This window comes from Blastococcus sp. TF02A-26 (genome assembly GCF_003319125.1).
Classification (GTDB): domain Bacteria; phylum Actinomycetota; class Actinomycetes; order Mycobacteriales; family Geodermatophilaceae; genus Trujillonella.
Genome location: NZ_QOHG01000004.1, coordinates 170346 through 282664, shown reverse-complemented (window position 1 = coordinate 282664; position 112319 = coordinate 170346). Strand labels below are relative to the sequence as shown.

Annotated in this window: 109 protein-coding genes, 1 pseudogene and 2 riboswitches (2 of these 112 cut by a window edge); of the genes and pseudogenes, 55 read left to right on the top strand and 55 right to left on the bottom strand. The window is 75.2% G+C overall.

Going from position 1 to position 112319, the window contains the following annotated elements:
* Positions 1-689 carry the 3' portion of a DUF6461 domain-containing protein gene (locus DQ240_RS06730; RefSeq protein WP_113838819.1) on the top strand. The gene continues 157 nt to the left of window position 1, outside the view, so only the last 689 of its 846 coding nucleotides appear in the window; the start codon falls outside the window, past its left edge; its stop codon occupies positions 687-689.
* Positions 690-750: 61 nt separating this feature from the next.
* Complete coding sequence (locus tag DQ240_RS06725) at positions 751-2271, top strand: serine/threonine-protein kinase (protein ID WP_233498551.1); 1521 nt, start codon at positions 751-753, stop codon at positions 2269-2271.
* 10 nt (positions 2272-2281) lie between these two features.
* Here the strand turns inward: DQ240_RS06725 and DQ240_RS06720 are convergent, their stop codons facing one another.
* The 3 genes from DQ240_RS06720 to lpdA all read right to left on the bottom strand — a co-directional run bounded on the left by DQ240_RS06720 (position 2282) and on the right by lpdA (position 6553).
* Complete coding sequence (locus DQ240_RS06720) at positions 2282-3187, bottom strand: TIGR01777 family oxidoreductase (protein WP_113838818.1); 906 nt, start codon at positions 3185-3187, stop codon at positions 2282-2284.
* A gap of 69 nt (positions 3188-3256) precedes the next feature.
* The gene (gene sucB / locus DQ240_RS06715; protein WP_113838817.1) at positions 3257-5128 is read right to left on the bottom strand and encodes a 2-oxoglutarate dehydrogenase, E2 component, dihydrolipoamide succinyltransferase; all 1872 of its coding nucleotides are present in this window, start codon (positions 5126-5128) and stop codon (positions 3257-3259) included.
* A gap of 45 nt (positions 5129-5173) precedes the next feature.
* On the bottom strand, positions 5174-6553 hold the full coding sequence (lpdA, locus tag DQ240_RS06710; RefSeq protein WP_113838816.1) for a dihydrolipoyl dehydrogenase: 1380 nt from the start codon (positions 6551-6553) through the stop codon (positions 5174-5176).
* Positions 6554-6717: 164 nt separating this feature from the next.
* Here lpdA and DQ240_RS06705 point away from each other — a divergent pair, with 164 nt between their 5' ends.
* Positions 6718-7062, top strand: a complete 345-nt coding sequence (locus DQ240_RS06705) for an oxidoreductase (protein WP_199589125.1) — start codon at positions 6718-6720, stop codon at positions 7060-7062.
* 64 nt (positions 7063-7126) lie between these two features.
* Here the strand turns inward: DQ240_RS06705 and DQ240_RS06700 are convergent, their stop codons facing one another.
* Positions 7127-8635 (bottom strand): leucyl aminopeptidase, encoded by a 1509-nt coding sequence (locus tag DQ240_RS06700; RefSeq protein WP_199589123.1) that lies wholly within the window; start codon positions 8633-8635, stop codon positions 7127-7129.
* A 66-nt stretch (positions 8636-8701) separates the two neighbouring features.
* On the opposite strand from DQ240_RS06700, the gene gcvT reads away from it, so the two are divergent.
* Positions 8702-9820, top strand: coding sequence for a glycine cleavage system aminomethyltransferase GcvT (gcvT, locus tag DQ240_RS06695; RefSeq protein WP_113838815.1), 1119 nt, complete (start codon positions 8702-8704; stop codon positions 9818-9820).
* Positions 9821-9824: 4 nt separating this feature from the next.
* Here the strand turns inward: gcvT and DQ240_RS06690 are convergent, their stop codons facing one another.
* From DQ240_RS06690 to DQ240_RS06675, 4 genes are read right to left on the bottom strand one after another with little or no spacing between them, the layout of a single operon-like run.
* On the bottom strand, positions 9825-10961 hold the full coding sequence (locus tag DQ240_RS06690; protein WP_113838814.1) for a YihY/virulence factor BrkB family protein: 1137 nt from the start codon (positions 10959-10961) through the stop codon (positions 9825-9827).
* Positions 10961-11269, bottom strand: coding sequence for a DUF4235 domain-containing protein (locus tag DQ240_RS06685; protein ID WP_113838813.1), 309 nt, complete (start codon positions 11267-11269; stop codon positions 10961-10963). The genes DQ240_RS06690 and DQ240_RS06685 overlap by 1 nt, the downstream gene beginning before the upstream one ends.
* Entirely contained in the window at positions 11266-11673 is a 408-nt protein-coding gene (locus DQ240_RS06680) for a DUF3618 domain-containing protein (protein ID WP_113838812.1), read from the bottom strand. The genes DQ240_RS06685 and DQ240_RS06680 overlap by 4 nt, the downstream gene beginning before the upstream one ends.
* Positions 11670-12101, bottom strand: coding sequence for a phage holin family protein (locus DQ240_RS06675; protein ID WP_113838811.1), 432 nt, complete (start codon positions 12099-12101; stop codon positions 11670-11672). The genes DQ240_RS06680 and DQ240_RS06675 overlap by 4 nt, the downstream gene beginning before the upstream one ends.
* A gap of 119 nt (positions 12102-12220) precedes the next feature.
* On the opposite strand from DQ240_RS06675, the gene DQ240_RS06670 reads away from it, so the two are divergent.
* Positions 12221-12430 (top strand): hypothetical protein, encoded by a 210-nt coding sequence (locus DQ240_RS06670; RefSeq protein WP_113838810.1) that lies wholly within the window; start codon positions 12221-12223, stop codon positions 12428-12430.
* On the opposite strand, the gene DQ240_RS06665 is transcribed toward DQ240_RS06670, so the two are convergent.
* Both DQ240_RS06665 and DQ240_RS06660 read right to left on the bottom strand, forming a co-directional pair.
* Positions 12427-13410 (bottom strand): aldo/keto reductase family protein, encoded by a 984-nt coding sequence (locus tag DQ240_RS06665; protein WP_113838809.1) that lies wholly within the window; start codon positions 13408-13410, stop codon positions 12427-12429. The two genes, DQ240_RS06670 and DQ240_RS06665, sit on opposite strands and share 4 nt — an antisense overlap.
* A 39-nt stretch (positions 13411-13449) precedes the next feature.
* Positions 13450-14064: a DUF3043 domain-containing protein gene (locus DQ240_RS06660; protein ID WP_113838808.1), complete on the bottom strand. Its 615-nt coding sequence runs from the start codon at positions 14062-14064 to the stop codon at positions 13450-13452.
* A 143-nt stretch (positions 14065-14207) separates the two neighbouring features.
* Between DQ240_RS06660 and DQ240_RS06655 the strand changes: the two genes are divergently transcribed.
* Positions 14208-14555, top strand: a complete 348-nt coding sequence (locus DQ240_RS06655) for an iron-sulfur cluster assembly accessory protein (RefSeq protein ID WP_113838807.1) — start codon at positions 14208-14210, stop codon at positions 14553-14555.
* Between the two features lie 82 nt (positions 14556-14637).
* On the opposite strand, the gene asnB is transcribed toward DQ240_RS06655, so the two are convergent.
* From asnB to DQ240_RS06640, 3 genes are read right to left on the bottom strand one after another with little or no spacing between them, the layout of a single operon-like run.
* Complete coding sequence (gene asnB / locus DQ240_RS06650; RefSeq protein WP_113838806.1) at positions 14638-16572, bottom strand: asparagine synthase (glutamine-hydrolyzing); 1935 nt, start codon at positions 16570-16572, stop codon at positions 14638-14640.
* A gap of 50 nt (positions 16573-16622) precedes the next feature.
* Entirely contained in the window at positions 16623-16997 is a 375-nt protein-coding gene (locus DQ240_RS06645; RefSeq protein WP_113838805.1) for a DUF3817 domain-containing protein, read from the bottom strand.
* Positions 16987-17352, bottom strand: coding sequence for a metalloprotease (locus tag DQ240_RS06640; RefSeq protein ID WP_113838804.1), 366 nt, complete (start codon positions 17350-17352; stop codon positions 16987-16989). The genes DQ240_RS06645 and DQ240_RS06640 overlap by 11 nt, the downstream gene beginning before the upstream one ends.
* A gap of 409 nt (positions 17353-17761) precedes the next feature.
* On the opposite strand from DQ240_RS06640, the gene coxB reads away from it, so the two are divergent.
* Together coxB and DQ240_RS06630 are read left to right on the top strand one after the other, a co-directional pair.
* Complete coding sequence (coxB, locus tag DQ240_RS06635; protein ID WP_233498550.1) at positions 17762-18508, top strand: cytochrome c oxidase subunit II; 747 nt, start codon at positions 17762-17764, stop codon at positions 18506-18508.
* A 51-nt stretch (positions 18509-18559) separates the two neighbouring features.
* Positions 18560-18961, top strand: a complete 402-nt coding sequence (locus DQ240_RS06630; protein ID WP_113838802.1) for a cytochrome c oxidase subunit 4 — start codon at positions 18560-18562, stop codon at positions 18959-18961.
* Between the two features lie 651 nt (positions 18962-19612).
* Here DQ240_RS06630 and DQ240_RS06625 read toward each other — a convergent pair.
* From DQ240_RS06625 to DQ240_RS06610, 4 genes are read right to left on the bottom strand one after another with little or no spacing between them, the layout of a single operon-like run.
* Positions 19613-21310 carry a cytochrome bc complex cytochrome b subunit gene (locus DQ240_RS06625; protein WP_113838801.1) on the bottom strand — a complete coding sequence of 566 codons (1698 nt, stop codon included), beginning with the start codon at positions 21308-21310 and terminating at the stop codon, positions 19613-19615.
* Complete coding sequence (locus tag DQ240_RS06620) at positions 21310-22446, bottom strand: ubiquinol-cytochrome c reductase iron-sulfur subunit (protein ID WP_199589121.1); 1137 nt, start codon at positions 22444-22446, stop codon at positions 21310-21312. The genes DQ240_RS06625 and DQ240_RS06620 overlap by 1 nt, the downstream gene beginning before the upstream one ends.
* Complete coding sequence (locus DQ240_RS24390; RefSeq protein WP_304548906.1) at positions 22443-23324, bottom strand: cytochrome c; 882 nt, start codon at positions 23322-23324, stop codon at positions 22443-22445. The genes DQ240_RS06620 and DQ240_RS24390 overlap by 4 nt, the downstream gene beginning before the upstream one ends.
* Before the next feature lie 7 nt (positions 23325-23331).
* Entirely contained in the window at positions 23332-23955 is a 624-nt protein-coding gene (locus DQ240_RS06610) for a heme-copper oxidase subunit III (RefSeq protein ID WP_369831999.1), read from the bottom strand.
* Positions 23956-24075: 120 nt separating this feature from the next.
* Between DQ240_RS06610 and DQ240_RS06605 the strand changes: the two genes are divergently transcribed.
* Both DQ240_RS06605 and trpD read left to right on the top strand, forming a co-directional pair.
* Positions 24076-24507, top strand: coding sequence for a hypothetical protein (locus DQ240_RS06605; protein WP_113838799.1), 432 nt, complete (start codon positions 24076-24078; stop codon positions 24505-24507).
* A gap of 5 nt (positions 24508-24512) precedes the next feature.
* Complete coding sequence (trpD, locus tag DQ240_RS06600; protein WP_113838798.1) at positions 24513-25559, top strand: anthranilate phosphoribosyltransferase; 1047 nt, start codon at positions 24513-24515, stop codon at positions 25557-25559.
* A gap of 35 nt (positions 25560-25594) precedes the next feature.
* On the opposite strand, the gene DQ240_RS06595 is transcribed toward trpD, so the two are convergent.
* Entirely contained in the window at positions 25595-25873 is a 279-nt protein-coding gene (locus DQ240_RS06595; protein WP_113838797.1) for an Lrp/AsnC family transcriptional regulator, read from the bottom strand.
* A complete protein-coding gene (locus DQ240_RS06590) occupies positions 25870-27765 on the bottom strand; it encodes a DEDD exonuclease domain-containing protein (RefSeq protein ID WP_233498549.1) in 1896 nt (631 codons plus the stop codon). Before DQ240_RS06590 ends, DQ240_RS06595 begins: the two co-directional genes overlap by 4 nt.
* 197 nt (positions 27766-27962) lie before the next feature.
* Between DQ240_RS06590 and DQ240_RS06585 the strand changes: the two genes are divergently transcribed.
* The 5 genes from DQ240_RS06585 to DQ240_RS06565 all read left to right on the top strand — a co-directional run bounded on the left by DQ240_RS06585 (position 27963) and on the right by DQ240_RS06565 (position 34070).
* On the top strand, positions 27963-29708 hold the full coding sequence (locus DQ240_RS06585; protein WP_113838796.1) for an NlpC/P60 family protein: 1746 nt from the start codon (positions 27963-27965) through the stop codon (positions 29706-29708).
* Positions 29709-29775: 67 nt separating this feature from the next.
* Complete coding sequence (locus DQ240_RS06580; RefSeq protein WP_113838795.1) at positions 29776-30084, top strand: hypothetical protein; 309 nt, start codon at positions 29776-29778, stop codon at positions 30082-30084.
* A gap of 205 nt (positions 30085-30289) precedes the next feature.
* Positions 30290-30433: riboswitch (cyclic di-AMP (ydaO/yuaA leader) on the top strand.
* A gap of 127 nt (positions 30434-30560) precedes the next feature.
* Complete coding sequence (locus DQ240_RS24385) at positions 30561-31553, top strand: C40 family peptidase (RefSeq protein ID WP_304548897.1); 993 nt, start codon at positions 30561-30563, stop codon at positions 31551-31553.
* Between the two features lie 121 nt (positions 31554-31674).
* Positions 31675-32940: a M48 family metallopeptidase gene (locus tag DQ240_RS06570; RefSeq protein ID WP_113838793.1), complete on the top strand. Its 1266-nt coding sequence runs from the start codon at positions 31675-31677 to the stop codon at positions 32938-32940.
* Positions 32937-34070 (top strand): glycosyltransferase family 4 protein, encoded by a 1134-nt coding sequence (locus DQ240_RS06565; RefSeq protein WP_113838792.1) that lies wholly within the window; start codon positions 32937-32939, stop codon positions 34068-34070. Before DQ240_RS06570 ends, DQ240_RS06565 begins: the two co-directional genes overlap by 4 nt.
* Positions 34071-34116: 46 nt before the next feature.
* Here the strand turns inward: DQ240_RS06565 and DQ240_RS06560 are convergent, their stop codons facing one another.
* Positions 34117-35910: a long-chain fatty acid--CoA ligase gene (locus DQ240_RS06560; RefSeq protein ID WP_113838791.1), complete on the bottom strand. Its 1794-nt coding sequence runs from the start codon at positions 35908-35910 to the stop codon at positions 34117-34119.
* A gap of 161 nt (positions 35911-36071) precedes the next feature.
* On the opposite strand from DQ240_RS06560, the gene DQ240_RS06555 reads away from it, so the two are divergent.
* From DQ240_RS06555 to DQ240_RS06540, 4 genes are read left to right on the top strand one after another with little or no spacing between them, the layout of a single operon-like run.
* Positions 36072-36503, top strand: coding sequence for an SRPBCC family protein (locus DQ240_RS06555; RefSeq protein ID WP_113838790.1), 432 nt, complete (start codon positions 36072-36074; stop codon positions 36501-36503).
* A gap of 6 nt (positions 36504-36509) precedes the next feature.
* Positions 36510-37649 (top strand): ArsA-related P-loop ATPase, encoded by a 1140-nt coding sequence (locus DQ240_RS06550; protein WP_113838789.1) that lies wholly within the window; start codon positions 36510-36512, stop codon positions 37647-37649.
* The gene (locus DQ240_RS06545) at positions 37646-37984 is read left to right on the top strand and encodes a hypothetical protein (protein ID WP_113838788.1); all 339 of its coding nucleotides are present in this window, start codon (positions 37646-37648) and stop codon (positions 37982-37984) included. The genes DQ240_RS06550 and DQ240_RS06545 overlap by 4 nt, the downstream gene beginning before the upstream one ends.
* A gap of 2 nt (positions 37985-37986) precedes the next feature.
* Positions 37987-38967, top strand: coding sequence for an ROK family protein (locus DQ240_RS06540; protein ID WP_113838787.1), 981 nt, complete (start codon positions 37987-37989; stop codon positions 38965-38967).
* Here DQ240_RS06540 and DQ240_RS06535 read toward each other — a convergent pair.
* Both DQ240_RS06535 and DQ240_RS06530 read right to left on the bottom strand, forming a co-directional pair.
* Positions 38964-39659: a hypothetical protein gene (locus tag DQ240_RS06535; RefSeq protein ID WP_113838786.1), complete on the bottom strand. Its 696-nt coding sequence runs from the start codon at positions 39657-39659 to the stop codon at positions 38964-38966. The genes DQ240_RS06540 and DQ240_RS06535 overlap by 4 nt on opposite strands.
* Entirely contained in the window at positions 39656-40462 is an 807-nt protein-coding gene (locus DQ240_RS06530) for a carboxylesterase (RefSeq protein ID WP_113838785.1), read from the bottom strand. The genes DQ240_RS06535 and DQ240_RS06530 overlap by 4 nt, the downstream gene beginning before the upstream one ends.
* A gap of 111 nt (positions 40463-40573) precedes the next feature.
* Here DQ240_RS06530 and DQ240_RS06525 point away from each other — a divergent pair, with 111 nt between their 5' ends.
* Positions 40574-41338, top strand: a complete 765-nt coding sequence (locus DQ240_RS06525) for a 1-acyl-sn-glycerol-3-phosphate acyltransferase (protein ID WP_233498548.1) — start codon at positions 40574-40576, stop codon at positions 41336-41338.
* A gap of 16 nt (positions 41339-41354) precedes the next feature.
* Here the strand turns inward: DQ240_RS06525 and DQ240_RS06520 are convergent, their stop codons facing one another.
* From DQ240_RS06520 to DQ240_RS06510, 3 genes are read right to left on the bottom strand one after another with little or no spacing between them, the layout of a single operon-like run.
* Entirely contained in the window at positions 41355-41936 is a 582-nt protein-coding gene (locus DQ240_RS06520) for a TetR/AcrR family transcriptional regulator (protein WP_199589117.1), read from the bottom strand.
* Positions 41937-41947: 11 nt separating this feature from the next.
* Entirely contained in the window at positions 41948-42898 is a 951-nt protein-coding gene (locus tag DQ240_RS06515; RefSeq protein ID WP_158548558.1) for an alpha/beta fold hydrolase, read from the bottom strand.
* Positions 42895-44421, bottom strand: coding sequence for an NAD(P)/FAD-dependent oxidoreductase (locus DQ240_RS06510; protein ID WP_113838783.1), 1527 nt, complete (start codon positions 44419-44421; stop codon positions 42895-42897). The genes DQ240_RS06515 and DQ240_RS06510 overlap by 4 nt, the downstream gene beginning before the upstream one ends.
* Positions 44422-44535: 114 nt before the next feature.
* On the opposite strand from DQ240_RS06510, the gene DQ240_RS06505 reads away from it, so the two are divergent.
* Complete coding sequence (locus DQ240_RS06505; protein ID WP_113838782.1) at positions 44536-45441, top strand: SDR family oxidoreductase; 906 nt, start codon at positions 44536-44538, stop codon at positions 45439-45441.
* A 47-nt stretch (positions 45442-45488) separates the two neighbouring features.
* Complete coding sequence (locus DQ240_RS06500; protein ID WP_199589115.1) at positions 45489-46784, top strand: cation:proton antiporter; 1296 nt, start codon at positions 45489-45491, stop codon at positions 46782-46784.
* 61 nt (positions 46785-46845) lie between these two features.
* On the opposite strand, the gene DQ240_RS06495 is transcribed toward DQ240_RS06500, so the two are convergent.
* The 4 genes from DQ240_RS06495 to DQ240_RS06480 all read right to left on the bottom strand — a co-directional run bounded on the left by DQ240_RS06495 (position 46846) and on the right by DQ240_RS06480 (position 51262).
* The gene (locus tag DQ240_RS06495) at positions 46846-48354 is read right to left on the bottom strand and encodes an alpha/beta hydrolase domain-containing protein (RefSeq protein ID WP_199589113.1); all 1509 of its coding nucleotides are present in this window, start codon (positions 48352-48354) and stop codon (positions 46846-46848) included.
* Positions 48355-48446: 92 nt separating this feature from the next.
* Positions 48447-49658, bottom strand: coding sequence for an MFS transporter (locus tag DQ240_RS06490; protein ID WP_113838781.1), 1212 nt, complete (start codon positions 49656-49658; stop codon positions 48447-48449).
* Positions 49659-49702: 44 nt separating this feature from the next.
* Positions 49703-50461: a DeoR/GlpR family DNA-binding transcription regulator gene (locus DQ240_RS06485; RefSeq protein WP_113838873.1), complete on the bottom strand. Its 759-nt coding sequence runs from the start codon at positions 50459-50461 to the stop codon at positions 49703-49705.
* 96 nt (positions 50462-50557) lie between these two features.
* Positions 50558-51262, bottom strand: a complete 705-nt coding sequence (locus tag DQ240_RS06480; protein WP_113838780.1) for an SDR family oxidoreductase — start codon at positions 51260-51262, stop codon at positions 50558-50560.
* A gap of 87 nt (positions 51263-51349) precedes the next feature.
* Here DQ240_RS06480 and DQ240_RS06475 point away from each other — a divergent pair, with 87 nt between their 5' ends.
* Positions 51350-51736, top strand: coding sequence for a MerR family transcriptional regulator (locus DQ240_RS06475; RefSeq protein WP_113838779.1), 387 nt, complete (start codon positions 51350-51352; stop codon positions 51734-51736).
* A 12-nt stretch (positions 51737-51748) separates the two neighbouring features.
* Here the strand turns inward: DQ240_RS06475 and glpK are convergent, their stop codons facing one another.
* Entirely contained in the window at positions 51749-53224 is a 1476-nt protein-coding gene (gene glpK, locus DQ240_RS06470) for a glycerol kinase GlpK (RefSeq protein WP_113838778.1), read from the bottom strand.
* 115 nt (positions 53225-53339) lie between these two features.
* On the opposite strand from glpK, the gene DQ240_RS06465 reads away from it, so the two are divergent.
* Positions 53340-53825 (top strand): polyadenylate-specific 3'-exoribonuclease AS, encoded by a 486-nt coding sequence (locus DQ240_RS06465; RefSeq protein ID WP_113838872.1) that lies wholly within the window; start codon positions 53340-53342, stop codon positions 53823-53825.
* Here the strand turns inward: DQ240_RS06465 and DQ240_RS06460 are convergent.
* Positions 53822-54712: an NAD(P)H-binding protein gene (locus tag DQ240_RS06460; protein ID WP_113838777.1), complete on the bottom strand. Its 891-nt coding sequence runs from the start codon at positions 54710-54712 to the stop codon at positions 53822-53824. The genes DQ240_RS06465 and DQ240_RS06460 overlap by 4 nt on opposite strands.
* 47 nt (positions 54713-54759) lie before the next feature.
* The gene (locus DQ240_RS06455; RefSeq protein ID WP_233498547.1) at positions 54760-56883 is read right to left on the bottom strand and encodes a methyl-accepting chemotaxis protein; all 2124 of its coding nucleotides are present in this window, start codon (positions 56881-56883) and stop codon (positions 54760-54762) included.
* Positions 56884-57058: 175 nt separating this feature from the next.
* On the opposite strand from DQ240_RS06455, the gene DQ240_RS06450 reads away from it, so the two are divergent.
* The 3 genes from DQ240_RS06450 to DQ240_RS06440 all read left to right on the top strand — a co-directional run bounded on the left by DQ240_RS06450 (position 57059) and on the right by DQ240_RS06440 (position 60294).
* The gene (locus DQ240_RS06450; protein WP_113838776.1) at positions 57059-58396 is read left to right on the top strand and encodes a class II 3-deoxy-7-phosphoheptulonate synthase; all 1338 of its coding nucleotides are present in this window, start codon (positions 57059-57061) and stop codon (positions 58394-58396) included.
* Entirely contained in the window at positions 58396-59424 is a 1029-nt protein-coding gene (locus tag DQ240_RS06445; RefSeq protein WP_233498546.1) for a low specificity L-threonine aldolase, read from the top strand. Before DQ240_RS06450 ends, DQ240_RS06445 begins: the two co-directional genes overlap by 1 nt.
* Before the next feature lie 297 nt (positions 59425-59721).
* Positions 59722-60294: an endonuclease/exonuclease/phosphatase family protein gene (locus DQ240_RS06440; RefSeq protein ID WP_113838775.1), complete on the top strand. Its 573-nt coding sequence runs from the start codon at positions 59722-59724 to the stop codon at positions 60292-60294.
* A 6-nt stretch (positions 60295-60300) separates the two neighbouring features.
* On the opposite strand, the gene DQ240_RS06435 is transcribed toward DQ240_RS06440, so the two are convergent.
* The 6 genes from DQ240_RS06435 to DQ240_RS06410 form a co-directional block, all read right to left on the bottom strand.
* Positions 60301-60762, bottom strand: coding sequence for a GNAT family N-acetyltransferase (locus DQ240_RS06435; RefSeq protein ID WP_113838774.1), 462 nt, complete (start codon positions 60760-60762; stop codon positions 60301-60303).
* 70 nt (positions 60763-60832) lie between these two features.
* The gene (gene bfr, locus DQ240_RS06430) at positions 60833-61321 is read right to left on the bottom strand and encodes a bacterioferritin (protein ID WP_113838773.1); all 489 of its coding nucleotides are present in this window, start codon (positions 61319-61321) and stop codon (positions 60833-60835) included.
* Between the two features lie 108 nt (positions 61322-61429).
* Positions 61430-61627: a bacterioferritin-associated ferredoxin gene (locus tag DQ240_RS06425; protein WP_113838772.1), complete on the bottom strand. Its 198-nt coding sequence runs from the start codon at positions 61625-61627 to the stop codon at positions 61430-61432.
* 88 nt (positions 61628-61715) lie between these two features.
* Positions 61716-62624 (bottom strand): deoxyribonuclease IV, encoded by a 909-nt coding sequence (locus tag DQ240_RS06420; protein ID WP_113838771.1) that lies wholly within the window; start codon positions 62622-62624, stop codon positions 61716-61718.
* Between the two features lies 1 nt (position 62625).
* Positions 62626-64620: a Stk1 family PASTA domain-containing Ser/Thr kinase gene (gene pknB, locus DQ240_RS06415; protein WP_113838770.1), complete on the bottom strand. Its 1995-nt coding sequence runs from the start codon at positions 64618-64620 to the stop codon at positions 62626-62628.
* Between the two features lie 112 nt (positions 64621-64732).
* Positions 64733-66187, bottom strand: coding sequence for a glycine hydroxymethyltransferase (locus DQ240_RS06410; protein ID WP_113838769.1), 1455 nt, complete (start codon positions 66185-66187; stop codon positions 64733-64735).
* 28 nt (positions 66188-66215) lie between these two features.
* Positions 66216-66302, bottom strand: a riboswitch (ZMP/ZTP riboswitch).
* Positions 66303-66339: 37 nt separating this feature from the next.
* On the opposite strand from DQ240_RS06410, the gene DQ240_RS06405 reads away from it, so the two are divergent.
* From DQ240_RS06405 to DQ240_RS23930, 3 genes and pseudogenes are all read left to right on the top strand, one after another.
* The gene (locus DQ240_RS06405; RefSeq protein WP_113838768.1) at positions 66340-66663 is read left to right on the top strand and encodes an Rv2175c family DNA-binding protein; all 324 of its coding nucleotides are present in this window, start codon (positions 66340-66342) and stop codon (positions 66661-66663) included.
* Positions 66664-66703: 40 nt separating this feature from the next.
* Positions 66704-67054, top strand: coding sequence for a lycopene cyclase domain-containing protein (locus DQ240_RS06400; protein WP_113838767.1), 351 nt, complete (start codon positions 66704-66706; stop codon positions 67052-67054).
* Positions 67051-67260: pseudogene (locus DQ240_RS23930) on the top strand (lycopene cyclase domain-containing protein); the annotation flags it as partial. The gene DQ240_RS06400 and the pseudogene DQ240_RS23930, both read left to right, overlap by 4 nt.
* On the opposite strand, the gene DQ240_RS06390 reads toward DQ240_RS23930, so the two are convergent.
* Genes DQ240_RS06390 through DQ240_RS06380 form a run of 3 tightly spaced genes read right to left on the bottom strand, consistent with a single transcriptional unit; the run spans position 67257 to position 70919 of the window.
* Positions 67257-68210, bottom strand: coding sequence for a phytoene/squalene synthase family protein (locus DQ240_RS06390; RefSeq protein ID WP_199589111.1), 954 nt, complete (start codon positions 68208-68210; stop codon positions 67257-67259). The pseudogene DQ240_RS23930 and the gene DQ240_RS06390 sit on opposite strands and share 4 nt — an antisense overlap.
* The gene (gene crtI / locus DQ240_RS06385) at positions 68207-69703 is read right to left on the bottom strand and encodes a phytoene desaturase family protein (RefSeq protein WP_113838765.1); all 1497 of its coding nucleotides are present in this window, start codon (positions 69701-69703) and stop codon (positions 68207-68209) included. Before crtI ends, DQ240_RS06390 begins: the two co-directional genes overlap by 4 nt.
* A gap of 1 nt (position 69704) precedes the next feature.
* The gene (locus DQ240_RS06380) at positions 69705-70919 is read right to left on the bottom strand and encodes a polyprenyl synthetase family protein (protein WP_113838764.1); all 1215 of its coding nucleotides are present in this window, start codon (positions 70917-70919) and stop codon (positions 69705-69707) included.
* A gap of 109 nt (positions 70920-71028) precedes the next feature.
* On the opposite strand from DQ240_RS06380, the gene metF reads away from it, so the two are divergent.
* A complete protein-coding gene (metF, locus tag DQ240_RS06375; RefSeq protein WP_113838763.1) occupies positions 71029-71952 on the top strand; it encodes a methylenetetrahydrofolate reductase [NAD(P)H] in 924 nt (307 codons plus the stop codon).
* Here metF and DQ240_RS06370 read toward each other — a convergent pair.
* Positions 71945-72580 (bottom strand): hypothetical protein, encoded by a 636-nt coding sequence (locus DQ240_RS06370; protein WP_113838762.1) that lies wholly within the window; start codon positions 72578-72580, stop codon positions 71945-71947. The genes metF and DQ240_RS06370 overlap by 8 nt on opposite strands.
* A gap of 42 nt (positions 72581-72622) precedes the next feature.
* Between DQ240_RS06370 and DQ240_RS06365 the strand changes: the two genes are divergently transcribed.
* The 5 genes from DQ240_RS06365 (at position 72623) to DQ240_RS06345 (ending at position 77194) form a co-directional block, all read left to right on the top strand.
* Entirely contained in the window at positions 72623-73729 is a 1107-nt protein-coding gene (locus DQ240_RS06365) for a transcriptional regulator (RefSeq protein WP_233498545.1), read from the top strand.
* Positions 73726-74655: an ABC transporter ATP-binding protein gene (locus DQ240_RS06360; RefSeq protein WP_113838761.1), complete on the top strand. Its 930-nt coding sequence runs from the start codon at positions 73726-73728 to the stop codon at positions 74653-74655. Before DQ240_RS06365 ends, DQ240_RS06360 begins: the two co-directional genes overlap by 4 nt.
* Positions 74652-75461: an ABC transporter permease gene (locus DQ240_RS06355; RefSeq protein WP_113838760.1), complete on the top strand. Its 810-nt coding sequence runs from the start codon at positions 74652-74654 to the stop codon at positions 75459-75461. Before DQ240_RS06360 ends, DQ240_RS06355 begins: the two co-directional genes overlap by 4 nt.
* Before the next feature lie 28 nt (positions 75462-75489).
* On the top strand, positions 75490-76149 hold the full coding sequence (locus DQ240_RS06350; protein ID WP_113838868.1) for a CDP-alcohol phosphatidyltransferase family protein: 660 nt from the start codon (positions 75490-75492) through the stop codon (positions 76147-76149).
* A 67-nt stretch (positions 76150-76216) separates the two neighbouring features.
* Complete coding sequence (locus DQ240_RS06345; protein WP_113838759.1) at positions 76217-77194, top strand: carbohydrate kinase family protein; 978 nt, start codon at positions 76217-76219, stop codon at positions 77192-77194.
* A 3-nt stretch (positions 77195-77197) separates the two neighbouring features.
* Here DQ240_RS06345 and DQ240_RS06340 read toward each other — a convergent pair whose 3' ends face one another.
* The 6 genes from DQ240_RS06340 to DQ240_RS06315 are packed head-to-tail and all read right to left on the bottom strand — an operon-like array spanning position 77198 to position 82555.
* Positions 77198-77848: a flavin reductase family protein gene (locus DQ240_RS06340; protein ID WP_233498544.1), complete on the bottom strand. Its 651-nt coding sequence runs from the start codon at positions 77846-77848 to the stop codon at positions 77198-77200.
* Between the two features lie 46 nt (positions 77849-77894).
* A complete protein-coding gene (locus DQ240_RS06335; RefSeq protein ID WP_113838758.1) occupies positions 77895-78998 on the bottom strand; it encodes a glycosyltransferase family A protein in 1104 nt (367 codons plus the stop codon).
* Positions 78995-79798 (bottom strand): carotenoid biosynthesis protein, encoded by an 804-nt coding sequence (locus DQ240_RS06330; protein ID WP_113838757.1) that lies wholly within the window; start codon positions 79796-79798, stop codon positions 78995-78997. Before DQ240_RS06330 ends, DQ240_RS06335 begins: the two co-directional genes overlap by 4 nt.
* Entirely contained in the window at positions 79795-81438 is a 1644-nt protein-coding gene (locus DQ240_RS06325; protein ID WP_113838756.1) for an NAD(P)/FAD-dependent oxidoreductase, read from the bottom strand. Before DQ240_RS06325 ends, DQ240_RS06330 begins: the two co-directional genes overlap by 4 nt.
* Positions 81435-82040: a GNAT family N-acetyltransferase gene (locus DQ240_RS06320; protein WP_113838755.1), complete on the bottom strand. Its 606-nt coding sequence runs from the start codon at positions 82038-82040 to the stop codon at positions 81435-81437. Before DQ240_RS06320 ends, DQ240_RS06325 begins: the two co-directional genes overlap by 4 nt.
* Entirely contained in the window at positions 82037-82555 is a 519-nt protein-coding gene (locus DQ240_RS06315) for a YbaK/EbsC family protein (protein ID WP_113838754.1), read from the bottom strand. The genes DQ240_RS06320 and DQ240_RS06315 overlap by 4 nt, the downstream gene beginning before the upstream one ends.
* 79 nt (positions 82556-82634) lie before the next feature.
* Between DQ240_RS06315 and DQ240_RS06310 the strand changes: the two genes are divergently transcribed.
* Entirely contained in the window at positions 82635-82997 is a 363-nt protein-coding gene (locus DQ240_RS06310; RefSeq protein ID WP_113838753.1) for a DUF1330 domain-containing protein, read from the top strand.
* A gap of 12 nt (positions 82998-83009) precedes the next feature.
* Here the strand turns inward: DQ240_RS06310 and DQ240_RS06305 are convergent, their stop codons facing one another.
* Positions 83010-83648: a maleylpyruvate isomerase family mycothiol-dependent enzyme gene (locus DQ240_RS06305; RefSeq protein ID WP_158548556.1), complete on the bottom strand. Its 639-nt coding sequence runs from the start codon at positions 83646-83648 to the stop codon at positions 83010-83012.
* 103 nt (positions 83649-83751) lie between these two features.
* Between DQ240_RS06305 and DQ240_RS06300 the strand changes: the two genes are divergently transcribed.
* The 8 genes from DQ240_RS06300 (at position 83752) to DQ240_RS06260 (ending at position 93393) form a co-directional block, all read left to right on the top strand.
* On the top strand, positions 83752-85233 hold the full coding sequence (locus DQ240_RS06300; protein WP_113838751.1) for an HNH endonuclease signature motif containing protein: 1482 nt from the start codon (positions 83752-83754) through the stop codon (positions 85231-85233).
* A gap of 183 nt (positions 85234-85416) precedes the next feature.
* Positions 85417-85737, top strand: a complete 321-nt coding sequence (locus DQ240_RS06295; RefSeq protein ID WP_113838750.1) for a DUF6504 family protein — start codon at positions 85417-85419, stop codon at positions 85735-85737.
* Between the two features lie 17 nt (positions 85738-85754).
* Positions 85755-86255, top strand: a complete 501-nt coding sequence (locus DQ240_RS06290; RefSeq protein ID WP_113838866.1) for an SAV_6107 family HEPN domain-containing protein — start codon at positions 85755-85757, stop codon at positions 86253-86255.
* Between the two features lie 44 nt (positions 86256-86299).
* Positions 86300-90073, top strand: a complete 3774-nt coding sequence (locus tag DQ240_RS06285) for a DNA polymerase III subunit alpha (protein WP_369831998.1) — start codon at positions 86300-86302, stop codon at positions 90071-90073.
* Between the two features lie 13 nt (positions 90074-90086).
* The gene (locus DQ240_RS06280) at positions 90087-90692 is read left to right on the top strand and encodes a GDSL-type esterase/lipase family protein (RefSeq protein ID WP_113838748.1); all 606 of its coding nucleotides are present in this window, start codon (positions 90087-90089) and stop codon (positions 90690-90692) included.
* A 284-nt stretch (positions 90693-90976) separates the two neighbouring features.
* Positions 90977-91726 (top strand): methyltransferase domain-containing protein, encoded by a 750-nt coding sequence (locus tag DQ240_RS06270; RefSeq protein ID WP_113838747.1) that lies wholly within the window; start codon positions 90977-90979, stop codon positions 91724-91726.
* A 10-nt stretch (positions 91727-91736) separates the two neighbouring features.
* Positions 91737-92912: an alkaline phosphatase family protein gene (locus DQ240_RS06265; RefSeq protein ID WP_113838746.1), complete on the top strand. Its 1176-nt coding sequence runs from the start codon at positions 91737-91739 to the stop codon at positions 92910-92912.
* Between the two features lie 16 nt (positions 92913-92928).
* Positions 92929-93393 carry a YdeI/OmpD-associated family protein gene (locus DQ240_RS06260; RefSeq protein WP_233498543.1) on the top strand — a complete coding sequence of 155 codons (465 nt, stop codon included), beginning with the start codon at positions 92929-92931 and terminating at the stop codon, positions 93391-93393.
* Here the strand turns inward: DQ240_RS06260 and DQ240_RS06255 are convergent.
* From DQ240_RS06255 to DQ240_RS06245, 3 genes are all read right to left on the bottom strand, one after another.
* Positions 93390-94391, bottom strand: a complete 1002-nt coding sequence (locus DQ240_RS06255; protein ID WP_113838745.1) for a sucrase ferredoxin — start codon at positions 94389-94391, stop codon at positions 93390-93392. The genes DQ240_RS06260 and DQ240_RS06255 overlap by 4 nt on opposite strands.
* A gap of 21 nt (positions 94392-94412) precedes the next feature.
* Positions 94413-95393: a cupin domain-containing protein gene (locus DQ240_RS06250; RefSeq protein ID WP_369831996.1), complete on the bottom strand. Its 981-nt coding sequence runs from the start codon at positions 95391-95393 to the stop codon at positions 94413-94415.
* Between the two features lie 296 nt (positions 95394-95689).
* A complete protein-coding gene (locus tag DQ240_RS06245) occupies positions 95690-95995 on the bottom strand; it encodes a BatC protein (RefSeq protein WP_113838864.1) in 306 nt (101 codons plus the stop codon).
* Between the two features lie 242 nt (positions 95996-96237).
* Between DQ240_RS06245 and dinB the strand changes: the two genes are divergently transcribed.
* Together dinB and DQ240_RS06235 are read left to right on the top strand one after the other, a co-directional pair.
* Positions 96238-97473, top strand: coding sequence for a DNA polymerase IV (gene dinB, locus DQ240_RS06240; protein ID WP_233498542.1), 1236 nt, complete (start codon positions 96238-96240; stop codon positions 97471-97473).
* 219 nt (positions 97474-97692) lie between these two features.
* A complete protein-coding gene (locus DQ240_RS06235) occupies positions 97693-98094 on the top strand; it encodes a DUF3040 domain-containing protein (RefSeq protein ID WP_113838862.1) in 402 nt (133 codons plus the stop codon).
* A 56-nt stretch (positions 98095-98150) separates the two neighbouring features.
* Here DQ240_RS06235 and DQ240_RS06230 read toward each other — a convergent pair whose 3' ends face one another.
* From DQ240_RS06230 to DQ240_RS06220, 3 genes are read right to left on the bottom strand one after another with little or no spacing between them, the layout of a single operon-like run.
* Positions 98151-100565 carry a transglutaminase domain-containing protein gene (locus DQ240_RS06230; protein WP_113838861.1) on the bottom strand — a complete coding sequence of 805 codons (2415 nt, stop codon included), beginning with the start codon at positions 100563-100565 and terminating at the stop codon, positions 98151-98153.
* A complete protein-coding gene (locus tag DQ240_RS06225) occupies positions 100562-101896 on the bottom strand; it encodes a DUF58 domain-containing protein (RefSeq protein ID WP_233498541.1) in 1335 nt (444 codons plus the stop codon). The genes DQ240_RS06230 and DQ240_RS06225 overlap by 4 nt, the downstream gene beginning before the upstream one ends.
* 3 nt (positions 101897-101899) lie before the next feature.
* Complete coding sequence (locus DQ240_RS06220; RefSeq protein ID WP_233498540.1) at positions 101900-102868, bottom strand: MoxR family ATPase; 969 nt, start codon at positions 102866-102868, stop codon at positions 101900-101902.
* Positions 102869-103450: 582 nt separating this feature from the next.
* Here DQ240_RS06220 and mraZ point away from each other — a divergent pair.
* From mraZ to ftsW, 8 genes are all read left to right on the top strand, one after another.
* Positions 103451-103885, top strand: coding sequence for a division/cell wall cluster transcriptional repressor MraZ (gene mraZ / locus DQ240_RS06215; RefSeq protein WP_113838744.1), 435 nt, complete (start codon positions 103451-103453; stop codon positions 103883-103885).
* Between the two features lie 377 nt (positions 103886-104262).
* Entirely contained in the window at positions 104263-105231 is a 969-nt protein-coding gene (gene rsmH / locus DQ240_RS06210) for a 16S rRNA (cytosine(1402)-N(4))-methyltransferase RsmH (RefSeq protein WP_113838743.1), read from the top strand.
* Entirely contained in the window at positions 105228-105923 is a 696-nt protein-coding gene (locus DQ240_RS06205; protein ID WP_113838742.1) for a hypothetical protein, read from the top strand. Before rsmH ends, DQ240_RS06205 begins: the two co-directional genes overlap by 4 nt.
* Positions 105924-105925: 2 nt before the next feature.
* Positions 105926-107797, top strand: a complete 1872-nt coding sequence (locus DQ240_RS06200) for a penicillin-binding protein 2 (RefSeq protein WP_113838741.1) — start codon at positions 105926-105928, stop codon at positions 107795-107797.
* A gap of 59 nt (positions 107798-107856) precedes the next feature.
* Positions 107857-109401, top strand: a complete 1545-nt coding sequence (locus tag DQ240_RS06195; protein WP_113838740.1) for a UDP-N-acetylmuramoyl-L-alanyl-D-glutamate--2,6-diaminopimelate ligase — start codon at positions 107857-107859, stop codon at positions 109399-109401.
* Positions 109398-110795 carry a UDP-N-acetylmuramoyl-tripeptide--D-alanyl-D-alanine ligase gene (gene murF / locus DQ240_RS06190; protein WP_113838739.1) on the top strand — a complete coding sequence of 466 codons (1398 nt, stop codon included), beginning with the start codon at positions 109398-109400 and terminating at the stop codon, positions 110793-110795. The genes DQ240_RS06195 and murF overlap by 4 nt, the downstream gene beginning before the upstream one ends.
* Positions 110792-111868 (top strand): phospho-N-acetylmuramoyl-pentapeptide-transferase, encoded by a 1077-nt coding sequence (mraY, locus tag DQ240_RS06185; RefSeq protein WP_113838738.1) that lies wholly within the window; start codon positions 110792-110794, stop codon positions 111866-111868. Before murF ends, mraY begins: the two co-directional genes overlap by 4 nt.
* A gap of 92 nt (positions 111869-111960) precedes the next feature.
* Positions 111961-112319, top strand: partial view of a putative lipid II flippase FtsW gene (gene ftsW, locus DQ240_RS06180; RefSeq protein WP_233498539.1) — the start only. The gene runs 1102 nt beyond the window's last position; only the first 359 of its 1461 coding nucleotides appear in the window; its start codon is at positions 111961-111963; its stop codon lies beyond the right edge, outside the window.

Genomic DNA, 112319 nt, shown 5'->3' with positions numbered 1-112319 from the left:
CCCAGGACCACCGTCGCGACGCCCACCCCGTGCAGATGGCGGAGCGGGACGACTGGGTCGTCGTCGTCGAACCCAACGGCTACTTCAGCACGCAGATCGAGATCGTCGAGGAGTTGTCGCGCAACGGCGAGGCGGTCTCCGTCTTCCGGAACGTCAACGCGGTCATGAACTTCGTCGTCGCTCGCGACGGCGTGATGGTCCGTGCCTTCGACCCGCTGCTCTTCGACGACGAGGAGGGTGACCCTCTCCCGGAGGAGGAGGGGCTGCCGTTGGGGTCCGAGGACGCCGACCCGCACGCGCTGGCTCTCGAACTGGCCCGGCGGCTGACCGGCGTGCCGATCGACCGCTCCTGGCTCCTCGGGACCCCGCGCTCCACCTGGCTCACCGCCGGCCCGCCCGAGCGCGACGACGCGGACGGGCCGCCGCGGCCGGTGCTCCGCATCCGGCGGCCGGCGGACGACGGCGGTCGACTGCGGGCGATCGCCATCGAGCTGAACCGGGTGGAGTGGACCCGGGTGCGCCGGGGCGAGTGCACTGACCTCACGCTCCTCCCCGACTCGCACCAGGCGGTCGTGGCGCGCCTGGGCCGGTCGGTGAGCGAGCCCGTCGACGTCCACGGCGTGGCGGGCGAGGTCGTGGAGCTCCTGGTCCGGCGCACGCCGGAGGGTGTGGCGTTGCAGCGGCTGTAACGAGTCGCGGCCTGTGGACGGCCGGAGCGGGCGACGCCCCGGTCGCCCTACGGTGCCGCGCGTGCCCGAGCAGGACGTCGACACCACCCCTTCGATGCCGGTCGTGCCCGGCTACCGGCTGGAGGAGCTGCTCGGCCGCGGTGGATCGGGGGAGGTGTGGCGGGCGGTGCCGCGCGGCGGCGGCGAGCCGGTGGCGGTCAAGGTGCTCGTGACCGGCGACCCCGAACGACAGGCGCGGGAGGCCCGGTTGCTCGGGGAGCTCGACCACCCGCACCTGGTCCGGCTGATCGAGGTCGTGCACCAGCCACGCCGGGGCGGCCGCGCGCGGGTCGCGCTCGTGCTGGAGCTGCTGGCCGGCGGCAGCCTCGCGGCCCTCCTGGCCCGCCGCGGACGGCTGCGCCCGGGCGAGGTGGTCACCGCCGTCTCCCCGGTCGCCGCCGCGCTCGCGCAGGCCCACGCGGCCGGGATCGTCCACGGCGACCTGTCCCCGGGCAACATCGTCTTCACCGCCGAGGGCCGCCCGGTGCTCACCGACCTGGGGGTCGCGCGGGTCGTGGGGGAGGAGGCGGCGGGGGAGGTGACCCCGGCCTACGTCGACCCCACGGTGGCCCGCGGTGGTGCGACCGGTCCGGCGTCCGACGTGTTCGGGGTCGCCGCGGCCGCCTTCCACGCCCTGACCGGCGTCGCGCCCTGGAACGCGGCGACGCCGGCCGACACCCTGGCCGTCGCCGCGGCCGGGGAACTGCCCGACCTCGACCTGCTCGCCCCCCAGGCGCCGCCCGCTCTCCGGGACGTGATCTCCCGGGGACTGGCCGCCGATCCCTCCGACCGGCCCACCGCGGCGGAGTTCGCGCTGGACCTCCGGCACGCCTGCCGGCCGGAGCCGGTGCGGCTGCCCGTGGCGGGGGTCCCCGACGCCCAGCTGGGCGCCACCGGCCGCGGCCCGCGCACCGAGCTGACCCACCAGGTGGCCCGACGGGACCCGGCGGGGACCCCGCGGCCGAGCCGGCGCCGCGCCCCGCGGGTCCCGGCCGGTCGCTGGACGCAGGTGGCCACGGTGCTGGTCGCCGGGGCGGCCGTCGCCGGCGTGGCGGCCGGGCTGGGCGGTGTGTGGGCGGCTTCGGCCGACGGGCCGCGCCCCGCCGCGGCGGCGACGACGACCCCGGCGCCCCAGCCGCCCGCGGCGCAGGAGCCCGACTGGCTCGCGGTCGTGGCGGAGCTGTACGCCCGCCGTGCCGACGCCTTCGCCCGGGCGGACCCGGCCGGCCTGGACGCGGTGTACCCCTCCGGCAGTCCGCTGCGCGCCGCGGACGCCGACGCGGTGGCGGCCCTGGCCGAGGCGGGGCAGCGGGTGGTCGGCTTCGCGCCCCGCGTCGAGGGACCCGTCTCCGTCGTGGTCGACGGCGACCGGGTGCGGCTCGAGGCCCGCGACGGGTGGGAGGGCTACGCCGTCGTGGCCGCCGACGACCCGGACGGGCCGGCGCTGTCCCGCGCGCCGGGTCGGGCGACCGGGCCGGTCGTCCTCGACCTGGTCCGTGAGGCGGACGGCTGGCGGATCGCCGCCGCCGTCCACCCCACCTGAGCGGTGCGGCTCAGTCCTTGCCGAGGGCCGAGCGCAGGGCCGAGGCCACGTCGGGGTGGGTCCACGAGAACCCGGCGGCCTCCAGCGCGGCGGGGACGGCGCGCTGCCCGGCGAGGACCCCGACCGGAGCGAACTCGCCCAGCACCGCCCGCAGCGCGACGCCGGGCACCGGGAGCGCCGCCGGACGCCGCAGCACCTGTGCCAGGGCGCGGGTGAACTCGGCGTTCGTGACCGGGGCCGGGCCGGTGAGGTTCACCGGGCCGGAGACCGGGGCGGTGAGCAGGAAGCGGATCGCGTCGACCTCGTCGGTCAGGCTGATCCACGGCCAGTACTGCTCGCCGGAGCCGAGCCGGCCGCCGAGACCGAGCCGGAACAGCGGCGCCATCCGCTTCAGCAGCCCGCCCCGCCCCAGCACCAGACCGGTGCGCAGCCGGACCACCCGGACCCCGGCCTGTGCCGCCGGCGTGGTCGCCGTCTCCCACTGCTCGCAGACGTGGGCGAGGAAGTCCGTGCCCGCCGGGGCGTTCTCGCGCACCACGCGGTCGCCGGTGTCGCCGTACCAGCCGGTCGCCGACGCCGAGAGCAGCACGCGCTCCCGCCCGGGGTCGGCGTCGGCCGCCGCGGCCAGCGCCGTGCTCACCGTCGTCGTGGCGTCGACCCGGCTGCGCAGGATCTCCTGCTTGCGCTTCTCGCTCCACCGCTTGTCACCGACACCGGTGCCGGCGAGGTTGACCACCGCGTCGACGTCGGCGAGCAGCGCCGGGTCGATCCGGCGGTGCTGCGGGTCCCAGCGGTGCTCGTCGGCGGTGCGCGGGGTGCGACGGACCAACCGCAGCACCTCGTGCCCGTCCTCGACGAGTGCGGGGACCAGCCGCGAGCCGATGAGCCCGGACGAGCCGGTGACGGCGATCTTCACGGAACCTCCTCCGGGGGAGCGGACAGAGCAGAGGGGCCCCGGCGTCCGCCGGGGCCCCTCCGGGTCGCCTCAGAGGCCGAGGTCGCCCTCGAACTGGCCGGCCTCGAGCCGCTCCCGCACCGCGGTGAGGAAGCGGGCGGCGTCGGCGCCGTCGACGATGCGGTGGTCGTAGGTCAGCGCCAGGTAGACCATCGAGCGGATCGCGATCACCTCGCCGAGGTCGGGGTCGGTGACCACGACGGGACGCTTCACCACCGAGCCGGTGCCGAGGATGGCGACCTGCGGCTGGTTGATGATCGGGGTGTCGAACAGCGCCCCGCGGCTGCCGGTGTTGGTCAGCGTGAAGGTGCCGCCGCCGAGCTCGTCGGGGCTGACCTTGTTGTTCCGGGTCCGCTCCGCCAGGTCGGCGATGTTGCGGGCCAGCCCGCCGATGCTCAGGTCACCGGCGCCGTGGATCACCGGCACCAGCAGCCCGCGGTCGGTGTCCACCGCGATGCCGAGGTTCTCGGAGTCGTGGTAGGTGACCGTCCCGGCCTCCATGTCCACCGACGAGTTGACCGACGGGTAGGACTTGAGCGCCTCGACCGCAGCCTTCGCGAAGAACGGCAGGAACGACAGCTTCACGCCCTCGCGCGCCTCGAAGTCCCGCTTCGCCCGATTGCGCAGGGTCGCGATCCGGGTGACGTCGGCCTCGACCACCGTGGTCAGCTGGGCGCTGATCGCCAGCGACTCGACCATCCGCTGCGCGATGACCTTGCGCAGCCGCGGCATCTTCTCGGTGCGGCCACGCAGCGAGGTGTCGGGCTGGGCGGCCGGCGACGGCGTGGTCGACCGGGCGGCCGGAGCCGACGACGCCGCGGGGGCCGGAGCCGGTGCCGCGGCCGGCGCGGACTGCTGGGCCGCCGCGAGGACGTCCTGCTTGCGGATCCGGCCGCCGACACCGGTGCCCTTCACCGTGGACAGGTCCACGCCCTGGTCGGCGGCGAGCCGGCGCACCAGGGGGGTGACGTACTGCCCGGCGTCGTTGGCCGAGGAGGCAGGCGCCGAGGCCGCCGGTGCCCGGGGAGCGACCGCCTGCGCCGGGGCGGGCGCGTCGGTGGGCGACGTCGAGGGCAGCGATCCGCTGGAGCCGTAGTCGCCACCGGGGGTCTCCGACGCGGGCTTGGCCGTCGGGGTCTCCTCCTTCGGCTCCGGCGCGACCTGCTGCGGAGCGGCCTGCTCGGGCGCAGCCTGCTGGGGAGCGGCCTGCTGCTGCGGCTGGGCCGGGGCCTGGTCGCCTCCGGAGGAGGCGCTGCCGATCACGGCCAGCTCGGCGCCGACCTCGACGGTCTCGTCCTCCTGGACCGCGATGGACAGCAGCGTGCCGGCGACCGGGGAGGGGATCTCGGTGTCGACCTTGTCGGTGGAGACCTCGAGCAGCGGCTCGTCCGCGGCGACCTCGTCACCGACGGCCTTGAGCCAGCGGGTCACGGTGCCCTCGGTGACGCTCTCGCCGAGCGCCGGCATGGTCACCGGGGTCCCCTGACCACCGCCGCCACCACCCTGACCACCGTCGCCGGAGGGCGCCGGCGCCTCGGCCGCGGGCTGGTCGGCGTCGGTCGCCGGGTCGGCGTCCTGGACCTGCTGGTCAGGGCTCTGCGGGGTGGTGTCGGCGTCCTCGGCCGAGGCCGGGGGAGCGCCCGCGGAGTCGCCGCCGCCGTCGCCGTCCCCACCGATGACCGCGAGCTCCGCGCCGACCTCGACCGTCTCGTCCTCGGCGACGAGGATCTTGGTCAGCACGCCGGCCGCGGGCGAGGGGATCTCGGTGTCGACCTTGTCGGTCGAGACCTCCAGGAGGGGCTCGTCGGCCTCGACCTGGTCACCTTCCTGCTTGAGCCATCGAGTGACCGTGCCCTCGGTGACGCTCTCGCCCAGGGCGGGCATGGTGACGGAGGTCGGCATCGGTGCGGGGCTCCTTCTGTGGGGCGCTGGTGGGGGTGGGAGAGGTCAGCCGTGCACGTGCAGCGGCTTGCCGGCCAGCGCCAGGTGCGCCTCGCCGAGGGCCTCGCTCTGGGTCGGGTGCGGGTGGATGAGGCTGGCGACGTCGTCGGCCTCGGCCTCCCAGTTGTAGATGAGCTGCGCCTCGGCGATGAGCTCGCCGACCCGGCTGCCGACCATGTGGATGCCGACGACGGGGCCGTCGGGGGCCTGGATCAGCTTGACCGCGCCCGCCGTCTTGAGGATCTGGCTGCGGCCGTTGCCGGCGAGGTCGTAGGTCAGCGTGGTGACGTCGCCGTAGCGCTCCTTGGCCTGCGCCTCGGTGAGGCCGACCGAGGCCACCTCGGGGTCGGAGTAGGTGATCCGGGGGACGCCGGCGTAGTCGATCGGCGCGGGCTCGAGGCCGGCGACCCGCTCGGCGACGAGGATGCCCTCGCCGAAGCCGACGTGGGCCAGCTGCAGGGTCGGGATGAGGTCGCCGACGGCGGAGATGGTCGGCACGCTGGTGCGGCAGTACTCGTCGACGAGCACGTAGCCGCGCTCCATCTCGACCCCGGCCTCCTCGTAGCCGAGGCCCTGGCTGACCGGCCCGCGGCCGACGGCGACGAGCAGCAGCTCGGCCTCGATCTCCTTGCCGTTCTCCAGCGAGACCTTGACGCCGTTCTCGGTGGTCTGGACTCCGGAGAACCGGCTGCCCAGCTCGAAGTTGATCTTCCGGCGGCGGAACGCCCGCTCGAGCAGCTTGGAGGAGGACTCGTCCTCCAGCGGGACGAGGTGGGGCAGCGCCTCGACGATCGTGACGTCGACGCCGAAGGACTTCCAGGCGCTGGCGAACTCGCAGCCGATGACGCCGCCGCCCAGGATGATCGCGGACGTCGGGACCCGGTCCAGGTTCAGCGCGTGGTCGCTGGTGATGACCTTGGTGCCGTCGATCTCCAGTCCCGGCAGCGAGCGGGCGTAGGAGCCCGTGGCCAGCAGGACGTGCTTGCCCTCGTAGCTCTGGCCGTCCACCTCGACCGTGGTGGGGGAGGTGAGCCGCCCCTCGCCCTCGACGTAGGTGATCTTGCGGGCCTTCACCAGACCCTGCAGACCCTTGTAGAGCTTGGAGATGACGCCGTTCTTGTAGGCGTTGACGCCGTCCATGTCGATGCCGGCCAGCGACGTCTTGACGCCGAACTGCTCGCCCTCGCGGGCCAGGTCGGCGACCTCGCCGGCGTGCAGCAGGGCCTTGGTCGGGATGCAGCCGCGGTGCAGGCAGGTGCCGCCGACCTTGTCCTTCTCGATGAGGACGACGTTCAGACCGAGCTCGGACGCCCGGAAGGCGGCGGCATAGCCACCCGAGCCACCGCCGAGGATGACCAGGTCGGCGGGGGAGGTGGGTGCGCTCACGAGTGGCTCCTCGAGTTACTGCGGCCCCCGTGTCGCTCGGACGGGGGATGGTCAGGTCCATCCTGCCACCCCGGGAACGGTGTGGCCGGGCACCCCGTTGGTGTCCTCGGGCGTGGTCGGACACAGTTCCGACACGCCGACCGGAGCTGGACGGAGGCGGCGCGATGGGGCTGTTCGGCCGACGGGGCTCGAAGGGCAGGGCGGGCGGGGACCGGCGCGGGACCCTGGACCGCGCCTCGGTGCGCGAGGACCTGGGCCACCTCGAGCAGTTCGTGGCCAGCCGCCGCGGCGTGGAGGGCTACGTGGAGCCCCGCACCGCCGTCACCGAGACGACGATCCTGCTGGTCGCCGCGGACGGTGAGTGGACCCGCCGGCGCATCGACGGGCCCGACGTCGCCCGCAAGCTGTCCCGCGACCTGGGCATCCCCGTCTACGACGCCCAGGTCACCGGCTACCCCCAACGGATGCGCGACTGGTCGGCTCGGCAGAAGACCAACCGGCTGGACTGACCGAGGCATGGGAAGCGATCCCCACCTCCTGCTCAACGCAGACGTGGGGATCGCTTCCCATGCCTCAGGCGATCGCGTCCTCGATGGTCGCCAGGAGCGTCCGGACCGGGACGCCGGTGCCGCCCTTGGGCGTGTAACCCCACGGGCCGCCGGTGTTGTAGCTCGGCCCGGCGATGTCGATGTGCGCCCACGGAAGCCCGGCCGGCACGAACTCCCCGAGGAAGTGCGCCGCGACGAGCATCCCGCCCATCCGGTCGGCGTTGGCGTTGACCATGTCGGCGACGGGCGAGTCCAGCCCCTTGCGCAGCTCCGCCGGCATCGGCATGGCCCACATCGGCTCGCCGCTGCGCCGGCTGGCGGCCACCACGGCGTCGCGCAGCGAGTCGGTGCCCATGACGCCGGCGGTGCGGCTGCCCAGCGCCACGAGTTGCGCGCCGGTCAGCGTCGAGGTCTCGACCAGCAGGTCGGGGGAGTCCTCGGCGGCGCGCACGATCGCGTCGGCCAGGATCAGCCGGCCCTCGGCGTCGGTGTTGGTGATCTCCACCTTCTTGCCGTTGCGGAAGGTGAGGACGTCGGCCGGGCGGTAGGCGGTGCCGCTGGGCAGGTTCTCGGCCATCGGCACCGTCGCGGTCAGCTCGACCGGCAGCCCCAGCTCGGCGACCAGGCAGACGGTGGCGATCACGGCGGCGGCGCCGGCCATGTCGCTGGTCATGTGGTGCATGTTCGCGGCCGGCTTGATCGACAGGCCGCCGCTGTCGAAGGTGATGCCCTTGCCGACGAGGGCGACCTTCTTCCTGGCCTTCTTGCCCCGGTAGGTCAGGCGCAGCAGGCGGGGGCCACGGCTGGAGCCGGCCCCGACGGCCAGGATGCCGCCGTACCCGCCGGAGGCCAGGGCCTCCTCGTCGAGGACCTCGACCGACAGTCCGGCCCGCTTGCCCGCGGCGGCCCCGCGAGCGGCGAGCTCGGCCGGGTACAGGTCGTTGGGCGGGGTGTTCACCAGGTCGCGGGCCAGCTCGATCGCGGCGGCGACCGCGCGCACGCGTGCCAGCGGGGCCTTGGCGTCGCCGGCGTCGGGGACGACGACGGTGTACTCGCCCGGCGGCGTCGGCCGGTCGGCGGGCAGGTCGGAGCGGTAGGCGGTGAACTCGTAGGCACCGAGCAGCGCGCCCTCGCCCACGGCGTGCAGCCGCTCGGCGTCCGGCGCCCCGCCCACGGCGGCCAGCAGGGAGACGACCGAACGGCGGCCGGTCAGCGCACGGCTGGCGGCGCCGGCGGCACGGCGGACGGCCTCGGCGGCGTAGCGGCCGTCGGCGTCGGGGGCGCCCAGGCCGACCGCGGCGACCACCGGGAACGGCGCCTGGCCGAGAGTGGCCACGCGGGTGACCTCGTCCTCGCCGCCGCGGGCCCCCAGGTCGGTGAGCGCGGGGAGCAGCCGGCCACCGAGCAGCCGGTCCACCGCCTCGGCGCCGGGCGTGGCGAGCAGCCCGGCGGGGCCGCGGCCCACACCGACGACGACGGCGTCGCCGGGGACCTTCTCGAGGGGGCGGTCGGTGGCGGAGATCGTCGGCGGCACGCACGAGAGCTTATGCGGGTCGTGAGGACGGCGAACGACCATGCCGCCGACCGATAGCGTGCACGGGTGGACCCGCGCACCTCGCCCCTGCACGACCGGCACGTCGCGGCCGGCGCCAAGCTGGCCGACTTCGGTGGCTGGTCGATGCCCATCGAGTACACCGGCGGCGGGGTCCTCGCCGAGCACGCGGCCGTCCGCGAGGGGGTCGGTCTGTTCGACGTCTCCCACCTGGGCACCGCCACCGTGCGCGGGCCGGGAGCCGCGGCGTTCGTCGACGCGTGCCTGACCAACGACCTCGGCCGCATCGGGCCGGGGCAGGCCCAGTACACGCTGTGCTGCGTCCCGGACGGCGAGCCGCAGGCCGGCGGCGTGGTCGACGACCTCATCGTCTACCTGCACGCCGAGGACGACGTCCTGCTGGTGCCCAACGCCGCGAACGCCGCCGAGGTGGTCGCCCGGCTGACCGCGGCTGCACCGGCCGGCGTCACGGTCACCGACCGGCACGCCGAGGTCGCCGTCCTGGCGGTCCAGGGCCCCCGCTCGCCGCAGGTGCTCTCCCTGCTCGGGCTGCCCGGGGAGCTCTCCTACATGTCGTTCGTGACCGGGGTCGGCGGCGGGGACGCCGAGGTCACCGTCTGCCGCACCGGGTACACCGGTGAGCACGGCTACGAGCTGCTGGTCGCCGCCGAGCGCGCCGGCGAGCTGTGGGATCAGCTGGTCGAGGTCGGTGGGGACGAGGGGCTGCGGCTGTGCGGGCTCGGCGCCCGCGACACGCTGCGCACCGAGATGGGGTACCCCCTGCACGGCCACGAGCTCTCCCGTGACATCACCCCCAACCAGGCCCGCAGCGGCTGGGCGGTCGGCTGGCGCAAGTCGGCGTTCTGGGGCCGCGAGGCGCTGCTGGCCGAGCGCGAGGCGGGCCCGTCGCGCTCGCTGTGGGGCCTGCGCGCCCCCGGGCGGGGGATCCCGCGGCCGGGGATGGCCGTGCTGGACGCCGCGGGCACGCGGATCGGCGAGGTCACCAGCGGCACCTTCTCGCCGTCCCTGCGGACCGGGATCGCGCTGGCCCTCCTCGACACCGCCGCCGGTGTCGAGGAGGGCGCCGACGTCGCGGTCGACGTCCGCGGCCGGCCGCAGCCGGTGACGGTCGTGCGCCCGCCGTTCGTGGAGTCGCACGTCCGCTAGGCCCTCACCGCTTCGGGTGCGACTCCTTCGTCGGCTCCGGCGGGTCGGGCAGCTCGTCGGCCATCGTGGCGTTGCGCTCGCCCATCGGGACCGGCTCCCCGACGGTGGTGTCCTGCGCCGTCTGGTGCTCGGCCTCGGAGTTGATCTCGGCGCCGAGCAGCACCAGGTAGCAGGTCAGGTACAGCCACAGCATCAGGACGATGACGCCGGCGATGGTCCCGTAGGTCTTGTCGTAGGACCCGAAGTTGCTGACGTAGAAGCTGAACCCGAGGCTGACCAGCGCCCAGATGAGGGTGACGACGAGGGCGCCCAGGCTCACCCAGCGCAGCCGCGGCGCGTCCCGGTCGGGGGCCACCCGGTACAGCACCGCCAGGGACCCGGCGAACACGCCCAGCAGCAGCGCCCACCGCACGACCTGGGCCAGGACCGCGCCGACGACGCCGAGCGGGAGCTCGTCGATGACCGCCGGGACGACGGCGACGAGGGTGAACGTGACCAGCACGAACACGATCGCGCCCAGGGTCAGGCCCAGTGCCAGAGCCTTGCGCTTGACGAAGCTGCGGGTCTCCACCTCGTCGTAGGCGAGGTTGATCGCCGTGATGACGTTGCCCGTGCCGCCGGACGCCGACCACAGGGCACCCAGCACGGAGATGGCGAGGCTGATCGACAGTGCCCCGCCGCTGTTCTGCGTGATCGCGGTGAGCTGTTCGCCGATGAGGTCGGCGGCGCTGTCGGGCAGCTGCGCCGAGAGGTCCTCGACCTGCTGGGCCACGGTCTCCGGGGAGGCGACCAGCCCGTAGATCGAGATGGTGGCGATCAGGGCCGGGAAGATCGCCAGGAAGGCGAAGAACGCCACCCCGCCGGCGATGATCGGCATGTTGTCGGCGTTGTGCTCCGCCCACGCCCGCTTGACGATCTGCTTCCAGCCGCGTGCCGGGATCTGGGTCGGCTTCTCCGCGGAGACCCCGGGGAGCGCCGACGGTCCCGGCGACCCCGGCGGGGGCCGGGACGGGTCCGGCCCCGGCTCACCGCGGGCGGCGCGGTCGGCCGCCGCCTTCGCCGCGGCGCGCCGGGCCGCCTTCTCCTCGACCCGCTCCCGGATGCGGTCGACGGCGCTCTCGCGCGGCCTCGTGCCGGTCATCAGTCGCCGGGCCAGCTTCCGGTCAGCTTGCTGAAGCCGCGCGCGCCGGCCCGGTCGATGGCCGCCTTGGTGGCGGCGAAGATCGCGCCCTGCAGCGCGGCGGCGATCACGACCTCCCGCATCCGGTACTCGCTCTGCAGCGCGCCGGGGGCGTCGTCCTCGTTGGCGGCCAGCTTCCAGACCTGCTTGAAGACGGCGCCGGAGATCATGCCGGCCGCGATGCCGCCGAGGAGGCCGATCGGGCGGTACAGCAGCGCGCTGCCCTTGCTCTTGTTCTTCTTCTCCTTGCCCGCCGTGCTCTTGCTCATCGAGCCCTCCTCCTGGTCTTCGCGGCCTTCCGGCCCGCCTTGCGCGCCACCTTCTCAGCCTCGGCACGGCGGGCGGCCAGCACCTTCTCCGCCCGCTTCGCCTCCCGCCGGACCTCGCGCCGGGCCCGCCGCTGCGGCCGGGTGCGCCGGCGCCAGACGAGCAACCCGATCAGCCCGGCGACGGCAGCGCCGGCGCCGATGACCGCCGGCGGGCTCTCCCGGTAGGTCTCGACCGCGGTGTCCTTGGCGCGGGCGGCGCCCTCCTTGGCCCGCGCCGGGACGTCCAGGCGGGCGCTGAGCTCGTCGACGGTGGCGCCGAGCTGGGCGCGGGTGGCCTCGATCTCGGCCTTGATGGCGTCGGGGTCGGTGGGGTCGGTGGGCTCGGTGCCAGGGGAGGAGCTCATCGGGAGGCCGCCTTCTTGACGGTGGCGATGTCGGCCTTCGTGCTGGCGATCGCCTGGGTGGGGACCGGCGGGGTGCCCTGCTGCACGTCCTTCTTGCCCACCAGGGCGAGGACGCCGGCCGCGGCGAAGAGCACGACGGCGACGATGACCGCGGCCAGCCAGCCGGGGACGGCCTCGGCCAGCCCCATCACGGCGGCGCTGATCAGCACGGCCAGCCCGAAGAAGGCGAGCAGGCCGGCCCCGCCGAACAGTCCCGCCCCGATGCCCAGCCGCTTGGCCTTCTGGGTGACCTCGGCCTGGGCGAGCCGGGCCTCGTCGCGGACGAGCGTGCTGATCTGCTCGGTGAGCCGGCTGATCAGCTCGCCGGTCGAGGCGTCCTCGGGGGCGGGTGTCGCGCGTGAGGCGCCGGTGGGCGAGGGGACGGTCATCGGTCCTCCGGGTCTGGGATGCGGTCGGTGCTGCATGCCCCCGGCGGTTCCGGTCGTAACGCGGCGGTGATCACGGTCGGGTCGCGACGGGCCCCGGCCGCGCTGGCTAGCCTCGCCCCATGTGGACGTGGCGCCTCGAGGGCCCGGCAGGCGAGACGGTGGACCCGGCGGCGGTCGGCGTGACGGTGCCGCCGTCGGAGAACCAGTCCGACGCCGAGTCCTGGCTGGGGGAGCACTGGCGGGACCTCCTGGCCCGCGGCGTCACCGCGGTGACCCTGTTCGACGGGGAGAACCGCGTCTACGGCCCGATGGGCCTGGCGCCCAACTAGCCGCGCATGGTCTTGGCGGGGTCGCGCTCCACGACGTCGCCCAGGACCTCGTCGATGCGGGCGAGGACGTCGTCGTCCAGCCGGACGCCGGCGGCCGCGACGTTCTGCTGCACCTGCTCCGGCCGGCTGGCGCCGATGATCGCCGCGGCGACGTTGCGGTTCTGCAGCACCCAGGCGACGGCGAGCTGCGCCATCGACAGACCGACGTCGTCGGCGACCGCCTGCAGGCCCTGGACCCGGGTGAGGACGTCGTCGCGGAGGAAGCCGCGCATCGAGCCGCCGACCTCGGCGTCGGCACCGCGGCTGCCCTCGGGCGGCTGCTCGCCCGGGCGGTACTTACCGGTCAGCACGCCCTGGGCCAGCGGCGACCAGACGATCTGCGCGAGTCCCTCGCGCTCGGAGGTGGGGACGACCTCGTCCTCGATGACCCGCCACAGCATCGAGTACTGCGGCTGGTTGCTGATCAGCTGGATGCCCAGCTCGCGGGCCAGCGCGGCGCCGGCGGCGATCTCGTCGGCGCGCCACTCCGAGACGCCGATGTAGAGCACCTTCCCCTGGCGGACGAGGTCGGCGAAGGCGGTCATCGTCTCCTCGAGCGGCACCGAGGTGTCGTAGCGGTGGGCCTGGTACAGGTCGAGGTAGTCGGTCTGCAGCCGCCGCAGCGAGGCGTGGCAGCTCTCGGTGATGTGCTTGCGCGACAGTCCGCGGTCGTTGCGGCCGGAACCGGTCGGCCAGTAGACCTTGGTGAAGATCTCCAGCCCCTCCCTGCGCTGGCCGGCCAGGGCGCGGCCCAGCACCGACTCGGCGCGGGTGCCGGCGTACACGTCGGCGGTGTCGAACGTCGTGATGCCGGCGTCGAGGGCGGCCGCCACGCAGGCGTGGGCGGCGTCCTCCTCGACCTGGCCACCGTGGGTGAGCCAGTTGCCGTAGGCGATCTCGCTGATGGTCAGGCCGGACCGGCCCAGGCGTCGGTACTCCACGTCCTCCGACGCTAGCCCGCGACGCCGGGCCCGGCCTGCTCAGACGTCGGCGCCGACCGGGACCTCGGGCTTGGGGAAGCGCCAGCGGCGGACCATCGTGGAGCGGCTGATGCCGTACCAGACGAGGCCCTTCATCTTGTGCTGCCCGTCGGGGAAGCGGGTGCGCACGGCCTTGGAGATGCGGCGGCCGAGCATGGCCGAGTCGCCGATGAGGACGAGGAAGTACGCCATCCACATCAGGATCACGATGCCCTGGAGCTGGGGGACGACGTAGCTGATGAGCAGCAGCCCGGCGAAGGGCAGGAAGAACGACGCGAGGTTGCGGCGGGCGTCGGTGACGTCGCGGACGAGCTTGCGGACCGGGCCCCGGTCGCGCGCCGGCAGGTACGAGTCGTCGCCCATCGCCATGCGCTCGCGGGTGCTCGCCCGGCGGGCGGCCTGCTGCTCCCGCATCCGCTTGTACGCCTCCTTGCGGGTGGTCGGCGGCGGCGGGGGCGGTCCGGGGCGGCGCACCTGCGCCTCGCTGCGCTTGGGCGTCGGCCGGCCCTTGCCGGCCGTCCGGACCAGGTCGGCGGTGAGGTCGGCGGGCGTCGCGGCCATCGAGTCGGTCGTCGACTCGGCGCGGTCACGGCGGCCGGGCAGGCGGAGCTTCACACCATGGAGTCTACGTGGACCCGGCTCCGTCCCCCGTTCCCCGCGCGCGGAGCCGTACAGTGGGAAGAGGAACCGCTGCGGCGGCGTTGGCCCGTTCCGGGACCCGCCGCGACAGGCATCCCTCGGACGCGGGAGGAACACACATGACGGTGCAGGACACCACGGCGACGGGCGTCGTCCTGAGCGAGACGGCGGCCGGCAAGGTCAAGGCGCTGCTCGACCAGGAGGGCCGCGACGACCTGCGGCTGCGGATCGCGGTGCAGCCCGGTGGCTGCTCGGGTCTGCGCTACCAGCTCTTCTTCGACGAGCGCTTCCTCGACGGCGACCAGACGTTCGACTTCGACGGCGTCGAGGTCATCGTCGACCGGATGAGCGGCCCCTACCTCGGCGGCGCGGTCATCGACTTCGTCGACACCATCGAGAAGCAGGGCTTCACGATCGACAACCCCAACGCCACGGGTTCGTGTGCGTGCGGTGACAGCTTCAGCTGAGCGGTCCCGCGGCCCCCGGCCGCGTGCTCGGCAGCAGTGACAGAACGGCCCCGGTCCGCACGGACCGGGGCCGTTCTGCTGCCTACAGCTTGACGGGGTAGACGGTCTCCGGGATATCGGGGCGGATCCGCTCCTCGACGAAGATGCCGTGCCAGACCATGAAGACCAGCACCTCCCACACCTGCCGGGCGATCCGCTTGCTCGGCTCGTCGGCCTGACGCAGCCGGTCGAGCAGCCCGAGGACGTGCGCCCGGTCGAGCCACTCGTCGGTCTGGCTGTCGGTCACGATGCCGCGGGCCCACTCGTGCAGCGGGCCGGCGAGGAAGTCCGCCGTCGGCACCGGGAAGCCGAGCTTGCGCCGGTTCATGATCCGCGGCGGCACGATCTGGGCCATTGCCTGGCGCAGCGCGTACTTGGTGGCGTCCCCGCGCCGGGGGACCCGCTGGTCGACGGGGATGGTGCTGGCCACGGCGAAGACCTCGGTGTCCAGGAACGGGACCCGCAGCTCCAGCGAGTGCGCCATGGTCATCTTGTCGGCCTTGACCAGGATGTCGCCGCGCAGCCAGGTGAAGAGGTCGACGTACTGCATCGCCGTGACCTCGTCGTAGCCCGCCTCGCGGGTCTGCCGGTAGAGGTCCTCGGTGACGGCGACGTGGGACAGGTCCGGGTCGTGGCCCGGGAGCAGGGCGGCGAGTTCGTCGTCGCGCATGTTGCGCGCGTTGCCGTAGTAGCGCTGCTCCAGCGGCATGGACGCCCGTCGCAGCAGGTCCTGCCCCCGGACCCCCTCGGGCAGCAGGTCGGCCAGCCGCGCCATCGCCCGCCGTCCGGGCGCCGGCAGCTTCTTCGCCCAGGACAGGCTGATCGGTTCCCGGTAGATCGTGTAGCCGCCGAAGAGCTCGTCGGCGCCCTCGCCGGAGAGCACCACCTTCACGTGCTTGCGGGCCTCGCGGGCGACGAAGTACAGCGGCACGAGCGCGGGGTCGGCGACCGGGTCGTCGAGGTACCAGACGACGGTGGGGATCGCCTCGGCGAAGTCCTCCGCGGTGATCTCCACCGGCACGTGCCGGACGCCGAGGATCTGCGCGGACTCCGCGGCGATCTCGATCTCGGACTGCGCCTGCCGCTGGAAGCCGACCGTGAAGGTCATCAGGTCCCGGTTGTAGCGGTGGGCCAGGGCGGCGATCGCGGTGGAGTCGATGCCGCTGGAGAGGAACGACCCGACCGTGACGTCGGCGCGCATGTGCTTGGCCACCGACTCGTCGAGGGTCGCCGCGATGCGGTCGTAGAGCTCCTGCTCGCGGCCGGCCGGGACCGGCCTCGGGTTCCACGCCGGGTGGAAGTAGCGGCTGGTGTGCAGCTCGCCGTCGACCACCGTGAAGCTGGTGCCGCTCTCGATCCGGCGGATGCCCCGGTGCAGGGTGGCGGGCTCCGGCACGTACTGCAGGGTCAGGTAGTGCTGCAGGGACGCCGCGTCGACGCCACCGGCGGCCGCGCTGCCGCCCAGCATCTCCAGCACGGCCTTCTTCTCGGAGCTGAAGACCAGGGCCCCGTCGGCCAGGCGGGCGGTGAACAGCGGCTTGATGCCGAAGGGGTCGCGCGCGCCGAACGCCGTCCGCGTCTCGGTGTCCCAGATGACGAACGAGAACATCCCGCGCAGCTTGCGGACGACGTCCTGGCCCCACAGGTGGTAGCCGGCGACGATCGTCTCGGTGTCGCCGTGGGTGGCCAGCTCGGCGCCGGCGGCCTGGAGCTCCTCGCGCAGCTCCAGGTAGTTGTAGATCTCGCCGTTGAACAGGATCCGGTAGCGGTCCCGGGCGTAGGGGAGGGGCTGCGGGGAGCCCTCGAGGTCGATGATCGACAGCCGGTTGAAGCCGAGGACGACGTTGGGGTCCGACCAGACGGCGGTGTCGTCGGGACCCCGGTGGTGCAGGCAGTGGAGTGCCTCGCGGACGTCGTCGACGATCGGCTCGGCGACCCGGTCGGCGTCGGTGGACAGGTAGGCCAGCAGGCCGCACATGCGCGCAGGTCTCCGGTCGGTTCGTGTCCCGGCGGGTGCCGGGACGGTGGTCAGACGCGCTCGCCGGCGCGGGTCCTGCGGGTGGCGATCCGCTCGGCGACGAACGACAGGATCGGGATGGTCCCGGCCAGCAGGACCAGGACGCTGCCCTTGAGGGTCCAGCGGGCGCGGATCGCCAGATCGCAGGCGGTGAGGAAGAAGATGGCGTACAGCCAACCGTGCGCGGTGCCGATGAGCGCGACCGGTTCGTCGGGACCGCCGAGGTACTTCACCGGGACGGCGACCAGCACCAGCGCGATCAGCAGGACGCCGACCACCCAGGCCATCACCCGGTAGCGGAGCAGCGCGGCCGGGACGTCCTGGCCGACCCGGCGCGCGAGGGCGCGCGGCAGCCCGGACGGCGCCGCGGTGGGCTCAGCGGCCACCGGAGCCCCGCTGACCGAGCGCCTTCTCGTTGAGCTCGGCGAGGTAGGCGTTGTAGGCGGCGAGCTCGGGGTCGCCGGTCGTGTCGATGCGCGGCCGCTGGTACAGCACCAGGGCGTTGCCCGGCTCGTCCTCGTCGGGGTCGCGCCGCAGCTCCTCGCGCACCATGCGCACGTAGAACCACAGGCCCATGAACCCGTAGAGGGGCCACTGCAGCGCATAGCTCCAGTTGACCGCGCCGCCGCCGTCCTCGGCCTTGGACAGCTGCCAGTAACCGAGGAAGAAGGTGGCCACGAACAGCACCGCCACGAGCAGGTGGAGGGCCACCCACTTCGGGGTCAGCAGCCGGGAGAACACCCCCCGACTCTAACCGGCGGGGGCCGGGAGCCGGGGTCGGTCGTGAGGGCAGTCACGGCGGCGCGGGCGAGCGCCCGTGTCCGTGGCGGCCCGGTTGGTCACGAGGCGGCGACGGCCCCGCGGGTCGCATCTCTCCGGTGACCGGCCGCCGAGCGGGGTCGGCTAGTCTCGCCGCAGACTGTGGTCGGTGCGCGACCGTCCGCCGGGAACGGCGGGGGCGGCACCGGGGATGACCGTCCGGGCTCCCGGACGGCGGACGAGGAGGCAACGAGCAGTGGCTCGAGGCAACAGGCTCGCGCGGGTCGCCGCGCTCGGTCTCCTGGGGGTTCCGGCCCTCTCGGGGTGCACCCCCGACAACGAGTTCTGGCGCTGGGGTTGGCCCTCGGGCATCACCGAGGAGTCCCAGTCCATGAAGGAGCTGTGGATCTGGTCGGTCATCGCCGCCCTGATCGTCGGCATCCTGGTGTGGGCCCTCATCGGCTGGTCGATCGTCCGCCACCGGAAGAAGGGTGACGAGCTGCCGCGGCAGACGGCGTACAACCTGCCGCTGGAGATCGTCTACTCGATCATCCCGTTCCTCATCATCGCCGGCCTGTTCTTCTTCACCGTCAAGGTGCAGAACGAGGTCCAGGAGCGCGGTGACGACCCGGACGTGAACATCACCGTCCAGGCGTTCAAGTGGAACTGGGAGTTCCTCTACGCCGACACCGCCGAGGACGAGGCCGAGCAGGTCAGCACCGTCGGCAACAGCGAGGAGATCCCGATCCTGGTCCTCCCGACCGACCGGACGGTGCAGTTCTACGTCCGCTCGGCCGACGTCATCCACTCGTTCTGGGTGCCGGAGTTCCTCTTCAAGCTCGACGTGATCCCGGGCAACGAGAACGGCCGGGACAACGTGTTCGAGGTGACGATCGACGAGGGGCAGGAAGGCGCCTACGTCGGCCGCTGCGCCGAGCTGTGCGGCACCTACCACGCGTACATGAACTTCGAGGTCCGCGTGGTCAGCGGTGAGGACTACGACCGCTACCTGCAGCTCCGGGAGTCCGGCGCGAGCACCTTCGAGGCCCTCGAGGAGGTGGACCCGGAGCTCGGTGGCTCGTCGGTGGCCACCCAGCCGTGGGACCTGGGTGAGGACGCGCAGCAGGTCGATGGCTGACCGCAGCACCCCGAACACGTTCCACGCCACGACGCAGCCGGGAGCACGCTCGTGAAGGTCGAAGCAGCAATCTTCAACATCGTCTCGGCCCTCCTGGTCGTCTTCGCGATCGTCTACGGGGTCTGGGCGAAGGAGCCGATCGGCACCACCGCCCTGGCCCTCTCGGCCGGCCTGACGATCCTCATCGGCGGGTTCTTCTGGTTCATCTCCCGGCGCATCGACGCCCGGCCGGAGGACCGCAAGGACGCCGACATCGCCGACGGGGCCGGGGAGCTGGGCTTCTTCAGCCCGGCCAGCTACTGGCCCATCACCGTCGCCCTGTCGATCGGTCTGACGGCTCTGGGCCTGGCCTTCTTCTACCCGTGGCTGATCATCATGGGCGGCGCGGCGATCCTCATCGCCGTCGGCGGTCTGCTCTTCGAGTACTACGTCGGGCAGAACGCGCACAGCTGACGCGTACCGCCCACCGAGAGGGCCCCTCCCGCACCCGCGGGCGGGGCCCTCTCGCCGTTCCGGCCTGCTTGCCGGGCCCGGCCGGGGCCATCGGCGAGGCGTCGTACCGGCCGTGGCCCGCTTCGCCGGCCCGGACCGGCCCCCGGGGTACACCGCCTGCTCCGTGGCGCGTGCCGGCGGTGGCGGGGTCGCAATCCCTGCTCGACCGCCGGAGGGCCGCAGGAGCCCTCTCGGAGAGAGGGGGACAGGGGGAGAGCCGGGTCGGCCGGAGGCCATCGGCGAGGCGTCGTACCGCCGTGGCCCGTTGCGCCGGCCCGGACGGGTCCCCGGGTACAACGGCCCCGTCCGTGGCGCGCTCCACGAGAGCAGCTGCCACCCGGCCTGACCGCGGGAACGGCCGGAGGAACCGGCCTGTCCGACCCACTGGCGGACCGCTGAGCGTCCGCGGGAGCCCTCGCCGAGCGGCAGGCGACGGTCTCGCTGGTGGAGCCCCTGCCGCCAGGTCACCGGCAGGCAGAGCGAGGGCCGGTCGGCGGCCCTGAGCGGGCCGGACGCCGCTGCGAGAGGGGAAGGTGCTCCTGGGGGTCAGGGAACGCGAGAGGGCCCGGTGGACGACGTCCACCGGGCCCTCTCGATCAGCCGGAGCTGCTGTCAGTCGCGCGGCTCCTGCGGCTTCCCGCCCTCGGAAGGACGGCCACCCTCGGAGGGGCGCCCACCCTCGGACGGACGCCCGGAGGTGGTCAGCTCGCGGGACTCGGCGTTGGCGAGACCGTGCTCCTCGCGGCGCTGCTCGAGCTCGACGGCGGCCGGCGACTCGATCGGCGTGAAGAAGCCCCGGATCGCGCGGCGGGCGCCGCCGATCTGGTTCATCCGCTTCGGCACGGGGGCACCGCCGTAGGCGAGCTGACCGTGGCCGTGCTCGTCCACCGGGCCGAGGGGCTGGTGGACCTCGATGAACTCACCGTGCGGCAGACGCCGGATCACGCCGGTCTCGATGCCGTGCTCCAGGACCTCGCGGTCGTGCTTTTGCAGACCGAGGCAGATCCGGTAGGTGAGCACGTACACGATCGGCGGGAGGATGATCATCCCGATCCGCCCCGCCCACGTCATGGCGTTGAGGCTGATCATGAACTTGTCCGCGATCACGTCGTTGCCACCGGACAGCAGCAGCACGATGTAGAAGGTCAGCGCCATGGCACCCAGCGAGGTGCGGACGGGGACGTCGCGCGGCCGCTGCAGCAGGTGGTGCGACGCAGTGTCGCCGGTGAGCTTGCGCTCGATCATCGGGTACAGCGCCAGGAGCGTGAAGATGATCCCCGGCAGCACCACCGTGGGCCAGAACAGCGCCGGGATCTGGTAGTTCCCCGGCAGGTTGATGTCCCAGGCGGGGAAGAGCCGGGTCGAGCCGTCCAGGAACATGATGTACCAGTCGGGCTGCGACGCCGCCGACACCTGCGCCGGGTTGTACGGACCCCACAGCCAGATCGGGTTGATCTGCACGAGGCCGGCCAGCGCGGCGATGACACCGAACACGATGAAGAACAGACCGCCCGCCTTGCCGGCGAAGGTCGGGAAGAGGCGGTTGCCGACGACGTTGTGCTCGGTCCGGCCCGGGCCGGGGAACTGGGTGTGCTTCTGCTTGACCAGGATCAGCAGGTGCAGCGCGATCAGGCCCAGCAGGATGGCCGGGATCAGCAGCACGTGGGCGATGTAGAGCCGGCCGAGGATGAGCTCGCCGACGTAGTCACCGCCGAAGACGGCCCAGTGCACCCAGGTGCCGACCACCGGGATCGCCAGGATGATCGCCGACATGATCCGCAGGCCGGTGCCGGACAGCAGGTCGTCGGGCAGCGAGTAGCCGGAGAAGCCCTCGAGGAGGGCCAGGACCAGCAGGCCCACACCGATCAGCCAGTTCGTCTCCCGCGGCCGCCGGAAGGCGCCGGTGAAGAAGATGCGGAGCAGGTGGACGACGATCGCGGCGACGAACAGCAGCGCGGCCCAGTGGTGGACCTGCCGCATGAACAGGCCACCGCGGACGTCGAACGAGAGGTCCAGCGCGGAGTCGTACGCGGCGGACATCTGGACACCGCGGAGAGCGTCGTAACTGCCCTCGTAGGTGACCTCGCGCAGCGACGGGTCGAAGAAGAACGTCAGGTAGGTCCCCGACAGCAGCAGGACGATGAACGCGTACATCGCGATCTCGCCGAGCAGGAAGGACCAGTGGTCGGGGAAGACCTTGTTCAGCGTGCGGCGGAGGGGGCCGGCGACGATCAGACGGTCGTCCACCTCCAGCGCCATCTTGCCGGCACGGGTGGTCGGAGCTCCCGGGGCAGTGGCGGTACGAGCCATCAGATGCGCTCCCGGTTCCAGTAGGTGGGGCCCACGGCCTCAGGGTAGTCGCTCAGGGCGACGAAGTAGCCCTCCTCGTCGACCCCCAGCGGGAGCTGCGGCAGCGACCGGGTGGCGGGCCCGAAGACCGGCTTGGCGCCCTGCGTGATGTCGAACTGCGACTGGTGGCAGGGGCACAGGATGCGGCTGGTCTCCTGCTCGTAGAGCGAGACCGGGCAGCCGGCGTGCGTGCAGATCTTCGAGTAGGCGACGTAGTCGCCGTAGCCGAAGTCCTCCTGGCCCTCGCGCGGCCGGTTCACGGCCAGCTGCTCGGGACGCAGGCGGAAGAGCATCGTCGCGGCGTCGGTCTCGTGGTTCGCGCCGGGGCGCGACGGGAAGACCGTCTCGAGCGATCCGGGGACGGCGTCACCGGGACGGATCGGCGTGCCGTCGTCCCGGACCAGGCGGACGAGGCGCTGACGGCCGTTCTCCTGGTAGGGCGCCCACGAGGTCCGGTCCAGCGAGTTGCCCGCGCTCGGGTTCTTGATCAGACCGCCGAGCGGCATCAGCAGCATCAGACCCAGGCCGCCGCCCATGAAGGCCAGCGAGCGGGTGATGAGCTTGCGCCGGGCCAGGCCGCTGTTGTGCAGGCCGCCGACGAGCGTGGCGCCGGTGGTCACCCGGTCGAAGTGCGAGCCGTCGTGCTTGTCCTGCACGGCGGTCTCGTGGGGGAGCAGCTTCTTCGTGTACAGCACCATGCCGACGCCGACCAGGATCAGCGCGAGGCCCATCAGTCCGCCCAGGAGCGGCGTGAACAGCGTGCTCCAGGTGTCGCCCTCGATGGTCCACTCCCAGTCGGGGAGGAACCAGCCCGAGCCGACGTACACGACGACGAAGGCGAAGGCGGCCAGACCGGCCAGGGCGAAGACGGCGCCGACCTGACGGACGTAGCGGCGCTCGAGCGCCGAGCCCGGCTCGGGGCCCGGGTCGACGTGCAGGATCTGCACGCCGTCGTAGCGGGCACCCAGCTGGTCCAGGTCCTCGCGGCTCATCGCCGCGAGCTGCTCCGGGGTGTAGTCGTCGTCCGGGCCGCCGTGCAGCGGTCCGGGGGTGTCCGCTCCTCCGGCCGAGCCGGGGCGGGTGTCGTGCGTGGTCACGCCTTGGTCCCCATCCAGAAGATCCCGAACATCAGAGCGCTGATCCCGACGACCCAGATCACGACACCCTCGCCGACCGGACCGATGCGGCCGATGCCGGCGCCGCCCGGGTCGGGCATCTCCTTGATGGTCTGGATGTAGTTGATGATCGAGCGCTTCTCCTCCGGCGTGAGCTGGTTGTCACCGAAGACCGGCATGTTCTCCGGTCCGCTCAGCATCGCGGTGTAGATCTCGAGGTCGTCGGCGTCGTGCAGGTCGGGCGCGTACTTGCCCGACGAGAGGGCGCCGCCCTCGCCGACGAAGTTGTGGCAGGAGGCGCAGTTCAGCCGGAACAGCTCGCCACCCAGGGCCAGGTCGCCCTCGCGCAGGTCGCCACCGGGGACGGCCGGGCCGCCACCGTTGGCCTGCACGTAGGTCACCAGCTGGTCGATCTCCTCCTCGCTGAAGACGACCGGCTTGTCCGGGCCCTGCTCGGCCTGGCGGACCAGCGGCATGCGGCCGGTGTGCACCTGGAAGTACACGGCCGCACCGCCGACGCCGATCAGCGAGGGCCCGCGGGTCTCGACGCCCTCGAGGTTCTCGCCGTGGCAGGTGATGCAGCTGTTCTCGTAGATCTCCCGGCCGGCCTCGTAGGCCTCGCCGCCGGCGGCCTCGGCCTCCTCGGCCTGGGCCGGCGCGATCGTGGAGTAGAGGGCGCCGGTCAGGACCAGCGCGGCCATGAGGCCGGCGACGTTGGCCACCCGGCGACGGGCCTTGGACAGCCGACGCGAGCGGGCCGCGGCGGCCGGGGTGCCCTGGGCCGGCCGGAGCCGGCGGAGGCGTGCGCGCTGCGGCCCGTCGTCGGGCCGGGCGTCGGACTGCGGGTTCGTGGTGGACACCGGTTCCCTAGCGGATCAGGTAGATCGTGGCGAAGAGCCCGATCCACACGACGTCGACGAAGTGCCAGTAGTAGGAGACCACGATCGCCGAGGTCGCCTGTGCCGGCGTGAAACGGCCCATCGTGGAGCGGATGAGCAGGTAGACGAAGGCGATCAGGCCTCCGATGACGTGCAGACCGTGGAACCCGGTCGTCAGGTAGAAGACCGACCCGTAGGTGCTGGAGGAGATGGTGGTGCCGTGCTCCTCGACCAGGGTGACGTACTCGAAGGCCTGGCCGAGCACGAAGATCAGGCCCATCACGAAGGTGATGGTGAACCAGCGGCGCAAGCCGTAGACGTTCCCCTGCTCAGCGGCGAAGACGCCGAGCTGGCAGGTGATCGACGACGCGACCAGGATCGTCGTGAAGACCAGGGCGTACGGCAGGTTCAGCTCGGTCGGCTCCGGAGGCCAGCCGTCCTGTGCCCGCGCTCGCGCGGTGAAGTACATGGCGAACAGGCCGGCGAAGAACATCAGCTCGCTGGAGAGCCAGACGATCGTGCCGACACTGACCATGTTCGGACGGGTCAGGGAGTGCACCCGGGACGTGTCGAAGGTGCCGCTCGCGACGGGAGCCGTTGTCACGGGGCCCATCATGGCATCGCCCGGCGACAGCGACGACCGTGGGTCACCGGGCGTGGCGGCGTCCGTGACCGGGTCGAGATGCGTCGGAGCCGGTCCGCGCCGTCCGCCGCGGGCACTAGGCTCGCGGACGTGAGTTCGACCTCAGCCGGCGGCGCCGCCGCGGCCACCGTCCTGGTCTACAGCTCCCGTCCCGAGGTCCGGCAGGCGGTCCGCACGGTCGTGGGCCGCCAGCCCGCCGCCGACGTCGGTCCGATCACCTGGATCGAGTGCGACACGGGCCAGGACGTCGTCGACACCGTGGACGCGGGCGGCATCGACCTCTGCGTGCTGGACGGCGAGGCGCAGCCCACCGGCGGCCTGGCGCTCGCCCGCCAGCTCACCGTGGAGGTCGCCGACCGCCCGGCGCTGTGCGTGCTCATCGCCCGGCAGCCCGACCGCTGGCTCGCGCACTGGTCGCAGGCCGACGCCACGCTGCCGATGCCGCTCGACCCGCTGACCGCCCCGCACGTCGTCGCCGACGTGCTGCGGTCTCGGGTGGGCGTGCCGACCGTCCGCCGCTGAGCGTCGTGGGCACACCCACCTGGTCCGGCCTGCTCACCCGGCTCCTGGCCCGCGAGGACCTGCCGGCCGACGACGCGGCCTGGGCCATGCGCGAGATCATGGCCGGCGAGGCCACCCCCGCCCAGATCGCGGCCTTCGCGGTCGCCCTGCGCGCCAAGGGCGAGTCGGCGGCCGAGGTCGCCGGGCTCTCCGCCACGATGCTCGACCGCGCCACCCCCGTCGAGCTCTCGGTGGACTGCGTGGACGTCGTGGGGACCGGCGGCGACGGCGCGCACACCGTCAACATCTCCTCGATGGCCTCCGTCGTGGCGGCGGCCGCGGGAGCCCCGGTCGCCAAGCACGGCAACCGTGCGGCCTCGTCGTCGTCCGGGTCGGCCGACGTGTTGGAGGCCCTCGGCGTCGTCATCGACCTACCGGCCCCGGCGGTCGCCCGCTGCGTGGCGGAGGCCGGGATCGGCTTCTTCTTCGCCCCGGTGTTCCACCCGGGGTTCCGGTTCACCGGCGCACCGCGCCGCGAGATGGGCATCGGCACCGTCTTCAACTTCCTCGGCCCGCTGGCCAACCCCGCGCGGCCGGTGGCCGCGGCGATCGGCTGCGCCGACCCCCGGATGGCGCCGGTGCTGGCCGCGGTCCTGGCCGGACGCGGCACCCGCGCGCTGGTCTTCCGCGGCGACGACGGTCTCGACGAGCTGACGACGGCGACGACGTCGGCGGTGTGGGTGGTCGCCGGCGGAGAGGTGCGGCCGGCCCGGGTGGACCCGGCGGCGCTGGGGATCGCCCCCGCGCCGCTCGACGCGCTGCGGGGCGGCGACCCGGCGTTCAACGCCGACGTCTTCCGCCGGGTCGTCGGTGGCGAGGAGGGGCCGGTCCGCGACGCGGTGCTGCTGAACGCGGCGGCAGCACTGGCCGCCTTCGACGGCCCCGACGGCGACCTGGACGCGGCGCTGGCGTCGGCCCTGGCCCGTGCTGCGGCGGCGGTCGACGACGGACGCGCCGCGGCGCTGCTCGACCGGTGGGTGACCGTCAGCCGCGAGGTGGCACCGCCGCGCTGACCGGCAACTACTCCAGGCCGATCACTCCAGGCTGATCACTCCAGGCCGATGGAGAACGCAGCCTCGAGGTCGTGCCGGGAGTAGGACCGGAAGGCGATGTGCGTATCGGTCTCGAGCACCCCGGGGACCTTGTTGATCCGCCCGGCGATGACCTCGGCGATCTGCTCGAACTCCCGGACCCGGACGACCGCGATCAGATCGGTGTCGCCGGCCACCGAGTAGACCTCGCTCACGCCCTCCAGGTCGGCGACGGCCTGGGCCACCTCGGGGATGGCGTCGGTGGCCGCGTCGATCATGACGATGGCGGTGATCACGCCGGGGATGCTATCCGGGGCGGCACCCGGCCGCCTGCTCCGCGCGGCGTGGGGGAGACCCGGTCCGGCCGGGCCCGGGTGCCCAGCGACCGGCCGTCGGCGAAGGGCTCCCGCTCGCGGCGGCCGGCCTCCACCTGGTCCAGGAAGGCGCTGTAGGAGCCGGTGCCCGGGACCGGGCAGGCCAGCGTGCCGTCGACCTCGACGAGGCGGGTGCCGGGCTTCTCCATCCAGCGCAGCACGAGCTCGGTCTCGTCGACGGTCGCGGCCAGCTCGCCGTCGGGGGTCAGCGGCGTCTCGGCGGTGGCGAGCAGGCCGGCGAGCGTGTGCCGCACCGAGCTTCCGCGGGCCGCCCCACCGGCGGCCACCAGCCGGCCGCGGCGGACGATGGACAGGTGCCAGCCGCCGGCGCCGTCGGGCCGGGCGATCGTCAGCTGCGGGACGGCGGCCAGCGACTCCAGCCGCTGCCGGCGGCGCACGGCACGCACCAGGACGGCGATCCGGTCCCGCAGCACCGCGGCGTCCTCGAACCGCTCCTCGGCGGAGAGCCGCTCCACCCGGTCCAGCAGCGGTGCCAGCAGGGCGCGCGGGTCGGCGGCGACCGCGGCGCGCAGGACGGCGGCGATCTCGCCGTACTCCTCGACGGTCTGCGCCCCGGTGCACGGCGCGCCGCAGCGCCCCATGCCGGCGAGGGCGCACGCGGTGCCCAGGACCTTGAGCGACAGGCGTGGCGTGCACTGCCGCAACGGCAGGGACTCGTGGATCGCCGCGGCCGCCGCGTCGGCGGCCCGCCGGTCGGGGAAGGGCCCGAGGAAGACGCCGGCGCCGGGGCGGACACGGCGGACGATCGACAGCCGCGGGAAGACCTCGTCGGTCAGCCGGATCCACAGCGCGCGCTCGGGGAACCGCGACCGGCGGTTGTACCGGGGCTTGCACTCGGCGATCAGCCGCAGCTCGCGGACCGCGGCCTCGAGGTCGTGGGCGCAGGGGATCGCCTCGACGCGCCGGGCCAGGCCGACCATCTCGGTGATCCGGCTGCGCTGCTCGCTCGAGGAGAAGTAGCTGCGCACCCGGCTGCGCAGGTCGTTCGACGTCCCCACGTAGAGCGGCTCGTCCTTCGGTCCGCGGAAGACGTACACCCCGGGACCGCCGGGGACCGTGTCGGCCAGGTGCCGCTTGCGGCGCCGCTCGGGGTCGATCTGCCGGGTCAGGCCGGTGAGCTCCTCGAGCGAGGTGATGCCCAGCGGGCCGAGCCGCTCGAACAGGCCGTGGAGGACGTCGACGGTGGCGCGGGCGTCGGCCAGCGCCCGGTGGCAGGGGTCGGTGGTGGCGGAGAAGTAGGGGGCGAGGGTCGCCAGCTTGCAGTTGGGCACCTCGTCGCGGCTCAGCAGCCGCCGGGCGAGGATGGCGGTGTCGACCGACGCCGCCGCCGGCCAGGGGATGCCGCTCTCGGCGCACGCCGCCTTGAGGAAGCCGAGGTCGAACGGGGCGTTGTGGGCCACCAGCACCGCGCCCCGGGCGAACTCCAGGAAGGCGGGGAGGACCTCGGCGATCCGCGGCGCCGCGTAGACCATCGAGGTGGTGATGCCGGTCAGCACGCTGATGTAGGGCGGGATCTCGCGCCCGGGGTCGACCAGCGTCTGGAACTCGCCGAGCACCTCGCCGCCGCGGACCTTGACCGCGCCGATCTCGGTGATGGCGCTGTCCCGCGGGGACCCGCCGGTGGTCTCCAGGTCGACCACCACGAACGTCACCTCGGACAGCGGCGTGCCGAGCTCCTCGATCGTGGCCTGCACGTACCGCGGGCCGGGGTCGAAGCGGGGCGTCACCCCGTGGCCCCCGGCGTCGGCGACCCCGGTGACCCACCCGGGGGACGGAGCGGTGGACGGTGGCACGCGGCGGACGGTAGGTCGGGCCACCGACAGTCTCCGGGACCCACGCCGGACCCCTCCCGGCGCGGGCCGCGCGCCGGACGGGACCGCGCCGTCCCCCGCCCGGGCGAACGCGCTGGTCGCGGTGGCGCGGCACCGTGATGGGGGCCACCATGCACAGTCGGGGACCACGGGGGTCCCGCCCTGGCATGAGGTGATCGATGTCCCCGCGCACACGGTGGCGCGCCCGTCGTCCGTCGGTCGTCCTGCTCACGGTCGCCGCCGCGGCCGTCCTGGGCCTCGCCGGCCCGCTCGCCGGCACCGCCGTCGCGGCTCCGAGCGACCAGCCCGGTGGCACCACCGGGGTGCTGGACAGCGACGCCCTCGACGAGCTGCAGCAGCGGGCGGCGGAGGTCCAGGCCGATCTCCTGGCGCGCCAGGGCGAGGTGGTCGCCGCCGAGCAGGCGCTGGCCCGGGCCCGGGAGGACACGGCCGCGGCCGAGGCCGTCGTCGCCGAGTACGAGGCACAGCTGGCCGAGTACCAGGAGGTCGTGGCCGACTACGCCTCCGCCGTCTACCGCGACGGCGGTGCCCTCACCCCGCTCACGCTGCTGCTCAGCGGCGGCGAGCCGGGGGAGATCGTCGCCGCGATGGGCTACCTCGAGGCGGTGGACGCCCACGCGGCCGAGGTCGTGGGGGCGGCCGAGCAGCAGCGCCGCGCGGCGGTGGCCGAGCGGGACCGGGCCGCCGCGGCGCTGGCGCAGGCGCAGGCCCGGGCCGATCAGGTGGCGGCGGAGGTGCAGGCGCTGGAGGACGCCGCCACCGCGGTGACCGACGAGCTGGACGCCGCCCTCGGGGACGTCGACCGCCAGCTGGCGCAGCTGCAGCGCGAGCAGGTCGAGGTCAACGAGCAGACGGCGGCGAACTGGCGTGCCTACCTCGACGAGCTCGTCGCGGCCGGGATCACCCCGCCGCCGGCCGGCGAGCTGCTGGACCCGATCGCGGCCCTGCCCGCCGGTCTCGCGCCGGTCGGCTCGGTCGCCGGCGGAGCCCAGCCCGGGGCCGCCCAGCTGCCCCGCCAGCCCTCCTCGCTGCTGGTCCTGCCCCGCGAGGCGATCACGGCGGTCACCACGGTCATGGACCAGCTCGGGCTGCCCTACGCGCCCGGGACGGCCGGGCCGGAGTCCTACGACTGCGGGTCGCTGGTGCAGTCGGCCTACCGGGCCGCCGGGATCGAGCTGCCGGGGGACCAGGCGGGCCTGTTCGGGGTCACCCGTCCGATCGCGAACGAGGACGTGCTGCCCGGGGACCTGGTGTTCCTCGGCACCCCGGAGGCCGGCCTGGGGCACGTCGGCCTGGCTCTCGACACCCGCTCGATGCTCGCGGCGGACGGGCGGGCCGGAGCGGTCGTCGTCCGCTCGCTGCCGATGGACCAGGTCCTCATGATCGGCCGCCCCGCGCTCGGCCAGCGGCCGCCCGAGCCCGCACCCGGGGTGACCCCGGGTGCGCTGCGGGTCGAGTGCGGCAACAGCGTCTACCCGCCGAGCTACGACGGCGCGCGGTCGTGGGGCGGCTACCCGAACGGCCTGATCCCGCCGAGCGCGCTGTGCGAGATCGGCGCGGCGTCGCACTCGCTGCGCTGCGACGCCGCGGCGTCCTACCGCGCCATGAACGCCGCCTACACCGCGGCGTTCGGGTCGCCGATCTGCATCACCGACTCCTACCGCACCTACGCCAGCCAGGTCCGTCTGTACGGCCAGAAGCCGGCGCTGGCGGCGGTCCCCGGTACCAGCAACCACGGGTGGGGCCTGGCGGTCGACCTCTGCGGGGGGATCGAGGTCTTCGGGACACCGCAGTACCAGTGGATGGTCGCCAACGCGGGGCGTTTCGGCTGGTTGCACCCGACGTGGGCCGACCCCGGCAACGGCCGCGAGGAGCCCTGGCACTGGGAGTTCGCCGGCACCTGACCGGAACTGTCGGTGGGCGTGCCTAGCGTCGCTCTCACCGACGAGAGGACCGGGAGGGGAGCGACCGATGCTCATCGACTGCGACACCTGCACCGCCCGCGGCACCGGCTGCGCCGACTGCGTGGTCACGGTGCTGCTGGGGGTGCCGCCAGGCTGGCAGGACACCGATCCGGCCGTGGTGCCGATGACCCGCCGGGCGGCCCTCCCGGCACCCGAGGACCAGCCGTCCGAGACCGCCCCGCACGGGGTGGTCGTGGAGCTGGACGAGGTGGAGCGCCGCGCCGTCCGCGCGCTCGCTGAGGGCGGGCTGGTGCCCCCGCTGCGGCACCGGCCGGGCGGCAGCGAGGAGCACCGCGGTCACCGGCAGATCGGCTGACCGGCCCGTCGGCCGTCGTGTCGGTGACCCACCGGAGTGGCGACCGTGCGAATCGTGTCGATTCCCACAATCCACGCTCCCTCCGTTTGTCACATCTGGTCTGCCTCCGTACCGTGGGCCCGTCCGACCGGGTGGTCGTCGCCCCCTACGGGGTGACCTCGGCCGGACACCGCCGAGTCACCGCAGGTGTCCGTGCCGCCTCCGGGCGGCGGGAACGCCGAGGTGAGCCGGGGACCCACCGCAGCACTGGGGTGAGTTCTCGTGTGCGTCCTCGCGGCGCACGGAGATAGGGCACGTCTTCCCAGCCCGAACCCGTCAGCTAACTCGGTAGGCGGTTGCTGAGGAAGAACGGAGAGCCGCCGACCGTGGCGACGCCTCGCCCTGCCATGGGGCATGCACGAACTCAGCTCCATCCCGGTCAGACGACCGGTTCCCGCCGTCCCACCCACTCCCGCCGGTTCACCCGCGGCGCGCTCGTGGGGACCACCGCCGCCCTCGCGCTCACGGCGCTGCCCGGCACCGCGGCCGCCGAGCCCGGCACCGCGACGACGCCGCAGCAGGCGGCCCAGCTCGTCGCCGCTGCCAGCCACGAGCTGGAGGTGCTGAGCGAGCAGATCAACGAGGCCCGCGAGGTGCTCGCCCAGCAGCAGCAGGCGGCCGCCGCGGCCCACGCGGAGGTCGAGCAGACCCGGGTCGAGCTCGACGCGCTCGACGGGCAGATCCGCCAGGTGGCCCGCAGCGCCTACACCGGCACCGACGACAGCCTCGCCACGCTCGAGATGCTCATGACGAGCGACTCGGCCGAGGACTTCGTCAGCAGCCTGTCGATGCTGGACCAGATCGCCGGCCACACCACCGGTGTCCTGGACGACGTCTCCGCCGCCGCGCAGGAGGCCGAGCAGGCGCAGGCCGAGGCCGACGCCGCGCAGGCCGCCGCCCAGCAGACCCTGGACGACCTCAGCGCCCAGGAGGACCAGCTCGAGTCCGACATCGCCGAGTACCAGCGGCAGTACGCCGAGCTCACCGCGGCGCAGCAGCAGCAGGTGCAGCAGGCGGAGGCCACGCACAGCGGTGAGACCGTGGCGCCGGCCGCGGTGGCCCGTCCGGTGGCCGCCAGCGGTTCCGCGCAGGCCGCCGTCGACACCGCGCTGGCCCAGGTCGGTGACCGGTACGTCTGGGGCGCCGGGGGACCGGACGCCTTCGACTGCTCCGGCCTCACGCAGTACGCCTACGCCGCGGCCGGGGTCAGCCTCCCGCACTCCAGCCGAATGCAGTCCCAGATGGGCACCGCGGTCTCGCGGGCCGAGCTGCAGCCGGGGGACCTGCTGTTCTTCTACAGCCCGGTCAGCCACGTCGCGATGTACATCGGCAACGGCCAGATGGTGCACGCCTCCACCTCGAGCCAGCCGGTGAAGGTCGTCGGCATGGACTCCATGGGCGGCATCACCGCGATGCGCCGGATCGTCTAGTACCTGCAGGACGACGGGCCGATGACCTCACGGGAGGTCATCGGCCCGCTGTCGTTCCGGCCCCTCTGCAGAGGCCCTGCGAGGGGCGGGGGGCAGAGGGTCCTTCGCCTAAGCTCGGGTCGTGTCCGCCCGCCGGGCCGCGCTGGTGGCCGCGGTCGTCCTCGGTGCGGCCTTCGTCCTCGTCGTGGTGCTCCGCACCCCGTGGACCCTGTTGCCGGACCTCCCCGGTGGTCCCACCCCTCCCGACCCCACCGCCGGGCTGTCGCCCGAGGCCGTGACCCGGGCCGAGTCCTTCGCGGGCGCCCTCCGCCCGGCGTCGCTGGCCTCCCTGGTGCTGGGGCTGGCCGTGTCCGCCGTCCTGGGCCTCACCCGCCTCGGTGCCCGGCTGGTGCTGGCCGTCGCCCGGCCGCTGGGCGGCCGCTGGGTGTGGCAGGTGCTGCTGGGCACGCTCGCCCTCCTGGCGATCGGCCGGCTGGTCACGCTGCCGCTGGCCGCCTACGGGGAGGTGGTGCGGCACCGGTACGGCCTGTCGACCCGCAGCTGGCCGCTGTGGCTGCGCGACGTCGGCGTCTCGCTGGCGATCGACGCCGCGCTGACCGCCCTGGGCGTGCTACTGCTCGTCTGGCTGGTCCGGCGGGTACCGCGCTGGTGGTGGGCGTGGGCGGCGGGGGCGGCTGCCGCGCTCGTCGTCGTCGGGTCGTTCCTCTACCCGGTGGTCATCGAGCCGGCGTTCAACAGCTTCGCGTCCCTGCCGGCCGGTCAGCTGCGCACCGACCTGCTGGCGCTGGCGGAGGAGAACGGCACCCCCGTGGAGGACGTGCTCGTCTCCGACGCCTCGAGGCGGACGACGTCGCTGAACGCCTACGTCTCCGGGTTCGGCGGCACCCGGCGGATCGTCCTCTACGACACCCTCCTCGACCGGCTCCCCGACGACGAGATCGAGTCGATCGTCGCCCACGAGCTGGGCCACGTGGCCACCGACGACGTCCTCACCGGGACGCTGATGGGCGCGCTCGGCGCCGCGGCCGCGGTGGCCGGACTCGGCTGGCTGCTCACCTGGACGCCGCTGCTGCGGCGGGCCGGTGCCGAGTCGCCGGCGGACCCGCGCGTGGTGCCGCTGCTGCTGCTCCTGGTCTCCGCCGGCACGCTGCTGGCCACCCCGGTGCAGAACCTGGTCTCCCGGCAGGTGGAGGCCCGCGCCGACCTGCACGCCCTCGACCTCACCAACGACGCGGAGGCCTTCATCCGGATGCAGGAGCGGCTGGCGACCACCAACCTGTCCGATCCCGACCCCCCGGCGGCGTGGCGGTGGTTCTTCGGGTCCCACCCGACCAAGGCCCAGCGGGTCGCGTTCGCCGAGGACTGGCTGCGGGCGGGGGAGCGGTGAGCCGGACGCTCGTCGTGACCAACGACTTCCCACCCCGCCAGGGCGGCATCCAGACCTTCGTCGCGGCGCTGCTGGCCCGCCGCCCGCCGGAGTCGCTGGTGGTGCTGGCCTCCCGCTCTCCCGGCTGGGAGGCCCACGACGCCGCACTGCCGTACCCGGTGGTCCGCCGTCCCACCGCGATGCTGCTGCCGACCCGCGCGACCGCCCGCGCGGCCGTCGACCTCGCGCGCCGCCACGGCTGCGACCGCGCGGTCTACGGGGCGGCCGCCCCGCTGGGCCTGCTCGCGCCCGCGCTGCGCTCGGCCGGCGTGCGGCACCAGCTGGGCATCACCCACGGCCACGAGACCGGCTGGGTCGCCGTGCCGGGTGGACGGCAGCTGATGCGCCGGATCGCCGCCGACCTCGACGTCGTGACCTACATCAGCGACTACACCCGGAGCCGGCTGGAACCGGCGCTCGGTGGCCGGGGCCGGCTGGCGCAGCTGTCCCCGGGCGTCGACGTCGAGGTCTTCTCCCCGGCGGTCGACGGCAGCGCCGTCCGCGAGCGGCACGGCCTGGGGGACGCCCCCGTGGTCGTGTGCGTCTCGCGGCTCGTCCCGCGCAAGGGGCAGGACGTCCTCGTCGCCGGCTGGTCCCGGGTGCTGGCCCGGCACCCGGGCGCCCGGCTGCTGCTGGTGGGCGGCGGGCCGCAGGAGTCCGCGCTGCGGCGTGCGGTGGCCGCGCGCGGCCTGGAGGGCTCCGTCGTCCTCACCGGGCCCGTGCCGCCGGACCGGCTGCCGGAGCACTACGCCGCCGGCGACGTCTTCGCCATGCCCTGCCGGACCCGGCGCGGCGGGCTCGACGTCGAGGGGCTCGGCATGGTCTACCTCGAGGCGGCGGCGTGCGGCCTGCCCGTCGTGGCCGGCACCTCCGGCGGGGCACCGGAGGCCGTGCGGGACGGCGTCACCGGCTCCGTCGTGCCCGACCCCCGCTCGCCGGAGGCCGTGGCCGACACGGTCGCCGCGCTGCTCGACGACCCGGCGCGCGCCCGCGCGATGGGGCGGGCCGGGCGCTCCTGGGTGGAGGAGCGCTGGTCCTGGACCCGGATCGCCGAGACCTTCGCCGACCTGCTCGACCCGGGAACGCACTGAGGCCCGCTCCGCGGGTGCGGAGCGGGCCCCCGTGGCGAGCGGGTCCTCATCGCGTGTAGAGCGACTCGACCTCGCCGTCGAACTCCTTGAGCACCACGTTGCGCTTCAGCTTGAGGCTCGGGGTGAGCATCCCGTTGTCCTCGGTGAAGTCGGTCGTCAGCACCTTGTACTTCTTGATCGCCTCGGCCTGCGAGACCGCCTTGTTGGCGTCGGCCACCGCGGCGTCGATCTCCGCCTTCACGTCGGCGTCGTCGACCAGGTCGGCGAGCTTGCTGTCGGCCGGCTTCCCCTTGGACTCGAGCCACTGGGGGAGCGCCTCCTCGTCGAGGGTGATCAGGGCCCCGATGAAGGGCCGCTGGTCGCCGACGACGATGCACTGGCTGACCAGCCGGTGCGCGCGGAGCCGGTCCTCCAGGACGGCGGGGGCGACGTTCTTGCCGCCCGCGGTCACGAGGATCTCCTTCTTGCGGCCGGTGATCTTCACGAAGCCGTCGGCGTCGATCTCGCCGATGTCACCGCTGTGGAACCAGCCGTCGGCGTCGATGGCCTCGCTGGTGGCCTGCTCGTTCTTCCAGTACCCGCGCATGACCACGCCGCCGCGGATGAGGATCTCGCCGTCGTCGGCGATCGCGAACGCCACCCCGGGCAGCGGCCGGCCGACCGTGCCGATGCGCAGCGCGTCGTCGTGGTTGACCGCCGCGGCCGCCGTCGTCTCGGTGAGGCCGTAGCCCTCGAACACCGGGACGCCGATGCCGCGGAAGAAGTGGCCCAGCCGCTCGCCGAGCGGCGCGCCGCCGGAGATCGCCCCGAGGCACTGGCCACCGAGCGCGGCGCGCAGCTTGCCGTAGACGAGCTTGTCGAACAGCGCGTGCTGGGCGCGCAGCGCCAGGCCCGGGCCGCCGGTGTCCTGCGCGCGGGACCAGTCGATGGCGACCTGCGCCGCCTTGTCGAAGATCTTGCCCTTGCCGTCGCCCTCGGCCTTCGCCTTGGCCTGGTTGTAGACCTTCTCGAAGACGCGCGGGACGGCCAGCACGAACGTCGGCTTGAAGGCGCCGAGGTCCTCGACGAGGTTCTTCACGTCCGGGGTGTGGCCGATGACCGTGCGGGTCTTGATGGCGCCGACCTGCAGCACGCGGGCGAGGACGTGCGCGAGCGGGATGAACAGCAGCAGGGAGCCCTGCACGTTCATGAACCGGCCCAGCAGGCTCATGCCGTTGCCGATCTCGAACAGGAAGTTGCGGTGCGTGAGCTCGCAGCCCTTCGGCCGGCCGGTGGTGCCGCTGGTGTAGATCAGCGTCGCGAGGCTGTCGGCGTCCAGGGTCGCCCGGCGGGCGTCCAGCTCGTTGTCGGGCACGTCGGCCCCGGCGGCGGTGAGCGTGCCGAGGGCGTCGTCCTCGATGACGTAGACCGGGCCGAGGGCGGGCGCCTGGTCGCGGACGGAGTCCACCGCCGAGGCGTGCTCGCCCTTCTCCACGACCATGGCGGTCGCGCCGGAGTCGGAGAGGATCCAGGCCACCTGGTCGGCGCTCGAGGTCTCGTAGACCGGGACGACGACCGCTCCGGCCGTCCAGATCGCGAAGTCCAGGACCGTCCACTCGTACCGGGTCTTGGCCTGCAGGGCCACGCGGTCGCCGGCCTGGACGCCCGCGGCGATCAGGCCCTTGGCGACGCCGCGAACCTGCTCGCCGAACTCCCGCCAGGTCACGTCCTCCCAGCGGCCGTCCCGCTGGATGCGCAGGCCGACCTCGTCCCCGTGCAGGGAGACGTTCTCCGCCAGCATGTCGGTCAGGGCCTCGTCCGGCCCCACCTCGGTCGTCGCCGGGACGCTGAACTCGCGCACGCCTGGTCCTCTCTCCCCGTACCGGGCTCCGGGCACCGTCGCCCGGTGCGCCCCGGTCGGGACGTCTGGCCTGCAAATCTATCCTCTGGGGGCTACCGGTGAGTAGCTGAGGCGGGCGTCCCACCGGGGCAGGGGACGCCGGAGCGGTTAGCCTGCTCCGCATGGCCGACCAGTCCACCCAGTCGATCGTCGTCGAGGCGCCCGCTGCCGACGTGATGGCGGTCATCGCCGACTTCGACGCCTACCCCACGTGGGTCGGGGCCGCCAAGCGGGTCGAGGTGCTCGAGACCGGCCCCGACGGGCGGGCCAAGCGGGTGCACTTCGTGCTCGACGCCGGTGCGGTCAAGGACGACTACGTCCTCGACTACACGTGGGAGGGCGACCGCCGCGTCTCCTGGACCCTCGTCAAGGGCCAGATGCAGAAGCGCCAGGAGGGCTCGTACACGCTCGTCGAGTCCGACGGCCGCACCGACGTCACCTACGCCATCACCATCGACCTCTCCATCCCCATGCTCGGGATGATCAAGCGCAAGGCGGAGAAGGTCATCCTCGACACCGCGCTCAAGGAGCTCAAGAAGCGCGTCGAGGGCTGATCCGGCGTGACCACCCTGCTCGTCACCGGCCCCGGCGGGGCCGGGACCTCCACCCTGTCGGCGGCCCTGGCCGTCCGTGCCGCCCGCGCCGGTCGCAGCACCGCCCTGGTCTCGCGGCGACCGGTGGACGTCGGGGAGGTCGAAGGGCTGCGGATCGTCGTCCCCGACCCGCAGCAGGGCTTCGAGGAGCTGTGGGGATCGGTCGGCCCGGCGCTGTCCGGTGCCCTGCCCGACCTCGCGCTGCCGCCGGCCAGCTCCGTCGTCGCGCCGCCCGGTGCCGCCGAGGTGGCGCTGCTGGCGGAGCTCGCCCGCGTCGAGGCCGACGTCGTGGTCCTCGACGCCGGCCCCCTGGACGCCGCGCTCGCGCTGCTGGCGCTGCCCGGAGCGCTGCGCTGGTGGCTCGGCCAGGCCCTGCCCACCCGGCTGCGGATGCTCGGTGCGGTGCGGACCGCCGCGGTGCGCACCGGAGCCGTCCGCTCCGGCCCGGTGGACGCCGTCCTGTCGGCCGTGCCGGTGGTCGAGCGGCTGCTGTCCCGGGTCGACCTCGGCGACCCGGCGAGCACCGAGGTGCGCCTGGTGACGACCCCGCGGGCCGCGTCGGTCGAGGCGGTGCGCGACGCCCTCCCGGTCCTGGCGCTGCACGGCCAGCGGCCGGTCGCCGTCCACGTGCGGGTGCTGCCGGAGGACGGGGCCGGCGAGTGGTGGGCGGCCCGGACGGCCGAGCAGGCCGGCGCCCTGACGGCGCTCGCCGACCTGGCCCCCGTGGCCCGGGTGCCGGAGCGGGCCTGCACCCCTGCGGACGCCGACGACCTGGCCGCCCTCCTGACCGGCGACGAGCCGGAGCCCCCGCACGGGCTCGAGGTCCCCGCGCCGGTGCGGGTGGCCGGTGGCTGGCAGCTCGCCGTCCCGCTGCCCTTCGCCCGCCGCGGTGCCCTCGGGCTGACCCGGTGGGACGACGACCTCGTGCTCACCGTGGGCGGTGCCCGCCGGTCGCTGCGGCTGGACGCGCTGCTGCGTCGCTGCCTGGTCACCGGCGGCTCGCTGGTCGACGCCGGTACCGCCGGGGCACGCCTCGTCATCGACTTCGCACCCGATCCGCAGCAGTGGCCGGCCGACCTGCTGGCCGCCGAGGGGAGCACCGCATGACTCCGGGCAACGACTGGCTCGACCAGGCGCGGCGGCTGGTGGCCGGGCTGGGACAGACCCTCGCCGCCGGTGCCGCGGCGCCGTCCGAGCACCCGGCCGGGGAGACCGGCGCCGAGCACGCCGCCGACTGCCGCTGGTGCCCGCTGTGCCAGGCGGTCGCGGTGCTGCGCGGGGAGCGGCCGGAGCTCACCGCGGCGCTGGCCGACGCGCTCTCCTCGGCGGCCGCCGCGCTGCGCACCCTGGCCGAGCCGCCGGCCCCGGCCGGGACCGCTCCCGAGGCCGGGCCCGACGAGACCCCCTCGGGCCCGGCGGTGCAGCACATCGAGATCGCCTGACGGTGACGCGGCCCGACCCGGCGGGGCCCGCCGTCGGGGTCGACATCGGCGGCACGAAGGTCGCCGGAGGGCTGGTCACCGCCGACGGGGCGGTGCTCCGCACGGCACGGCGCGGCACGCCCGGGGGGTCCCCGGTGGAGACCGAGGACGCGATCGTCGCGGTGGTCGAGGAGCTCACCGGCGCCGCCGACGAGGCGCCGGTGGGCGTGGGGGTCGGCGCGGCCGGCTGGTTCGACCGCAGCGGCGACACCGTGCTGTTCAGCCCGCACCTGGCCTGGCGGAACACCGCGCTGCGGCGCGACCTGGGCCGGCGCCTCGAGCTGCCGCTGTGGGTGGGCAACGACGCCGATGCCGCCGCGTGGGCGGAGTACCGCTTCGGAGCCGCGCGGGGAGCGCAGCTGGCGCTGGTGATCACGCTCGGCACCGGGATCGGCGGGGGCATCGTGCTCGACGGCCGGCTCCAGCGTGGCGCGCACGGTGTGGCGGGGGAGTGGGGGCACATGCGGGTGGTGCCCGACGGCCGGTTGTGCGCCTGCGGCAACCGGGGCTGCTGGGAGCAGTACGCCAGCGGCACCGCCCTCGTCCAGACCGCCCGGGAGATCGCGCACAACTCGCCGGCGGTGGCGGCCGGGCTGCTGGAGCGGGTCCCGGGCGGGGCCGCCGAGCTCACCGGCGAGGTCGTCGCGCAGGCGGCCGCGGAGGGGGACGCGCTGGCCCGCGAGCTGGTCGCGGAGGTCGGGCACTGGCTGGGCCAGGGCATCGCCGACCTGTCGGCGGTCCTGGACCCCGACGTCGTCGTCATCGGGGGCGGCGTCAGCGCGCTCGGCGAGGCGGTCCTGGGGCCGGCCCGCGAGCGGCTGCAGCGGGCGCTGCCCGGACGGGGGTTCCGTCCCGGGCCCGAGGTGGTGGCCGCCGCGCTGGGCCCGCAGGCCGGCCTGGTCGGCGCCGCCGACCTCGCGCGGTCGGAGACCGTCCCCGGTTAGACCACGGCCCCGTCGTCGCCGTCCTCGACGGAGCGCTCGCGCATCCGGGACACCAGCAGCGCGACACCGCCGACGACGGCCGCCACCCCCAGGACGAGGCCGACGTCGAGGGTCAGCCCGAGCACGCCCGGCGCGACCACCAGCAGCGCACCGGCGGCGATGAGCAGGGCGGCGTAGAGGACGTGCGGCGAGGGCAGCCCGACCGGCGGGGCCGGCGGGGGCTCGAAGTGCTCGTCGGGCCGGTCGAGGACCGGCACCTCGTGCGGCGTCGGCGGGGGCAGGTCGGCGGGCGGGCGGTCGGCCGGCGGGAGGTTGACGGGGACCCGGCCGTTCTCCGCCTCGAAGGCCGACACGATCCGCGCCCACTCGGCGTCCTCGTCGACCTCGCGCCGGGGCGCCGGCCGCGCGGGCGCCGGCGGGTGCTCGTCCGCGTGCTGCTCGACCAGCTCCCGGCCCTCGCGGACCCGGGTCCGGTCGACGAACAACCGGTCGCTGGGCGGGCTGGGGAGGAAGACCGTGCGGGTGTAGGGGCCGACGTCGGTGGCCGGTTCCAGGTAGGCGGGGATCCCGGCCTCGCGCAGGACGTCGAGCAGGTGCTCGCCCACGCGCGGGTCGACGTCGCGCAGCGGCGACCAGAGCGCGGCGTCCAGGCCGTTGTCCCGCCGCCCCCGGCCGCGGCGCGGCCCGGTCACGAGCCGGCTCCCGGCGCCGGGAACCGCTCGCGCAGCCACGCGACCGTCCGGTCGAAGATCATCGGCGCGTCGTTGTCGAGCGTCGCCACGTGGTAGCTGTCCTCCAGCAGGACCTCGGTGGCGTCGGTGCTGCCCACCCCGGCGAGGAGCACCCGCACCGAGGCCGGCTCGACGACGTGGTCGGTGACGCTGCGGAAGACCAGCAGCGGGGCGGTCACGCGGGCGAGGTCGGCACGGGTCGCCGTCCACAGCCGGCGCAGCCCCAGCACCGCCCGGGTGGGCAGCGTGGCGTAGGCCCGCTCGTCGACACCGGGCTTCTTGATGTCGTTGGCGATGGCCTTCCAGCGCGGCGTCAGCCGGGCCAGCAGCGGCAGCAGCTTGGCGTCCAGCCGCTCGGTCAGCAGCGACGGGTTGACCAGCACCAGCGCGGCGACGTCGTCGGGCCGCAGCTCGGCCAGCCGGATCGCCAGCGTGCCGCCCATCGACAGGCCGGCGACGACCACCCGGTCGCACTCGGCGCGCAGCTCGTCGAGCGCGCCGGTGACCGCGGCGACCCAGTCCTGCTCGGTGGTCAGGTTCGCGTCCTGCCAGCGGGTGCCGTGCCCGGGCAGCAGCGGGGCGCGGACGGCGAAGCCCGCGGCGGCCAGGTGCTCCCCCCAGGGACGCATGCTGAACGGCGACCCGGTGAAGCCGTGGAGCAGCAGGACGCCGGTGCCGCCGCCGTCCGGCCCGCCGGCGAAGGCGAAGGGCTCCGCGCCGGGGACGACGGTCGACGGGCCGCTGGCGGACGGGGTGGGTGGCACGGATCTCCTCGGCGTGCGGGCCGCCGGGCCCGGCAGCGGTCGCGGTACGGGGACGGGCGGATTGTCCTTCCGCCGCGCGGCTCCCTAGTCTGACAGTCCGGCGAGGGAGGCGTGTTGTTCTACTGGTTCCTCAAGTTCGTGGGCATCGGCCCGTGGGTGACTCTGGCCTGCCGGCCCGAGGCCCACGGGGTGGAGAACGTGCCCCGCGCCGGGGCGGCGATCCTGGCGAGCAACCACCTCTCCGCCGCGGACTGGGTCTTCATGCCCCTGCAGCTGCGCCGGCGGGTGACGTTCCTGGCCAAGGCGGAGTACTTCACCGGGACGGGCGTCAAGGGCTTCCTGCAGCGGGCGTTCTTCTCCGGCGCGGGCCAGGTGCCCATCGACCGGTCCAGCGCGTCGGCGGCCGAGGACGCGATCCGCACCGGTGTCCGCATCCTGCAGGACGGCAAGCTGCTGGGGATCTACCCGGAGGGGACGCGCTCGCCGGACGGCCGGCTGTACCGCGGGAAGATCGGCGTCGCCCGCATGGCGCTGGAGACCGGCGTGCCCGTCGTGCCGGTCGCGATGATCTACCAGGAGCGGAACATGCCCGTCATCGGCCGGCACCTGCCGAAGGTGTGCGTGAAGTTCGGCCGCCCGCTGGACTTCAGCCGTTACGAGGGGCTGGCCGGCGACCGCTTCGTCGAGCGCTCGGTGACCGACGAGATCATGTACGAGGTCATGACGCTGTCCGGCCAGGAGTACGTCGACGTCTACGGCGCCCAGGTGAAGAAGTCGATGGACACCACCGGGGTCAGCGCGTCGGAGGCGGTCAGCCGCCTGCAGCCGCCGGCGACCGAGGCCGCCGACCGGGCCCCCGAGACCCTCGCCAGCTAGCTGTACCGACGGGGGCTCAGGGCTCCGTCAGCCGGTCGAGGAACGCGCGGAGCAGGTCGACGAGCTCGGTGCGCTCCATCGTGGGCTCGCGGACCCACTGGTCGACGAGCTCCTCGGTGAAGGCGAACCACGCCCGCAGCAGCTGACGCCGGCGCGGGTCGTCGGGCAGGCCCAGCGCGGTGAGCGACAGGTCGACCAGCTGCTCGCGGGTCTGCTCGTAGATCTCGGCGACCCACGGGTCGCCGGCCGCCGCGCCGCGGACGAACGACAGGTGCGCGTCCCGGTAGGTCTCCACCCAGCCGACGTAGCGCTCGAGCATGCCGGTGGCCTGCTCGTCGGCCGGCAGTCCCGGGCGGGGGGACAGGTGCTCCAGCAGGACGTCGGCGGCCGCTCGCGTCACCGCCGTGTAGTAGTCGCGCTTGGTGGCGAAGTAGTGGAACAGCAGGCTGCGGCTGATGCCGGCCCGCCGGGCCACCTCGTCGATGGTGAGCTCCTGCACCGGGGTCCCCGGCAGCAGCTCCAGCCCGATCGCCACGAGCTGGGCACGCCGGTCCCCGGCCGACCGGCGGGCGCGCGGCGGGGGAGGAGCGGCGACCACGGCGTCCCCGCTCAGGCGGCGACCCGGTCGGCCGCGGCGGTGAGCAGCCGGCCGAGGGCGTCGACGACCAGCTGCGGCCGCTCCTGCAGGAGCATGTGGCCGGTGCGCGGCTCGACGTGCAGGACGGCGTCCGGGAGCGACTCGGCGAGCTTCCGGCTGTGCTGCACCGGCGTGAGCTTGTCGCTGGTGCCGACGAGGATCTCCACCGGCACGCGGGCCAGCGCGGCGAGCTCGGTGCGCTTGTCGTGGTCGCCGAGCGCCGGGTAGAAGACCGCGAAGGCCCGCACGGTCGTGGCGTGCATGATCTCCGCGCCCTCGCGGACCATCTCGTCGGTCGCGTCGGCGCCGTAGAGCAGCCCGCGGACGATCTTCTGGTGCTGCCGGCTCCCCGGCGGGGTCAGCTTCCGCAGCCCCTCGATGACCCGGGCACCGCCCACGGCCACGGCGACCAGCCCGGGCGCGAAGCGGCGGGCCAGCTTCTCCTTGGCGGTGCCCGCTGGTGGGCCGAGCTCGCCGGCCGACGTCGACACCAGCAGCGTGCCGCGCACGCGGTTCCCGAACAGCTCCGGCCGGGCGGCGGCCAGGCACATGATCGTCATGCCGCCCATCGAGTGGCCGGCGACGACCACGGGCCCGCGCGGGGCGATCTGGTCGAGCACGCAGCCCATGTCCAGGCCGAGCCGGTCGATGGTCACCGCGGCCGGGTCGTCGTCGCCGGGAGCCCAGGTCGACCGGCCGTGGCCGCGCTGGTCGTAGCGCACCAGGCGGAGCTCGCCGGCGGCGATCCGCGGGACGAGCTCCCCGACCGGGTCGTCCCAGGAGGCCTGCGACAGGGTCCAGCCGTGGGCGAGGACCAGGGTGACGGGGGCGTCGTCGGAGCCGTCGATCGTGGCGTGCAGGACCGCGCCGTCGTCGGTGCGGACGGCGGCCGTCCGCCGCTCACGGGTCTGCGTGCTGGTCACGCCGCCACCTCCGGGGTGCGCTCGGCCGCCGGGGTGCCGACGTAGTTCTCGCGGTCCAGCCGCCGGGTCATCCGCCGGAACCGAAAGGTGAAGTCCGGCCACAGGGTGGTGTTGTGCCCGTGGGAGTCCAGGTACCAGGAGGCACAGCCGCCGGCGAGCCAGACGGTGTTCTTCGACTTGGCGGCGATCAGCTCCCGGTACGCCCGCTGGGCCTCCGGCGTCGTCTCCAGCACCGCGAGGCCCTCGGCGGCCATGGTCTGCAGGGCGTCGTCGACGTAGGCGATCTGCGACTCGATCATGTAGACCATCGACGTGTGGCCGACGCCGACGTTCGGCCCGACCAGCAGGAACAGGTTCGGGAAGCCGGCCACGGTGGTGCTGCGGTTGCTCACCATCCCGTCGGCCCACACCTCGGCCAGCGTGCGGCCCTCGCGGCCGGTGATCCGCTCGGCGATCGGCAGGTCCGTGACGTGGAAGCCGGTGGCCAGGACGAGGGTGTCGGTGGGGCGCTCCAGGCCGTCACGGGTGACGATCGAGTGCGGCCGGATCTCCGCGATCCCCGCGGTCACGAGCTCGGCGTTGGGCGCCGACACCGCCGGGTAGTAGTCGTTGCTGATGAGGATCCGCTTGCAGCCGATCGTGTAGTCCGGCGTCAGCGCCGCCCGCAGCTTCGGGTCGCGGACCTGGCGGGTCAGGTGGGCCTTGGCCAGCCTCCCGACCGGCTGGAGGAACCGCCGGCGCTTGGCCATGCCGACGACGAGGAACTCGCGGACGACGTAGAGGAAGGCGCGGACCAGCTTCTGGAAGCCGGGCAGCCAGCGGTAGAGGCGCTGCATCCACGGCTTCACCGGGTGGTCGGTGCGCGGCACGATCCAGGGCGGGGTCCGCTGGTAGACGGCGATGCTGTCGACCTGCGGCTGGATCGCCGGGACGATCTGGATGGCCGAGGCGCCGGTGCCGATGACGGCGACGCGCTCACCGGTGAGGTCGTGGTCGGCGTCCCACCGGGCGGAGTGCATGACGGTGCCGGCGAACGAGTCCAGCCCGGGGATGTCGGGGTAGGTGGGGTCGGCCAGCGCGCCGGCCGCCGAGACCAGCACGGTCGCGCGGAACTCGCCGGCGGTCGTGGAGACCACCCACTGGCGGGCGGCGTCGTCCCACCGGGCGCCGGTGACCTCGGCGCCGAAGACGCACTTCTCGCGGATGCCGTACCGGTCGGCCGTGGCCAGCAGGTAGGCCTGAATCTCCGGCTGCTCCGAGTAGGACCGCGGCCAGTCCGGGTTCGGGGCGAAGGAGAACGAGTAGAGGTTGGACTGCACGTCGCAGGCCGCACCCGGGTAGTGGTTGTCCCGCCAGGTGCCGCCGACGTCGTCGGCGCGTTCGAGGAGGACGACGTCGTCCTCCCCGCGGCGGCGCAGGGCGATGGCCATCCCCAGGCCGGCGAAGCCGGTCCCGATGATCGCCACCCGCACCGTCCGCACGGCGCCGTCGGTGTCGGGCCGGTTCTCGAGCGTGCTGGTCACCGTGGGGAGCTCCCGTCCTCGGCTTGCTGAGCAACGGTCAAGAAGCTACAACGGCTGTTGAGCAGTGCTCAACACGAGTGCACCGCGTTCCCGCCGACCGCCCTGGAGTCCCCGATGGCGCTTCTGTCCCGCACGCGCACGCCCCTCGCCGGCACGACCGTGCTGATCACCGGCGCAGCCCGTGGCATCGGTGCGGCGCTGGCCCGCAAGGCCGCCGCGCGGGGCGCCCGCGTCGCGCTCGCGGGCCTGGAGCCCGAGCTGCTGGCCCAGGTGGCCGACGAGCTCGGGCCCGAGCACCTGTGGGTGGAGTGCGACGTGACCGACCCGGCCGCGCTGGAGACGGCGGTGCAGCGGGTGGTCGACACCTTCGGCGGGCTCGACATCGTCGTCGCCAACGCCGGCATCGCGCCGCTGACGACGGTGATGACCAGCTCCGCGCACGCCCTGGCGCGGACGATCGAGGTCAACCTGATCGGCACGATGCTCACGGCTCACGCGGCGCTGCCCGAGATCGCGAAGCGCAGGGGGCACGTGCTCCTGATCAGCTCCGCCGCCGCGTTCACCGTGCTCCCCGGCATGAGCGCCTACTGCGCGTCGAAGGCGGGCGTGGAGCGGTTCGGCGACGCGCTGCGGCTGGAGGTCGCCCACCGCGGCGTCACCGTCGCGAGCGCCCACCCCACCTGGATCGACACCGACATGGTCCGCGACACCGAGGCGGCCCTGCCGACCTTCGCCGAGACCCGCAAGCGGCTGCCCGGGCCGCTGGGCGCCTTCACCTCGGTGGAGGCCTGCGCGCAGGCGCTGGCCGACAACCTGGAGACCCGCGGTCGCCGGGTGTTCGTGCCCCGCTCGGTCGGCTCGGTCGCCGCGCTGCGCCAGGTGGTCACCGGGGCGATCTCCGAGAAGCTGATGTCCCGCATCGCGGCGACGGCGGTGCCGCAGCTCGAGCGCGACATCGAGGCGCTGCAGGGCCGGGAGTTCGGCAGCTCGTCGGTCGGCGGGCAGCGACCCTCCGCGTAGGAGCCGCTCGCCGGGCCGGGACGGGTTGCGTCCAACACACTGGACGCGTGACCGTGGACCCCACCGGCCTGGCGTACGCCGCGGCGGGGGTCGCGACGCTCCTGGCCGCCCTCCTGCCGCGGGTGCTCAGCCGGGCGCCGCTGTCCATGCCGATGGTCTTCGTCGGGATCGGGGTGCTCGGCTTCGCGCTCGCCGGGGACCTGCCCTCGCCCGACCCCCTGGAGCACGGCACCGTCACGGTGCACCTCACCGAGCTCGTCGTCCTCGTCTCGCTCATGGGGGCCGGTCTCGCGCTGGACCGCCCGCTGGGCTGGCGGCGCTGGTCGACGACCTGGCGGCTGCTCGCGATCACGATGCCCCTGTCCATCGTCGCCATGGCGCTGCTCGGGAGCTGGCTGCTCGGCCTGGGCGCGGCGGCGGCGATGCTGCTGGCGGCCGCGCTCGCGCCCACCGACCCGGTCCTGGCGAGCGAGGTGCAGGTCGCCGAGCCCACCGAGGACGTGGAGAGCGAGGACGAGGCCCGGTTCGCGCTGACCTCGGAGGCGGGTCTCAACGACGGGCTGGCCTTCCCCTTCACCTACGCCGCCATCGCCGTCGCGGCGGCGGGGCTGGCTCCCGGGGGCTGGCTGGGGGAGTGGCTCCTGGTCGACGTCCTGTGGCGGCTCGCCGCCGGGATCGGGACGGGCATCGCCGTGGGCTGGGGGCTGCGTGCGCTGTTCTTCTCCCGGCCCGCCGAGCGGGTCGGGCTGGCGGAACGGGCCGAGGGGTTCATCGCGCTGGCCGGCATCGCGCTGGCCTACGGCCTCGCCGAGCTCATCGGTGGGTACGGCTTCGTCGCGGTGTTCGTCTGCGCCTGCACGGTGCGCGCCGCCGAGCGGGCGCACGGCCGGCACCAGGTGCTGCACGCCTACGTCGAGCAGCTCGAGCGGCTGCTCACCGTCGTCGTCCTCGTGCTGGTGGGCGGCGCTGTCGCGCGCGGGGTGCTGTCCGGCGTCGGCTGGGAGGAGTTCGTCTTCGCCGCGGTCTTCCTGCTCGTCGTCCGGCCGGTCACCGGCTGGCTGGCCCAGCTGGGCGGGGACACCGGCCGCTGGGAGCGCAACGCGATCGCCTTCTTCGGCGTCCGCGGGGTCGGATCGCTGTACTACCTCGCCTACGGCCTGGAGGAGGCCGACATCCCCGGCGCCGAGCAGCTCTGGCGGGTCACCGTCCTGGTCGTGCTGGGCTCGGTCGTCGTGCACGGGGTCTCGGCCGGCCCGGTGATGCTCTGGCTGGACCGGCGGCGGGCCCGGCGCGCCCGACAGGTGCACGGCACCGAGGACAAGGCGCCCGTCACCGCCGTCTGATGCAAGGACCCCCTCACCCCCCGGCCCTCGCACGCTCGAGCCGGGCCCCTGCGAGCGGGCCTCACGCAGGAACTGCCGCCTGCTCGGCCACGTCGCGGAGCAGCTCGGCGTCCTCGGGGAGCAGGTAGCCGTCCGCCTCGGCGGCGTCGACCGCCTCGACCCAGGCCGAGACGAAGCCGTCGTGGTCGCCGTAGAGCGCCGTCAGCTCCTCGGTGGTCAACGGCACCGTGGTGCCGAACAGCCGGCAGAAGCGCTGCAGCTGGTCGGGCTCGCCCGCGGGCTGACCCAGGCCGCTCAGCCGGGCGACCGGCGCGTCGACGGCGGGCGTGCGGATGCCGCCGCGGACGATGCCCTGCTCGTCGAGGGCGTACTCCGGGGCGGCCGGGTCGGTGCTGACCGTCTCCAGGCGGGGGGCGCTCGGCGGCGGGGTACCGGTGCGCACCCACTCGTCCAGGGCGGCCAGCGCGGCCCGGAGCACGTAGGTCTGCGGGCCGGCGTTGACCGGCAGCGCGCAGGTGAGGACGGAGACCGCGTTCGTGCTCGGGTTCCGCATGTCCTCGAACCACGCGGCGACGCCCGCGGCGTCCCCGGTGTCGCCGGCTCCGGTGGCCAGGCCGTACATGTCGAAGTGCGCCGTCCCGGCGACCTCCCACAGCCGGTAGACGTCGCTGTCCTCCTGGCGCGCCTGCAGTGCCTGGGCGTCCGTCTCGGTCTGGAACACCAGCACCGGGACGTCGAGGTCCTCCCGCAGCCGGGTCGGCGTCGGGGCGTCGACCTGCGGCAGCGGGGCCTGGGAGAGCGCGGCGCCGGCGCCGAAGCGGCTGTGCACGAGGAAGCCGTCGAAGACGCCGACCAGCGGGTGCACCGCGTTGACGTAGGTGAGCAGCCGGAAGGCCGACTGGGACGCGCCGATGGCCAGCACCCGCTCGGGCTCCAGCCCGGCGAGCAGGGTGTCCGCCTCGAGGCGCACGGCCTGCCCGGCCTGGGAGTACATGTCGTAGGAGTAGCTGTCGCCCGGGTGGGAGAGCTCGGAGTACCGCTCCGGGTCGGCGTTCCTCGTCGCGTCGAGGCCGGTCTGCTGCGCGGACACCGCCACGTGCACGTAGCCGCGCCGGAGCAGCTCGACGTGGGTGAGCATGAGGTCCGGCGAGGCGTCGACCCCGCCGGAGACGTTGAGCCACTCCACGACGGCGGTGCCGTTGAAGTCGCCGGCGTCGGTGGGCCGGGTGACGACGACCCGGGTCGTGTAGGCCGCTTCCGACGACGGCTCGACGCTCCAGTCGCCGTCGGGGGAGAGCTCCCCGGTCGGGCTGTAGGCCGTGGCCGTGCCCGACAGCAGGTACTCGACCTGCTCGTAGCCCTGGGCGGCGTAGTCGATGGTCGGGTTCGAGGCGAGGGTGAACCCGTCGGGGAGCGGCTCGGAGACCGTGGCCTCGGCGACGGTGGGGGTGCGCGGCGCGGCGCTGGGGGCGGAGGTCTGCGCGGCGTCGTCGCTCCCGTCGTCGTCGGTGCCGGTGCACCCGGTCGCGACCACGGCGAGGCACCCCAGGGCGAGGACGAGACGTCTCACTGCGCACTCCCCGTGCGTCGGACGACTCGACACTGAGCCGTGTTCAGCGCGGAACGTAGCAGCGGTGTGGGTGCCGGTCGAGGACGAGCCGCTCAGGGTGCGACCGGCGGCCCCACGCGGGCGCGGAGGACCCCGCCGAGCAGCAGCGATCCCAGCCCGGCGACCACCACGGCCAGCAGCGCGATCCGCAGCCCGGCGGCGTCGGCCAGGACGCCGATCACCGGGGGCGAGAGCAGGAAGCCGATGCGGAGCAGCCAGTTGACGACCGCCAACCCGGTGCCCCGGCGCAGCCCGGGCAGCTCGTCAGCGGCGTGGTAGACCGCCGGGATGAGGGTGGCGACGCCCAGTCCCGCCAGGGCGAAGCCGGCCAGGGTGCTCGGCACCGAGGGGAGCGCCAGTGCCAGACCCATGCCCACGGCGATGACGGCCCCGCCCGCCTGGGCCACGCGGCGCTGCCCGAAGCGGTCGACGACCCGGTCGCCGGTGAGCCGGCCGATCGTCATCGCGCCCTGCAGCGCGACGAACCCGAGTCCCGCCAGCGCGGCACCCGCGCCCAGCTCGGTGCGCAGGTAGAGAGCGCTCCACGAGGCCCCGGCGTCCTCGACGATCGCGCCGCACACACCCAGCACGCCCAGCGCCGCCATGGCCAGGACGGCGGTCCGCCGGACGGCCCTGGCGGCGGAGCCGGCGGCCGGCTCCGGCTCGGGGTCGCGGTCGGCGTCGTCGTCGCCGGGCAGCATCGCCCGGGAGGCGGCTCCCGCGACGAGACCGAAGAGCACCGCGGAGGTCGCGAGGTGCACGGGAAGCGGCACCTCGAGACCGGCCGCCACCGAGCCGAGCAGACCGCCGCAGACCGCGCCGATGCTCCAGTAGGCGTGGAAGGCGTTGAGGATCGACCGCCGGTAGAGCCGCTGCACGCGCAGGCCGTGCGCGTTCTGGGCGACGTCGATGACCGCGTCGAGCGCCCCGGCGACGAGCAGTGCGGCCGCGAGAGCCGCCCAGCTCGGCGCCACCGCCACGCCGAACAGGGCGATGCCCAGGAGAGCCAGCCCCCAGGTCGCCACCCGGGCGGACGTGAACCGGCGGATCAGCGCGGCGGAGGACAGCGCGGCCAGCAGGGCGCCCAGCGGCATGGCCGCCAGGGCCGCCCCGAGCGAGGCGTTGCTCAGCCCCAGTTCGGCCTTGATGTCCGGGAGGCGGGGCACCACGTTGGCGTAGAAGACCGCGTCGAGGAAGAAGCACGCGGCGACGGCGACCCGGGCGCGGCGCAGCTGGGAGGGGACGGGAGCGAGGTCGGACGACATGCGGGGAGGTCCTCGGGGTGGCGTCGGCGGGGGAGCGGGAGGGCTCAGGCGCGGATGGCCTGGACGCCGGCCGCGGTCAGCTCCGCGACCGCGTCGTCGGGGGCTCCCACATCCGTCACGACGGTGTCGATGGAGGCGGTGGAGCAGACCACGACGAGGGCGGAGCGGGCGAACTTGGCGGCCTCGGCCACCAGGACGACGCGGTTCGACGACTCCACGGCCGCACGCTTCACCGCGGCCTCCTGCAGGTCGTGGGCCATGACGCCGTCGGCCACCGAGAAGCCGCAGCAGGTCAGGACGACGGTGTCGAACCGCATCCCGCGCAGCGCCGCCTCGGTCATCGGCCCGACGAGCCCGCCCTCCCCGAACCGTGCGGTCCCGCCCGGCACCAGGAGGGTCGTGGCGGGGTCGGCGGACAGCGGCGGCAGCTGGTGCAGCGACAGGGGCATGACGGTCAGCCGGCGCCCGGAGACGGCGTGGGCGACCGCGAGGCCCGTCGTCCCGCCGTCGAGGACGACCGCCTCGCCGTCCTGCAGGAGGCCGGCCACCGCGGCACCCATGCGTCGCTTCGCGTCGGAGGCCTCCACCTCGCGCAGCGCGAAGGGGAGCTCTTCGCCACGCTTGAGCAGGCTGATCGCGCCGCCACGGACCCGGCGCAGCACCCCGCCCTGGGCGAGGACGTCGAGGTCGCGGCGGATCGTCATGTCGGAGGCGCCCAGGGCGCCCGCCAGCACGGTGACGTCCACCCGCCCGTCACGTCGCAGGCGGTCGAGGATCGCCTTGTGGCGGGTGGCGCTGTCCATGGCCGTACCGTACACGTGGCCTGTTCTCCCGAACATCTCCTGTGTGCGATCTGACGGGTGCCCGGCGGCTGCGGTCGTGCAGCCGCCGGGCCGGGATCAGGCCGGGAGCCGTCCGTAGAAAGTGGCGGGGTCGGCGGCCAGGGCGGCCTTGACCTCGGCGCTCCAGTCGTCGACGAGCACCTCGAGCTGCCGCTTCTCCACGCCGTCCAGCGCGGCGCGGACGACGTCCGCCGGATCGGTCATCGGCCCGTCGTAGCCGGCCATCATGTCGGTGTCGGCGGCGCCGAGGTGGACCCCGGTGACCAGCGTTCCCTGGCCGGCCAGCTCGAGCCGGACGCCGTTGGTCAGCGCCCACTCGGCGGCCTTGGCTACGTGGTAGGCGTTCGCGCCGTCGACGGCGAACCAGGACAGCGCCGACAGCACGTTCACGACGGCTCCGCCGCCGCGTGCCGCGAGCGTCGGCGCGAAGGCCCGCACCATGCCGAGAGCGCCGAAGAAGTGGGTGTCCAGCTCGCGCCGGATCTCGGCCAGGTCGCCGGTGACCAGGTTCGTCCCGGTGGTGATGCCGGCGTTGTTGACCAGCAGGGTGACGTCGTCCGCGGCGGCCGCGGCGGCGGCGATCGAGTCGGGGTCGGTGACGTCGAGCCGCAGCGTCTCGACGCCGGGCAGGTCGACGAGCTCGGGCCGGCGGGCGGTGGCGTAGACCTTGGCCGCGCCGCGTTCGAGCAGCTGCCGGGCGAACTGCCGGCCGATGCCGCGGTTGGCGCCGGTGACCAGTGCGACCGATCCGGTGATCTCCATGGGTGTCCTCTCTCGTTCGGGACACGTAGGGTCGACCCTCACGTTGACGTCAGGGTCAATGGTGGGACTGGTCACAGGAGGCCGGGCGTGCGGATCGGTGAGGTCGCGGCGGCGTCCGGGGTGAGCGTGCGGGCGCTGCGCTACTACGAGGAGCAGGGGCTGCTGGAGGCCGAGCGCAGTGCGAGCGGGCAGCGGCACTACTCCGACGGCGCCGTCGACCGGGTGCGGTGGATCCAGCTGCTCTACGCCGCCGGCCTGTCCAGCCGCGCCATCGTCGATCTCCTGCCGTGCGTGCACACGGGTCGCGCCACCCCCGAGATGGTCGCGCGGCTGACCGCCGAGCGGGACCGCATCGACCAGCAGGCGCGCGACCTCATCGCCACGCGCGACCGGATGGACGCGGTGATCGCCGCGACCCTGACCCACGTCGACGGCGGCACGCCCGCCGCGTGCGAGCTGACCCCCGCGGGCTGACCCGCTGCTCCCTCAGGAGGTCCAGTGCCCGGCGCGGCCGAGCGCCTCCCGCCAGCGCTCGTGCCGGCCGTCGTCGCGGCGGCCCGGCTCCGGCTCGAACCGGCGGTCCAGGGCCCAGGTCGCGGCGAGCTCGTCCTGGCTGCTCCACACGCCCGTGCCCAGCCCCGCGAGGAAGGCCGCGCCGAGTGCCGTCGTCTCGGTCACCCGCGGCCGGCGGACCGGGACGGCGAGCTGGTCGGCCTGCAGCTGCAGCAGCAGGTCGTTGGCGCTGGCACCGCCGTCGGCCGACAGCTCCGGGACCTCGAGCCCGGCCTCGGTGACCATGACGTCGACGACGTCGCGCACCTCGAACGCGATCGCCTCCAGCGTGGCCCGGGCCAGGTGCGCCCGGGTCGTGCCGCGGGTGATCCCGACGATCGCCCCGCGGGCGTGCGGGTCCCAGTGCGGGGCGCCCATGCCGGTCAGCGCCGGGACGAAGACCAGGTCACCGGAGTCGGGCACCGTGCGCGCCAGCCCCTCGATCTCGGCGGCGGAGTCGATCAGCCCCAGGCCGTCGCGCAGCCACTGGACGGCGGCACCGGTCACGAAGATGGAGCCCTCGAGGGCGTAGACCAGGCCGTCGCCGACGTCCCAGGCCACGGTGGTGAGCAGGCCGGCCTCCGAGCGCACCGGCGTCGTCCCGGTGTTGGTGAGCACGAAGGAGCCGGTGCCGTAGGTGCACTTGCTGTCGCCGGGGGAGTAGCAGGCCTGGCCGAACAGGGCGGCCTGCTGGTCGCCGGCGATCCCGGCGATCGGCAGTTCCAGACCGAGGAACGCGTCGGCGTCGGTGGTGCCGACGACGCCCGAGCTGGGCACCACCTCGGGCAGCGCCGACCGCGGGACCTCGAACAGCTCGCACAGCTCGTCGGACCAGTCGCCGGCGACGAGGTCGAACAGCAGCGTCCGGCTGGCGTTGCTCGGGTCGGTGACGTGCGCGGCGCCGCCGGTCAGCCGGTGCACGAGGTAGGAGTCGACCGTGCCCAGCGCGAGCGACCCGTCGCGGACGCCCTCCCACAGCCGGGGCTCCTCGGCGGCGAGCCAGCAGTACTTGGTGCCGGTGAAGTACGGGTCCAGGCGCAGGCCGGTCAGCTCGGCCACCCGCGGCTCGTGTCCGGCGTCGCGCAGCCGGTCGCAGACGCCGGTGGTCCGGCGGTCCTGCCAGACGATGGCCGGGCGGGGGGAGCGGCCGGTGCGGCGGTCCCAGACGACGGCGGTCTCCCGCTGGTCGGTGATCCCCACGCACGTCGGCTGCTGCCCGGTTCCGGCGAGGGCCTCGCGGCAGGCAGCCAGCGTCGCGGTCCAGATGTCCTCGGGCTCGTGCTCCACCCACCCGGGGCGCGGGAACAGCTGCGCGAACTCGCGGTAGCCGCGCGAGAGCAGGCCGCCGTCCTCACCCACGACCAGGGCGGTCACCCCGGTCGTCCCTGCGTCGATCGCCAGCACCGGCATGAGGGCGAACCTAACCCGGGAGACGACAGCTCCGTGAGCATCGCAGCGAGGAACGAGCGAGGAGCGGAGCGGGGCGCGGAGTCGACCCCATGGGCAGCGACCTACCGTGGTCGCCGTGCGGCGCTTCTTCTACGACACCGAGTTCATCGAGGACGGGACGACGATCGACCTGGTCTCCATCGGCGTCGTGGACGAGACGGGGCGGGAGTTCTACGCCGTCAGCACCGAGTTCGACGACCGCAAGGCCATCCCGTGGGTGCGCCGCAACGTCCTCGACCAGCTGCCCCCGCCGTCGGACCGGGCCTGGCGCAGCCGCCGGCAGATCCGCGACGACCTGCTGGCCTTCCTGACCGGGCCGGGGGAGGAGGTCGAGCTCTGGGCGTGGTTCGCCGCCTACGACCACGTCGCGCTCGCCCAGCTGTGGGGCGCCATGCCGGCGCTGCCCCGGGCCATCCCGCGGTTCACCCGCGAGCTGCGCCAGCGCTGGGACGACGCCGGCCAGCCGCCGCTGCCGCCCAAGCCCGCCGGGACCCACGACGCCCTGGTCGACGCCCGCTACAACCTGGCCCGGTGGCAGGCCATCGAGGCCGCGCGCGCCTAGCGCAGGTGAGCGAAGTCGCCGGGGTGGGCGCGGAGCTGGTCGGCCAGCGACCGCGCCGGGTGGCCGGTGAGGGAGGGGACGGCGTCGGTCACCGCGGCCATCTCGCCGGCCGCGATCGACGTGTAGCTGCTGATCCAGCCCTCGATCTCCCAGTCCGGGTGCCCGGAGGGCCGGCGGCTCGCCCACGCCTCCTCGACGGTCTCCTCGCGGTAGGCGACCGGGATCCCGCTCACCTCGGTGAGCACGGCGGCCGCCTCCGCCAGGGACACCGCCGCCGGGCCGGTGACGCCGACCGCGCGCCCGTCCAGCGCGCCGGAGTCGTCGAGCAGCACCGCGGCGGCGACGTCGGCGCAGTCGTCGCGGGACACGAAGCTGGCCCGTCCGTCGCCCGCCGGGCCGGCGATGACCGCCCCGCCGTCGGACCGCACCGCCAGGGCGGGGACGAAGTCGGCGTACAGCGAGTGCCGCAGCGCCGTCCACGCCATGCCCGAGGCGGCGAGGGCCTCCTCGGTGGCGGCGTGGTGCCGGCCGAGGGTGAACACCGAGTCCGGCGCGGCGCCCAGGAACGACGTGTAGACCACCCGCCGCACCCCGGCGCGGGCCGCCGCGGCGACGGCGGTGCGGTGCTGCTCCACCCGGTCCACGGCCTCGGCGGCCGAGACCAGGTACAGGGTGTGCACCCCGTCGAGGGCCGCGGCGAACCCGTCGCCGTCGGCGTAGCCGCCCGGGTTCTCCACGACCTCGGAGCCGGGCAGGAACCGCGACCGGCCGGCGTCGCGCACCACCAGCCGGAGGTCGACGCCGGCGGCCGACAGCCGTTCGGCGACCCTCCGGCCGAGGCCGCCGGTGGCGCCGGTGACCGCGATGGGGCCGTTTGCGGGAGTCATGCGGGCCAGCAACCCGCGACCCGCCGGGATGCTTCCCGGACCGCCACTCAGACCGTGAAGACCCCGAGCAGCCGGGTGAGCTCCCGGGAGAGCCCGTCGAGCTCCACCGCTGCGGCGCGCGCCCGGTCGACGTCGGCCGCACTGTCCACGGCGTCGGCGCTGACGGTGGTGAGCGTGCTGGCGACGGTGCCGGTGCCCTCGGCGGCGACGGCCACGCTGCGGCTGAGCTCGCGGGTGGTCGCCGTCTGCTCCTCCACGGCGCTGGCGATGGTCGTCTGGTGGTCGTTGATGGTGTGCACGACCCCGGCGATCCGGGCGATCGACTCGACGGCGCCGGCGGTGTCGCCCTGGATGGCCTGCACCCGGCGGGCGATGTCCTCGCTGGCCCGGGACGCCTCCTGGGCCAGTTCCTTGACCTCGTGGGCGACCACCGCGAAGCCCTTGCCGGCGTCGCCGGCGCGGGCGGCCTCGATGGTGGCGTTGAGCGCCAGCAGGTTCGTCTGCTCGGCCACCGCGGCGATGACCCGGACGACGTCGCCGATCTCGGCCGAGCTGGTGCCCAGGGCGGAGATCGAGACCTCGGTCTCCTGCGCGAGGACGGCGGCCTGCCGCCCCACCCCGGCGGCGTCGGCGGCGCTGCGGGAGATCTCGGCGATGGAGGCGCCCATCTGCTCGGCCGCGGCCGCGGCGGCGGTCACGCTCGCGCTGATCTCGCCGGCCGCGGCGTGCGCCTGGCCGGCCTGGTCGCGGCTCTGCACGGCCCGCGTCGCCAGACCGTCGGCGACGGCGGCCACGCCGGAGGCCGAGGACGCGATCCGCTGCGCGCACCCGCCGATGTCCCGCACGGTCCCGGCGACCTTCTCCACGAACCGGTTGAACGCCGCGGAGAGCCGGCCGACCTCGTCGTCGCGCACGACCGGGACCCGCTGGGTCAGGTCGGCGTCGCCGTCGGCGATCTCGGCCATGCGCTCGCTGAGCTGCTGCAGCGGGCGGGTGAGCCGCGAGCCCAGCCGGGCGGCGACGACGGCGCCGAGGAGGGCGACCAGGACGACGGCGACGAGCAGTGCGGTCAGCATCGCGGACCGGCCGTCGGCCAGGTGCTCGGTCGGGGCGGCGAAGTCCGCGTCGCGCGCGATCGTGACGATCACCCAGTCCCACGGCGCGTAGTAGGAGACCTTGGCCGTGGTGGGGCCGGCGTCGGGGTCGTCGTAGCGGACGGTCGCCTGCTCGCCGGGCTGCAGGCCCACCGCGGCCTCGACGACGCGCTGCACGTAGGGGGCGCCGGCTGCGTCGGTGCGCTCGAGCTCCGCCTCGCCGTCGCGGGTACCACCGGGGCTGATCTGGACCACGCCGGCCCGGTCACCGGTGCCGCCCAGGACCTCGACGTGGCCGTGCTCGCCGACCGCGGTCTGCTCGATGCTCTCCCGCAGGGCGGGGATGTTCTGCTGCTGGACGCCGACGTAGAGCATGCCGACGACCTGGCCGGCGCGGTCCAGCAGCGGCGTGTACGCGCTGACGTACCAGGAGCCGACGACGAAGGCGTTCCCGCGGAAGGTCTGCCCGGCGGAGACGGCGGCGACGACCGGGTTCGGCGACCCGTCGGGCTTGGTGGCCGGGATGTAGGTGCCGATGGCGCGGTTGCCCGTCGTGCCGAGCACGTTGGTGGCGACGCGCAGCATGTCGCCCGACGGCATCCGCTGGAACACCGTCGCGGTGCCGCCGACGAGGTCGCGCACCTGGTCGACCAGCGGGGTGGGCACGGCCGGGTCGGCGTTCTGGCCCAGCCACTGGCCGCCGACCATCGCCCGCGGCAGGTCCAGCGGCGTGACCTCGTTCGTCAGCTGGTCCTTGGCCTCCCAGCGGACCGATCCGGTGCCCAGGCCGAACCCGCCGCTCTGCTGGAGGACCGACAGGGCGACGGCGAGGCTGGTGTCGACCATGGCCTGGGTCGAGGCGCCCTGGGTCGCGACGACGTCGTACACGCCGTCGGCCGTGCGCGAGATGTCCTCGTCGACCAGGTCCGCGACGTCGTCCTCGGCCGTGGCCGCGAAACGGCTGCTCTGCCAGGCGCTGACCCCGGCCATGGCCGTCCCCGTCACCAGCACGCTGCCGATGGCGAGGGCGACCACCTTGGCGCGGATGCTCCGGTCCAGGAGCGCGGTCGTGCGCATGTCCTCTGTCCTCCGTGCCGTTCGTCCGGGCGGGAGCCGCCCGAGGTGGTCCTCGGCAGTTGGGGACCGGATGTGAACCGGAACCGGAACATCTGGAACTCGCGACGTGCGGTCCGGTGTCACCCGTGCGGAGGGCTGGTCCGGGAGTCGGGACGGGCGGCCGTACCCTGGCGGGGTGAGCCTGACCGAACCTGCTGAGCTGGTCCCCGACCTGGACCGGTGGCGGGAGCTGCCCGCCGCCCAGCAGCCCGAGTGGCCCGACCGCGCCGCCCTGGACGCGGTCCTGGGCACGCTGTCCACCGTCCCGCCGATCGTCGCGCCCAGCGAGGTGGACGCGCTGCGCGCGCAGCTGGCCGACGTGGCGCAGGGCAAGGCGTTCCTGCTGCAGGGCGGGGACTGTGCGGAGACCTTCGACCTCAACACCGAGCCGCACCTGCAGAGCACCACGCGGACGCTGCTGCAGATGGCCGTCGTCCTCACCTACGGCGCCAGCGTCCCGGTCGTGAAGGTCGGCCGCGTCGCCGGCCAGTACGCCAAGCCGCGCAGCTCGAACATCGACGCGCTCGGCCTGCCGTCCTACCGCGGCGACATGGTGAACTCGCTGAACCCGGTGCTCGAGGAGCGGATCCCCGACCCGAACCGGCTGGTCCGCGCCTACGCCAACTCGGCCGCGGCGATGAACATGATCCGCGCCTACGCCCGGGGCGGCCTCGCCGACCTGCACGCGGTGCACGACTGGAACAAGGACTTCGTCGCCACCTCGCCGGCCGGCGTCCGCTACGAGGTGATCGCCCGCGAGATCGACCGCGCGCTGGCGTTCATGAAGGCCTGCGGCATCGACTCCGACGCGCTGCGCGGGGTGGAGCTGTTCAACAGCCACGAGGGCCTGATCCTCGACTACGAGCGCGCGCTGACCCGGGTGCACGACGGCCGCGCCTACGCGGCCTCGGCGCACTTCGTGTGGATCGGCGAGCGCACCCGCCAGATGGACGGCGCGCACGTCGAGTTCTTCTCGAGGATCGCCAACCCCATCGGCGTCAAGATCGGCCCGACGACGACGCCCGAGCAGGCCGTCGAGCTCGTCGAGCGGCTCGACCCCGACGGCATCCCCGGCCGGCTCACGCTGATCAGCCGGATGGGCAACGGGAAGATCCGCGACGTCCTGCCCTCGATCGTGGAGAAGGTCACCGCCAGCGGGCACACCGTCGTCTGGCAGTGCGACCCGATGCACGGCAACACCCACGAGTCCTCGACCGGGTACAAGACGCGGCACTTCGACCGGGTGGTCGACGAGGTCCTCGGCTTCTTCTCCGTGCACCGCGAGCTGGGCACCTGGCCGGGCGGCATCCACGTCGAGCTCACCGGCGAGGACGTCACCGAGTGCCTCGGCGGCGCGATGGAGATCAGCGACGAGGACCTCAACAGCCGGTACGAGACCGCCTGCGACCCGCGGTTGAACACCGGGCAGTCGCTGGAGCTCGCGTTCCTCGTCGCCGAGATGCTGCGCGGCTAGTGGTCCACCCGGCCCGCCCTGCCGATCTCGTCGACCTGCGTTCGGACACCGTCACCCGGCCGACGCCCGGCATGCGCCGGGCGATGGCCGAGGCGGAGGTCGGCGACGACGTCTACGGGGAGGACCCGGCGGTCACCGCGCTCGAGGAGCGGGTGGCGGCGCTGTTCGGCCACGAGGCGGCGTTGTTCGTGCCCTCGGGGACGATGGGCAACCAGATCGGCATGCGCCTGGTCTGCGAGCCGGGTCAGGAGGTGCTCTGCGACGCCGACGCGCACGTGGTCACCTACGAGATGGGTGCCGCGGCCGCGGTGTTCGGCATCTCCACCCGCACCGTCGTCTCCGACCGGGGTCTGCTCGACGCCGGCGCGCTGATCGCCCAGGTCCGGCCGCGCGACGACTGGCACCTGACCGCCACCGCCGCGATCGCCGTGGAGAACACGCACAACCGCGGCTTCGGCCGGGTCCAGCCGCTGGACGAGCTGCGCCGGCTGTGGGAGTGGTCCCGGGAGGCCGGCGTCGCCGTCCACCTCGACGGCGCCCGCATCTGGAACGCCTCCGTCGCCTCCGGCGTCGAGCTGTCGACCTACGGGCGGCTGGCCGACACCGCCTCGGTCTGCTTCTCCAAGGGGCTGGGGACGCCCGTCGGCTCGGTGCTGGTCGCCTCGGCCGAGCGGATCGCCACCGCGCGGCTGTGGCGCAAGCGCCTCGGCGGCGGGATGCGCCAGGTCGGCGTCCTCGCCGCGGCGTGCACCTATGCGCTGGACGCGCACCTGCCGCGGATGGCCGAGGACCACGAGCACGCGCGGCTGCTGGCAGAGCTGCTCGGGGTCGACCCGGCGACGGTCGAGACGAACATGGTCGTGCTCGACGACGTCCCCGCACCGCTGGTCGCCGAGGCGGCCAAGGCCGAGGGCGTGCTCGTGTCCCAGGTCGGGCCCCGCCGGGTGCGCCTGGTCACCCACCTGTACGTCGACCGCGCCGGGATCCAGCGCGCCGCGAAGGTGCTCGGCGGGATCCTCGCCCGCTGACGTGGAGGCGTTGTCCCGCCACCGGCCAGGACGTGTCAGCGGATGGCCGGTACTGGGACAACGTTCACGCGCCCGCCTGCCGGCTCAGCGCGACGGCTCGCCCGCTGAGTCCGAGCGGCGGGCGGACGGCGGCCGCGGCAGCCTGGCGGCCGTGGCAGCGGCAGACCCGGGGGTGCTCACCCTCCACCTCTTCGCCCGGCACGCGGAGCGGTCGAGGCGTGCGCGGGTGCTGCGTCGGGCTCTGACCGCGCTCGACCCCGACGTGGTCCTCCTCCAGGAGGCGGTCGTGGGGAGGGCGTGGACTCCGCGGCCGAGGTCCTGCCCGACCACCACGTCGTCCACCAGGCGGCCGGTCTGGTCGGCGACGGTGCCCACCCGGGCGCCAGCGTGGCCAGCCGCTGGCCGATCCGGGCGGTGCACGAGGTGGACCTGCACCTGACGCCGCGGACCGCGGACTGGGCGTGCGGTGCGGTGGTCGCCGAGCTCGAGGCGCCCCCGGCGTTCGGCCGGCTGGTGGTCGTGAGCCATGGGCCGTCCTGGTCGCGGGCAGCGGAGCCGGAGCAGGAACTGCACGCGGTCGCCGTGGCTGCAGGCATCGACGCCCTCGTCGGCGACGAGCCGGCGCACGTCGTCCTCGGCGGTGACCTGAACGCCGAGCCGGCATCGGCGAGCCACCGGTTCCTCACCGGGCTGCAGTCCCCCGCCGGGCGGAGCACGGCCTACCGCAACTGCGGGGAGTCCGTCCACGGCGCCGATGGCGGGGCTACCGTCGACCCCCGCAACCCGCTCACCGGCACCGACGAGCCGACCCTGGACGGCGTCCGGCCGAGCGACCACTTCGGCGTGCTGCCAGACCTCGTCCAGCCCTGAGCGGCCTCAGCGCAGGGGCTTGGTGAGGTGCACCAGCGCGAGCCCGGGGTGGACCTGCTCGCGGCGGTGCTCGCGGTACCCGTTGCGCTCGTAGAGCCGGATGTTGGCCGTGCTCAGGTGGCCGGTGAACAGCGCCGCCGTCCCCGCCTCGGTGCCCTCCTCCGCGGCCCGGAGCAGCCGGCTGCCGATGCCCCGGCCCTGCAGGTCCGGGGCGACGACGAGGCGGCCGACGTGCAGGACGCCGTCGTCCTCGCGGGTGCGGACCGCGCCGACCAGGCGGCCGTCCAGCCACGCGCCGGTGCAGCGGGCCGTGGCCAGCTCGGCGGCGAGCTCGTCGAGGGCCTGGACGAGCGCGGGCAGCCGGACGTCGTCGTACAGCTGCGCCTCGGTCACGTACGCGGCGCGCTGCAGGGTGAGCAGCTCACCGGCCGCTGCCACGCCGGGCGCACCCAACCGGACGTCGGTCACGGACCTGCCTCCTCGCAGACGCCGACGGGCCCGCACCCCGGGGGAGAGGTGCGGGCCCGTCGGCGGTCGGTCAGTTCGAGCCGGTGGTGGGGTGGTCGATCTGGCCGGCCAGGTAGAGCTGCTCGCCGATGGTGTCCATCAGGTGGAGCTGGGTCTCGAGGTAGTCGATGTGCTCCTCCTCGTTGGCGAGGATCTCCTCGAAGAGGTTCTTGGTGACCCGGTCACCGACCTCGTCGCAGTAGGCCGCGGCCGGGCGCAGGCGCTCGACGACCTCGAGCTCGATGGCCATGTCGGCCTCGAACTGCTCGCGGACGGTCTGGCCGATGCGCAGCGCCAGCAGCTTCTGGTAGTTCGGCAGGCCCTCGAGGAAGAGGATGCGCTCGGTGATGCGCTCCGCGTGGACCATCTCCTCGATGGACTCCTTGCGGGTGTACGCGGCGAGCTTGTTGTAGCCCCAGTTCTCCTGCATCTTCGCGTGCAGGAAGTACTGGTTGATCGCGGTCAGCTCGCTGGTGAGCTGCTCGTTGAGCATCTGGATGACTCGGGCGTCGCCTTGCATGGGGGTCCTCCTGGGGTCCGGCTGCGTCGAGGCTAGCCGGAGCCGCGGGGGTGCCACCTCTTCAGGTCACCCTTGGCAAGGGCAGGCTCACCTGCGGTTTTGCCCGGATCAGGCGGCCGGCGCAGCGACGCCGAGGCCGTGCAGCGGGTCGACGGCGCGGAGGCGGTCGCAGATCCGGTCGAGGCAGCTGCCGCACCCGGTGCCGGCACCGCAGGCGTCGCCGACCTCCTCCTCGCTGCGCGCACCCGCCGCGAGGACGCCCGTCAGCTCGGTCTCGGTGACGGCGTAGCAGATGCAGACGTACACGGGCGCGCTCCTGGGTGCAGGACGGGAAGGCAGCCCTAAGTTAGCTCAGCCTTGCCTGTGTGCCAAGGGCCACAGCCGGTGTTCCTCGTCAGGCGGCTGCGTCGTCCGCGGCGCCGGTGCCGTCGCGCAGCGAGCAGAGCAGGGCGATGTCGCGCGCGTGCCCGCCCCAGGGCGTGCCGTCGAGCTCGCTCGGCGTCTCGACGACGACCGGGACGCCGGACGTCGACGGGTGCGCGAGCAGCTCCGCGAACGGGGCCACCCCGATCGACCCCTCGCCGATGGTGGTGTGCCGGTCCCGCTTGGAGCCGCAGCCGTCGAGGGAGTCGTTGGCGTGCACCAGGCCCAGCCGGCCCGGGCCGACGGCGGCCTCGAGGGCGTCGAGGGTGGCGGTCATCCCGCCGGGGGCGGCCAGGTCGTGCCCGGCCGCCCACGCGTGGCAGGTGTCGAAGCAGACGCCGACCAGCGGGTGCATGTCCAGCGCCGCGAGGTACGGGCCCAGGTCCTCGACGGTCGCGGCGAGGGACTTCCCGCCACCGGCCGTCGGCTCGATCAGCAGGCGGGGACCGTCGGCGGGGGCGGCGTCGAGCACCGGCAGCAGCCGCTCGTGCAGCTGCCCCAGCGCCGCCTCGTAGCGGTCCTCGCCGACCGCCGACCCGGCGTGCACCACGACCCCGGCGCAGCCGAGCTCGGCGCCGCGGGCGAGGTTGTGCGCGATGCTGGCGATCGACGCCTCGACGGTGGCCTCGGTCGGGGAGCCGACGTTGACCAGGAACGGCGTGTGGATGAACGACGGCACGCCGCGCTCGGCGCAGCCGGCGGTGAAGGCGGCGTCCTGCGCCGGGGTGCCCGCGGTCAGCTTCCAGCCGCGCGGGTTGCCGACGAAGACCTGCACGGCGCGGGCGCCGGTGGCGTCGGTGTAGGGCAGCCCGCCCTTGGCCAGGCCGCCCTTGATCTGGATGTGCGCGCCGATCGGCGGCGCGACGCGGGGGGAACTCACGTCAGGCGATGACCAGGAGGTAGATCGTGTCGCCCCACCGGACGACGTCGCCGGCGCCGGGGCTCTGCCGGCGGACCGTCGATCCGGCGATGAAGGTCTGCACCTCCACCCGCAGCCCCAGCGCCTCGAGCTCCTCGGTCGCGTCGTCCACGTCGTCGCCGACGACGTCGGGGACGGTGACCTGGGGCAGCCCGTCGGACACCTGGATGGTGACGGTGGACCCGAACGGCGCCTCCTGACCCGCCGGCGGGTCCACGGCCATGACCTCGCCGATCTCCACCTCGGAGCTCTGCCCGGTCGTCTCCTCGACCACGAACTCCAGCTGCTCGAGGGTGGCGCGTGCATCGGCCGCGGCGACGCCGATCAGGGCCGGGACGGCGACCGGTGCAGGTCCGCGGCTGACGTAGACGGTGACCGCGGTGTCGCGGGCCAGCTGGGTGCCCGGCTGCGGGTCGAAGCCGGTGACGTTGCCCTCCGGCACGTCGTTGTCGTAGTCCAGCACCTCGGTGAAGGTGAGCGGCAGCTCCGCCTCGGCCAGTGCCGCGCGGACCTCGTCGATCGGCCGGTTCACCAGGGCCGGGTCGACGGCGAACCGCTCGGGGCCCTTGGAGACGACGAGGTCGACGTCGGTGCCGCGGATCGCGTCGCCACCCTCGGGGTCGGCGGACATGACCTGGTCGACGGGGACGACCTCGTCGAAGACCTCCTCGACGCTGCCCACCTCGAGCCCGGCCTCCTGGAGCTGGCCGATGGCCGCCTCGCGGTCCAGGCCCACGAGCTCGGGCACCGTCGTCCACCGGCCGGAACCGAACCACCAGCCGACCGCGCCGACGGTGATCGCCAACAGCAGGACGATGGCGACGGCGAAGCGGGCGCGACGGCGGCGGATGTGGTCGGGCACGCCGGGGCGGGGGCGCGGCGGGGCGGGTCGGGCACCGGCGACGTCGGTGGTGGGGCCGGCGCCCATCCCGGGCAGCATGCTGGTGCGGGACCCGCTGCGCCGGCTGCTGGCGCCGAGCACCTCGGTGCCGTCGCCCGGGGCGCTGGGGTGCCGCTGCGGCGAGGTGGTGCGCGGCCGGTTGGTCGGGCGGATCGTGTCCGGCCCGGCGGAGCTGCGGCCGGTCGGCACGGGCACCCGCGGGATGCCGACGTCGGAGCGGACGTCCTCGAGGTCGGCGAGGAAGGCGCCGGCGTCCAGCGGGCGGACGACGGGGTCGCGGCGGGTGGTGCGGGCGACCAGCTCGTCCACCTGCCACGCGAGACCGGGGACCTCCTCCGACGGCGTCGGCACGTCGTGGTGGACGTGCTGGTAGGCCACCGCCAGCGGGGTGTCGCCGCCGAAGGGCGGGTGCCCGGTGAGCATCTCGAACAGCACGATGCCCGCGGCGTAGACGTCGCTGCGGGCGTCGGCCCTGCCGCGCTCGAGCTGCTCGGGGGAGAGGTAGGCGACGGTGCCGATGAGCACGCCACCGGTGTGGCTGGTCTGCCCGGTACCGGCGACGGCACGGGCCAGGCCGAAGTCGGCGACCTTCACCACGCCGTCGTGCCCGATGAGCACGTTCTCGGGCTTGATGTCGCGGTGCACGATGCCGGCGCGGTGGGCGGCGGCCAGGCCGGACAGGACCGGCTCGAGGACGGCGAAGGCCTCGGCGACGGTCAGCCGGCCGCGGGCCTGCAGCAGGTCGCGCAGCGTGCGGCCGCGGACGAGCTCCATGACCAGGAACACCAGCCCCTGGTCGCTGCCCTGGTCGCTGACGCTGACGACGTTCGGGTGGCTGAGCATCGCCGCGGCGCGGGCCTCGCGGGTGAACCGGTCGACGAACGACGGGTCGTGCTTCAGGTGCTCGGCCATGACCTTGACCGCGACCGTGCGGTCCAGGCGCAGGTCGGTGGCGGCGTAGACCGTGGACATCCCGCCGCGGGCGAGCCGCTCCTCGAGGCGGTAGCGCCCCTCGAGGACCAGCCCCACCACGGGGTCGGTCACGGTGGTGTCCACGGGCCCGAGTGTAGGAGCGCCGACGGCCGGGACGGCCCTCCACGCGCCGGAGCCGGTCCCGGCCGGAGCAGCAGTCCCACCGGCAACGCCGACGGTGGGACCGCCGCCGGCCTCAGGCCAGGTCGAGGCCCGGGTAGAGCGGGTGGGCGGCGAGCAGCTCGGCCGCCGCGGCGCGGGTCTTGTCCGCCAGCCCCTCGTCCATCGCGTACTTGGCCTTGGAGGGGCTGCCGTCGCGGGTGGCGGTCGGGGAGGTCGCGGAGAGGACGTCGGTGATGAGCTCGGCGACCCGGTCGAACTCGGTCGCGCCGAAGCCGCGGCTGGTGAGCGCCGGGGTGCCGATCCGGACGCCGGAGGTGTACCAGGCGCCGTTGGGGTCGGCCGGGACGGCGTTGCGGTTGGTGACGATGCCGGCGTCGAGCAGCGCCGACTCCGCCTGCCGGCCGGTCAGCCCGAAGGAGGTCACGTCGATGAGCACCAGGTGGTTGTCGGTGCCGCCGGTGACCAGGGTCGCGCCGCGGCGGGACAGGCCCTCGGCCAGGCTCTTCGCGTTGTCGGCGACGGCCTGCGCGTAGCCGGCGAACTCCGGGCGGCGGGCCTCGGCGAAGGCGACGGCCTTGGCGGCCATGACGTGGGGGAGCGGCCCGCCGAGCACCATCGGGCAGCCGCGGTCGACGGCGTCGGCGTACTCGGGCTGGGCGAGGACGAAGCCGCCGCGCGGGCCGCGCAGCGACTTGTGGCTGGTGCTGGTGACCACGTGGGCGTGCGGCACCGGGTCGAGGTCGCCGGTGAAGAGCTTGCCGGCGACCAGCCCGGCGAAGTGGGCCATGTCGACGACGAGCGTGGCGCCCACCTCGTCGGCGATCTCGCGCATCTTCGCGAAGTCCACCCGGCGCGGGTAGGCGGAGTAGCCGGCCATCATGATCAGCGGCTTGAACTCCCGGGCGCGGGCCCGGACGGCGTCGTAGTCCAGCATCCCGGTGGCCGGGTCGGTGCCGTAGGAGGACTGGGCGAACATCTTGCCGCTGATGTTGGGGCGGAAGCCGTGCGTGAGGTGGCCGCCGGCGTCCAGGCTCATGCCGAGCATCCGCTGGTCGCCGAGCGCGCGGCGCAGCGTCGTCCAGTCCTCGTCGGTGAGGTCGTTGACGTGCCGGACGCCGGCCCGCTCCAGCGCCGGGGACTCGACGCGGGTGGCCAGGACCGCCCAGAAGGCGACGAGGTTGGCGTCGATGCCCGAGTGCGGCTGGACGTAGGCGTAGGGGGCACCGAACAGCTCGCGGGCGTGCTCGGCGGCCAGCGCCTCGACGGTGTCGACGTTCTGGCAGCCGGCGTAGAAGCGGTGCCCGACGGTGCCCTCGGCGTACTTGTCGCTGAACCAGTTGCCCATGGTCAGCAGCACGGCGGGGCTGGCGTAGTTCTCGCTGGCGATCAGCTTCAGCGAGGCCCGCTGGTCGGCCAGCTCGCTGGTGATCGCGTCGGCGACCCGCGGCTCGACCGAGGAGATGACCTCCAGGGCCGCCTTGTAGGCGGTGCTGGCGGCGGTGGCGTCGAAGGGGGTGGCGTGCGTCATGGCGGGCTCCTGCGCGGGGTCTCGTCGGAGTGTGTGCCCAGGCGCCCGGCGGGGGTGTGCAGGGCCGCTCCCCGGTGGTCGGCTCCACCTCGATGCGCCAGTCACGGCCCGCCGCCGATGCTACCGGGGACCGCGCCATAGGCTTCCAGCCCATGGAGACGCTCACCGCCGCGGAGGTGGCCGAGGTCCTGGGGGTCTCGCCCAACCGGGTCCGGCAGCTGCTGCGCGAGTACAAGCTGATGGCCGTGCCGGGCAGCGGCAACAGCCGCATCCCGGCGGACTTCCTCCAGGACGGCCAGGTCCTGCGGCACCTGCCGGGTCTGCTGACGGTCCTCAAGGACGGCGGCTTCCGCGACGACGAGGCCTTCGAGTGGCTCTTCCGGGAGGACGACACGCTCCCGGGCACCCCGGTGCAGGCGCTGCGGGACGACCGGCACACCGAGGTCACCCGCCGCGCCCAGGCCCTGGCCTTCTGAGCGTGCATCCGGGCCGGTCCGGCGGGCAGAAGCTCCTCCCGTGGGCCCGCTGACGTACCTGGCGCTGCTCGTCGGCTGCCTCGTGGTCACCGCACCGCTGGAGCTGCTGCTGCGCGTGCGGGTGTACGCCCGCTGGCGCCGGCTGCTGGTCGCGGTGCTGCCGGAGTTCTCGGTCTTCGTCGTGTGGGTGCTGTACGCGATCGCGCAGGGCCACTGGGACTACTCCTCGTCGCTCACCCTCGACGTCCGGCTGCCCGGGGGCATCCCGGTCGAGGAGGTGCTGTTCTTCCTCGTCGTCCCGCTCTGCTCCGTGCTGGCGCTGGAGGCGGTGCGCAAGGTGACCGGCTGGGACGCCGGCTACCCGGCGGAGGAGGCGGGGACCGGGCGATGAGCTACTCGACCCTGGCGGTGATCGCCGTCGTCGGCGTGCTGGTCGTGGATCTCGCCGTCTACCGCACCCGGATGGTGACCCGGCGGGTGTTCTGGGTGGCCTACGCGATCATCGTGACGTTCCAGCTGCTCATGAACGGCGTGCTCACCGGCCGGGACGTCGTCGTCTACGACGAGGACACCATCTGGGGGCCGCGGATCGCCTACGCCCCGGTGGAGGACCTGCTCTTCGGCTTCGCCATGGTCACCTTGACCCTCGCCAGCTGGGCGGCGGTCAACCGGCGGGCGAACACCGCGAGGCGACGCGGCTTGGACACCGACACCCGCCGGTCGAGCACCCGGTAGTCCGCGCGCTCGATCTCGGTGAGGATCCCGCCGTACAGGTCGGTGGCCGCCCGCACGCAGTCGCGGGACTCCGGCGCCAGCAGCGGGGTGCCCGGGGCGGCGTCGTCGTAGCGGCGGCGGACGATCGCGACCATCTCCCGCATCAGCGCCTCGAACCGGGCGTCGTGCCGCTTCTCGGCCAACTGCTCGCGGGTGACCCCGTGCGCGGCCATCAGGTCGGCGGGCAGGTAGACCCGGCCGCGGTCGACGTCCTCGGCCACGTCGCGGAGGAAGTTGGTCAGCTGGAACGCCTCGCCCAGGGCGATGGCGTGCGGCGCGGCCTCCTCGCGCAGGACGCCGGGGGCGGTGCCGAGCACCGGCAGGACCTGCAGGCCGATCACCGACGCCGAACCCCACATGTACCGGTCGAGGGCGTCGAGGGAGTCATAGCCGGCGATCGTCAGATCGCTGGTCATCGCGGCGAGGAAGTCGACGAGGTGCTCGACCGGGATGGCGTACCGGCGGTAGGTGTGCACCAGCGCGAGCCGCACCGGATCGCCCGACCAGCCGGCCTCCAGCTCGGCGAGCACCGCGCGGGACCAGTCGCCGAGGTCGCGCTCGGGATCGGCGCCGGGGTGGTCGACGAGGTCGTCGGCGACGCGCGCGGCGGCGTACAGGGCGTGCACGGCGGGCCGGCGGTCGGCGGTCAGGAGCCGGGTCGCGAGGTGGTAGCTCTTGCCGTGCTCGGCGGCGATCGCGGCGCAGTGCCGGTAGGCCTCGGTGAGCTGCGCCTGCTGCTGCTCCCGCGTCGGTGGCGGTTCGAGGACGGTCATCCGGTGATCCGTTCCGCGGCCAGCCGGCCGCTGATCACGACCATGGGCACGCCGACGCCGGGCTGCACCGACGACCCGGCGAGGACGACGTTCTCCGGTCCCCGCCGCGGCAGCGTCGACGGCCGGAAGGGGCCGGTCTGGCCGAAGGTGTGCGCGAGCGCGAACGGCGTGCCGGCGGCCATGCCCTGCTCGGCCCAGGTCAGCGGGGTGTCCATGTGCTCCACCTCGATCGCGTCGGACACCCCGGTGTACCCGCGCGCCTCCAGCGTGGCCAGCAACTCCTCGCGGTAGCGGGGCGCCAGCGCCGTCCAGTCCAGGTCGGGGTTGCCGCCGCTGCGGGGGTCGAGGTTCGGGGTGGGCGCGACGACGCTGAGCACCTGGCCCTGTCGTCCGTCCGCGGAGTCGGGGGCCAGGGACCGGTCGGTGACCGACGGTGCGCTGATCAGCAGGCTGGGGTCGCTCATCGGCCGGCCGTCGCGGGTGAGCTCGTCGAACACCTGCCGCCACGACTGCCCGAAGCTGATCGTGTGGTGCGCCGTCCCGGGCAGCTCGGCGCCGACGCCGAGGTGCAGCGCGACGCAGCTGGGGGAGTACACCGGTCGCCGCGGCCCGCGCAGCCCGGGCACGAGCGTGTGCGGGGCGTCGGTGGTGACCACGACGGCGTCGGCGGGCAGCCGCTCGCCGTCGTCCAGCACGAGACCGGTGACCCGCCGGCCGGCGACGTCGAGCCGGTCGACGGACGTGCCGTAGCGGAACGCGACCCCGGCGTCGGCGGCCGCGGCGGCCATCGCCCGGGGGACGGCGCCGATCCCGCCCACCGGGTGCCAGACGCCGGCGCCGATGTCGAGCTGGGCGATCACCGCGTAGGCGGCGATGGCGCGGTACGGCGAGACGCCGGCGTACAACGCCTGGAAGCTGAACAGCCGGCGCAGCCGGTCGTCGGTGAAGTAGCTCTCCACGTGCGCCGACAGCCGGCCGAAGCCGCCGCGGCGGGCCAGCTGCAGCAGCTCGGGGCCCACCAGGTCCAGCGGGGAGTCGAGGTTGCGGTCGATGAAGGTGCGCAGCTGCAGCCGGTACAGCTCGGCGAGGTCGGCCAGGTAGGCGCGCAGCGCGGTGGCCTCCGCCGGGCCGCACAGCGCCTCCACCTCGGCGGCGAAGGCGTCGGGGTCGGCGTGCACGTCCAGGTGCGAGCCGTCGGCGTACTGCGCCCGGTAGGAGGTGCGCAGCCGCACCAGTTCCAGCCGGTCCTCCAGCCGCTCACCGACGGCGGCCAGGGCGTCGGCGACCAGCTCGGGCGCGGTGAACACCGACGGGCCGGTGTCCAGCGTGTAGCCGCGGTCGGTCACCACGCCGGCGCGGCCGCCCGGGCCGGGGCCGCGCTCCACCACGGTGACCTCGCGGCCGGCGCCGCGCAGCCGCAGCGCGGCGGAGAGCCCGGCCAGGCCCGCGCCGACGACGACGACGCGGTCGGTGCGTCCGGGGACGGTGCGCACCTCAGGCGGTACGCGAGGTCGCGGCCACCGCGAGCGCGTCGAGCGCGGCGCGGGCCTCCTCGGCGATCGGGGCCTCGGCGATGGCGGCGCGGGCGCGGGCGGTCTGCTCGGCGATCCGCTGCTCGACGCGGGCGCGGGCACCGGTGCTCTCCATGAGCGCGCGCAGGGCGTCGAGGTCGGCGGCGTCGCAGCCCGGGTTCCCCAGGCACTCGGTGAGCAGCCGGCGGCCGGCGTCGTCGGCGGCCTCCTCGGCGAGGGCCACCAGCAGGGTCCGCTTGCCCTCGCGCAGGTCGTCGTCGGCGGACTTGCCCATGACGACGGGGTCGCCGAAGACGCCCAGGACGTCGTCGCGCAGCTGGAACGCCTCGCCCAGCGGCAGGCCGATCGCGGTGTAGACCTCGGCGGCGCGCGGCCCCGCGCCGGCGAGGGCGGCGCCCAGCTGCAGCGGCCGCTGCACGGTGTAGCCGGCGCTCTTGTAGCGGGCCACCGTCAGGGCGCCGTCGGCGCCGGGCAGGCCGCCCGCCGCGCGGAGCAGGTCCAGGTACTGCCCGGCGGTGACCTCGGTGCGCATGGTGTCCCACACCGACCGGGCGCGGGCCAGCGCGGCGGGGGAGATGCCGGAGCGGCGCAGCAGCTCGTCGGACCAGACCAGGGCCAGGTCGCCGACGAGGATCGCCGCGCCGACGCCGAAGAGGGCGCCGTCGCCGGAGAGGCCGTCGCCCGCGTGCCGGGCGGCGAACCCGATGTGGGTGGCCGGGCGGCCGCGGCGGGTGAGCGCGCCGTCCATGACGTCGTCGTGCACCAGCGCGCTGGCGTGCACGAACTCCAGCGCGGCGACGGCCCGCAGCACCGCGGCGTCGTCCTCCGCCGGACCGGAGACGGCCTCGACCGCGCCGCGCCAGCCCCAGTAGGCGAAGGCCGGGCGCAGCCGCTTGCCGCCGTCGGCCACGGCGGTGACCTCGTCGACCACGGAGCCGAGCGAGGCGTCCATGCCGGTGAGGACGGCGCGCTGCTCCTCGAGGAACCCCGACAGCGCGGCGGCGACCGCGCTGCGGATGCGCGGGAGGTCGGCGCTCTCCAGGGGGGAGCTGCTGAGCGGCACCGGCGGCGGGGGCGCGGGCCGGCGGCGCTCCGGGCCGGTGATCACCGCGTCAGTATCGCCCCACGGGGTGGCGCGCTGCCGATCTGCCGGGCGGGGGAACGGGTGCGGGGTCATCGTCGGGCCTCCTCGTGCCGGTGCGTACCGCTCTTCCGGACGAGGCCGCCGGGCGGATGCACCGGTGTCGGGCCGGAGCCTCCGGCGCACCGCCGTATCCTCGGTGCCCATGACCCGGACCGTTCGCGAGCTGCTCGCCGAGGGCACGCCCACGTGGTCCTTCGAGTTCTTCCCGCCCAAGACCCCCGAGGGCGAGCAGCAGCTGTGGACCGCGCTGCGCGAGCTCGAGCGGCTGCGCCCGTCGTTCGTCTCGGTGACCTACGGCGCCGGCGGCAGCACCCGGGAGGGCACCGTCTCGGTCACCGAGCGGATCGCCACCGAGACGACGATGACGCCGCTGGCGCACCTGACCGCCGTCGACCACAGCACGGCCGAGCTGCGCCACGTGGTGAGCCGGCTCGCCGCCGCGGGCGTGCGCAACCTCCTGGCGCTGCGCGGCGACCCGCCCGGCGCGGACCCGCAGGCGGAGTGGATCGCCCACCCCGAGGGGCTGAGCTACGCCGCCGAGCTGGTCGAGCTGATCCGGTCGATGGGCGACTTCTCGGTGGGCGTCGCCGCCTTCCCGGAGCGGCACCCCCGGTCACCGGACTTCGACACCGACGTGGAGATGTTCGTGGCCAAGTGCCGGGCCGGCGCCGACTACGCGATCACCCAGATGTTCTTCCGCACCGAGGACTACCTGCGGATGCGCGACCGGGTCGCCGCCGCCGGCTGCGACGTGCCGATCATCGCCGGGGTCATGCCGGTGACCAACGCCCGGCAGATCGCCCGGATCGTGCAGCTGTCCGGGCAGGCCTTCCCCGAGGAGCTGGCGGCGCGGTTCGCCGAGCTCGACGGCGACCGGCCCGAGGACAAGGCGGCCGTGCGCGCCTACGGCGTCGAGGTGGCGACGGCGATGTGCCGGACCCTGCTCGACGAGGGGGTCCCCGGCATCCACTTCATCACCATGAACCGGTCCACGGCGACCCGTGAGGTGTACGGCAACCTGGTGCCCGTCGCGCCGCTCCCCCCGTCCCTGGACGCCGTCAGCTGACGACCGCGCGGTCGGCCAGCGCCGCGGCACGACCGGCGGCCCGGCGCAGCCCCTCCCGCTCCGCGGCGTAGCCGCCGAGCACACCGACGACCGGGAGGTTGGACAGCGCCCGGGCGCCGAGCCGGCCCTTCGGGCGGGCGTCGAGGGCGTCGTCGATCCGGCCGAGCAGCCGGGCCGCCCGCCACAGGGTGCGGGCCGCTCCGCGCAGCCCCGCGCGGTCGTCCCGGGCACCGAGGGCGGCGTCGGTGTAGGCGCCCCGCGCCCGGTCGAGCAGCGGCCGCACGCGCTCGGCGGGCAGGTCGCGGTCGAGCAGCACGCGGGCCAGCAGGGAGACCCGCTCGGCGGGGTCGGTGATGCCGTGCTCCCCGGCGACGCCCAGGACGACGACGGACTGGGCGGCCGCCCCGACGGTGTTCTGCAGCGGCAGCAGGTCGGCCAGCTTGCCGGCCAGTCGCGGCACGGCGGAGACCCCGGCGGCGATCCGGGAGACCCGGTCGGCCCACCACTCGTCGCGCTCGGCCTGCGGCAGTGCGGGTGGACGGCCGAGGCGGCGCACCAGGGGAGCGGTGAGCCGGTCGACCCGGCGGAGCACGTCGACGACGGCGGCATCGGTGTTGGACGGGGCCATGACCGGCCCCTACCCACGCCTCGACGCGCCTACCGTGGGAGCGTGGCCGGGCGCGGATCGGGGGCGGCGGCCCGCTGGTGCGTGGTGGCGGCCCTGGTCGCCGGGCTGGTCGCCCTCCCGCTGGTGCTGCGCGCGCTGCCGGCCGACGACCGGGACGTGTCCGCCGCCGACCTCCGCGCCGCGGTCCTGGCCAGCGCGGGCGTCGGGTTCTCCGGCTACGCGGTCTCCGCCGGTGGCCTCGCGCTGCCGGTGTCGGAGGAGCTGCCGCAGGTCGCGGACCTGTTCAGCGACCGGACGTCGATGCGCGTCTGGTGGCGCGCCGCCGACGACCACCGGGTCGACGTCGTCACCGCGGCCGGCGAGACCGACCTCCACCAGGACCCGACCGGCTCGTGGACCTGGGACTACGAGTCGAACACGGCCACCCGTGCCGAGCCCACGCTCATCGCGCTGCCGCGGCCGGTCGACCTGCTGCCCTCGACGCTGGGCCGACGGGTGCTCTCGGAGGCCGCCGACGGCGAGCTCGGCCGCATCGGCGCCCGCCGCATCGCCGGCACCGACGCGCTGGGCGTCCGGCTGGTGCCCGCCGAGGACGCCGCCTCGGTCGCGCGGGTCGACGTGTGGGTCGAGCCGGACACCGGCCTGCCGGTGCAGGTGGAGGTCGTCGCCGACGGCGCGGGGCAGGCCTCGCTGGACACCCGGTTCCTCGACCTCGAGCTCACCCGCCCGTCGGCGTCGGTCGTGGCCTTCGACCCGCCGCCGGGCGCGGAGGTCCGGCCCGCGCCCGACGTCGAGGGGCTGGTCGCCGTGGCCCAGCGGGGGCTCCCGCGGCCGGACCTGCCCGAGACGCTCGCCGGGCTCCCGCCGCGGCCGGCTTCCGGCGTCCCCAGCGGGATCCACCTCTACGGCCGGGGGGTGACGGTGCTGGCCGTCGTCCCGCTGCCGGTCGGCCAGACCGCGGCCATCCGGCGGGCGCTGGCCGGGGAGCCCGAGGCGGTCGTCGACGAGCTCGGCACCCGGGTCGCGGCCGGTCCGCTGGGTCTGATGGTGCTGCGCCCGGTCGGGGACGAGAGCCGGCTGCTGATCGGGACCGTCGGCCCGGATGCGCTGGAGACCGCCGCCGGGGAGCTCACCGGCGGCCCGTCGTGAGCGCCGTCCTGCACACCTCCGGGCTGGCCAAGCGCTACGGCCGGGTCGTCGCCGTCGACGGCATCGACCTCGACGTCCGGGCCGGGGACGTCTACGGCTTCCTCGGGGCGAACGGCTCCGGGAAGACGACGACGGTGCGGATGCTCCTCGGCCTCGTGACGCCCACCCGCGGGGAGGTGGAGCTGCTCGGCGAGCGGATGCCCCGCGCGGCCCGGCGGGTCCTGCCCCGGGTGGGGGCGCTCATCGAGGGGCCGGCGTTCCACGGCCACCTGTCGGGTCCGGCCAACCTGTCGCTGCTGGACGCCGCCGGCCCGGGCGGGACCCGCCGCACCCGCCGGCGGCGGATCGCCGACGTGCTGGACCAGGTCGGTCTCGGCGGGGTGGCACGGCGACCGGTGCGGGCCTACTCCCTGGGCATGCGCCAGCGCCTGGGGCTCGGCGCCGCGCTGCTGCGCCGTCCGGAGCTGCTGGTGCTCGACGAGCCGACCAACGGCCTGGACCCGCAGGGGATCACCGAGATCCGCGGACTGCTGCTGGACCTCAACCGCACCGGGACGACGGTCTTCCTCTCCAGCCACCTGCTGGCCGAGGTCGAGCAGCTGTGCACCCGGGTCGGCGTCCTCGACCGCGGCCGGCTGGTGCTCCGGGACGAGCTGGCCGGCCTCACCGCGCCGACCGGCGCCACCGTCGTCGACACCCCGGCGCCCGAGCGGGTGCGCGCGGTGCTCGACGGCCGGGTGCTGTCGGTCGACGGCGGGCGGGTGCTGGTGCGCGGCGAGGACCCGGCGGAGGTCAACGCCCGGCTCGTCGCCGCGGGCGTGCCGGTGTTCGGCCTGGCGGTGGACCGGCCGAGCCTCGAGCAGGTGGTCCTGGCGGCGGCGAGGACCAGCGCCGACCGGGTGGACGCCCCGGGACGGCGGCGGTGATCGGCGTCGAGCTGCGGAAGCTGTTCGGCCGGCCGCGCACGTGGGCGACCATCGCCGTCCTCAACTCGCTGCCGGTGCTGGTAGCCGCGCTCCTGGCGCTGACCGACCTGGCGCCCCGGCCGGGCGAGGGTCCGCCGTTCCTGTCCGCCGTCCTGACCAACGGGGCGCTGTTCCCGCTCGCGGCGCTGGCGATCGTGCTCCCGCTGTTCCTCCCGATCGCCGTCGCCGTGGTGTCCGGGGACGCGGTGGCGGGGGAGGCGCAGGCCGGCACGCTGCGCTACCTGCTGGCCCGCCCGGCGGGGCGCACCCGGCTGCTCGTCGCCAAGCTCGTCGCCGTCATGGCCTTCGTCCTCGTGGCCGTCGTCGCGGTCGCGGCCGTGGGCCACCTGCTGGGCAGCCTCCTGTTCGAGGCGCAGCCGGTCGGGGGGACGTCGGTCTCCGGCACCACCCTCACCGCCGAGCAGCTGTCGGGCCGGACGCTGCTGGCCATCGGCTACGTCACCGTCTCCATGCTCGGCGTCGCCGCGTTCGGGCTGTTCTTCTCCACGCTGACCGACTCGCCGCTCGCCGCGGCGCTGGGTGCGCTGGCCGTGCTGGTCGGCTCCTCGCTGCTCTTCACCCTCGACGCGGCGTCGCCGATCGCGCCCTACCTGCCCACCCGGTACTGGCTGGCCTTCGTGGACCTGTTCCGCGATCCCATCCCGTGGCGCGACGTCAGCCGCGGGCTGGCGCTGCAGGGCGTGTACGTCGGGGTGCTGCTGGCCGCGGCGTGGGCACGGTTCAGCACCAAGGACGTCACCAGCTAGGAGAGACTGACGGCGTGGGGTGCCGGGCGTGCTGAGCCGTGACGAGTACCTCGCCGAGTGGTCCCGCTGGCACGGCGGCACCGACCCGGCCGCGAGCGGGCTGGTCCGTGGCTGGCTGACCGCCGCCTACACGCTGGCCCGCCCGGTGGCACGGGTGTCGCCGCTGGTGGCGACGGCGGTCGGGCTGCTGGTCGCGGCGGCCGCGGTCGGGCCGGCGGTCGCCGGCGGGTACTGGCTGGTCGCGGCGGGCCTCCTCGTGGGCCTCTCCGGGCTGCTGGACTCCCTGGACGGGGCGCTGGCCATCGCCACCGGTCGCGCCTCCCGCCGCGGCTACGTGCTCGACTCCGCCGTCGACCGGCTGACCGAGGCGGCGTACGCGATCGCGCTGTGGGTCGGGGGCGCGCCGGGCTGGCTGGCCGTCGTCTTCGGGGCGCTGTGCTGGCTGCCGGACTACCTGCGCGCGCGTGCCGGTCAGGCCGGGGTCGACGAGACCGGGGACATCTCGGTGTGGGAGCGGCCCACCCGCGTGGCCATGACCGGCATGACACTGGGAGGTGCCGGCGTCGTGTCGGCCGCCGGCGACCTCGCCGACGTGGTGGTCACCACGGGCACGGCGGTGGGTGCGCTGCTCGGCGTCGTGGCCGTCGCCCAGCTCGGCCGCGCCATCCGCCGGGCACTCCCGGACTGAGTACTCCTACTCTTGTCGGGCCCGATCCCGCGCCGCCGGCGCTGGTGTCCCAGCCCGAGGAGCGCTCGTGCCCGTCGCCGTCACCGGCTCCATCGCCACCGACCACCTCATGACCTTCCCGGGGAAGTTCACCGAGCAGTTCGTCGAGGGGCAGATGGAGAACGTCTCGCTCTCCTTCCTCGTCGACGACCTCGTCCAGCACCGCGGCGGGGCGGGCGCCAACATGGCGTACGGCCTGGGGTTGCTGGGCGTGGGCCCCGTCCTCGTCGGGGCGGTCGGCAGCGACTTCGCCGACTACGAGGCCTGGCTCAACCGCAACGGCGTCGACACCGCGAGCGTGCACTGGTCGGAGTTCAAGCACACCGCGCGCTTCGTGTGCACCACCGACCAGGTCAACAACCAGATCGCGTCGTTCTACTCGGGCGCCATGGCCGAGGCCTGCGAGATCGAGCTGGCACCCGTGGTGGATCGGGTCGGCACGATCGACCTGGTCGTCATCGGCCCCAACGACCCCACGGCGATGGTCCGGCACACGAAGGAGTGCCGGCAGCGCGGCTACCCCTTCGCCGCCGACCCCAGCCAGCAGCTGGCCTGGGCCGACGGCGCGATGATCCGCGATCTGGTCGAGGGCGCGGAGCTGTTGTTCACCAACGAGTACGAGTCCCACCTGCTGCTGCAGAAGACCGGCTGGACCGACGCCGAGGTGCTCGACCGCGTGGGTCTGTGGGTCACCACCCGGGCGGCGGACGGCGTCCTGGTCCGCTCGGCCGGCGCGGACCCGATCGAGGTCGCGGCGGTCCCGGAGACCAAGCCGGTCGAGCCCACCGGCGGCGGCGACGCCCTCCGTGCCGGGTTCATCGCCGGCCGCGCCTGGGGGCTGTCGGTCGAGCGCAGCACCCAGCTCGGGTCGGCCGTGGCCACCGAGGCCGTCGAGGTCATCGGCACCCAGGAGTACGAGCTGGTGCGCGAGCCGTTCCTGGCCCGCTTCGCCGAGGCCTTCGGCGAGGACGCCGCCGCGGAGATCGCCGAGCACCTGCCCGGCTGAGCGTCAGCGGTCACGGACGCGCTCGCCGATCGAGGGGTCCTCGGCCCAGTCGCGATAGGGGATCCGGGGGATCTCCAGGACCTCGCCGATCGTCGACCACTCGTTGCCGCCGAGCCGGGCCAGCGGCCGGAGCTCCTCGATGCGGGGCCGGCCGTCGCGCACGGCGCTGCTCCACGCGGTGACGAACTGGACCCGGCCGAACACCACGGTGCTGTCGCCCAGCCGCACGGTGGAGTGCAGCGTGCACTCGATCGACACCGGCGACTCGGCGACCCGCATCGCGGCCACCCGCTCGCTGGGCTCGAGCCGCACGCCGGTGTGCTCGGCCTCGCTGTGGTCCGGCGGGAAGTCGGTGCCGGTGGCGTTGACCTGCTCGAACAGCGGCTCGGGCGTCAGGTTGATCGTGAAGTCGCCGGTCGCCTCGACGTTGTTCAGCGAGTCCTTGCGGCCGACCGAGGTGAACTGCACGACCGGCGGGGCCACGCACGCCACCGTGTAGAAGGAGTGCGGTGCCAGGTTGTGCACGCCCTCGGCGGAGCGGCTGCAGACCCAGGCGATCGGCCGCGGCACCACCACCGAGTTCAGCACCCGGTAGAAGCGCCCCGCTCCCATCTCCGTCGGGTCGAAGGTGGTCCGTTCGCGCTGCTCGGTCACCGGGTCATCCTCGGTCACCGTCCGTCGCCGGGCGCGCGCGGGGACATCACACCGACCGGCCGCGCCAGGTGAGCGTGCCGCGGCGGTGGCCGGCGACCGAGCGGGCGAGCAGCACGTCGAACGCCAGCATCGACAGCGGGTGGGCCAGGGCGTCGGGCCACACCCGGCTGCCGGTCGCCGCGGCGCTCACCGCCCGTCCGGCCACGCCGGCCGCGTAGCCGACCAGTCCGGCGCGCGAGCCGCGCAGCGCGGCCACCGCCGGGACGACGCCGACGGCGCTCAGCACCGCCGCGGCCGTGACGCTCGCCGTGGGGGATCCGCCGACCGCGGCCCACAGCGACTTCGCGTAGCCGGCCGACAGCGCCGTCCACCCGTCGTACATCCGGCAGGCGGCGAGCTCGGCGCCGGCCACCGGCACCGCCCGCCCGCCGGCCCGCTTGACCGCCCGGGCCAGGGCGACGTCCTCCAGCACCTCGCCGCGGACGGCGGCGTGCCCGCCGGCGGCCAGGTAGGCCGGCACGGTCATCACCAGGAACTGGCCGTTGGCCGCGGTCAGCGACGGCCGCGGGGAGCGCTCGGCCAGCCGCAGCGGCAGCGTCGTCGCCCACAGCCAGGGGGAGAGGGGCTGCACCAGCCGTTCGGGGAGCGTCCCGGCGAGCGGCCGCGGCCAGGGCGAGACGAGGTCCAGGCCGTGCGCGTCGAGGACGGCGACGGCGCGGGCGAGGGCGTCGGGGAACAGCCGCACGTCCGCGTCGAGGAAGACCAGCACCCCGTCGGGGTCGGCCGGCACCTCGGCGACCCCCGTGGCGCAGGCGTGCGGCTTGCCGAGCCACCCGGGCGGAGGAGGCGGGGCCGTCACCAGCCGGACGCGCGGGTCCTCGATGCCGAGGACGACGTCGGCGGTGCCGTCGGTGGAGCCGTCGTCCACCACGACGACGGTCAGGTCGGGGACGCCGCGCTGCGCCAGCACCGCGGCCAGGCACTCGCCGACGTGCCGCTCCTCGTCGCGGACCGGCAGCACGACGGTCACCGGCCGCATCACCGGCGGGTGCCGCTCGGGGGGCCGGCGCAGCAGCCGCACGTTGACCGCCGCGTGCGCCGCCGTGACCACCGCCGCAGCCGACAGCCCGCGGACCAGCCGTCCGCTCACCGGCGGGCCTGCACGGCGAGCGCGACCAGCACGGGGAGCGCCAGCAGCACGCCCCACGCCGCGGAGCCGGGCAGGTCGAGCCACCCGGCGTGGGCCAGGGCGCCGCCGAGGGTCATCCACGCGAGCGCCAGCAGCGGTGCGCCGTCGCCGATCCGCGGCGGGACGGCGGTGCGGTCGACCAGCACGTCGAGCAGGGCCATCAGCACGAGCCCGGCGAGCAGCCAGCCGGCGAGGTTGGTCAGCGGCACGGTGTCGATCCCGGGCAGGCCGGGGGAGGGGTGGGCCCACGTCCAGTAGCCGGCCTGCACCATCTGCGGGTCGAGGACGACGTCCCAGGCGGCGAACACGAACGCCGCGGCCGCGACCCGGGCGGGACGCCGACGTGCCGGCCGCACGGCGCGGGTCAGCAGCCGGCCCAGCAGCCAGGACGGCCAGGCCATCATCAGCCAGGCCAGCGGCACCAGGAACGGCACGCCCAGCAGGGTCGGGCCCAGCACGTCGCTGTAGGTGTACTCGCCGTAGGGGAACCCGGTGGCGAGGCCGACCGACTCGAAGACGACCGACGCCACGGCCACCAGGGCCAGCACGCCGGCGCCGGTGCCCAGCCCCCGGCTGAGCGCCGCGTGGGTGACCGAGAGGGTCGCGCCCAGCAACACGATCGCCCAGCTCACGACGTTCCGCGCGTCGCCGTCGGTCAGCGGGTAGGTGATCGCGGTCAGCACCAGCAGCGCGGTCAGCGCCCAGGGCACGGCGGCGCGCGGACCGGCGCTCCGGACGCGGGCGACCAGCGGTGCCGTCACCGGCGCACCCGGGCGAGCACGGCCCGGCGGGCCCGGGCCAGCGGCCGGCGGTCGGCCAGCACCAGCCGCGCCGCCGTCCGCCCCGAGTTGCCCGACACCCCGCCGCCGGGGTGCGTCGACGCGCCGGCCAGGTAGAGGCCGGGCAGGCCGGGCACCCGCTGACCGGCGAGCGCGGGCGTGGGGCGCAGCGAGAACATGCTCGCCAGGCCCATCTCCACGTGCATCACGTTGCCACGCAGGAGCGACAACTCGCGCTCCAGCGCCACGGGGGTCTGCACGTACAGCTCGCGGACGGAGTCGGCGAAGCCGGGCGCGTACCGGTCGACCGCGGCGAGCAGCTGCCGGGCGGCCGGCTCGGCGAGGACGTCCCAGTCGGCGCCGGAGGCCAGCTCGTACGGGTACCACTGCCCCCAGACGGTCACCACGTGCTGCCCGGGCGGGGCGAGGGTGTCGTCGGTCGCCGAGAAGCACATCACCAGGGGGACCGGCTCGCGCGGGAGGCGGCCGGCGGCGAAGTCCCCGTGCGCGGCGGCCAGCTGGGCGCGGTCGGTGCACAGCAGCTGCAGCCCGCCCTGCGCCAGCTCGTCGGGCACGCCCGGGTAGGACGGCGGGGCGTCGGTCAGGGCGCGGAGCACCAGGCCGAAGCCGTTGCCCAGCGGCGGCGCGGCGTCGGCGAGGGCCGCGGGTGCGGCGTCCCCGGCGAGGTCCCGGGTGGCCAGCACGTGGCAGGCGGAGACGACGACCGGCGCGCGCAGCTCCCGCCCGGACGCCGTCCGCACGCCGGCGACGCGGCCGTCCTCGACGAGCAGCGCCTCGGCGGCGTCCCCGAGGGACACCCGGCCGCCGTCGGCCTCCAGCCGGCGGCGCAGCGCGGCGGTCAGACCGCCGGAGCCGCCGACCGGGTGGCCCGGGGGGACGTCGTGCAGGAGCGCCACCCAGCCGACCATGGCCGCCGTGCCGGGCTCGCTCATCGGCGGTCCGGATTGCGCGCCGAACCAGGCGAGGGCGGCCTTGAGCCGCTCGCTGGTGAACCAGCGGTCCAGCAGCGCGTCGCCGGACCCGAGGAAGTCGACGGCGAGGTCGCCGCCGGGGGTGCGTGGCCGTCCGTCGCGGGGTGCGCCCAGCGGCCAGAACGCGCGGACCAGCTTCGCCGGGCTGGGCGGCCCGCCGAACGAGGCGACGACGGCGCGGCTGCGCGGCCCCCACTCGGCGACGAACCGGCGGTAGGCCTCGGCGTCGACCGGACCGCAGGCGCCCTCGATGGAGGCGCAGGTGGCGTCCAGGTCGACGGAGAACACCAGCGGCCGGCCGTCGGGGCCGTCGTCGCCCGGGGTGGGCGCGGGGGCGAACCCCCACGGGTCGCAGTCGACGTAGCGCAGGCCGGAGGCGGCCAGGTCCAGCTCCTCGACGATGCCGCTGTGCCGCACGATCACGTGCGCGCTCGACCCGCGGTCGACGCGGACCCCGGGCCAGCGCTCGACGGTCGACACGGCCCCGCCGAGCACCTCGTCGCGCTCGACCACCTCGACGCGCAGACCCTCCCGGGCCAGGTAGCAGGCGGCGACGAGCCCGTTGTGGCCGGAGCCGACGACGACGGCGTCGAGGGCGGGCGAGGGGGACGGCGGTTCGGCGGGGGTCACACCTGGTCGTTCGTCGGGCCGGGACGGCGCGGATGCAGCGGGAGGTGCGCGCCGAGGATCGCGAACGGGCGGGCGTCGCCGGGGAAGTGGTGGTTGCGGGCCAGGTCGACGAAGCCGTCGGCGTGGTACAGCCGGAAGGCCTTGGTGTCGGTGTCGGGCGTGGAGAGCAGGGCCACCGGGTTGGGCAGGTCGGCCACCAGCGCGTGCAGCAGCCGGCGGCCCAGCCCGCGGCTCTGCGCGTCGGGGTGGACGTGCAGCTCGCACACCTCGAAGGCGCCCGGGAGCCAGCGCTTCGCCGTCCGCCGGTCGAGGGCGGCGCGGACCTGGTCGTGCCACCACTGGCCGGGGGCGACCTCGTAGCCGTAGCCGAAGCCGACGAGGTGCTCCCCGTCGGCGCCGGCGTCTCCGGTGCTGCTGAACGCGCCGACGGCGCGGAAGCCGGGGCGCTCGGTGTGCTGGATGGCGTAGCCGTAGCGGCCGGCGACCACCGACGACGAGTAGCCCATGGCCGCGCCGTAGATCGCGAGGGCCTCGTGCATGTGGTCGCGGATCCACCCGGTCGACAGCTCGGTGACGCGCGTGTCGGGCCTGGTGCCGGTCATGCCTGTACCGCCTCGGGGGAGAGCGTCTCCACCGGCCCCGGACCCACCTCGGCGGGGGTGCCGTCGGTGAGCCGGAGGAGCTCGTCGTAGCTGGTCGGGAAGACGGTGTGCGGGTGCCCGGCGGCGGCCCAGACCGTGGTGTGGCGGGCCAGTTCGACGTCGACCAGCGTGCCGATCGGCGCCGGGTGGCCGACCGGGGCGACGCCGCCGATCGCCTGGCCGGTGTGCTCGCGGACGAAGTCGGCGCGCGCCACCCGGACCTCGGGGACGCCGAGCAGCCGGGCGACCTGCTGGGTGTCGACGCGGTGGGCGCCGCTGGTGAGCACCAGCAGCGGGTTCCCCCCGACGTCGAACACGAGGCTGTTGGCGATCGCCCCGACCGGGACGCCCAGCTGGGCCGCGGCCAGCGCCGCCGTCCGGGCGTTCTCGGCGAGCTCGCGCACCTCACCGGTGGCCCCGGCCTCGCGGAGCCGGCGGACGACCTCGGCCACCCGGGGGGAGTCGGCGGCAGGCATGACGGCGATCCTCCCACCCGTTCCCGGGGTTCGGTCGGGTGGGCGACCTGCTCCGCGGGGCCCGCGCTAGCGTCCGGGCATGGCCATCGACCCGCGCGGCGCGGACCTCAAGCGGTTCCTCCAGGAGGACCCCGGCGGCCCCGTCGTCATGCTCAACCTGCTCCGGTTCGCCGAGGGCGGCCGGGAGTCCTACGCGCGGTACGCCGCGGCGCTGCGGGAGACCTTCCTGGGGCGGTACGGCGCCGAGGTGGTCTACGCCGGCGACGGCGCCACCCCGCTGGTCGCCGAGGAGGGGCAGGCGTGGGACGCGGTCCTGCTGGTGCGCTATCCCAGCCGTGAGGCGTTCAGCCGGATGGTCGCCGACCCCGAGTACCAGCAGTTCACGCACTTCCGCACGGAGGCGCTGACCGAGGCGGTGCTGCAGCCGACCACCGCGTGGTGACCGGCGCGCGGCTCAGCCGCGCGCCCAGGTCTTCAGCGCCGGGCCGCCGGGGCCGCCGAGCTGCTCGAGGCGTACCGGGCGGCGGGTGATCGCGAGGGCGAGCGCCTCGGCCGGGCCCTCGGCGCGGACCCCGGTCCCGCGCGACCAGTCGACGTCGGTCGCGGCGTAGGTCAGGTGCGGCAGGCCCCGGGGGATGAAGGCCGGGGTCGCCCGCTTGCTGGTCAGGAGGTCGAGGGCGTCGGCCCACGGGTCGAGCGGCCGGCCGTGGTCGAGGCCGAGCGGGACGGTGATGTCGAGCCGGTGCACGAGCAGGTCGGTGAGCGGGGCGTGCCAGTCCATGCCCGGCGGGGTGAACCGGTCGTCGGCGTGCTCCCGGAGGTCGTCGACGAGGGTGGCGGTCGGGAGCTGCGCGCGGGCGTCGGCCAGCAGGTGGTTGGCGCGGTCGAAGGACCCCCGGCCGCGGACCAGCGCGCGGAGGAAGCCGGGGATCGAGCCGGTGGGGCCGACCATCAGGTGCGCGGCCACGTGCCGGACCGTCCAGCCGGCGCACAGGCTCGGGGTCGCCCACTGCTCCGGCGTGAGCGTGTCGAGCAGGTCGGCGAGGGCTCGTCGCTCGGTGCCGATGGTCGTCCAGGCGGTCGTCTCGTCCACGGCGCGGATCCTGGCAGGTGGCGCCGACGACCGGGGGAGTCCGGGACGTCGATCCGCGTCCTGACCTGCGGGAACTGTCGTACCCCCGGCCTAGCGTGCGGGTGTGTCGATCGGAGTCGTGCCGCCCCCGCGGGTGGCGGGCGTGCCGGTGCCGGTGCTGCCGTCGGAGGTCGTCTCACCACGGTGGGCCGATCTGGACCTGGCGGCCGAGATCTGGTCCACCGACGCGCGGCTGGCCCGGGAGCACGCTCGGCAGGCGGCGGTGATCACCGAGCTGGCCCGCCGGCGGCGCCCGTCCCGGGACGCGGACTTCGGGCCGCGCGGCGGGGCGGGCCCGGATGCGCGGACGACGCGGCCGGCGGGGCTGGCGGATGTCTCCGATGACTTCGTGACCGAGCTGGCGGTGATCCGGGGTTGCTCGGAGCACGAGGCCTCCCGGCTCGCCGTTGAAGCGCTGCTCTTGACCGGGAAGCTGGCGCCGGCCTGGAGCGGGCTGTGGGCCGGGGACCTCACCATCGCCAAGGTCCGTGTCCTGCTGGACCTGCTCGGCGACGCCTCCGAGGAGGTCGCCGCCACGGTGCTGGCCCGCGTGCTGCCCGGGGCAGCCGGGTGGGAGCCCGCCCGCCTGCGCGAGCGCACCCGCTACCACCTGTACCGGGCCGATGCCGCCGCGAAGGACCGTCGCCGCCGGGAGGCCGAGCGCACGGCCGACGTGCACGTCGAGCGGACCGCCGACGGGCTGGGCCGGCTGGTCATCGAGGGCCCCCTTCCGATGGTCCACGCCGCCCGCGACGCGATCGGCACCTACGCGAACTGGGCGCGGGCCGACGGCGACGACCGGCCGATCGGGCTGCTCCGGTCGATGACCGCGTTCGATCTGATCCTTCGGCCGTGGGACGCCTCCCGGCCGCCGGTGACCGCGCACCTGACCCTCCACGCCGCCATCCCGACCCTGCGCGGGGGCGCCGGCGCCCCGCCCGCCGAGCTGGACGGGCAGATCATCACCGCCGCCCAGTGCCGCGAGGTGCTGGACCTGCTCGACCTGCAGCCGACGCCGGCCGGAGGGTCGATCCTCATCTCCCTCGACGAGCCGGCCACCGGCCAGACCGTCGCCGTCGCCACCCGCGCCGAACTCGCCCGCGCCACCGGCACCGGCCGCCGCGTCCGCCGCCGCGGGGCCGATCCCGGCCTCACCGACGGGCCCGGGCTCCGGCTGCCCTCGCCGACCTCGGCCTATCGGCCCTCCGCCGCCCAGCGCCGCCTCGTCACCACCCGGGACCGCACCTGCCGCATGCCCGGCTGCCGACGCCGCCCCGGCTCCTGCGACATCGACCACGTCACCGCCCACGCCGACGGCGGACCCACCACCTGCACCAACCTCTGCTGCCTGTGCCGGCGTCACCACCGCATCAAGACCTTCGCCCGGGGCTGGGCCTTCACCCTGCTGCCCGACGGCCGACTCGTCGTCCGCACCCCCTCCGGGGTCACCCGCACCACCCGGCCACCCGGCTGGGCGCACGACCCCGAACCCGACCCACCCTGGCTCGACGAGACCGCCCCACCCGACCCACAGCAGCAGGGGTGAGCCGGCGATGCGCGGTGTCCCCAGGGTGGGCGCGTCCGGCTTGACGGCGTCGCAGCGGTCGGGTGTACTCGATGTGTTCGAACACGCGTTCGAACAGCGTCGCTCCCCGCGTCCGCCGGATCTTCCCCACCGGCCGGCGCGGTCCGGGCCGGCGCGCCGGGTTCGAGCGGTGGGGAGAGTGACATGGGCCGGGTGCTGAGCGGGGTCGGCGGTCGGGTGGGCGAGGAGGTCCAGGTCGAGCGTGGCCCGCTCGGCCCGGTCCAGTTCTGGCGCGGGGAGTCCCGCTATGTCGTCGGGGAGCTGCTCGACTCGTGGGTGGAGACCCCGGCCTGGTGGCAGCGTGCGACCGCCGGTGGCGCCTCGGGTGACCTGGTGGCCTCGCGGGAGGTGTGGCGGCTGGAGGCGGTGCGGGCCGGCCGCTCGCGGATGAGCTTCGCCGGTGTCTACGACCTGTCGTGGGACGCGGCGGAGAACCGCTGGTCGCTCGTGCGGGTGCACGACTGATGGGCGCGCTGCGAGCCATGACCTACGAGCGAGGGTCCGCCGGGCGCTACGACCGAGCCACCGCCCAGCAGTTGCCGCTGCCCCCGCCGGTGCCGGCGGCCGCCGCCGGGTTGCTCGACCAGGCCCGGCGCGGGCTGGCCGAGGCCGCTGCCGCGACCGACCCGCGGGAGCGGTACGCCACCGCGCACCTGGCGGCGCTGCGGGGTGCCGCGGCGATGCTGGCCGCCCGCACCCGTCCCGAGAGCAGACGTCGACGGCCGCGCAGCGCCTGGGTGCTGCTCGGCGAGGTCGCGCCCGAGCTGGGGGAGTGGGCCACCTTCTTCGCCGCCGGTGCCGCCAAGCGGGCCGCCGCCGAGGCCGGGCTGTCCCACGCGGTCACCGAGCGCGAGGCCGACGACCTGGTCCGCGACGTCGAGGCCTTCCTCGGGGTGCTCGAGGCCGGTCTGACCCAGCTCCCGGAGCCGGCTCCCCGGCCCCGGGTGGTCGGCGGCACCCAGTACCGCAGCCCCCGGCGGTGAGCAGCGACCCCTTCGTCCACCTGCACGCCGCCTCGGGCTACTCCATGCGCTACGGGGCCAACCACCCGGCCGACCTGGTCACCCGCGCCGCCGAGCACGGCATGGGAGCGCTCGCGCTCACCGACCGCGACGGCCTCTACGGCGCGGTGAAGTTCGCGCTGGCCTGCCGGGCGGCCGACGTCCGGCCGATCTTCGGGATCGACCTGGCGGTCACCCCCGCGGTGGACAGCAGCGTCCCTCCGGCGCTCGCGCACGCTCTCGGCGCCGGACCGTCCGGAGTGGCGGGGGCGCGGCACCGTGCGCGCCGCCCTCTCCCGCCCGAGTCCGAGGGTCGACTGGAGGGTGAGGGTCGGGGGCGGGGTGGCCGCCGGTCCCCGGCACGCGGCGGGGCCAGCGTGGACCCGCGCCTGCCCCGGGTCACCTTCCTGGCCCGCAACGGCGCCGGTTGGCGCTCGCTGTGCCGGCTCACCAGCGCCACCCACCTGCGCGGCACCCGCGGCGAGCCGGTCGCCTCGTTGGCCCTGGCCGCCGAGCACCCGCTCGGGCTGGTCGCCCTCCTGGGGCCGGACTCCCCGGTGGGCCGGGCCCTGACCGCAGGCCGCGCCGACGTGGCCGCTGCCCGGCTCTCGGCCTGGCGCGCGGTGTTCGGGCCGGGGCAGCTGGCGCTGGAGGTCGTGCACCACCGCGGTCGCGGCGACCGCTCCCGGGCGCAGGCGATGCTGCGGTTCGCCGACGAGACCGGCGTGCCGGTGGTGCTCACCAACGCCGTCCGCTACGTCGACGCCCTCGACGCCCCCACCGCCGACGTGCTCGACGCCTCCCGCCGGCTGGTCGCCCTCGACCAGCGGCACGTCGACCGGCGCACCGCCGAGGGCTACCTGAAGTCGGGCAAGGAGATGGCCGACGTCGCCGAGGACCTCGTCGGCCCCGACCGCGACGCGGCGGCCCGGCTGCTCGAGCGCACCGCCCGGCTGGCCGAGCAGTGCGTGGTCGACGTCAAGGAGGACCTCGGCATCGGCACCGTGCGCTACCCGGAGCTGGACGTCGTCACCACCCCCGCAGAGGCCGGCCTGGACCCGGCGCAGGTGCTGCGGGCCCGCTGCGAGGCGGGGATGGGCCGGCGCGGGATGGCGCCGACCGGCACGGTGCGCAGACGGCTGGCCGACGAGCTCGCCGTCATCGAGCAGCTGGGCTACCCCTCCTACTTCCTGACCGTCGCCGATGTCGTCGACCTCATCAAGAGCCTGAGGGTCCGGGCGGCGGCGCGCGGGTCGGGCGCGGGCAGCCTGGTCACCTACCTGCTGGGCATCTCCGACGTCGACCCGATCCGCTACGGCCTGCTGATGGAGCGGTTCCTCTCCCCGCTGCGCCACCAGCTGCCCGACATCGACATCGACGTGGAGTCCGCCCGCCGGATGGAGGTCTACGACGCGGTCCTCGACCGCTTCGGCGCCGAGCGGGTCAGCTGCATCTCCATGATGGACACCTACCGGGTGCGCCATGCCATCCGCGACGTCGGCGCCGCCCTGGGTCTGCCCCCGGCCGAGGTCGACGCGGTCGCCAAGGCCTTCCCGCACATCCGGGCCAACCAGGTGCACGCCGCACTCAAGGACCTCCCGGAACTGCGGGCCAGCCGGATGGGCTCCAAGCGGTCCGGCGGGAGCGGCGATCTGGACCTGCTGTTCGACCTCGTCGCCCGGCTCGACGGGCTGCCCCGGCACATCGCCCTGCACCCCTGTGGCGTGCTGCTGTCCGACGCCACGCTGCTCGACCGCACCCCGGTGGAGAACAGCTACCTGGGCTACCCGATGAGCCAGTTCGACAAGGACGACGTCGAGGAGCTCGGGCTGCTCAAGCTCGACCTGCTCGGCATCCGGATGCAGTCGGCGATCGCGCACGCCCTGGACGAGGTGGCCCGGGTCGACGGCGAGACCGTCGACATCGACGCCATCCCGCGCGACGACCCGGCGACCTTCGAGCTGATCCGGAGCACCCGCACCCTCGGCATGTTCCAGATCGAGTCACCCGGCCAGCGCGAGCTGGTCGGCAAGTTCGGGCCGGAGTCGTTCGAGGACATCGTCATCGACATCTCGCTGTTCCGGCCCGGCCCGGTGAAGAGCGACATGGTGACGCCGTTCCTCATGGCCCGGAACGGCTGGCGCGACCCGGTCTACCCGCACCCCGACCTCGCCCCGTACCTGGAGCAGACCGCCGGGGTGGTGGTCTTCCACGAGCAGGTGCTGCAGATCGTGGCCCAGATGACCGGCTGCGACCTCGCCCAGGCCGACGAGGCGCGCCGGGCGCTGGGCGACCGCGACCTGCACGAGGAGGTGCGCACCTGGTTCAAGCCGCGGGCGCTGGAGCGCTATCCGGTCGAGGTCGTCGAGAAGGTGTGGGAGGTGCTGGTCGCCTTCGGCTCGTTCGGCTTCTGCAAGGCCCACGCCGCGGCCTTCGCGCTGCCCACCTACCAGTCGGCCTGGCTGAAGACCCACCACACCGCGGCCTTCCTCGCCGGGGTGCTCACCCACGACCCGGGCATGTACCCGAAGCGGCTGATCCTCGACGACGCCCGCAACTTCGGCGTCCGCGTGCTGGGGCTGGACGTCAACGCCTCCGGCGCCACCTACCGGGTGGAGCGCGTGGACCCGGAGGAGATCGAGGGGGGTGACGCCGACGGATCCCCTCTGCAGGCGTGGCGCCGGCCGGAGTGGATGCCGCCGTCGGTGCCCGACCCCTCCCGCCACGGCATCCGGCTCGCCCTCGCCGACGTCAAGGGCATCTCCGACGACGAGGTCGCCCGCGTCGTCGCCGGTCAGCCGTACCGGTCGCTCAACGACTTCTGGCAGCGCGCCTCGGTGTCCCGGCCGGTCGTCGAGCGGCTGGTGCTGGCCGGCGGGTTCGACTCCCTCTACGGCTTCGGCGTGCGCGACCGGGAGGCCGGCCGGCCCACCCGCAGCCGCACCGCGGTCACCCGCCGCGACCTGCTGCTGCAGATCAGCGAGCTGGACCGGTGGAGCCGCAGCGGCGCGCGGGCCGGTGCGGTCGGCCAGCTGAGCCTCGACCTGCTCGGTCTCGACCTGCCCGAGGAGGAGGGGGTCGCGCCGGAGGAGACCGCGCTCGGCTGGGCGGCCGGCAGCGGGCTGCCCGAGTTCACCGACGCCGAGCTGGTCCGCGCCGAGCTCGAGGTGCTCGGCCTGGACGCCAGCCGGCACGTCGTCGACTTCTACCGCCGCTTCCTGTCCGCCATCGGCGCGGTGCCGGCCGGGGAACTGCTGGGGTGCCGCAGCGGGTCGGAGGTGCTCGTCGCCGGCGTGAAGGTGGCCACCCAGACGCCGCCCATCCGCTCCGGCCGCCGCGTGGTGTTCGTGACCCTCGACGACGGCACCGGCTGCACCGACTCCACCTTCTTCGAGGACGTGCAGGGCCCCTACGCGGCGACGGTCTTCCACTCCTGGCTGCTGGTGATCCGCGGGGTGCTGCGGCGCACCGGCCCGCGCGGGGTGTCGATCCGGGCCACCGGCGCGTGGGAGCTGCCCGCGCTGTACGAGTCCTGGGAGACCGGTGGGCTGGCGGCGGTCGCCGAGCAGATGGCCGCGCCGGGCGAGTACACCGAACAGGCGATCGCCGGCGCTGCGGCCTCGCACGGCTCGCGGCCGGTGGTGGTCAAGCCGGTGCTCGTCCACCCGACCGGCTTCCGGATGTCGCCCTACGCCGACATCAAGCCGGCAGGGGAGGACGCCGGGACCGCGGCCCGCCGCGCCGCGGCCAGTGCACCCCGGAAGCTGTGGCACTCCAGCCCGGGGAGCAGCGGCCACTGAGCAGGATGACCGTGTGACCCGGGACCTGCGCGTGTGCTTCGTCGGCGACTCCTTCGTGGCCGGGGTCGGGGACCCGGAGCACCTGGGCTGGACCGGCCGGCTGGCCGCCGCGAGCGAGGGCGCCGGCCTGCCGCTGACCCGCTACGTCCTCGGTGTCCGGCGGCAGACCAGCGCCGAGATCGCCGCCCGGTGGGCCGCCGAGTGCGCGCCCCGGCTGACCGGGGACTGGGAGGCCCGCGTCGTCCTCTCCATGGGCGTCAACGACACGACCGAGGAGGACGGCGCCCGGCGGCTGGATCTCGCGCGCTCGGTCGCCGCCCTCGGCGAGGTCCTCGACGGCGCCGCCACCAGAGGCTGGCCGGTGCTCGTGGTCGGCCCGCCGGCCGTCGCCGACGAGGACCACAACGAGCGGACCGCGGCCCTCGACGACCGCTTCGCCCGGACCTGCACCGACCGCGGCGTGCCCTACGTCCCCGTCGTCCGGACGCTCGTCGCCGATCCGACCTGGATGCGGCAGGTCGCCGCCGGCGACGGCGCCCACCCCGGAGCCGCCGGCTACGCGCTGCTGGCCGATCTCGTCCGCCCGCACTGGCAGGAGTGGCTCGCCGGCGGGCGATGAGTCCCGCGCCGCCCCGGCGTCCAACCTCCGACGACCACTACTGGGACCGGCTCACCGACGGCGGCCAGGAGAGCCAGTGCGGATGGCTCGAGGACCCGCTTCGGCGTCTCCTGGCAGGTCGTGCCCACCCGCCTGATGGAGCTGCAGGCCGACCCCGACCCCGACCGGCGCCAGCGCGCGGTCCAGGCGATGCCCACGATGCGCGAGCTCGTCATCGCCGACCTGGAGCGCGCCGCCGACTCCGTACCGGCCCGAGCAGCGACGGCGGCACTAGGCTCCGACGGGTGCCGCCCTCCGCCTCCGCCACGCCCGCCGGGGAGCAGCTGCCCGCCCGCACCGCCGCTGTCTGGGCCGCGCTGGACCCGCTGGTCGCGGGCGGGACGCCGCTGCGGGTCCTCGACGTCGGCGGCGGCAGCGGGACCCTCGCCGTCCCGCTGGCCCGGCTCGGTCACCAGGTGACCGTCGTCGACCCCAGCGCCGACGCCCTCGCCACCCTCCGCCGCCGGGCCGACACCGCCGGCGTCGGTGGCAACGTGCACGCCGTCCAGGGCGACGGCGACCGGTTGCACGAGCTGCCCCTCGGCGGCACGCCCGGGGACTACGACCTCGCGCTGTGCCACGCCGTGCTGGAGGTCGTCGACGACCCCGCCGTCACCCTCGGCGAGGTCGCCCGCGCCGTCCGCTCCGGCGGCACGGTCAGCGTCGCCACCGCCAACCGCGCCGGCGCCGTCCTCGCGCGGGCCCTGGCCGGCCACCCGGTCGAGGCGCAGGCCCTGCTCGACGACCGCGACCCCGCGCCCGGCCGCAGCCGGCCGGCCGCCCGTCGGTTCGGGCCCGAGGACCTGCTGGCCCTCGTCCGCGACGCCGGTCTCGAGCCGGGGGAGTGGCGTGGCGTCTCCGTCGTGGCCGACCTCCTCGGCGCCAGCTCCGGCGCCGACTCCGACGGGGTGCGCCGGCTGGAACTGCGGCTGGCGGAGGTCTCGCCCTACCGGGACGTCGCCGCGGGCCTGCACGTCCTCGCCAGTCGTCGGTGAGCCGCCACCCGTGACCACAGCCCTGCCCGCCGACCTGGCCGCCCCCGCCTACGGCGGCGGCACGCTGGCCGACGTCCTGCCCGGCGCGGCCGCCGCCCTCGGTGTGCCGGTCCACCGCGGCGACCTGCCCGGCGACCCGCTGGACCTCACCGGTGCCCTGGCCGGGGCCCGCCGCGTCGCCGTCCTCCTCGTCGACGGGCTGGGCGCCGACCTCCTCCGGCGGCACGCCGCGATCGCGCCGACCCTCGCCGCGCTCGCCACCCCCGCCGGCGACCTCTCCGCCCCCTGCCCGAGCACCACCCCGGTCAGCCTCACCACGCTCGGCACCGGCCTCCCGCCGGGCAGCCACGGCGTCCTCGGCTTCGTCACCGCGGTCCCCGGCGAGGACCGCGCGCTCAACCACACGCAGTGGGCCGACGACCCCGACCCGCGCGACTGGCAGTCCCGCCGCACGGTCTTCGAGCAGGCCGCCGACGCCGGCGTCGCCGTCACCGCCGTCGCGCCCTACGCCTACCGCGGCTCCGGCCTCTCCGAGGCCGCCTACCGCGGCGCCGCGTACTCCGGCACCGTCGGTGCCGGGGACCTCGCCGCCGGGCTGCTGCAGGCCCTCGAGGCCGGCCCCCGCGCGCTGGCCTACGGCTACACCCCGGAGCTGGACCTCACCGGCCACGTCCGCGGCGTCGACTCCCGGGCCTGGCGGGCGCAGCTGGCGCTGGTCGACCGGCTCGTCGAGCAGGTCCTCGCCGGCCTCCCCGACGACGCCGCGCTCCTGGTCACCGCCGACCACGGCATGCTCGACGTCCCCGTCCACACCCGGTTCGACCTCGACGACGAGCCCGACCTCCTCGACGGGGTCCGGCTGCTGGCCGGCGAGCCGCGGGCCCGCTACGTGCACGCCGTCCCCGGTGCGGCCGACGACCTGCTGCACCGCTGGCGCGACGTCCTCGGCCACCGTGCCTGGGTGGTCTCCCGGGAGGAGGCCGTCGCCTCGGGGGTGTTCGGGCCGGTCGACGACGCCCTGGCCGAGCGGGTGGGCGACGTCGTCGCCCTGGCCCGGGGCACCTGGGCGCTCACCGCCACCCGCCAGGAGCCCGGCCCGAGCAGGCTCGAGGCGTACCACGGCTCGCTCACCGGAGTGGAGCTGGCGATCCCGCTGCTGCTCGCCCGCGGCCGAGCCCTGCAGTGACCCGCGAGGAGACGTCGTGACCGAGCCGAAGAGCGTGACCTTCCGGACCACCGTGGCCGCGCGCGGCAACAACACCGGCATCGAGGTGCCCGACGAGCTGATCGAGGCACTGGGTGCGGGGAAGCGGCCCCCGGTCCTGGTCGACCTCGACGGCCACGAGTACCGCACCACCGTCGGGGTCATGGGCGGCACCGCGATGGTCAGCGTCAGCGCCGCCGTCCGGAAGGCCACCGGTCTGGCCGGCGGGGACCCGGTCACCGTCACGCTGACCGTCGCGGACACCCCGCGCGAGGTCGTGGTGCCCCACGACCTGGCGACCGCCCTGGCCGCCGACCCCACCGCCGGGGCCTTCTTCGCCGGGCTCAGCAACAGCCTGCAGCGCTACCACTGCGACCAGGTCACCGGCGCGAAGACGCCCGAGACCCGGCAGCGGCGGATCGACAAGGCCGTCGCCCTCTTCCGCGAGGGCAAGCAGCGCTAGAGCCGGCGGCGCTCCGTCGAGGTCACCGTCCGGCCGCCCGAGGAGACGGCGGTCGACAGCACGTCCCACACCCGGGCGTGCGCCTCGTGCGTCGCCGAGCAGGTCAGCCGGAACGCCTCGTCGGTGGGCCGGCACTCCACGGTCACGACGACGTCGCCGTCGGCCCCGGCGAGGGTCACCTCCCAGCGCTCGACCGGCTGCCCGGCCGGGGTCAGCCGGGTCGCGCTGCGGGCCGGCAGGTCGTCGACGCCGAGCAGCCCCAGCTGGTCGCGCGCGTGGTGCTGGGCGGCCTGCACCGCCGGCGGCAGCCCGGCGCGGCCGCGCAGCCAGGGGAGCGCCACCTGCTCCTTCGCGTGGGCGGCGAGCAGCTCCGCGCCGTCGTCGGGCACCCGCCCGTAGTAGACGCCCAGCGGCAGGACGACGACGTTGGCGGCGAACCGGTCCCCGCCCAGGTGGCTGCACTCCCACACGTCGGCACCGGCGGCGAGCAGCCCCCGCGCCACCGGCCGGCCGCGCAGGGCGCAGCACGCGTCGTGCCCGCCGTGGCTGCAGACCAGATAGGTCAGCTCCTCGCTGCGCTCGCCCACGCTGCCGTCCCACGGCGCGTCCGCGATCTCGGCGTCGGACTCCCGCACCGACCACCAGGTGCCCTGCCGTCCCGGCCGGCCGTCGACGTACGCCCAGCGCCGCCCCGTCTCGCCCGCGCGGGCGTCCGGCCGCCGGATGAGCAGCACCCGCACGCCCTCTGCCCGGGCCCGCTGGGCCAGCCGCGCCGCCACCAGTGGGTCGATCCGCGACTGCAGCAGGGCGTCGCGGCCCCACGGACCCGGCTGCTCCACGAGCACCCAGCGCTGGGCCGGTGCGGCGGTCGCGGCGGGGGAGTCGCCCCGGTTCGCCGCCCGCACCGAGCAGCGGGTGTCGTCGAGCTTCCCGGCCGGGCGGGGGGAGCGGGGGGCGGGAACGGTCGTGTCCCCGTCCTCTCCCGCGCGTGCCGTCACGGGTTCATCGTGCACTGCGGCTCACGCGGGAGGCAGTCCCGCGTCGGCCACGACCACGATCGACTCGGTCAGCAGCCGTCGCGCGAGGGTCAGCTGGTCGGCCGCGTCGAGGCCCGGCAGGTCGGCGACCTTCAGCTCACCGGTCGTGAGCAGAGCGGCCAGCGCGGGGCCCGTCGCTGCGGGGAACTCGTGCCGGCGCCGACCGGCGACGAGCGCGACCCGGCCGTCGGCGGGCTGGCGCAGCTGGCAGCGCAGCCGGCGGCGCAGCGTGAGCACGGTGTCGGGGGACAGCCCGGCGGCCGCGGTCGCCTGCGCCAGCGGGGAGACCGGCTCCGGGCGGACCTGTGCCCAGGTCCGCCCGCGCACCCGGTCGGCGACCTCGGCGGGGTCCACCCGGTCCAGCCAGTCGCGCAGCCCGGCGAGGACGGCGGCCACGTCGTCGGCGGTCGACCCCGGGTCGGCCAGGTCCACGCCCATCGGCAGCGAGCGGCGCAGCTCGGCGTCGTCGGCGGCGAGCTCCCGGACCACGTCCAGGGCGGCCTCGGCCGCCGCGAACCGGGTCACCGAGTGCACGCCGACGGTGAGGTGGGCGCTGATCTCGCCCAGCGCGGTCGCCGAGTGCAGGTACCCGCGGGGGAGGTAGAGGACGTCACCAGGGCGCAGCACGGCGTCGATCACCGGCTCGCCCCCGGCGGCCGCGGCGACCTCGTCGCGGCGCTGCTCCCACGGCTGGGAGCGCAGCGGGTCCGGGTGCACCGGGGCGTGGATGCGCCAGTGCTTCTCGCCGGCGATCTGCAGCACGAAGACGTCGTGCACGTCGTAGTGGGCGGAGAAGCCCCGTGACGACGGCGGGGTCACGTAGGCGTTGACCTGCGTGGGGTGACCCAGGTCGGCGGCCAGCTGGTCGGCGAACTCGAACAGCGGCGGCCAGAGCCGGTGCAGCCCCTGCAGGACGACGGTGGAGCCCTCGGCGAACAGCCGCAGCACCGAGTCCGACGACACCTGGTCGGCGACCTCGGCGCCGGCGCCGCCGGAGGTGGTGAAGCGCTTCGCGTCGACGACGGCGCCGTCCTTGGCGATGCGCAGGAACGGCGTCCGCAGCCCCCGGCGGGACAGCAGCTCGTCGACCGCGGGCAGGTCCAGCAGGTCGGAGAAGTCCGCCCCGGTGTCAGCGGCGCGGGTCAGCAGCGGCCGGCGGGCCCAGTACCGCTCGGCGAAGACCCGCGGGTCGAGGGAGGTGCACCGGCGCAGGGCCGGCCGGTCGTCGACCGGCCGGCCCCGTCCGGCGGGGTCCTGGCTCAGGCCGAACCGTCCGCGCCGCCGTCGGCTCCACCGTCGGCGCCACCGTCGCCGCCACCGGCTCCACCGTCGGCCGGGCCGTGGCCGGCACCGCTGTCGGCGCCACCGTCCGCGCCGCCGTCGCCGGCACCGCTGTCCGCGCCGCCGTCGGCGCCGCCGTCGCCACCCGAGGCGCCGCCGTCGGCCGGGCCGTGACCCGCGCCGCCGTCCGCGCCACCGTCGGCACCGCCGTCCGCGCCGCCGTCCGCGCCACCATCGGCACCGCCGTCGGCCACGCTGGTCATGTCGTCGTCGTCGAGCGCCATTGCTGCTCCCATCGGTCGTGGGCCACCGGACAGCGGCCCGCCGACGCTGCCTTACCTCGCTGATCGTCGTCTCACACACGCCCCGGACCAGCGGTTACGCCGATCGGGGCACAGCTGTGTCACGACACGCCGCCGCCGCGCCGGGGGTGTCCGGCAGGCCGTATCGTCCTCCCGACGGATCGAACAGGCGTTCGAGGGGAGTGGGGGTGGGCACGGTGGCAGGGCGTGCCGAGGGATGCACCGTGCTGCACGTCGACATGGACGCCTTCTTCGCCAGCGTCGAGGTCCGCCGGCACCCGGAGCTGGCCGGCACGCCGGTCATCGTCGGCGGGCACGGCAACCGCGGGGTGGTCACCTCGGCGACCTACGAGGCGCGGCGCTACGGGGTGCACGCCGCCATGCCCACCGCCCGCGCACTGCGGCTGTGCCCCACCGCCACGGTGCTGCCGGGGGACCTCGCGCTCTACGCCGAGGTCTCCCGCTCGGTCATGGCGCTGTTCCGGTCGATCACGCCGCTGGTCGAGCCGCTGTCGCTGGACGAGGCCTTCCTCGACGTCTCCGGGGCCGGCCGCCGGCTCGGGGACGCCGCCGCGATCGGCGAGTACATCCGGGCGCGGGTCTTCGACGAGCAGGGCATCACCTGCTCGGTGGGCGTGGCCGGTACCAAGTTCGTCGCCAAGCTCGCCTCCACCTCGGCCAAGCCCGACGGGCTGCGGGTGGTCCGCCCCGCCGAGGTCATGGACTTCCTCCACCCGCTGCCGGTCGGCGCGCTGTGGGGCGTGGGGGCCAAGACCGAGGAGGTGCTGCTGCGGCTGGGCATGCGCACCGTCGGCGACCTGGCGCACGTGCCGGCCCGCACGCTTCAGCGGGCCGTCGGCGCGGCGGCGGGCGCGCACCTGCACGAGCTGGCGTGGGGCCGCGACCCCCGGCGCGTGGTGCCCGACGAGCCGGAGAAGTCCGCCGGGCACGAGGAGACCTTCGGCACCGACGTCGACGACCCCGCCGTCATCCACCGGGAACTGCTGCGGCTGGCCGAGCGGACCGCCGGCCGGCTGCGGTCGGGGGGCTGGCTGGCCCGCACGGTCAGCATCAAGGTCCGCTTCGCCGACTTCACGACGATCACCCGCAGCCGCACCCTCGGCGTCCCGTCCGACGTCGGGCAGGAGATCTACGAGACCGCCCGCGCCCTGTTCGACGGCCTGGGGCTGGACCGGGCACGGATCCGGCTGGTCGGGGTCCGGGCCGAGCGCCTGGTCGACGTCGGCTCCACGCCCCGCCAGCTCGAGCTCGGTGCCCGCGAGCACGGCCGCCGCGACGCCGAGCTGGCCGCGGACCGGGCGGCCCGCCGCTTCGGCGCCGGCGCGGTGCGCCCCGCGACGCTGCTGCACCGGGCCGGGGACCGGGACGGCCGGCCCGCCCGGGATCGCGGCGCGCCGGGCCGGGAACCGCAGACGCCGCCCGCTCGTCGGATCCGGTGAGGCCACGAGCCGTCCGCGGGATCGCCGGCGGACCGTCCGCGACCGGCCTGCCGGAACCCCCTCGAGGGGCTCCGGGGGCACCCCCGGGAGTGATCTTGCGGGTGTCGTCGGCGGGTCGATGGCAACTCGCCTTTCGCGCCCCGCGAACGGCTCGTATCCTCGGTGTCACCGTCGGCGGGAGCCTCCGACGGCCATGGCTCCGCCCACATGGAGGTCTCGGTGCCGCTCTCCGAGCACGAGCAGCGACTGCTGGAGCAGATCGAGCGCGCCCTCGTCGATGACGATCCCAAGTTCGCCTCCTCCGTACGGACCGGCGACCGCCGGCTCAAGGCCCGGCGCACGCTGCAACTCGGCGCGCTGCTGGTCCTCGTCGGACTCGGCCTGCTGATCGGCGGCGTGGCGCAGTGGATCCCGCTCGGCGTGGTCGGGTTCCTGGTGATGTTCGCCGGCGCAGCGCTCGTCGTCCTGAACTACCGATCGGCCACCGGCGCGCCCGAGCAGGCCTCCGGTGCCGCTCCGGGCGGCCGCGGTCCGGCCGGTCGCGGCCGGGCGGGCAAGGCCTCGCGGCAGCCGCTGAAGAGCCGGCTCGAGGAGCGCTTCCGCCGCCGCTACGACCAGTAGCCCCAGCACCGGCTCGCAGCAGCCGCCGTCCCGATCCGGGACGGCGGCTGCTGTCGTCAGGGGCCGGCCGGCTCGCGGAGCGGACCGCGGAGGCGGCGCGGACCGCGGGCCCGGAGGTCGGCGCCCAGCGTGGCCGGCACCGACGCCGGCCACAGCAGGGCCCGCAGCCTGGTCCCGCGCTCGGCCGCGGCCAGCAGACCCCGACGAGCGATGTGCAGCGTCCGGGCGAGCTCGTCGCGGTCCGGGCCCGCGCCGGGCGGCGCGTAGCTGTGCGCCTCCTCCGCGCGGGCCAGCCGGGCCACCGCCTCGCGGGCGCCGGCGGCCGGGTCGTCGGCGCGGTGGACGCCGCGGCCGGCCGGGGACGGCGTGGGCATGCGCTCACCGAGCCGGCCGGCGATCTGGCGGGGCGTCTGCCAGCGGTCCCACGGCAGCCCCAGGTCCTGGGCCGTCGCCGCGAGCTCGTCCCAGACGGCGCCCGCGTCTCCGGTGGCCAGCCGGCGGCGCCGCTGCAGCACCCGGACCGCGGCCGGCGCGGCGAGCACCGCGGCGGTGAGCAGCACGGCGGCGGCGACGGGCAGCACCGTGCCGGTCCAGTCCACCCCGTCGTCCTCCCCGGCAGCGGTGGGGGAGTCCGGGACCCCGGCGTCGGCCGGCGGTGCGACCGGGGCCGGCGCCGGCAGCGGGGCGGCGGGCAGATCGGTCCGGGGGTCCACCTCCTGGTCCGGGGGCCGCGGCGCCCAGGGGAGCGCCACCGCCCGGTCGCTGTCGATCGGCGTCGGGTCGTAGGGCACCCAGCCGACGCCGGCGAAGTACACCTCCACCCAGGCGTGCGCGTCGTTGCTGGTGACCAGCCGGCTGCCGTCGGGCTGCACGATCCCCGGCGTGTACCCGAGCACCACCCGGGCGGGGACGCCGGCCGCGCGGACCATCGCCGCCATCGCACCGGCGTACTGCTCGCAGTAGCCGCGGCGGTTCTCGAGGAAGTCGGCGAGGTCGTCGCCGGTGGTGCCGGGGTCAGTGGTCAGGCTGTACACCCAGCCGTTCGCCGGGTCGGTCATGTACCGGTAGATCGCCTGCACCCGCTCCCCGGGGGCGTCCAGCCCGGCGACGAGGCCGGTCACGAGGTCGGTCACCACGGGGTCCAGCAGCGGCGGGGCGGCGAGGGCGGCCTCCGGCCGTCCGGGGGAGACCTCGGCCAGCCGCGTCAGCTCCTCGGGCGTCGGGCGAGCCTCGACGCCGGTGGTGGTGTAGCGGAGCCCGGTGGCGGTCTCGGTGCCGTCGCCGAAGACCGTCGCCGAGGGGCGGTCGAACCGCCAGTCCGCGGCGTCGTCGATCTGCACGTCCAGCGGGGAGGACAGGACGGGCAGGAACCGGTCCTCGTGCTCCAGGACCGTCACCGTCGCCTCGACCACCCGGCTCGGCGTCTCGCCGTCGAGGGGCGCGAGCGCCTCCACCCGGTCCAGCGACTGGGCCTCCTCGAACTCGTCGAGGACCCAGCCGAGCTCGGGGTCGTAGACGTCGAGGGCGACCGCCCGGAGGTAACCCGGGTCGCTGACGGCCGACTCCACCCGCAGGAGGTCGATCGGGTCCTCGCGGGTCAGCTCGCCCTGCAGCGACGCGGCCGGGTCCAGCGACGTGCCGGTCGTCCCGCCGCCGCCCCCGCCGCCCGACCGCCACCGGTCGGCCAGCTCGCCCTCCCCGAGGACCGGTACCAGCGATCCCAGGACGAGGGCCGCGACCAGGGCCAGGAGCGCCGTGCGGAGGGCGGTGAGGGCGCCGGTCGCCGGGCGCGCACCCCCGCCGCGCCGGCGGCCCTCCGACAGCCGCAGGTGCTGGTCGGACCACAGCAACAGCGCGAAGCCGGCCGTGGGCAGCGCGACGGCGGCCAGCCCGACGCCGCCGGTCACCGTGCTGACCGGGACGCAGAACAACGCGAGCAGGGCCGGCGCGGCCAGGGCCGGCTGCCGGGCGCCGACCGCCACGAGGTCCACGACCACGGCCAGGACCCCGACCATCAGCGCGGTCAGGGCGGACAGCCCGGCCAGCGGCTCGGCGGGGGTGAACTGCTCGCGGATCTGGGCGCTGCCGTCGACGAGGACGCCGCCCAGGTCGGCGAGGCTGCCCGCGGTCGGCACCCAGCCGAACAGCGCCCGGTCGGGCGCGAACAGCGCGGTCAGGGCGCAGGCCAGTGCGGCCAGCTGGCCCAGCGGGACCAGGGGGACGGCCAGCGCCGCCCACCGCGGGACGGGCGCGCCGCCGGAGACCACCGCCCACAGGGCCGGGCCGGCCAGCCGCAGCACCAGGCCGCCGGCCGCGACGGCCGCGACCGCCGCCAGCACCCCGGGCACCCAGTCCGCGGCACGGAACACCGGGGACAGCGAGGCCGACCCGAGGGCGACGGCCCCCGCGGCGGCCAGCGTCGCCCCGGCGTCCTGCCGCCCGACCGCGGCCAGGCTCGTCGGGCCGGTCACGCGCGCACCCCCTGGCGCCGGTGCCCGCCGGTCAGGGCGGCCCACACGTCCTCCACCGGCTGACCGGCCCGCGCGACGGTCACCCGCCAGCCGGCGTCGCGCAGCAGGTCGGCGACCTCCTCCTGCTGCCGGGCCAGCGTCGCCCGGGCGGCCTCGGTGGGGGAACGGCGGGTCCGGCCGACCGACGGCGCGTACCCGGCGACGTCCACCAGGACCGCGAGATCCGCACCCGGGCCCGACCGCGCGCGGGTCAGGCGGGCGGCGTCCTCGGGAGCGACGGAGCCCAGCAGCGCCACCACGGGTCCGTCGGCACCTGCGCGGGCCAGGTGCTCGGCGGCGACGGCGAGGTCGGGGCGCCGCGAGGGCTGCAGGAGGGCGAGGCGGTCCAGCAGGTGGTCGGCGTCCAGGCCCCGGCGGGGATCGGCGGGCGGGATCTCCCCGGTGTCGGTGACCACCCGCAGCGCCGCTCCGCCGGCGGTCAGGGCGGTGCCCATGCTCGCGGCGGCCTCGACCAGCCACTCCAGGCTGTCCACCGGACCGTCGCCGACCGGCAGCGTCCCGCTCGCGGCCAGCAGGTGGGCGCGGGCCCGGGTGTCGATCAGCAGGGTCGCCGAGGAGCGCCACGGCCGTTCCTCCAGCCGCACCATCAGCTCGCCGGTCCGCGCGGTCGCCCGCCAGTGCACCTTCCGCAGGTCGTCGCCGGACCGGTAGGCGCGGGTGCTGACGTCGTCCTCCCCGTGCACGGCGATCGCGCGGCGGGCACCGACGCCGGTGCTGCCGGAGCCGCCGGTGAGCCCGCCGGGGGGCAGCGGGCGCACGCGGGGGACCACGAGCAGGGATCCGGCGTCGGTGCCCGACACCGACCGCAGGACCAGGCCGAAGGGGTCGACCAGCCGCAGCCGCAGCGGGCCCAGCGGGTAGCGGCCCCGGCGGGAGGCGGCGACCCGGTAGGGCAGCGACGCGGTGGCGCCGGCGGCCAGCCGCTCCACCACGTAGGTCGGCGCCGGGCCGAGCTCCGGCGGCAGCGGCTCGGTGAGCAGCCACAGGCCGCCGGCCCGCCGGTCGGCGTTGGTCACCTCGAGCAGGACGTCGGAGACCCCGCCGCGCGGCACCCGGCCGGGGGAGACGGTGCGGCGCGTCGAGAGCCGGAACCTCCGGCGGGCGACACCGATCGCCGAGAGCAGCGGCAGCGCCAGCACGAACACGGCCACCTGCACCAGGGGCAGCTCACCGAGGAGGGCACCCAGCCCCAGCATGGTCACCCCGACCGCGACCAGGCAGCGGCCGCGGACGGTGAGCGAGGACAGCGCCCGGCCGACAGGTCCCGGCACCGCTCAGCGCCCGCGGGGCACCGGGGTGGTGCGCAGCAGACCGGTCACCACCTGCTCGCCGGTGCGCCGGGCCCCGGCGGCGTCGGCCGACAGCAGCAGCCGGTGGGCCAGCACCGGGACGGCGAGCGCCTGGACGTCGTCGGGCAGCACGTGGTCCCGCCCGGCCAGCGCCGCGGCGGCCCGGGCCGTGCGCAGCAGCTGCACCCCCGCCCGCGGCGAGGCGCCCAGCCGCAGCTCCGGCGAGCGGCGGGTGCCCTCGACCAGCGCCACGACGTAGCGGCGCACCGCGTCGGAGACGTGCAGCGCGCCGACCGCCGCCACCAGGTCGCGGATCGTCGCGGCGTCGGCGACCGGCCGCAGCGTGCTCAGCGGGTCGACGCCGGTCTGGTCGTCGAGCATCGCGAGCTCGGCCTCACGGTTCGGGTAGCCCATCGACACCCGCGCGGTGAACCGGTCCCGCTGCGCCTCGGGGAGGGGGTAGGTGCCCTCCATCTCGATCGGGTTCTGCGTCGCGACGACCATGAACGGCCGGGCCAGCTCGTAGCTGACGCCGTCCACGGTGACCTGGCGCTCCTCCATGCACTCCAGCAGCGCCGACTGCGTCTTGGGCGAGGCCCGGTTGATCTCGTCGGCGACGACGAGGTTGGCGAACACCGCCCCGGGCTTGAACTCGAACTCGCGGGACTCCTGGTCGTACACCGCCACGCCGGTCACGTCGCTGGGCAGCAGGTCCGGGGTGAACTGGATGCGCCGCACGCTCGCGTCGATCGAGCCGGCCAGCGCCTTCGCCAGGGTGGTCTTGCCGACGCCGGGGACGTCCTCCACCAGCAGGTGCCCCTCGGCCAGCAGCACGACCAGCGCCATGCGGACGACCTCGGGTTTGCCGCGGACGACGGCGTCCACGTTGGCGAGCACCCGCGCACCGGTGGCTGCGACGTCGACCGTCGGGACGGGCCGGTACACGTCGGTCACCGGCCCCACGGTACGTGTCCGGCGCCACCCGCGGGCCGTTCCGAGACCCGTCCGCCCGGGCCGCCCGGTGCCGTCGGTCCCCGCGGCGGCGCGGGTGGAGCCGCGTCGCCGTCCCTCCGGCCGGGCCGCGGCGCGGCTCCAGGGACGACGGACCGGGTCGAGCCGGACGGCGACCGGGGCCGAGTCGCACGGCCGTCCCCACCGCGCCCCACCGGGCGTCCCCACCGCGCCCCACCTCCGGCCCCACCGCGCCCCACGGCCCGCCCCACCGGGACCCACCGGCCACCCCACCCGGCCCCACGGGGCCTCCACCGGGGCTCCCGGGCCCACCTCCTCGGCGCCGTCGTCGACCCCTCCGGTGGTGCCCGGTCGCCTCCCGCGAGCTCCTGCGGCCGCTGCGGGGACGCCCGCCTGACCTGCGCGGGGAGGCCTCGGGGGCGGCGGTGGGGGAGAGCTGTCACGACATGGTGTCGAGTGGTGTCCAGTGGGGCGTAGTGGGTTACTGTGTGGCCCGGTGGGGAGGCAGGGCCCGTCCCGGGGTCCCCGCGGACGTCAGGGAGGACCGATGGGGGAGGTGATCCGGTGTTCGTCGGCAGCTACCCGTTGCGCCTCGACGAGAAGGGCCGGCTCGCGCTCCCCGTCCGCTTCCGCGAGCAGGTCGGTGACGGCATGGTGATCAAGAAGGGCCAGGAGCGCTGCATCTACGGCCTCACCATGGCCCGGGTCGCCGAGCAGAGCGCCACCGCCGCCGCGATGGCCCCCTCCGACACCGCCGAGGCCCGCATGCGCGCCCGCATGAGCTTCGGCTCCATGGTCGAGGTCGAGCCGGACAAGACCGGCCGCATCACCATCCCGGCGAGCCTGCGTGAGTACGCCGGCCTGGACCGCGACGTCGTCGTCGTCGGCGTCGACACCCGCTTCGAGATCTGGGACGCCGCCATGTGGGACGCCTACGTGGCCGAGCAGGAGGCCGCCTACGCCGCGATGGAGAGCGAGGGGATGCCCACCCTGTCCTGAGCCGCACCGCCCCCGCGACAGCCTCCGCGCCCCGTCGTTCGAGCCGCCTTCCCCGCGGCTCGACCGGCTCCGGCCCGAGTCGCCTTCCCCGCGACTCGGTCCACCCCGCGTCAGGCGCCGACCCGCTCGGCACGTCGCACCCCGGCTCCCCGGCCGGGGGCTCGCGGACACCGGCGCCCCCGCGGAGCACCACCTGACGCACTTCCCCGGCGCCAGGCGACGACTCCGCGGGGCGCCCGGACCCGCACCCGCACCCCACCCCACCCGCCCCACCGGCACCGGCCCGGCGGCGATCCGCCCCGCCGCTGCCCGCCCCCCGCCGCGCTCCACGCCACCATGGACGAGCCCGCACACGACCCGTTCGAGGAGCACCGACGATGAGCAGCAGCGAGCCCGCTGTGCACGTCCCGGTCCTCCTGGAGCGGGTGACCGAGCTGCTGGCACCCGCCTGCGCCGCCCCCGGAGCCGTCCTCGTCGACGCCACGCTCGGGCTGGCCGGCCACTCCCTCGCGATGCTCGACGCCCATCCCGGCCTGCGCCTGGTCGGCCTCGACCGCGACCCCGACGCCCGTGCGGAGGCCGGCCGCCGGATCGCCGCGGCCGGCCACGCCGACCGCGCCACCCTCGTGCCCGCCGTCTTCGACGAGCTGCCGGAGGTCCTGGAGTCCCTGGGGATCCCCGAGGTCCAGGGCGTCCTGTTCGACCTCGGCGTCTCCTCGCTGCAGCTCGACCGGCCCGACCGCGGCTTCAGCTACTCCGCCGACGCCCCCCTCGACATGCGCATGGACCCCACCACGGGGCGCACCGCGGCCGAGGTGGTGAACACCTACAGCGCCGGCGAGCTCGCCCGCGTGCTGCGGGTCTACGGCGAGGAGCGCTTCGCCGGCCGGATCGCCGCCGCCATCGAGCGCGAGCGCCGCCGCGAGCCGTTCGACCGCACCGGCCGGCTGGCCGACCTGGTCCGGGACTCGATCCCCGCCGCGACCCGGCGCACCGGCGGGCACCCCGCCAAGCGGACGTTCCAGGCGCTGCGCATCGAGGTCAACGACGAGCTCGGGGTGCTCGAGCGCGCCCTGCCGGCGGCGCTCGACGCCCTGGCCGTGGGCGGCCGCGTCGTCGTCATCACCTTCCACTCCCTCGAGGACCGGATCGTCAAGCAGGTCCTCGCCGCCGGCGCCACCGACCGCACGCCGCCGGAGTTCCCCATGCCCGTGCCCGAGCTCGCCCCGGTGCTCCAGCTCGTGACCCGCGGCGGCGAGGCGCCCTCGGACGCCGAGGTCGAGGCCAACCCGCGGGCCGCCTCGGCTCGCGTGCGCGCCGCCGAGCGGATCCGGCGGGCGGCATGAGCGCCGCCGCCCGCGCTCCGCGGCCCGAGGACGACGGCCCCCGCCCCGTCGCCCGCCCCCGGACCTCCACCCCCCGGACGTCCACGCCGCGGACCGCGACGCCCCGGGTCCCGACCCCGCGCGCCACCGCGCCCCGCACCGCCGCACCGCGCACCGCCGCGCCGCGCACCGCCGCGCCGCGGACCACCACCCCGCGCGCCGCCGCTCCGGCCACCCCGGTCCGCGGGCGCGCCCACTCCGCCCCGGTCCGCACCGGCACGCGGTCCCGGCCGGCGGCCGTGCCGCGCGAGGCGCCGGCCCCCGCTCCCGCGCCGACCGCCCGGCGCCGCCGCGTCGCGGCCGTCGGCGCCAACGCCCGGCGCGCGCCCTTCGTGCTCCTGGTGGTCGCCCTCCTGCTCGGCACCACGCTGGCGCTGCTCTTCCTCAACACCGCGATCGCGGTCAACTCGCTCAAGGCCACGGAGGCGCGCGCCGAGAACACCGAGCGCACCCAGCGGCTGGAGCGGCTGGAGGAGCAGGTCGTCGCCGCCGGCACGCCGGGGGCCATGGCCGCGGCCGCCGCCGCGGCGGGTCTGGTCCCGGCCGGGACCGCCGGCTACCTGGTCCTCGGGCCCGACGGCTCCGTCGTCCTGCGCGGCACGCCGGAGCCGGCCCCGGCGCCTCCCGCCGCCGAGCCCCCTCCGGGGGGCTGACCGTGTCCACCCCGCACCGCCCACCCCCGGGCCGGCGCCCGGCGCCGGGCCGCACGGTCCGCCCGGGCGCCGACGCCGGTCCCGTCCCCGGGTCCCGGTCGGCCGGCGCCTTCGTCCCGCGGCGCGCTCCCGGTCGCCGTCGTCGCGACACGCTGCCGGTGCTGCCGCCCCGCGGCATGCGGGCCGGGATGGCGCTCATCGCCATCGCGCTGCTGCTGGTCACGGGGAAGCTCGTCCTGCTCCAGGGCGTCGGCAGCGGGGAGTACGCCGAGGCCGCGTCCCAGTCCCGCCTGCGCACCGTCGACATCGCCGCCCTGCGCGGTCAGGTCCTCGACCGCGACGGCAACCTGCTCGCCTACACCGTCGACGCGTCGCTGGTCGTGGCCGACCCCGCGCTCGTGGCCGACCCCCAGCGGACGGCCCTGGCCCTCACCACGCTGCTCGACGTCCCGGTGTCCGAGCTGACCGAGCTGCTGAGCCGCGACGGTCGCTACGTGGAGCTCGCCCACCAGGTCTCCCCGGAGACCGTCTCCGCGATCGAGGACCTCGAGCTCGACGGCGTCCTCTTCGAGGACGAGCCGATGCGGCTCTACCCGGCCGGCTTCGTCGGCGGGCAGGTGGTCGGCTTCGTCGGCCGCGACGGCGCGGGACTGGCCGGGATCGAGCAGCGCTTCGACGAGCAGCTGTCGGGCACCAACGGCGAGCGACGGGTCGAGGTCGGCAGCGGCGGCAACCCCATCCCGTCGGGCATCGACGAGTCCACCCCCGCCGTCGACGGCAGCTCGGTGCAGCTGACCCTGGACCAGGACGTGCAGTACGTCATGGAGCAGCGGCTCGGCGAGGCCTGCCGCGACGGCGCCACGACCCGCGCCTCGGCCGTCGTCCTCGACGTGCAGACCGGCGAGGTCGTCGCGATGGGGAGCTGCCCCGGCTACGACCCCGGCGCGGCCCGCAGCACCGACCCGGAGCTGCTCGGCAACCCGGTCGTGTCGCAGGTCTTCGAGCCGGGCTCGGTCATGAAGGCCGTCACCCTCGCCGGCGCGATCGAGGAGGGGCTCACCACCCCCGACGAGTTCCTGACCGTGCCCGGCCACATCCAGGCCGGGGACGCCGTCGTCACCGACGCCCACGACCACGCGCCGGTCGACTGGTCGGTCACCGGCATCCTCGCCAAGTCCAGCAACGTCGGCACGATCATGCTGGCGCGGGAGCTCGGCGACGAGCGGCTCGAGGAGTACCTGCGGGCCTTCGGCATCGGGAGCACGACCGGCATCGAGCTGCCGGGGGAGAGCGCCGGCATCCTGCAGCCCGCCGCGGACTGGACGGCCAGCCGCGCGGCCAACGTGCCGATCGGGCAGGGCGTCTCGGTCACCTCGCTGCAGATGGCGTCGGCGTACCAGGCCATCGCCAACGGCGGGGTGCGCATCGAGCCGCGCCTGGTCTCCTCGGTCACCGCCGCCGACGGCACCGTCACCCCGGTCGAGCGGCCGCAGCCGACCCGGGTGATCAGCGAGGACACCGCCGACGACGTCGCCTACATGCTCGAGGCGGTCGTCGGCCCCGGCGGCACCGCCCCGCTCGGCCAGATCGACGGGTTCCGGGTCGCCGGCAAGACCGGTACCGCCCAGCGCGCCAACCCCGAGTGCAGCTGCTACGCCGGCGGCGGCTACGTGACGACGTTCGTCGGCTTCGCCCCGGCCGACGACCCGCAGTACGTCGTCGCCGTCGACCTCGAGCGGCCCACCAGCTCCGCCGAGGGCGGGCAGGTCGCCGCCCCGGTCTTCGCCGACGTCATGCGCTACGCCCTCACCGCCGGCGGCGTCGTCCCCTCGGGCACCGCCCGTCCCGAGTTCGTCCTCACCGCCGGCGACTAGCCACCCCAGCTCCGCGCGGACCCCGGGGTCTCCGCGCGCCACCGGTAGATTGGAGCCTCGTGACCCCGACCGCGCCCGGGGCGGCGCCCCGGCCCGCGGGTACCGCGCCGCTGCCCCTCACCGACCTGGCCGACCTGGTCGGTCCGCCCGTGCAGGGCGACCCCGGTACGACGGTCACCGGCGTCACCCTCGCCTCCGGCGACGTGCGCCCCGGCGACCTGTACGCCGCCCTGCCGGGCGCCCGCACGCACGGCGTCCGCTACGTCGGCGACGCCCTCGACCGGGGCGCCCGCGCGGTGCTCACCGATCCCACCGGACGCGCCGAGGCGTGCGCCACCGGCCTGCCGGTCTGCGTGGTCGAGGACCCGCGGGCCGTCCTCGGTGCCGTGGCCGCGCGCGTCTACGGCGAGCCGGCCCGCCGCCTGCAGGTCATCGGCATCACCGGCACCAACGGCAAGACGACGACCGCCTACCTCGTGGAGGCCGGGCTGGTCGCCGCCGGGCGGGGCACCGGGCTGATCGGCACCGTGCAGATGCGCACCCGGCTGCCCGGCGCCGAGCCGGTCGCCATCCCGAGCGCGCGGACCACCCCCGAGGCACCGCTGCTGCACGCGCTGCTGGCCGGCATGGCCGAGTCCGGCGTCGAGGCCGTGGTCATGGAGGTCTCCAGCCACGCCCTGGTGCTCGGCCGGGTCGGGGGCGTGCCGTTCGCCGCGGCCGGCTTCACCAACCTCAGCCAGGACCACCTGGACTTCCACCGCGACCTGGAGGACTACTTCCGGGCCAAGGCGATGCTGTTCGACGGCCGCGCCGCCGTGGAGGTCGTCGACGTCGACGACGAGCACGGCCGGCGGCTGACCGGCATGCTCGACGGCCGGCGCGCGGTCACCGTGGCGAGCTCCGGCCGGCGCCCCGCCGACTGGACCGCCTCCGACGTCGTACCCGCCCCCGGTGGCGGCTCCACCTTCACCCTGCACGGCCCCGGCGACCGCTCCTGGGACGCCCGCCTGCGGCTGCCCGGGCGGTTCAACGTGGCCAACGCCGTGCTGGCCGTCGCGCTGCTCGACGCCGTCGGCGTGCCGGTGGAGGCCGCCCTGCGCGGCCTGGCCGAGACCGTGGTGCCGGGCCGGATGGAGCCGGTCGACGCCGGCCAGCCGTTCGTCGCCGTCGTCGACTACGCGCACACCCCCGACGCCGTCGCCACCGCGCTGGCCGCCCTGCGCGGCGCCACGACCGGCCGGCTGATCACCGTGCTCGGCTGCGGCGGGGACCGCGACCCGGGCAAGCGGCCGGCGATGGGCGCCGCCGCGGCGGCCGGCAGCGACCTGCTCGTGGTCACCGACGACAACCCGCGCTCCGAGGAGCCGTCGGCGATCCGGGCGGCCATGCTCGCGGGTGTGCCCGCCGACCGACGCTCCGCGGTGCTGGAGATCGGGGACCGGCGGGCCGCCATCGCCGAGGCGGTGGCGTCCGCCCGCCCCGGCGACACCGTGCTGGTCGCCGGCAAGGGGCACGAGACCGGGCAGGAGACCGCCGGAGTGGTGACGCCGTTCGACGACCGCGAGGTGCTGCGCGAGGAGCTCGCCCGGGTCGGTGCCCGGTGATCGCCCTGACGCTGGCCGAGGTCGCCGCGGCGGTCGGCGGCCGCCTCGCCTCCGGCGACCCCGGCGCCGTCGTGACCGGTGCCGTGACGATCGACTCCCGCACCCTGGCCGCCGGCGACCTGTTCGTGGCGCTGCCCGGGGAGCGGGTCGACGGCCACGACTTCCTGGGCGCCGCGGCCGCCGCCGGAGCCGCGGGCGCGCTGACCACCCGGGACGACGACGCGCTGCCGTGCGTGGTCGTGGACGACACGGTCGCCGCGCTCGGCCGGCTCGCCACCGCGGTGCACGAGCGGCTGGTCGACGGCGGACTGGTCACGCTCGGCATCACCGGCTCGTCGGGCAAGACCTCCACCAAGGACCTCCTCGGCCAGGTGCTGGCCACCCACGGCCCCACGGTCAGCCCGCCCGGCTCGTTCAACAACGACATCGGCATGCCGCTGACCGTGCTCTCCGCCGACGCCACCACCCGCCACCTGGTGCTGGAGATGGGCGCCCGCGGGATCGGCCACATCGCCCGGCTCTGCGCGGTGGCCCGGCCGCGCATCGGCGTCGTCCTCAACGTCGGTTCGGCGCACCTCGGCGAGTTCGGCTCGCCGGAGGGCATCGCCCGGGCCAAGGGTGAACTGGTGGAGTCGCTGCCCGAGGACGGCACCGCCGTGCTCAACGCCGACGACCCCCGGGTGATCGGGATGGCGCCGCGCACCCGCGCCCGGGTCCTGCGCACCGGGCGGGGCGCGGACGCCGACGTGCGCGCGGTCGCTGTCGCGCTCGACGCCGGGGGGCGGGCCGCGTTCACCCTGGTCGCCGCCGGCGAGGAGCACCCGGTGACGCTGCAGGTGGTCGGCGAGCACCAGGTGGCCAACGCCCTGTCCGCCGCCGGGGCCGCGCTGGCCGCGGGCATGGCACCGGCCGCCGTCGCCGCGGCGCTGTCGGCCGCGGAGGTGCGCAGCCGCTGGCGGATGGAGGTCACCCGCCGGGCCGACGGCGTCACCGTGGTCAACGACGCCTACAACGCCAACCCCGAGTCGATGCGCGCCGCTCTGGCCGCGATCGCCGGGATGGCCGGCACGCGCCGCATCGCCGTCCTCGGCGGCATGGCCGAGCTCGGGCCGGACGCGGACGCCGAGCACGAACGGCTGGGCCGCGACGCGATCGCCGCCGGAGCCGAGATCGTCGTGGCCGTGGGCCCCGATGCGGTAGGGATAGCGACCGGGGCCCGCGCCGCGGGTGCCCGGGACGGAGAGGGGTCGGTGCACGTGCCGGACCGGGCTGCCGCCCGCGCGCTGCTCACGGAGGTGCTCGTGCCCGGCGACGTCGTGCTGGTCAAGGCCAGCCGTGCCTTCGGGCTGGAGCTGCTCGCCGCCGACCTGCTCGACGACGGGGCGACCGCGTGAAGTCCGTCCTCATCGCCGGCGCGTTCGGGCTGGTCTTCTCGATCCTCGCCACGCCGATGGCGGTGCACCTCTTCCGGCGCAAGGGCTTCGGCCAGGAGATCCGCGACGACGGCCCCGAGACCCACCTGTCGAAGAAGGGCACGCCCACCATGGGCGGCACCGTCATCGTCGGGGCCACCATCGGCGGCTACCTCGTGGCCCACCTGTTCCTGCTGGGCCAGCCCGGCCGCGGGGTCACCGCCACCGGTCTGCTGCTGCTGTTCCTCATGGCGGGGCTGGGCACCGTCGGCTTCCTCGACGACTACCTCAAGATCCGCTACCGGCGCAGCCTCGGCCTGAACAAGACGGCGAAGCTGGTCGGCCAGCTCGTCGTCGGCGTGACGTTCGCGGTGCTGGCGATCAACTTCCCCTCCGACGGGGTCACGCCCGCCTCGACCTGGGTCTCCTACGTCCGCGACATCGCGCCGCTGGCCCTGGGGCCGGTGCTGTTCGTGGTGCTGGCGTACCTGTTCATCGCCGGCTTCTCGAACGCGGTGAACCTGACCGACGGCCTGGACGGGCTGGCCGCGGGCGCGTCGGCGATGGTGTTCGGCTCCTACGTCGTCATCTCCTTCTGGCAGTTCACCCACGACTGCGCCACCGCCGCGGTCGAGGGCTGCTACGAGGTGCGCGACCCGCTCGACGTCACGCTCGTCGCGGTCGCCGCGATGGGCGCCTGCCTCGGCTTCCTGTGGTGGAACACCAGCCCGGCGAAGATCTTCATGGGCGACACCGGCTCGCTGGCGCTGGGCGGGCTGCTGTCGGGCCTGGCCATCGTCACCCGCACCGAGCTGCTGCTCGTCGTCCTGGGTGGTCTGTTCGTCGCCGTGACGCTGTCGGTCGTGATCCAGGTGGCCTTCTTCCGGGCGACCCGGCGGCGGGTGTTCCGGATGGCGCCGCTGCACCACCACTTCGAGCTGGCCGGGTGGCAGGAGAACACCGTCATCGTCCGGTTCTGGCTCGTCACGGCCATGGCGGTCGCCTTCGGGCTGGGGCTGTTCTACGCCGACTGGCTGTCGTTCACGGGGCTGTGAGCCCGGCTCCCCGTCACCCAGGCCACACGCTTCCCAGGCGACACGCCCGGCCGTTCCCGGGCGGGACGGCGCCCAGCGGCGACGATGGCGGGATGGACCCCACCGACGGCCGCGGCCGGCGCGCGCTCGCGCTGCCGCGGTGGCTCGACGGCCCGATGACCAGCAGCCACCTGGTGATCGGCGCCGCCGGCATGCTGCTGGCGATCGGCCTGGTGATGGTCTTCTCCGCCTCGGCGATCGAGGCGGCGCTGGCCAACCAGCCCGCCTGGCGTCCCGGGGTCGAGCAGCTGGTCTTCGCGGCCATCGGGGTGGTCGCCCTGCTGGTCGCCGTGCGCCTGCCCACCGCCGTCATCCGGCGCTTCGTGCGCCCGGCGATGCTCGCGGTGCTCGTCCTGCTCCTGCTCGTCGCCATCCCCGGGATCGGCACCGAGCTCAACGGGTCCCGCGCCTG

What these genes read in the sequence shown, in the direction of transcription:
- sucB (WP_113838817.1), bottom strand. Translation starts at nt 5,128, where the DNA reads ATGCCGACCTCCGTCACCATGCCCGCCCTGGGCGAGAGCGTCACCGAG.
- DQ240_RS06705 (WP_199589125.1), top strand. Translation starts at nt 6,718, where the DNA reads ATGGGGCTGTTCGGCCGACGGGGCTCGAAGGGCAGGGCGGGCGGGGAC.
- DQ240_RS06690 (WP_113838814.1), bottom strand. Translation starts at nt 10,961, where the DNA reads ATGACCGGCACGAGGCCGCGCGAGAGCGCCGTCGACCGCATCCGGGAG.
- DQ240_RS06685 (WP_113838813.1), bottom strand. Translation starts at nt 11,269, where the DNA reads ATGAGCAAGAGCACGGCGGGCAAGGAGAAGAAGAACAAGAGCAAGGGC.
- DQ240_RS06680 (WP_113838812.1), bottom strand. Translation starts at nt 11,673, where the DNA reads ATGAGCTCCTCCCCTGGCACCGAGCCCACCGACCCCACCGACCCCGAC.
- DQ240_RS06675 (WP_113838811.1), bottom strand. Translation starts at nt 12,101, where the DNA reads ATGACCGTCCCCTCGCCCACCGGCGCCTCACGCGCGACACCCGCCCCC.
- DQ240_RS06670 (WP_113838810.1), top strand. Translation starts at nt 12,221, where the DNA reads ATGTGGACGTGGCGCCTCGAGGGCCCGGCAGGCGAGACGGTGGACCCG.
- DQ240_RS06655 (WP_113838807.1), top strand. Translation starts at nt 14,208, where the DNA reads ATGACGGTGCAGGACACCACGGCGACGGGCGTCGTCCTGAGCGAGACG.
- asnB (WP_113838806.1), bottom strand. Translation starts at nt 16,572, where the DNA reads ATGTGCGGCCTGCTGGCCTACCTGTCCACCGACGCCGACCGGGTCGCC.
- coxB (WP_233498550.1), top strand. Translation starts at nt 17,762, where the DNA reads ATGAAGGAGCTGTGGATCTGGTCGGTCATCGCCGCCCTGATCGTCGGC.
- DQ240_RS06625 (WP_113838801.1), bottom strand. Translation starts at nt 21,310, where the DNA reads ATGGCTCGTACCGCCACTGCCCCGGGAGCTCCGACCACCCGTGCCGGC.
- DQ240_RS06610 (WP_369831999.1), bottom strand. Translation starts at nt 23,955, where the DNA reads ATGGGCCCCGTGACAACGGCTCCCGTCGCGAGCGGCACCTTCGACACG.
- DQ240_RS06585 (WP_113838796.1), top strand. Translation starts at nt 27,963, where the DNA reads ATGTCCCCGCGCACACGGTGGCGCGCCCGTCGTCCGTCGGTCGTCCTG.
- DQ240_RS06580 (WP_113838795.1), top strand. Translation starts at nt 29,776, where the DNA reads ATGCTCATCGACTGCGACACCTGCACCGCCCGCGGCACCGGCTGCGCC.
- DQ240_RS06555 (WP_113838790.1), top strand. Translation starts at nt 36,072, where the DNA reads ATGGCCGACCAGTCCACCCAGTCGATCGTCGTCGAGGCGCCCGCTGCC.
- DQ240_RS06545 (WP_113838788.1), top strand. Translation starts at nt 37,646, where the DNA reads ATGACTCCGGGCAACGACTGGCTCGACCAGGCGCGGCGGCTGGTGGCC.
- DQ240_RS06505 (WP_113838782.1), top strand. Translation starts at nt 44,536, where the DNA reads ATGGCGCTTCTGTCCCGCACGCGCACGCCCCTCGCCGGCACGACCGTG.
- DQ240_RS06490 (WP_113838781.1), bottom strand. Translation starts at nt 49,658, where the DNA reads ATGTCGTCCGACCTCGCTCCCGTCCCCTCCCAGCTGCGCCGCGCCCGG.
- DQ240_RS06485 (WP_113838873.1), bottom strand. Translation starts at nt 50,461, where the DNA reads ATGGACAGCGCCACCCGCCACAAGGCGATCCTCGACCGCCTGCGACGT.
- DQ240_RS06480 (WP_113838780.1), bottom strand. Translation starts at nt 51,262, where the DNA reads ATGGAGATCACCGGATCGGTCGCACTGGTCACCGGCGCCAACCGCGGC.
- glpK (WP_113838778.1), bottom strand. Translation starts at nt 53,224, where the DNA reads ATGCCGGTGCTGGCGATCGACGCAGGGACGACCGGGGTGACCGCCCTG.
- DQ240_RS06460 (WP_113838777.1), bottom strand. Translation starts at nt 54,712, where the DNA reads ATGACTCCCGCAAACGGCCCCATCGCGGTCACCGGCGCCACCGGCGGC.
- DQ240_RS06455 (WP_233498547.1), bottom strand. Translation starts at nt 56,883, where the DNA reads ATGCGCACGACCGCGCTCCTGGACCGGAGCATCCGCGCCAAGGTGGTC.
- bfr (WP_113838773.1), bottom strand. Translation starts at nt 61,321, where the DNA reads ATGCAAGGCGACGCCCGAGTCATCCAGATGCTCAACGAGCAGCTCACC.
- DQ240_RS06410 (WP_113838769.1), bottom strand. Translation starts at nt 66,187, where the DNA reads ATGACGCACGCCACCCCCTTCGACGCCACCGCCGCCAGCACCGCCTAC.
- DQ240_RS06405 (WP_113838768.1), top strand. Translation starts at nt 66,340, where the DNA reads ATGGAGACGCTCACCGCCGCGGAGGTGGCCGAGGTCCTGGGGGTCTCG.
- DQ240_RS06390 (WP_199589111.1), bottom strand. Translation starts at nt 68,210, where the DNA reads ATGACCGTCCTCGAACCGCCACCGACGCGGGAGCAGCAGCAGGCGCAG.
- DQ240_RS06380 (WP_113838764.1), bottom strand. Translation starts at nt 70,919, where the DNA reads ATGACCCCGCACCCGTTCCCCCGCCCGGCAGATCGGCAGCGCGCCACC.
- metF (WP_113838763.1), top strand. Translation starts at nt 71,029, where the DNA reads ATGACCCGGACCGTTCGCGAGCTGCTCGCCGAGGGCACGCCCACGTGG.
- DQ240_RS06370 (WP_113838762.1), bottom strand. Translation starts at nt 72,580, where the DNA reads ATGGCCCCGTCCAACACCGATGCCGCCGTCGTCGACGTGCTCCGCCGG.
- DQ240_RS06320 (WP_113838755.1), bottom strand. Translation starts at nt 82,040, where the DNA reads ATGACCGGCACCAGGCCCGACACGCGCGTCACCGAGCTGTCGACCGGG.
- DQ240_RS06315 (WP_113838754.1), bottom strand. Translation starts at nt 82,555, where the DNA reads ATGCCTGCCGCCGACTCCCCCCGGGTGGCCGAGGTCGTCCGCCGGCTC.
- DQ240_RS06310 (WP_113838753.1), top strand. Translation starts at nt 82,635, where the DNA reads ATGGCCATCGACCCGCGCGGCGCGGACCTCAAGCGGTTCCTCCAGGAG.
- DQ240_RS06295 (WP_113838750.1), top strand. Translation starts at nt 85,417, where the DNA reads ATGGGCCGGGTGCTGAGCGGGGTCGGCGGTCGGGTGGGCGAGGAGGTC.
- DQ240_RS06290 (WP_113838866.1), top strand. Translation starts at nt 85,755, where the DNA reads ATGACCTACGAGCGAGGGTCCGCCGGGCGCTACGACCGAGCCACCGCC.
- DQ240_RS06285 (WP_369831998.1), top strand. Translation starts at nt 86,300, where the DNA reads ATGCGCTACGGGGCCAACCACCCGGCCGACCTGGTCACCCGCGCCGCC.
- DQ240_RS06245 (WP_113838864.1), bottom strand. Translation starts at nt 95,995, where the DNA reads ATGGCGCTCGACGACGACGACATGACCAGCGTGGCCGACGGCGGTGCC.
- rsmH (WP_113838743.1), top strand. Translation starts at nt 104,263, where the DNA reads ATGAGCAGCAGCGAGCCCGCTGTGCACGTCCCGGTCCTCCTGGAGCGG.
- DQ240_RS06205 (WP_113838742.1), top strand. Translation starts at nt 105,228, where the DNA reads ATGAGCGCCGCCGCCCGCGCTCCGCGGCCCGAGGACGACGGCCCCCGC.